The organism is Neisseria sp. P0006.S004 (assembly GCF_051963015.1).
GTDB lineage: Bacteria > Pseudomonadota > Gammaproteobacteria > Burkholderiales > Neisseriaceae > Neisseria.
Map to the genome: position 1 here is coordinate 348901 of NZ_JBQCUS010000001.1, position 110750 is coordinate 459650.

112 protein-coding genes, 2 tRNA genes and 1 other RNA gene (1 of these 115 running past the window's edge) are annotated in these 110750 nt (G+C 49.7%); 54 read left to right on the top strand and 61 right to left on the bottom strand.

Features of this window, described 5'->3' with window-relative positions:
- Positions 1-188 (top strand): hypothetical protein (locus tag ACTHR2_RS01630; protein ID WP_440375272.1); only part of this gene is annotated, 188 nt, incomplete at its 5' end.
- A 326-nt stretch (positions 189-514) separates the two neighbouring features.
- Here ACTHR2_RS01630 and clpA read toward each other — a convergent pair.
- A complete protein-coding gene (clpA, locus tag ACTHR2_RS01635; RefSeq protein WP_263341523.1) occupies positions 515-2794 on the bottom strand; it encodes an ATP-dependent Clp protease ATP-binding subunit ClpA in 2280 nt (759 codons plus the stop codon).
- 3 nt (positions 2795-2797) lie between these two features.
- Positions 2798-3109 carry an ATP-dependent Clp protease adapter ClpS gene (clpS, locus tag ACTHR2_RS01640; RefSeq protein WP_003679561.1) on the bottom strand — a complete coding sequence of 104 codons (312 nt, stop codon included), beginning with the start codon at positions 3107-3109 and terminating at the stop codon, positions 2798-2800.
- A gap of 257 nt (positions 3110-3366) precedes the next feature.
- Here clpS and ACTHR2_RS01645 point away from each other — a divergent pair, with 257 nt between their 5' ends.
- From ACTHR2_RS01645 to ACTHR2_RS01660, 4 genes are all read left to right on the top strand, one after another.
- On the top strand, positions 3367-3570 hold the full coding sequence (locus ACTHR2_RS01645) for a cold-shock protein (RefSeq protein WP_002217533.1): 204 nt from the start codon (positions 3367-3369) through the stop codon (positions 3568-3570).
- Positions 3571-3645: 75 nt separating this feature from the next.
- A complete protein-coding gene (locus tag ACTHR2_RS01650) occupies positions 3646-3861 on the top strand; it encodes a hypothetical protein (protein WP_003679564.1) in 216 nt (71 codons plus the stop codon).
- A gap of 85 nt (positions 3862-3946) precedes the next feature.
- Positions 3947-4393 carry an SsrA-binding protein SmpB gene (smpB, locus tag ACTHR2_RS01655; protein WP_003679566.1) on the top strand — a complete coding sequence of 149 codons (447 nt, stop codon included), beginning with the start codon at positions 3947-3949 and terminating at the stop codon, positions 4391-4393.
- Between the two features lie 71 nt (positions 4394-4464).
- Entirely contained in the window at positions 4465-4905 is a 441-nt protein-coding gene (locus tag ACTHR2_RS01660; protein ID WP_263341530.1) for a hypothetical protein, read from the top strand.
- 72 nt (positions 4906-4977) lie between these two features.
- Here the strand turns inward: ACTHR2_RS01660 and ACTHR2_RS01665 are convergent, their stop codons facing one another.
- From ACTHR2_RS01665 to ACTHR2_RS01690, 6 genes are all read right to left on the bottom strand, one after another.
- Positions 4978-5463 carry a DUF4189 domain-containing protein gene (locus ACTHR2_RS01665; RefSeq protein WP_063067886.1) on the bottom strand — a complete coding sequence of 162 codons (486 nt, stop codon included), beginning with the start codon at positions 5461-5463 and terminating at the stop codon, positions 4978-4980.
- A gap of 171 nt (positions 5464-5634) precedes the next feature.
- On the bottom strand, positions 5635-6585 hold the full coding sequence (trxB, locus tag ACTHR2_RS01670; RefSeq protein ID WP_440375273.1) for a thioredoxin-disulfide reductase: 951 nt from the start codon (positions 6583-6585) through the stop codon (positions 5635-5637).
- A gap of 108 nt (positions 6586-6693) precedes the next feature.
- The gene (locus ACTHR2_RS01675; protein WP_263341538.1) at positions 6694-7989 is read right to left on the bottom strand and encodes an NAD(P)/FAD-dependent oxidoreductase; all 1296 of its coding nucleotides are present in this window, start codon (positions 7987-7989) and stop codon (positions 6694-6696) included.
- 149 nt (positions 7990-8138) lie between these two features.
- On the bottom strand, positions 8139-9026 hold the full coding sequence (locus ACTHR2_RS01680; protein ID WP_003679574.1) for an ABC transporter permease subunit: 888 nt from the start codon (positions 9024-9026) through the stop codon (positions 8139-8141).
- Positions 9026-9991 (bottom strand): ABC transporter permease subunit, encoded by a 966-nt coding sequence (locus ACTHR2_RS01685; RefSeq protein ID WP_263341541.1) that lies wholly within the window; start codon positions 9989-9991, stop codon positions 9026-9028. The genes ACTHR2_RS01680 and ACTHR2_RS01685 overlap by 1 nt, the downstream gene beginning before the upstream one ends.
- Positions 9992-10006: 15 nt before the next feature.
- Complete coding sequence (locus ACTHR2_RS01690; protein WP_049335895.1) at positions 10007-11131, bottom strand: ABC transporter ATP-binding protein; 1125 nt, start codon at positions 11129-11131, stop codon at positions 10007-10009.
- A gap of 476 nt (positions 11132-11607) precedes the next feature.
- Between ACTHR2_RS01690 and radC the strand changes: the two genes are divergently transcribed.
- Positions 11608-12282: a RadC family protein gene (radC, locus tag ACTHR2_RS01695; RefSeq protein WP_440375274.1), complete on the top strand. Its 675-nt coding sequence runs from the start codon at positions 11608-11610 to the stop codon at positions 12280-12282.
- Between the two features lie 64 nt (positions 12283-12346).
- Here radC and ACTHR2_RS01700 read toward each other — a convergent pair whose 3' ends face one another.
- The 4 genes from ACTHR2_RS01700 to ACTHR2_RS01715 form a co-directional block, all read right to left on the bottom strand.
- A complete protein-coding gene (locus tag ACTHR2_RS01700; protein ID WP_263341546.1) occupies positions 12347-12580 on the bottom strand; it encodes an NF038104 family lipoprotein in 234 nt (77 codons plus the stop codon).
- Entirely contained in the window at positions 12568-12900 is a 333-nt protein-coding gene (locus tag ACTHR2_RS01705) for a hypothetical protein (RefSeq protein WP_004520787.1), read from the bottom strand. The genes ACTHR2_RS01700 and ACTHR2_RS01705 overlap by 13 nt, the downstream gene beginning before the upstream one ends.
- Positions 12901-13047: 147 nt before the next feature.
- Entirely contained in the window at positions 13048-13743 is a 696-nt protein-coding gene (aqpZ, locus tag ACTHR2_RS01710) for an aquaporin Z (protein ID WP_070826812.1), read from the bottom strand.
- 338 nt (positions 13744-14081) lie between these two features.
- Positions 14082-17144 carry a DNA translocase FtsK gene (locus tag ACTHR2_RS01715; protein ID WP_440375275.1) on the bottom strand — a complete coding sequence of 1021 codons (3063 nt, stop codon included), beginning with the start codon at positions 17142-17144 and terminating at the stop codon, positions 14082-14084.
- Between the two features lie 164 nt (positions 17145-17308).
- Here ACTHR2_RS01715 and ACTHR2_RS01720 point away from each other — a divergent pair, with 164 nt between their 5' ends.
- Together ACTHR2_RS01720 and ACTHR2_RS01725 are read left to right on the top strand one after the other, a co-directional pair.
- Positions 17309-17986, top strand: a complete 678-nt coding sequence (locus ACTHR2_RS01720) for an energy-coupling factor ABC transporter permease (protein WP_440375339.1) — start codon at positions 17309-17311, stop codon at positions 17984-17986.
- An 82-nt stretch (positions 17987-18068) separates the two neighbouring features.
- Positions 18069-18428, top strand: coding sequence for a CrcB family protein (locus ACTHR2_RS01725; RefSeq protein WP_440375276.1), 360 nt, complete (start codon positions 18069-18071; stop codon positions 18426-18428).
- Positions 18429-18503: 75 nt separating this feature from the next.
- Here ACTHR2_RS01725 and ACTHR2_RS01730 read toward each other — a convergent pair whose 3' ends face one another.
- From ACTHR2_RS01730 to ppx, 6 genes are all read right to left on the bottom strand, one after another.
- Complete coding sequence (locus tag ACTHR2_RS01730; RefSeq protein WP_049332696.1) at positions 18504-19193, bottom strand: suppressor of fused domain protein; 690 nt, start codon at positions 19191-19193, stop codon at positions 18504-18506.
- A 112-nt stretch (positions 19194-19305) separates the two neighbouring features.
- Positions 19306-19932, bottom strand: coding sequence for an NAD(P)H-hydrate epimerase (locus tag ACTHR2_RS01735; protein WP_440375277.1), 627 nt, complete (start codon positions 19930-19932; stop codon positions 19306-19308).
- A 22-nt stretch (positions 19933-19954) separates the two neighbouring features.
- The gene (gene truB / locus ACTHR2_RS01740) at positions 19955-20869 is read right to left on the bottom strand and encodes a tRNA pseudouridine(55) synthase TruB (protein ID WP_263341558.1); all 915 of its coding nucleotides are present in this window, start codon (positions 20867-20869) and stop codon (positions 19955-19957) included.
- A 65-nt stretch (positions 20870-20934) separates the two neighbouring features.
- Positions 20935-21801 (bottom strand): hypothetical protein, encoded by an 867-nt coding sequence (locus tag ACTHR2_RS01745; protein ID WP_440375278.1) that lies wholly within the window; start codon positions 21799-21801, stop codon positions 20935-20937.
- Between the two features lie 7 nt (positions 21802-21808).
- Positions 21809-22180, bottom strand: coding sequence for a 30S ribosome-binding factor RbfA (rbfA, locus tag ACTHR2_RS01750; RefSeq protein ID WP_003685554.1), 372 nt, complete (start codon positions 22178-22180; stop codon positions 21809-21811).
- A gap of 87 nt (positions 22181-22267) precedes the next feature.
- Positions 22268-23776, bottom strand: coding sequence for an exopolyphosphatase (ppx, locus tag ACTHR2_RS01755; protein WP_263341563.1), 1509 nt, complete (start codon positions 23774-23776; stop codon positions 22268-22270).
- Between the two features lie 173 nt (positions 23777-23949).
- Here ppx and ACTHR2_RS01760 point away from each other — a divergent pair, with 173 nt between their 5' ends.
- The 3 genes from ACTHR2_RS01760 to ACTHR2_RS01770 all read left to right on the top strand — a co-directional run bounded on the left by ACTHR2_RS01760 (position 23950) and on the right by ACTHR2_RS01770 (position 26687).
- Positions 23950-24573 (top strand): lytic transglycosylase domain-containing protein, encoded by a 624-nt coding sequence (locus ACTHR2_RS01760; protein ID WP_263341566.1) that lies wholly within the window; start codon positions 23950-23952, stop codon positions 24571-24573.
- 202 nt (positions 24574-24775) lie between these two features.
- Positions 24776-26158, top strand: a complete 1383-nt coding sequence (locus ACTHR2_RS01765; protein ID WP_263341568.1) for an MFS transporter — start codon at positions 24776-24778, stop codon at positions 26156-26158.
- Position 26159: 1 nt separating this feature from the next.
- A complete protein-coding gene (locus ACTHR2_RS01770) occupies positions 26160-26687 on the top strand; it encodes a single-stranded DNA-binding protein (protein WP_049332709.1) in 528 nt (175 codons plus the stop codon).
- Positions 26688-26760: 73 nt separating this feature from the next.
- Here the strand turns inward: ACTHR2_RS01770 and plsY are convergent, their stop codons facing one another.
- Positions 26761-27372 carry a glycerol-3-phosphate 1-O-acyltransferase PlsY gene (gene plsY, locus ACTHR2_RS01775; RefSeq protein WP_263341624.1) on the bottom strand — a complete coding sequence of 204 codons (612 nt, stop codon included), beginning with the start codon at positions 27370-27372 and terminating at the stop codon, positions 26761-26763.
- 57 nt (positions 27373-27429) lie between these two features.
- On the opposite strand from plsY, the gene folB reads away from it, so the two are divergent.
- From folB to ACTHR2_RS01790, 3 genes are all read left to right on the top strand, one after another.
- The gene (gene folB / locus ACTHR2_RS01780) at positions 27430-27780 is read left to right on the top strand and encodes a dihydroneopterin aldolase (protein WP_263341626.1); all 351 of its coding nucleotides are present in this window, start codon (positions 27430-27432) and stop codon (positions 27778-27780) included.
- 46 nt (positions 27781-27826) lie between these two features.
- Positions 27827-28474 (top strand): nuclease-related domain-containing protein, encoded by a 648-nt coding sequence (locus ACTHR2_RS01785; protein ID WP_263341628.1) that lies wholly within the window; start codon positions 27827-27829, stop codon positions 28472-28474.
- Positions 28475-28559: 85 nt separating this feature from the next.
- Positions 28560-29096 (top strand): NUDIX hydrolase, encoded by a 537-nt coding sequence (locus ACTHR2_RS01790; protein WP_263341630.1) that lies wholly within the window; start codon positions 28560-28562, stop codon positions 29094-29096.
- A 129-nt stretch (positions 29097-29225) separates the two neighbouring features.
- Here ACTHR2_RS01790 and ACTHR2_RS01795 read toward each other — a convergent pair whose 3' ends face one another.
- Positions 29226-29864, bottom strand: coding sequence for an alpha/beta hydrolase (locus tag ACTHR2_RS01795; protein ID WP_263341631.1), 639 nt, complete (start codon positions 29862-29864; stop codon positions 29226-29228).
- A 39-nt stretch (positions 29865-29903) separates the two neighbouring features.
- Complete coding sequence (locus ACTHR2_RS01800; protein ID WP_003685283.1) at positions 29904-30698, bottom strand: polyamine aminopropyltransferase; 795 nt, start codon at positions 30696-30698, stop codon at positions 29904-29906.
- Between the two features lie 216 nt (positions 30699-30914).
- Between ACTHR2_RS01800 and ACTHR2_RS01805 the strand changes: the two genes are divergently transcribed.
- From ACTHR2_RS01805 to ACTHR2_RS01830, 6 genes are all read left to right on the top strand, one after another.
- Positions 30915-30990: transfer RNA gene (locus ACTHR2_RS01805), tRNA-Thr, on the top strand.
- 36 nt (positions 30991-31026) lie between these two features.
- A tRNA-Thr gene (locus tag ACTHR2_RS01810) sits at positions 31027-31102 on the top strand.
- A 127-nt stretch (positions 31103-31229) separates the two neighbouring features.
- Positions 31230-32021 (top strand): 3-methyl-2-oxobutanoate hydroxymethyltransferase, encoded by a 792-nt coding sequence (gene panB / locus ACTHR2_RS01815; RefSeq protein ID WP_004521070.1) that lies wholly within the window; start codon positions 31230-31232, stop codon positions 32019-32021.
- Positions 32022-32140: 119 nt separating this feature from the next.
- Entirely contained in the window at positions 32141-32977 is an 837-nt protein-coding gene (gene panC, locus ACTHR2_RS01820) for a pantoate--beta-alanine ligase (protein ID WP_004521071.1), read from the top strand.
- Positions 32978-33065: 88 nt separating this feature from the next.
- Positions 33066-35660, top strand: coding sequence for a DNA mismatch repair protein MutS (gene mutS, locus ACTHR2_RS01825; protein ID WP_263341632.1), 2595 nt, complete (start codon positions 33066-33068; stop codon positions 35658-35660).
- A 37-nt stretch (positions 35661-35697) separates the two neighbouring features.
- On the top strand, positions 35698-36549 hold the full coding sequence (locus tag ACTHR2_RS01830; RefSeq protein ID WP_263341637.1) for a DUF5672 family protein: 852 nt from the start codon (positions 35698-35700) through the stop codon (positions 36547-36549).
- Between the two features lie 43 nt (positions 36550-36592).
- Here the strand turns inward: ACTHR2_RS01830 and ACTHR2_RS01835 are convergent, their stop codons facing one another.
- The gene (locus tag ACTHR2_RS01835; RefSeq protein ID WP_263341639.1) at positions 36593-37429 is read right to left on the bottom strand and encodes a DUF4198 domain-containing protein; all 837 of its coding nucleotides are present in this window, start codon (positions 37427-37429) and stop codon (positions 36593-36595) included.
- Positions 37430-37816: 387 nt separating this feature from the next.
- Between ACTHR2_RS01835 and ACTHR2_RS01840 the strand changes: the two genes are divergently transcribed.
- The 3 genes from ACTHR2_RS01840 (at position 37817) to ACTHR2_RS01850 (ending at position 40849) form a co-directional block, all read left to right on the top strand.
- Positions 37817-38866: a sulfate ABC transporter substrate-binding protein gene (locus ACTHR2_RS01840; RefSeq protein ID WP_263341941.1), complete on the top strand. Its 1050-nt coding sequence runs from the start codon at positions 37817-37819 to the stop codon at positions 38864-38866.
- 77 nt (positions 38867-38943) lie between these two features.
- On the top strand, positions 38944-40002 hold the full coding sequence (gene dinB, locus ACTHR2_RS01845; protein ID WP_263341641.1) for a DNA polymerase IV: 1059 nt from the start codon (positions 38944-38946) through the stop codon (positions 40000-40002).
- A 115-nt stretch (positions 40003-40117) separates the two neighbouring features.
- Complete coding sequence (locus ACTHR2_RS01850) at positions 40118-40849, top strand: phosphoadenylyl-sulfate reductase (protein ID WP_263341643.1); 732 nt, start codon at positions 40118-40120, stop codon at positions 40847-40849.
- Positions 40850-40908: 59 nt separating this feature from the next.
- Here ACTHR2_RS01850 and recB read toward each other — a convergent pair whose 3' ends face one another.
- From recB to ACTHR2_RS01870, 4 genes are all read right to left on the bottom strand, one after another.
- Positions 40909-44565, bottom strand: a complete 3657-nt coding sequence (gene recB, locus ACTHR2_RS01855) for an exodeoxyribonuclease V subunit beta (protein ID WP_440375279.1) — start codon at positions 44563-44565, stop codon at positions 40909-40911.
- Positions 44566-44709: 144 nt separating this feature from the next.
- Positions 44710-48468, bottom strand: a complete 3759-nt coding sequence (locus ACTHR2_RS01860; protein WP_440375280.1) for a hemagglutinin repeat-containing protein — start codon at positions 48466-48468, stop codon at positions 44710-44712.
- 255 nt (positions 48469-48723) lie between these two features.
- The gene (locus tag ACTHR2_RS01865; RefSeq protein WP_440375281.1) at positions 48724-50391 is read right to left on the bottom strand and encodes a ShlB/FhaC/HecB family hemolysin secretion/activation protein; all 1668 of its coding nucleotides are present in this window, start codon (positions 50389-50391) and stop codon (positions 48724-48726) included.
- A gap of 211 nt (positions 50392-50602) precedes the next feature.
- Positions 50603-51511, bottom strand: a complete 909-nt coding sequence (locus tag ACTHR2_RS01870; protein WP_263341651.1) for a Dyp-type peroxidase — start codon at positions 51509-51511, stop codon at positions 50603-50605.
- 103 nt (positions 51512-51614) lie between these two features.
- Here ACTHR2_RS01870 and ACTHR2_RS01875 point away from each other — a divergent pair, with 103 nt between their 5' ends.
- Complete coding sequence (locus ACTHR2_RS01875; protein WP_263341653.1) at positions 51615-52703, top strand: metallophosphoesterase; 1089 nt, start codon at positions 51615-51617, stop codon at positions 52701-52703.
- Positions 52704-52845: 142 nt separating this feature from the next.
- A complete protein-coding gene (locus tag ACTHR2_RS01880) occupies positions 52846-53436 on the top strand; it encodes a LemA family protein (RefSeq protein ID WP_263341655.1) in 591 nt (196 codons plus the stop codon).
- Positions 53437-53544: 108 nt separating this feature from the next.
- On the opposite strand, the gene ACTHR2_RS01885 is transcribed toward ACTHR2_RS01880, so the two are convergent.
- The 4 genes from ACTHR2_RS01885 to ACTHR2_RS01900 are packed head-to-tail and all read right to left on the bottom strand — an operon-like array spanning position 53545 to position 57814.
- Positions 53545-54657, bottom strand: a complete 1113-nt coding sequence (locus ACTHR2_RS01885) for an SGNH/GDSL hydrolase family protein (protein WP_063068782.1) — start codon at positions 54655-54657, stop codon at positions 53545-53547.
- Positions 54654-55682, bottom strand: coding sequence for a peptidoglycan O-acetyltransferase PatB (gene patB, locus ACTHR2_RS01890; RefSeq protein WP_263341658.1), 1029 nt, complete (start codon positions 55680-55682; stop codon positions 54654-54656). Before patB ends, ACTHR2_RS01885 begins: the two co-directional genes overlap by 4 nt.
- A 10-nt stretch (positions 55683-55692) precedes the next feature.
- Positions 55693-57129 (bottom strand): MBOAT family O-acyltransferase, encoded by a 1437-nt coding sequence (locus tag ACTHR2_RS01895; RefSeq protein WP_263341660.1) that lies wholly within the window; start codon positions 57127-57129, stop codon positions 55693-55695.
- 46 nt (positions 57130-57175) lie between these two features.
- Positions 57176-57814, bottom strand: coding sequence for a DedA family protein (locus ACTHR2_RS01900; RefSeq protein WP_070813899.1), 639 nt, complete (start codon positions 57812-57814; stop codon positions 57176-57178).
- A 229-nt stretch (positions 57815-58043) separates the two neighbouring features.
- On the opposite strand from ACTHR2_RS01900, the gene hda reads away from it, so the two are divergent.
- The 4 genes from hda to ACTHR2_RS01920 all read left to right on the top strand — a co-directional run bounded on the left by hda (position 58044) and on the right by ACTHR2_RS01920 (position 60694).
- The gene (gene hda, locus ACTHR2_RS01905; protein ID WP_003682428.1) at positions 58044-58712 is read left to right on the top strand and encodes a DnaA regulatory inactivator Hda; all 669 of its coding nucleotides are present in this window, start codon (positions 58044-58046) and stop codon (positions 58710-58712) included.
- Entirely contained in the window at positions 58709-59377 is a 669-nt protein-coding gene (locus tag ACTHR2_RS01910) for an HAD family hydrolase (protein WP_254323785.1), read from the top strand. The genes hda and ACTHR2_RS01910 overlap by 4 nt, the downstream gene beginning before the upstream one ends.
- Before the next feature lie 59 nt (positions 59378-59436).
- Positions 59437-59751 carry a TonB family protein gene (locus ACTHR2_RS01915; RefSeq protein WP_254323784.1) on the top strand — a complete coding sequence of 105 codons (315 nt, stop codon included), beginning with the start codon at positions 59437-59439 and terminating at the stop codon, positions 59749-59751.
- A gap of 157 nt (positions 59752-59908) precedes the next feature.
- On the top strand, positions 59909-60694 hold the full coding sequence (locus ACTHR2_RS01920) for an endonuclease/exonuclease/phosphatase family protein (RefSeq protein WP_254323783.1): 786 nt from the start codon (positions 59909-59911) through the stop codon (positions 60692-60694).
- Between the two features lie 166 nt (positions 60695-60860).
- On the opposite strand, the gene ssrA is transcribed toward ACTHR2_RS01920, so the two are convergent.
- The 3 genes from ssrA to ACTHR2_RS01935 all read right to left on the bottom strand — a co-directional run bounded on the left by ssrA (position 60861) and on the right by ACTHR2_RS01935 (position 62851).
- Positions 60861-61223, bottom strand: a transfer-messenger RNA (tmRNA) gene (gene ssrA, locus ACTHR2_RS01925).
- A 113-nt stretch (positions 61224-61336) separates the two neighbouring features.
- On the bottom strand, positions 61337-62551 hold the full coding sequence (locus tag ACTHR2_RS01930) for a pyridoxal phosphate-dependent aminotransferase (protein WP_263341667.1): 1215 nt from the start codon (positions 62549-62551) through the stop codon (positions 61337-61339).
- An 84-nt stretch (positions 62552-62635) separates the two neighbouring features.
- Positions 62636-62851: a tautomerase family protein gene (locus ACTHR2_RS01935; protein ID WP_263341669.1), complete on the bottom strand. Its 216-nt coding sequence runs from the start codon at positions 62849-62851 to the stop codon at positions 62636-62638.
- A 165-nt stretch (positions 62852-63016) separates the two neighbouring features.
- On the opposite strand from ACTHR2_RS01935, the gene ACTHR2_RS01940 reads away from it, so the two are divergent.
- On the top strand, positions 63017-63616 hold the full coding sequence (locus ACTHR2_RS01940; protein ID WP_263341672.1) for an MlaC/ttg2D family ABC transporter substrate-binding protein: 600 nt from the start codon (positions 63017-63019) through the stop codon (positions 63614-63616).
- Between the two features lie 58 nt (positions 63617-63674).
- Here the strand turns inward: ACTHR2_RS01940 and efp are convergent, their stop codons facing one another.
- Genes efp through ACTHR2_RS01955 form a run of 3 tightly spaced genes read right to left on the bottom strand, consistent with a single transcriptional unit; the run spans position 63675 to position 65745 of the window.
- A complete protein-coding gene (efp, locus tag ACTHR2_RS01945) occupies positions 63675-64235 on the bottom strand; it encodes an elongation factor P (RefSeq protein ID WP_070608205.1) in 561 nt (186 codons plus the stop codon).
- A 42-nt stretch (positions 64236-64277) separates the two neighbouring features.
- On the bottom strand, positions 64278-65435 hold the full coding sequence (gene earP / locus ACTHR2_RS01950; protein ID WP_263341675.1) for an elongation factor P maturation arginine rhamnosyltransferase EarP: 1158 nt from the start codon (positions 65433-65435) through the stop codon (positions 64278-64280).
- 31 nt (positions 65436-65466) lie between these two features.
- The gene (locus ACTHR2_RS01955; protein WP_003747149.1) at positions 65467-65745 is read right to left on the bottom strand and encodes a hypothetical protein; all 279 of its coding nucleotides are present in this window, start codon (positions 65743-65745) and stop codon (positions 65467-65469) included.
- 102 nt (positions 65746-65847) lie between these two features.
- Here ACTHR2_RS01955 and nadE point away from each other — a divergent pair, with 102 nt between their 5' ends.
- The gene (gene nadE, locus ACTHR2_RS01960) at positions 65848-66636 is read left to right on the top strand and encodes an NAD(+) synthase (RefSeq protein WP_263341679.1); all 789 of its coding nucleotides are present in this window, start codon (positions 65848-65850) and stop codon (positions 66634-66636) included.
- Positions 66637-66704: 68 nt separating this feature from the next.
- On the opposite strand, the gene ACTHR2_RS01965 is transcribed toward nadE, so the two are convergent.
- On the bottom strand, positions 66705-66905 hold the full coding sequence (locus tag ACTHR2_RS01965; protein WP_003747144.1) for a protein MIGRI: 201 nt from the start codon (positions 66903-66905) through the stop codon (positions 66705-66707).
- Between the two features lie 116 nt (positions 66906-67021).
- On the opposite strand from ACTHR2_RS01965, the gene metX reads away from it, so the two are divergent.
- Positions 67022-68161, top strand: a complete 1140-nt coding sequence (gene metX / locus ACTHR2_RS01970) for a homoserine O-succinyltransferase MetX (protein ID WP_263341681.1) — start codon at positions 67022-67024, stop codon at positions 68159-68161.
- Entirely contained in the window at positions 68158-68739 is a 582-nt protein-coding gene (metW, locus tag ACTHR2_RS01975; RefSeq protein WP_004519858.1) for a methionine biosynthesis protein MetW, read from the top strand. Before metX ends, metW begins: the two co-directional genes overlap by 4 nt.
- Positions 68740-68832: 93 nt before the next feature.
- Here the strand turns inward: metW and ACTHR2_RS01980 are convergent, their stop codons facing one another.
- Entirely contained in the window at positions 68833-69297 is a 465-nt protein-coding gene (locus tag ACTHR2_RS01980) for a low molecular weight protein-tyrosine-phosphatase (RefSeq protein ID WP_263341684.1), read from the bottom strand.
- Positions 69298-69383: 86 nt separating this feature from the next.
- Complete coding sequence (locus ACTHR2_RS01985; RefSeq protein ID WP_003685151.1) at positions 69384-70484, bottom strand: hypothetical protein; 1101 nt, start codon at positions 70482-70484, stop codon at positions 69384-69386.
- 204 nt (positions 70485-70688) lie between these two features.
- Between ACTHR2_RS01985 and gloA the strand changes: the two genes are divergently transcribed.
- Positions 70689-71102, top strand: a complete 414-nt coding sequence (gloA, locus tag ACTHR2_RS01990; RefSeq protein WP_003685011.1) for a lactoylglutathione lyase — start codon at positions 70689-70691, stop codon at positions 71100-71102.
- Positions 71103-71155: 53 nt separating this feature from the next.
- Here the strand turns inward: gloA and ACTHR2_RS01995 are convergent, their stop codons facing one another.
- Both ACTHR2_RS01995 and ACTHR2_RS02000 read right to left on the bottom strand, forming a co-directional pair.
- Positions 71156-71905, bottom strand: a complete 750-nt coding sequence (locus ACTHR2_RS01995; RefSeq protein WP_263341688.1) for a lysophospholipid acyltransferase family protein — start codon at positions 71903-71905, stop codon at positions 71156-71158.
- A 58-nt stretch (positions 71906-71963) separates the two neighbouring features.
- Positions 71964-72719 carry a GNAT family N-acetyltransferase gene (locus ACTHR2_RS02000; RefSeq protein ID WP_263341691.1) on the bottom strand — a complete coding sequence of 252 codons (756 nt, stop codon included), beginning with the start codon at positions 72717-72719 and terminating at the stop codon, positions 71964-71966.
- Between the two features lie 180 nt (positions 72720-72899).
- Between ACTHR2_RS02000 and ACTHR2_RS02005 the strand changes: the two genes are divergently transcribed.
- The 3 genes from ACTHR2_RS02005 (at position 72900) to ACTHR2_RS02015 (ending at position 75371) form a co-directional block, all read left to right on the top strand.
- Entirely contained in the window at positions 72900-73832 is a 933-nt protein-coding gene (locus tag ACTHR2_RS02005) for an AEC family transporter (RefSeq protein WP_263341693.1), read from the top strand.
- Between the two features lie 182 nt (positions 73833-74014).
- Positions 74015-74488 carry an iron-sulfur cluster repair protein DnrN gene (gene dnrN / locus ACTHR2_RS02010; RefSeq protein ID WP_070460041.1) on the top strand — a complete coding sequence of 158 codons (474 nt, stop codon included), beginning with the start codon at positions 74015-74017 and terminating at the stop codon, positions 74486-74488.
- Positions 74489-74645: 157 nt separating this feature from the next.
- Positions 74646-75371 carry a hypothetical protein gene (locus tag ACTHR2_RS02015; protein WP_263341696.1) on the top strand — a complete coding sequence of 242 codons (726 nt, stop codon included), beginning with the start codon at positions 74646-74648 and terminating at the stop codon, positions 75369-75371.
- Between the two features lie 41 nt (positions 75372-75412).
- Here the strand turns inward: ACTHR2_RS02015 and ACTHR2_RS02020 are convergent, their stop codons facing one another.
- Complete coding sequence (locus ACTHR2_RS02020) at positions 75413-76378, bottom strand: tRNA dihydrouridine synthase (protein WP_440375282.1); 966 nt, start codon at positions 76376-76378, stop codon at positions 75413-75415.
- 165 nt (positions 76379-76543) lie between these two features.
- On the opposite strand from ACTHR2_RS02020, the gene ACTHR2_RS02025 reads away from it, so the two are divergent.
- Positions 76544-77302 (top strand): glycosyltransferase family 2 protein, encoded by a 759-nt coding sequence (locus ACTHR2_RS02025; RefSeq protein ID WP_263335655.1) that lies wholly within the window; start codon positions 76544-76546, stop codon positions 77300-77302.
- 148 nt (positions 77303-77450) lie between these two features.
- The gene (locus ACTHR2_RS02030) at positions 77451-78779 is read left to right on the top strand and encodes an anaerobic C4-dicarboxylate transporter family protein (protein ID WP_440375340.1); all 1329 of its coding nucleotides are present in this window, start codon (positions 77451-77453) and stop codon (positions 78777-78779) included.
- A 69-nt stretch (positions 78780-78848) separates the two neighbouring features.
- Here the strand turns inward: ACTHR2_RS02030 and ACTHR2_RS02035 are convergent, their stop codons facing one another.
- On the bottom strand, positions 78849-79274 hold the full coding sequence (locus ACTHR2_RS02035) for a DUF4124 domain-containing protein (protein ID WP_070625407.1): 426 nt from the start codon (positions 79272-79274) through the stop codon (positions 78849-78851).
- A 189-nt stretch (positions 79275-79463) separates the two neighbouring features.
- Between ACTHR2_RS02035 and guaB the strand changes: the two genes are divergently transcribed.
- Both guaB and waaF read left to right on the top strand, forming a co-directional pair.
- Entirely contained in the window at positions 79464-80927 is a 1464-nt protein-coding gene (guaB, locus tag ACTHR2_RS02040) for an IMP dehydrogenase (protein ID WP_049322304.1), read from the top strand.
- A gap of 284 nt (positions 80928-81211) precedes the next feature.
- The gene (gene waaF, locus ACTHR2_RS02045; RefSeq protein WP_263335667.1) at positions 81212-82231 is read left to right on the top strand and encodes a lipopolysaccharide heptosyltransferase II; all 1020 of its coding nucleotides are present in this window, start codon (positions 81212-81214) and stop codon (positions 82229-82231) included.
- Positions 82232-82374: 143 nt separating this feature from the next.
- On the opposite strand, the gene ACTHR2_RS02050 is transcribed toward waaF, so the two are convergent.
- From ACTHR2_RS02050 to ACTHR2_RS02060, 3 genes are all read right to left on the bottom strand, one after another.
- The gene (locus tag ACTHR2_RS02050; protein WP_440375283.1) at positions 82375-83349 is read right to left on the bottom strand and encodes a class 1 fructose-bisphosphatase; all 975 of its coding nucleotides are present in this window, start codon (positions 83347-83349) and stop codon (positions 82375-82377) included.
- A 67-nt stretch (positions 83350-83416) separates the two neighbouring features.
- Positions 83417-83770 (bottom strand): hypothetical protein, encoded by a 354-nt coding sequence (locus ACTHR2_RS02055; RefSeq protein ID WP_440375284.1) that lies wholly within the window; start codon positions 83768-83770, stop codon positions 83417-83419.
- A 130-nt stretch (positions 83771-83900) separates the two neighbouring features.
- On the bottom strand, positions 83901-84746 hold the full coding sequence (locus ACTHR2_RS02060; RefSeq protein WP_440375285.1) for a 23S rRNA (adenine(2030)-N(6))-methyltransferase RlmJ: 846 nt from the start codon (positions 84744-84746) through the stop codon (positions 83901-83903).
- A 125-nt stretch (positions 84747-84871) separates the two neighbouring features.
- On the opposite strand from ACTHR2_RS02060, the gene ACTHR2_RS02065 reads away from it, so the two are divergent.
- Positions 84872-85486 carry a riboflavin synthase subunit alpha gene (locus ACTHR2_RS02065; RefSeq protein ID WP_440375286.1) on the top strand — a complete coding sequence of 205 codons (615 nt, stop codon included), beginning with the start codon at positions 84872-84874 and terminating at the stop codon, positions 85484-85486.
- A 15-nt stretch (positions 85487-85501) separates the two neighbouring features.
- On the top strand, positions 85502-86368 hold the full coding sequence (locus ACTHR2_RS02070) for an ATP-binding protein (RefSeq protein WP_440375287.1): 867 nt from the start codon (positions 85502-85504) through the stop codon (positions 86366-86368).
- Positions 86369-86433: 65 nt separating this feature from the next.
- Here ACTHR2_RS02070 and ACTHR2_RS02075 read toward each other — a convergent pair whose 3' ends face one another.
- Positions 86434-86862 (bottom strand): Spy/CpxP family protein refolding chaperone, encoded by a 429-nt coding sequence (locus ACTHR2_RS02075; RefSeq protein ID WP_107769456.1) that lies wholly within the window; start codon positions 86860-86862, stop codon positions 86434-86436.
- 277 nt (positions 86863-87139) lie between these two features.
- Between ACTHR2_RS02075 and rpe the strand changes: the two genes are divergently transcribed.
- On the top strand, positions 87140-87820 hold the full coding sequence (gene rpe, locus ACTHR2_RS02080) for a ribulose-phosphate 3-epimerase (RefSeq protein ID WP_003678905.1): 681 nt from the start codon (positions 87140-87142) through the stop codon (positions 87818-87820).
- A 105-nt stretch (positions 87821-87925) separates the two neighbouring features.
- Here rpe and ACTHR2_RS02085 read toward each other — a convergent pair whose 3' ends face one another.
- Together ACTHR2_RS02085 and ypfJ are read right to left on the bottom strand one after the other, a co-directional pair.
- Complete coding sequence (locus tag ACTHR2_RS02085) at positions 87926-89308, bottom strand: phosphomannomutase/phosphoglucomutase (protein WP_263335697.1); 1383 nt, start codon at positions 89306-89308, stop codon at positions 87926-87928.
- Between the two features lie 121 nt (positions 89309-89429).
- Positions 89430-90272: a KPN_02809 family neutral zinc metallopeptidase gene (ypfJ, locus tag ACTHR2_RS02090; RefSeq protein ID WP_440375288.1), complete on the bottom strand. Its 843-nt coding sequence runs from the start codon at positions 90270-90272 to the stop codon at positions 89430-89432.
- Positions 90273-90458: 186 nt separating this feature from the next.
- On the opposite strand from ypfJ, the gene ACTHR2_RS02095 reads away from it, so the two are divergent.
- Positions 90459-90956: a YbhB/YbcL family Raf kinase inhibitor-like protein gene (locus ACTHR2_RS02095; RefSeq protein WP_440375289.1), complete on the top strand. Its 498-nt coding sequence runs from the start codon at positions 90459-90461 to the stop codon at positions 90954-90956.
- Positions 90957-91031: 75 nt separating this feature from the next.
- Here the strand turns inward: ACTHR2_RS02095 and ACTHR2_RS02100 are convergent, their stop codons facing one another.
- The 3 genes from ACTHR2_RS02100 to ACTHR2_RS02110 all read right to left on the bottom strand — a co-directional run bounded on the left by ACTHR2_RS02100 (position 91032) and on the right by ACTHR2_RS02110 (position 94513).
- Entirely contained in the window at positions 91032-91541 is a 510-nt protein-coding gene (locus ACTHR2_RS02100; protein ID WP_004519830.1) for a peptidylprolyl isomerase, read from the bottom strand.
- A 118-nt stretch (positions 91542-91659) separates the two neighbouring features.
- Complete coding sequence (locus tag ACTHR2_RS02105; protein ID WP_440375290.1) at positions 91660-93075, bottom strand: SLC13 family permease; 1416 nt, start codon at positions 93073-93075, stop codon at positions 91660-91662.
- A 265-nt stretch (positions 93076-93340) separates the two neighbouring features.
- Entirely contained in the window at positions 93341-94513 is a 1173-nt protein-coding gene (locus ACTHR2_RS02110; RefSeq protein WP_440375291.1) for a sugar transporter, read from the bottom strand.
- A gap of 144 nt (positions 94514-94657) precedes the next feature.
- Here ACTHR2_RS02110 and ACTHR2_RS02115 point away from each other — a divergent pair, with 144 nt between their 5' ends.
- Complete coding sequence (locus ACTHR2_RS02115; protein ID WP_004519826.1) at positions 94658-94867, top strand: heavy-metal-associated domain-containing protein; 210 nt, start codon at positions 94658-94660, stop codon at positions 94865-94867.
- Between the two features lie 248 nt (positions 94868-95115).
- Here ACTHR2_RS02115 and cueR read toward each other — a convergent pair whose 3' ends face one another.
- Positions 95116-95508, bottom strand: coding sequence for a Cu(I)-responsive transcriptional regulator (gene cueR, locus ACTHR2_RS02120; protein WP_107867578.1), 393 nt, complete (start codon positions 95506-95508; stop codon positions 95116-95118).
- A 147-nt stretch (positions 95509-95655) separates the two neighbouring features.
- On the opposite strand from cueR, the gene ACTHR2_RS02125 reads away from it, so the two are divergent.
- The 5 genes from ACTHR2_RS02125 (at position 95656) to ACTHR2_RS02145 (ending at position 99562) form a co-directional block, all read left to right on the top strand.
- Positions 95656-95865 (top strand): heavy-metal-associated domain-containing protein, encoded by a 210-nt coding sequence (locus ACTHR2_RS02125; RefSeq protein ID WP_003674677.1) that lies wholly within the window; start codon positions 95656-95658, stop codon positions 95863-95865.
- Positions 95866-95964: 99 nt separating this feature from the next.
- Positions 95965-98127 (top strand): heavy metal translocating P-type ATPase, encoded by a 2163-nt coding sequence (locus tag ACTHR2_RS02130; RefSeq protein WP_440375292.1) that lies wholly within the window; start codon positions 95965-95967, stop codon positions 98125-98127.
- Positions 98128-98214: 87 nt separating this feature from the next.
- Positions 98215-98472, top strand: coding sequence for a hypothetical protein (locus ACTHR2_RS02135; RefSeq protein WP_440375293.1), 258 nt, complete (start codon positions 98215-98217; stop codon positions 98470-98472).
- A 122-nt stretch (positions 98473-98594) separates the two neighbouring features.
- Positions 98595-99161, top strand: coding sequence for an SGNH/GDSL hydrolase family protein (locus ACTHR2_RS02140; protein ID WP_070460885.1), 567 nt, complete (start codon positions 98595-98597; stop codon positions 99159-99161).
- Between the two features lie 119 nt (positions 99162-99280).
- Positions 99281-99562 (top strand): CsbD family protein, encoded by a 282-nt coding sequence (locus tag ACTHR2_RS02145; RefSeq protein ID WP_070504816.1) that lies wholly within the window; start codon positions 99281-99283, stop codon positions 99560-99562.
- A 64-nt stretch (positions 99563-99626) separates the two neighbouring features.
- Here ACTHR2_RS02145 and trpD read toward each other — a convergent pair whose 3' ends face one another.
- Together trpD and ACTHR2_RS02155 are read right to left on the bottom strand one after the other, a co-directional pair.
- Entirely contained in the window at positions 99627-100655 is a 1029-nt protein-coding gene (trpD, locus tag ACTHR2_RS02150) for an anthranilate phosphoribosyltransferase (RefSeq protein WP_440375294.1), read from the bottom strand.
- An 88-nt stretch (positions 100656-100743) separates the two neighbouring features.
- Positions 100744-101334 carry an aminodeoxychorismate/anthranilate synthase component II gene (locus tag ACTHR2_RS02155; protein ID WP_440375295.1) on the bottom strand — a complete coding sequence of 197 codons (591 nt, stop codon included), beginning with the start codon at positions 101332-101334 and terminating at the stop codon, positions 100744-100746.
- 175 nt (positions 101335-101509) lie between these two features.
- On the opposite strand from ACTHR2_RS02155, the gene ACTHR2_RS02160 reads away from it, so the two are divergent.
- The 3 genes from ACTHR2_RS02160 to kdsA all read left to right on the top strand — a co-directional run bounded on the left by ACTHR2_RS02160 (position 101510) and on the right by kdsA (position 104430).
- Complete coding sequence (locus ACTHR2_RS02160) at positions 101510-103051, top strand: YdgA family protein (RefSeq protein WP_440375296.1); 1542 nt, start codon at positions 101510-101512, stop codon at positions 103049-103051.
- 78 nt (positions 103052-103129) lie between these two features.
- Positions 103130-103513 carry an aspartate 1-decarboxylase gene (gene panD, locus ACTHR2_RS02165; protein WP_003678944.1) on the top strand — a complete coding sequence of 128 codons (384 nt, stop codon included), beginning with the start codon at positions 103130-103132 and terminating at the stop codon, positions 103511-103513.
- A 74-nt stretch (positions 103514-103587) separates the two neighbouring features.
- Positions 103588-104430, top strand: a complete 843-nt coding sequence (gene kdsA / locus ACTHR2_RS02170) for a 3-deoxy-8-phosphooctulonate synthase (RefSeq protein WP_219088647.1) — start codon at positions 103588-103590, stop codon at positions 104428-104430.
- 57 nt (positions 104431-104487) lie between these two features.
- Here kdsA and mutL read toward each other — a convergent pair whose 3' ends face one another.
- The 6 genes from mutL to ACTHR2_RS02200 form a co-directional block, all read right to left on the bottom strand.
- Positions 104488-106464, bottom strand: a complete 1977-nt coding sequence (mutL, locus tag ACTHR2_RS02175) for a DNA mismatch repair endonuclease MutL (protein WP_440375297.1) — start codon at positions 106462-106464, stop codon at positions 104488-104490.
- Between the two features lie 36 nt (positions 106465-106500).
- Positions 106501-106983 (bottom strand): GNAT family N-acetyltransferase, encoded by a 483-nt coding sequence (locus tag ACTHR2_RS02180; protein ID WP_003678948.1) that lies wholly within the window; start codon positions 106981-106983, stop codon positions 106501-106503.
- A gap of 71 nt (positions 106984-107054) precedes the next feature.
- Positions 107055-108191 (bottom strand): 5-(carboxyamino)imidazole ribonucleotide synthase, encoded by a 1137-nt coding sequence (locus ACTHR2_RS02185; protein WP_440375298.1) that lies wholly within the window; start codon positions 108189-108191, stop codon positions 107055-107057.
- Positions 108192-108274: 83 nt separating this feature from the next.
- Positions 108275-108844 carry an RNA 2'-phosphotransferase gene (locus ACTHR2_RS02190; RefSeq protein ID WP_440375299.1) on the bottom strand — a complete coding sequence of 190 codons (570 nt, stop codon included), beginning with the start codon at positions 108842-108844 and terminating at the stop codon, positions 108275-108277.
- 43 nt (positions 108845-108887) lie between these two features.
- Positions 108888-110363: an anthranilate synthase component I gene (gene trpE, locus ACTHR2_RS02195; protein ID WP_440375300.1), complete on the bottom strand. Its 1476-nt coding sequence runs from the start codon at positions 110361-110363 to the stop codon at positions 108888-108890.
- 135 nt (positions 110364-110498) lie between these two features.
- On the bottom strand, positions 110499-110750 hold the 3' portion of the coding sequence (locus tag ACTHR2_RS02200) for a hypothetical protein (protein ID WP_107769431.1). 126 nt of this gene lie beyond the right edge of the window; the window shows 252 of its 378 coding nt (coding positions 127-378); the start codon falls outside the window, past its right edge; it ends in the stop codon at positions 110499-110501.

A 110750-nucleotide genomic window follows, 5' to 3' on the forward strand; every position in this document is an offset into this window, starting at 1 on the left:
TTGCCGGAAGTATTGCTATTGTTGCCGGAAGTATTGCTATTGTTGCCGGAAGTATTGCTATTGTTGCCGGAAGTATTGCTATTGTTGCCGGAAGTATTACTATTGTTGCCGGAAGTATTGCTATTGTTGTTGGAAGTATTACTGTTATTGCCAGTAGAATCGCCGTTATTCTTCTGGATGCCATTTGATGAACTAGTGATGGATGGAATGTCATTAGGCTGGTTGTTGCTGCATGCTGCCAGGCTCAGGACGATAATAGTTGCTGTGCTTACTTTTTTGAAAGACATAGATATTTCCTTTGCAATGAGTTGATTGATAATTAAAATGTAGATGTATTATCAAATAGTCATTTAAAAATATCAAGTAAATAATTTACAAAAATAATTGATTTGTTAAATTACGAGGCATTTTGTTATTTTTGGCCATTATATAGATGGAGAATCAGGTGTTAATGACAAAAAAGGTCGTCTGAAAACAGAAATCTCGTTTTCAGATGACCTTTTACCTTTATCCGTCAAACCGCCGCTGTTTCAGGTTTGACCTTGCTTTTCTTAAACTTCAACACGGCTTCTTCTTTTGCTGCATCCCAGTCTATCCGCACAAAACCACCTTCGGCGAGTTTGCCGAACAGGAGTTCGTCGGCGAGCGGTTTGCGGATTTTTTCCTGAATCAGTCGGTTCATTGGACGTGCACCCATTTGCGGGTCGAAACCTTTTTCCGCTAGATATTTGCGCAAGGCCGGTGTGAATTCGGCTTCGACTTTTTTGTCGAGGAGCTGGTGTTCGAGCTGGAGCAGGAATTTGTCCACGACTTTGACGATAATGGGTTCGGACAAGGGCGCAAACGGGATAATCGCATCCAAGCGGTTGCGGAACTCGGGCGTGAAGAGTTTGTTGATTGCCTGCATTTCGTCGCCGCGTTCGCGTTTGGCGGTAAAGCCGAGGCTGGGGCGGCTGAGGCTTTCTGCGCCTGCGTTGGTGGTCATAATCAGGATGACGTTGCGGAAGTCGGCACTCTTGCCGTTGTTGTCGGTCAGCTTGCCTGCGTCCATGACTTGTAGGAGGACGTTGAAAATGTCAGGGTGGGCTTTTTCGATTTCGTCCAAGAGCAACACGCAATGCGGCTGTTTGTTGATGGCTTCGGTTAAAAGGCCGCCTTGTTCAAAGCCGACATAGCCCGGAGGCGCGCCGATGAGGCGCGATACGGCGTGGCGTTCCATGTATTCGGACATATCAAAGCGTTGCAGTGGTACGCCCATCGAGTAGGCAAGCTGTTTGGCAACTTCGGTTTTGCCGACGCCGGTAGGACCGGAGAAGAGGAAGCTGCCTATCGGTTTGTCGGGCAGGGCAAGGCCGGAGCGCGACATTTTGACGGCGGCAACCAGCGCGTCGATGGCGTTTTCCTGACCGTAAACCATGTTTTTCAAATCGCGGCCAAGGAATTGCAGCACTTGTTTGTCGTCGTGCGACACGGTTTTTTCAGGAATCCGCGCAACTTTGGCGATGACGGTTTCGATTTGCGCTTTACCGATGACTTTTTTCTGTTTGGATTTGGGCTGAATCCGTTGTGCCGCGCCTGCTTCGTCCATCACGTCGATGGCTTTGTCGGGCAGGAAACGCTCGTTGATGTAACGTGCGGAAAGTTCGGCTGCGGCTTCAAGTGCGCCTTGCGTATAGCGGACTTGGTGAAAATCTTCAAACATCGGTTTCAAGCCGCGCAGGATTTGCACGGTTTCGGAAACAGTAGGTTCGATCACATCGATTTTTTGGAAACGGCGGCTTAAGGCGTGGTCTTTGTCGAAAATGGTGCGGTATTCGTCGTAAGTGGTCGCGCCGATACAGCGCAATGAACCTTTTGCTAATGCGGGTTTGAGCAGGTTGGATGCGTCCATCGTGCCGCCGCTGGTGCTACCTGCGCCGATGATGGTGTGGATTTCGTCGATGAATAAAATGGCGTGCGGGATTTTTTCGAGCTGTTTCAAGACGGATTTGACCCGCGCTTCAAAGTCGCCGCGGTATTTCGTGCCCGCCAAAAGCGAACCCATATCCAGTGCGTACACTTCGGCTTCTTTAAGCGCGTCGGGAATGTCGCCGTTGACGATTTGGTGTGCCAAACCTTCCGCCAGTGCAGTTTTGCCCACGCCAGCCTCGCCGACCAAAAGCGGATTATTTTTGCGGCGGCGGCACAGGATTTGCACCAGCCGTTCCATTTCGTGTTTGCGACCAATCAAAGGGTCGATACGGCCGGCTTTGACTTCGGCGTTGAGGTTGACGGTGTAGTCGGAAAGGGAGCCGGTTTTTTGTTCCGCTTCTTCGCCCTCGCGTCCCAGGCCGTCTGAATCATTGCCGTCTTCGTCATCGGGCGAGCCATGGGCAATGCAACGCAAGACTTCAAAGCGTGTAATGGATTGCAATTTGAGGAAATAAACGGCATGGCTTTCGGATTCGCTCATCATGGCAACCAAAATATCCAAAGGCTCTACTGCGGCTTTTCCGGCAGACTGAGTATGCACCATTGCCCGTTGGATGACGCGTTGGAAGCCCAATGTCGGCTGGGTTTCGACCGCATCCAGAAGATGATCGGGAATTTGCGGCGTGTTTTCTGCAACGCTTGCCGCAAGCTGTTCGGACAGGACTTTTAAATCCGCACCACACAGTTTCAAGACGTTCGGCACAGCCGCATCTTCTTCTATCAGCACCAAAAGCAGGTGTTCCAAGCTGATAAACTCATAACGCGCGTTGCGTGCTTCACGGTAGAGCAGTTGCAGGATGTGTTCCAATTCGGGTGAAAGCATGGTTTAAACCTCTTCGACTATACATTTGAGCGGATGCCCTTCAGCTTTGGCGCGTTCCATGACCTGATGTTGCTTGGTCTGGGCAATATCGCGCGTGTAGGTGCCGCACAGGCCTTTGCCTTCGTGGTGCACCAGCAGCATAACGGCCACTGCCTGTTCCTGTGCAAGCATAAAGACTTCGGTCAGGATTTCGACGACAAACTCCATGGTGGTGTAATCGTCGTTCAATAAAAATACGCCGTAACGTTTCGGCGGCTGTGTGTTGATATCGCTGAGCAGGGTATCGGATTGGTGGTCGGTATTCGGATGGTTCATAATCTTAGGTTTCAGTTTTCAGACGGCCTGTTTTAGAGTGCAAACCGTTTTCTGTTGTATTTCGGCAATTTTTTTCTATTTTCCCACTTTTTTGAAAACATAGCTTGACGTTTTGTCTTAACAAATGTAAAAAGACGGTTAAGCAGAAGTTGGCACTCGACCGCGTATGCAATACGTGGGAGAAACGCTGAACGTTTTAGTTTGCTGTATGCCTTGTTTTGCTGATTTTGTTAATTTTTAAGTATAGGAAGTTTCTAATGGCAACCGGTATCGTAAAATGGTTTAACGACGCTAAAGGTTTTGGTTTCATCACTCCTGATGAAGGTGGCGAAGATTTGTTCGCTCACTTCTCAGCGATCAACATGGAAGGTTTCAAAACCCTGAAAGAAGGCCAACGCGTGTCTTTCGACGTAACCACCGGCCCTAAAGGCAAACAAGCTGCTAACATTCAAGCTGCTTAATCAAATGCGCGGCGTAAGCCGTAAAATCATGGCGGGGTTTCCCGCCATTTTTTATGGGCGTTCGAGTCAAAAATTATGAATCAAAATTCATCTTATCAAAATGCATTAAACCAGTTGGACGAGCTTATCCGTCATTTTCGCAGCGAAGGCGAAGTCAGCTGCGCCGTTGCCGAGCGTGAAGACCAAATCTTGATCCGCCTTGCCGATTTGAAACTGGATTTGCGCCCTGAAGATGAAAAAGCCATTGCCGATATAGACCGCTTTTACCGTCGCCATGTTTTAAGCGAATAAACGTTTCAAAACCGTTTGCCGTTTTATTTTTTTAAGCATGCCTGATAAAATAGGCCGTCTGAAAAGTTTGTAAAGAATCAGCACAATGAGTATTGCCAATAATAAAAAAGCCTTTCACGATTTCTTTATCGAGGACCAAATCGAAGCCGGTATAGTATTGGAGGGATGGGAAGTTAAAGCCATCCGCGCTGCACGCGTGCAATTAAAAGAAAGCTATATCTACTGGAAAAAAGACGCATTCTATTTGGTGGGCTGCCACATTACCGCATTGCCCACTGCCTCGACACACGTCAAACCCGACCCTGTCCGTCCGCGTAAGTTGTTGTTGAAACAATCGGAAATCAATAAGTTAATCGGCAAAACCGAACGTGCAGGTTATACGATTGTGCCCTTAAACCTGCATTACACCCGCGGTAGAATCAAAGTGGAAATCGGTTTGGCCAAGGGTAAGAAACAGCATGACAAACGCCAAAGCCTGAAAGAAGCGGATTGGAAGCGTGAGAAACAGCGTTTGATGAAAAACGTACGTTGATTTTTTCAGACGGCCTTTGCAGAAAGGCCGTCTGAATATTTATTGTTTGAAAATTTTAAAAAGGAAAACAGATGAAAACCATAATTTTAGCGGCGGCTTCAGCCGTATTGTTGCTGGGCGCGTGTTCCACTACTGAACAAAGAGTATTGAAACCTGAAGAGCTGACCAGCATCAAACATGTCTGCATCATTCAAAATGCAAAAGTAAGGCCGCATGATTTGGATCGTGCTTTGTCTAAAGCTTTGGCAAAACGCGGCATTGGCAGCACGATTGTGACAGCGGATAACCGCGGCAAACTGTATGATTCTTCTTGCCCGTATAATCTGCGTTACAAAACCAAAGGCAATGACGAAATCTTGCGTAAAGGCGTATTTGTGTTGAGAAGCACCAAGTACGCGGTTTCTACTGTCAGCTACTCTTTAAATGATGAAAACCACTTCCGAACCAACCCTGATTTGGTGAAACAGGCTGAAGGCGTTGTGGCCAAATTGTTGGAAAAAAACAGCAAATAAAAGCCAGAATAAAAAACCGGCTTGCCGTGATATGGAGAATATCGGGCAAGCCGGTTTTATTTTCAGACGGCCTTAAATGGATTTGATTTTTTCCCAAAGGGTTTTGACTGTACCTTGATAGTAGGTTTCGGAAGTGCAATAGACTGTTTCTAAAGCGCATTGTCCTTGTGAGCCGTATTTTTTGATACACTGGTTCAAGGCAATTTGATGCACGGTTTTGAAACGTGGGGAGGTAATGGCTACCACGTTTTGAGCAGTCAATTTGCCCATGGCTTTAGGATAGGCAACAGCGATACAGGTGTTGTGCAGAGGGACAACCGTTTTGCAGCCTGTTGCTTGGCCTGCGCTGATACCGGCTAAGGCATCTTGGCCTTTACAGAATGTTTCGAGTTCGGCTGTTGCATCCAGTTGGGTGGCATTTTCTTTGGTGGTTTTGATTTGCAGCGCTTCATTGCTGTCGGCAGGATTTTGCCACATGGCCAGGTAGCCGTAAGTATCGGCAGCCAGGGCGGCAGGAGTCAGTGCGCAAAGGATAAGTGTCATTAGTGTTTTTTTCATAATTTGTTCCCTGTTTGTTGGGTATTTGTTGTCATTATAAAGCAAAAGTACTTATTTGATATAAATTTGCTTTTAAAATGAATATTTAGTGTGGCAGATAGATTATAGGCCGTCTGAAATTTCAGACGGCCTTTTGATTATGTTTTAAAGAATATGGCGTAGCTTAGAGGCTTATACACCGTGGCGGTTGAGCCAACGTTCGGCATCAAGCGCGGCTTGGCAGCCGGAAGCTGCGCTGGTGATGGCTTGACGGTAGGTATGGTCTTTGACGTCGCCTGCCGCCCATACGCCTTCGATATTGGTTGCGCCGACATTGTCACCGGTACCGCCTTTGGTTTTCAGATAGCCGGTTTCATCCATATCAAGTTGACCTTTGAAGATATCGGTGTTGGGTTTGTGGCCGATGGCGATGAAAACACCTTTGACGGTGATTTCTTCAGTGTTGCCGTCATTATGTTTCAGGCGTGCACCGGTAACGCCGCTTTCGTCGCCCAAGATTTCATCAACCGAGCTGTTGAGTTTGAGGATGATTTTGCCTTCTTCGACGCGTTGCATCAGTTTGTCCACCATGATTTTTTCGGCACGGAAGCTATCGCGGCGGTGAATCAGGGTAACGGTGTTGGCGATATTGGCAAGGTAGAGTGCTTCTCCCACAGCGGTATTGCCACCGCCGACTACGGCAACATCTTGTTTTTTGTAGAAGAAACCATCGCAAGTTGCACAGGCGGAAACGCCTTTGCCGGCAAAGGTTTCTTCGCTTGGCAAACCTAAATATTTGGCGGATGCGCCGGTGGCAACGATGAGCGCATCGCAGGTGTATTCGCCCATATCGCCTTTGAGGGTAAATGGACGGTTTTGCAAATCAACGGTGTGGATTTGGTCGAAAATCATTTCAGTACCGAAGCGTTCGGCATGAGCTTGGAAACGAGCCATCAGTTCCGGACCTTGTACACCTTCGGCATCGGCAGGCCAGTTGTCCACTTCGGTGGTGGTCATCAGTTGTCCGCCTTGCTCAACGCCGGTAATGATCACAGGGTTGAGATTGGCGCGGGCGGCATAGACGGCGGCAGTATAGCCGGCAGGGCCGGAGCCGAGGATGATGAGTTTATGATGGTTACTCATGATGGTTTCCTTGCTGATAAATGATTGAATTTTGTTGTATCTAAGCTTTCAGATGGCCTGAATTTTACTTGAATTTGCCGCCGTCTGAAATATGTTTGTCGCTTGGGTTTAGTGGCTGTCTTTCCATTGATAGTATTTTGAACCGAGGAAAGAGCCGAGTTTACGCAGGAAAGGCTGGGTAATGATGTTGCTGTGGCGCAGTTGCTCAAAAGGTTTCAGACGGCCGTCATCGCCCATAATGGTTTCAGCAATTGCCAAACCGGCAATGCCGGTAATCGCCATGCCGTGTCCGGAATAGCCTTGGGCGTAGAAAACGGTAGGGGCGAGGCGGCCAAAATGTGGGGCGAGGTTGCGTGTGATGTCGCATTCGCCGCCCCAAGAATGCTCGATTCTGACGTCGGCAAGTTGCGGGAAAACTTTCAACATGTCTTGGCGGACGAGTTCGGTCATGCGGTCAGGGTCGTCGATAAATTCGTTGTCTTTGCCGCCGAAAAGCAGGCGGCCGTCAGCGCTGAGGCGGTAGTAGTCAAGGACGTGGCGGTTGTCGCAGATGGCCATATTGTTGCGGATCAGATCTTTGGCACGCTCGCCCAGAGGCTCGGTGGCGATGATAAAGGTGCTGACTGCAATGGCTTTTTGTTCCAATACTTTGAATTTCGGGTGTAAACCGGCATAAGTATTGACGGCATAAACGAGGTTTTTGCACTCAACGCTGCCATTGGGCGTATGAACCAGCCAGCCGTTATCGCATGGTTCGATACGCGTCATCGGGGATTGCTCAAAAAGTTGTGCGCCTGCATCGGCTGCCGCTTTGGCAATGCCTAGGGTGTAATTGAGCGGGTGTAAGTGGCCGGATAAAGGATCAAATTGCGCGCCTTGATACATATCGCTGGCAAGTTGCTGCTTCAGCGTGGCTTTATCCCAAAGCTGGTAATGGCTTGCGCCATAATGTTTTTGGGCGTATTCGTGCCATTGTTGCAATTCTTCCCAATGCTGAGGACGGACGGCGACGGTAGCGTAGCCGCGTTGCCAATCGCATTGGATGTTGTGTTTTTGAATGCGCGAGTCAACCAGTTCAACGGCTTGCAGAGATTGCTGCCAGAACCATTGGGCCTGTTCCAAACCGACTTGTTTTTCGATTTCTTCCATGCCGCAGGCAAAGTCGCTGATGACTTGTCCGCCGCTTCGGCCTGATGCGCCGAAACCGATACGGGCGGCTTCAAGTACGATGACGTCATGGCCGTTTTCAGCAAGCGGTAGGGTGGTGCATAAGCTGGACAGACCGCCGCCGATAACGCAGGTTTCAGTTTTCAGACGGCCTTCAAGCGTCGGATAAGACGGATGGGGATTGGCCGTGCTGACATAGTAGGAAGGAAGGTATTCTTTGAAGCTGGGATTGATCATGATTTGAGCTTTAGGTTGGTTTTCACTTCATTGAAAATAGGTTTTCAGACGGCCTGGAATGTGGGTTTGGGTTCAGGCCGTCTGAAAGGATAAGATGCAGTTAATAAAACAGGCTGTTCCGACACTTTATCGGACAGCCTGTCTGCATATTAGGCGGCTTTCTCGGCTGCCAATTTTTCTTGGCGGTAGGCTTCGGCAGCCTCGCGTTCCCGTTTGGTTGCCTGACGCATCATCCAGTAGTTAACGACAATAACCAGTGTACCGATGATACCGATCAGGATGGTTGCCAAAACGTTCATCTGAGGGTCAAGGCCGAGTTTGATTTTGGAGAAAATCACTTGTGGCAATGTCGATGAACCCGGGCCTGACAGGAAGGAGGTAATCACCAAGTCGTCCAAAGACAGGGTAATGCCCAAGAGGAAGCCGGAAGCAATCGCAGGGGCAATCAGTGGTAGGGTAATCACGAAGAAAATCTTCAGCGGACGGGCACCCAAGTCCATAGCAGCTTCTTCCAAGGATTGATCCAATTCCACCAAGCGCGAGCGGATAACGACGGTAATGTACGCCATACAAAGTGTGGTGTGGCCGAGGAAGATGGTGAAGAAGCCGCGATCGAAGTAGAGCGATTGCAACAATTCACTGCCTTGCAGGAACATCTGCACCTGAATAATCAACAGCAGCATGGACAAACCGGTAATCACATCAGGCATCACCATAGGCGCGGAAATCATACCGGCAAACAGGGTGCTGCCGCGGAAGCGTTTAATACGCGCCATGGCGTAGCCTGCCAATGTGCCGAGTGCCACGGCGGCAAGCGAGGAAACGATGGCGATACGCAATGACAGCCAGGCCGCTTCCAAGATGGTGTCGTTTTCCATTAATGCGCCGTACCATTTGGTTGAGAAACCGCCCCAAACGGTAACCAGTTTGGATTCATTGAAAGAATAGATGACCAAAACCACCAGCGGAATATAGAGGAATGCCAGCGAGAGCAGGAGCATCAGTTTCAAGAACCAGGATAATTTGGTTTTCTGCATTATTTGCCTCCTTCTTCCAATTCGCGGTTTTCATAGTGCTGGAACAGGGCAATCGGTACAACCAGCAGGGCAACCATGACGACGGCGACGGCAGAAGCCAGCGGCCAGTTGTTTTGGTCGAAGAATGCCTGCCACAATACTTTACCGATCATCAGGTTTTCAGAACCGCCCACCAATTCAGGAATCACAAATTCACCGACGGCTGGAACGAAGACCAGCATAGAGCCTGCGATGATGCCTGTTTTGGATAAAGGCAAGGTAATGGTAAAGAACGATTTGATCGGACCTGCGCCCAAGTCGGAAGCAGCTTCGAGCAGACGGTTGTCCAGTTTTACCAGTTGTGTGTACAGCGGCAAAATCATAAACGGCAGATAGGCGTAAACCATCACCAAATTCAGCGAGAAAGCATTGTAGAACAGGTCTAAAGGCTCGTTGATGATTCCGTATTTGATTAAGAAATTGTTGATGATGCCGTTGTGACCCAATAAGCCCATCCATGCGTAAACACGCAACAGGAAAGAGGTCCAGAAAGGCAGCATGATTGCCAACAGCAGGCCGTTGCGCGCAGCCGGATTGGCGCGTGAAATGGCATAAGCGGTCGGATAACCAATCAACAGGCAGATGATGGTCGTTGTCAGCGCAGTCTTAATTGAAGACCAGTAGGTCATCAGATAGATATTGCTGTTTTCACTGTCGCCAAACGGATTGAGCGTATTCCAAAAGTTTTGGAAGATGTCGGCGTAGTTCTGATAGCTGATGGCAATGTTCAGACGGCCTAAGTCTTCATCAATCGTCGTCAAAGGCGTAAATGGCGGAATGGCGATTTCTTGTTCGGCAAAGCTGATTTTCAAGACGATGGCGAACGGAATCAGAAACAACACAAAGAGCCAGATATACGGCACGGCAATCACTGCACGCTGTCCAGGACGGCGAAACAGTTTCTTTTTCAGTTTTTTAAGGTCCATTGCATTTCCCTCAAATTAACTGTACAGAGGTGTCGGTTGGTTTTCAGGCCAGCTGATGTAGACGGTTTCGTCCCAAGTCGGCGGCGTAATGTTGCGCACATACCAATAAGGTGCGGGAACTTGGCTTTTGACGACACGGCCGTTGGCGAGTTTGATGTGGTAAATCGCGAAGCTGCCCAGATAGGCAATTTCTTTAACCGTGCCTTGGGCCCAGTTGTGCGCGCCCAAGTGTTCTGGTTTTTCTTTATGCAAATCAATGTCTTCAGGGCGGATGCTGATCCAGATTTCATGCTCGTTCGGAACGCCCAGACCGTGGTCGATGCGGACGTGGTTTTCCAAGCCGTCACATTTGACGATAGAGAAATCGGCGCGGTCGTCAATAACGACGCCGTCAAAAATATTGGTTTCGCCGATAAATTCAGCGGTAAAGCGACTGTTAGGGTAGTCGTACACATCGCTAGGTGTGCCGACTTGGCGCAATTGGCCGTCGGACATAATGGCGATGCGGGTAGCCATCGTCATCGCTTCTTCTTGGTCGTGGGTAACCATGATGCAGGTTACGCCGACTTGTTCCAGCGTGTTGACCAATTCCAGTTGGGTTTGTTGGCGCAGTTTTTTATCGAGTGCGCCCAAAGGTTCGTCAAGCAGCAGGATTTTCGGACGTTTTGCCAGGCTGCGCGCCAAAGCGATACGCTGTTGTTGGCCGCCGGAAAGTTGGTGCGGCTTGCGTTTGGCGTATTTGGTCATTTGCACCAGGCGCAACATTTCTTCGACGCGGGCGTCGATTTCGCCTTTAGGCATTTTGTCTTGTTTCAGGCCGAAAGCAATGTTTTGTTCAACACTCATGTGCGGGAATAGAGCATAGCTTTGGAACATCATGTTGATTGGGCGCTCGTACGGAGCAAGCTTGGTAATGTCTTGGCCGTCGAGAATGATTTTGCCCTGATTTGGGCTTTCCATGCCTGCCAACATGCGCAGCAGTGTGGATTTGCCACTGCCTGAGCTGCCCAAAAGGGCAAAGATTTCATGTTGGTAAATGTCCAAGTCGATGTTATCGACAGCGTAATTGTCACCAAACTTTTTCACCAAGCCTTGGATTTGCAAATAAGGTTTGGCTGAAGACGCAGTGGTTGCGGTCATAATGGCAATACTCCAAAAAGAAAGACGAGTACCGGCAAAACGGATTTTCGAATGGGTGATAAAAAGCTGTTTGATTGCTGGCGGGAGTCGGACGGAGGCCGTCTGAAACTCTTGTAAAGCGCACGGGCAGCGTGGATAGAAAGCAGTTTAAGCCTCAGCTTTTGCTCTCGGCAAACTCAATATTATATTAGCCTAAGCCTCATAGGGGCAATATGAAAATGCTTGTAGCGGCTGATTTGAAACAAATAGGAAAGGAAAGGCAGACAGGGGAACAGGATAGCGAAAATGGGTAACGTTGTTTTTCTGCACAAAAGGATTTAATTTATATTTAAATGTCTTAAAAAATAATTCAAGATAGAATAAAATACGCAAATTGCATTAATTTTAATAAAATCGTGCGGATTGCGTTTTATGCGGGCGAGATGGTTTTGTTCTAAATAAAAACTAAATCCGCTATATGAATAAAAAGGGAAAACATGAGCATTAAAGAATGGCCTGAAGGGGAGCGGCCGCGTGAGAAGCTGTTGGAGCGTGGCGCGGCGGCGTTGAGTGATGCGGAGTTGCTGGCGATTTTATTGCGTGTCGGAACACGCGGCATGAGCGCGGTTGATTTGGCGCGTTATTTGTTGAGCGAGTTCGGCAGCTTGGGAAAGCTGATGAGTGCGGATGCCAAAACACTTTCTGCTTGCAAGGGCATGGGTTTGGCGAGCTATACTCAGTTTGCCGTGGTCAAAGAAATCGGACGGCGGATTTTGGGTGAGGATTTGCAGGAGCAGATGGTTTTGTCAAACCCGAAATCGGTTGCGGATTATCTGCGCCTGCATCTGGGGCATGAAAAAATCGAGGTCAGCGTTGCCTTGCTGCTCAACCGTCAAAATCAATTGATTGCGGTACGGGAATTGTCGCGCGGTACGGTGGCGGAAAATACGGTTTATATTCGTGAAATCGTCAAATTGGCATTGGATGAATATGCCGACAGTTTGATTTTGGCGCACAATCATCCGGGCGGTTCGGCAAGGCCGTCTGAATCTGATGTGCAGTTTACAGAGCGTTTGAAACAGGCTTTAAGTTTGGTGGATATTACGCTCTTAGACCATTTTATCGTAACGGCAAAAGAAACCTGTTCTTTGCTCGAACAGGGCTATATGTAAGGATGAATGTTCAGACGGCCTCAGTAAGATAGGTTACCTTACCTTACCAAGGCCGTCTGAAGAATTATTGCGTTACTTCATCGGATGATTCTTCTTTGCTCTTTTCTTTGTCCTTGTCTTTTTTGCCGTCAGGAATGGCAGCATCAATCACTGCCCCCGTTCCTTTAACAACCAATTTTCCGGCAGTCAGGACGGTTGTGGCAGCCAAATCGACAGCAGCGCCTACGACGCAGCCGTTAAGTGTCAGGCAAAGGGCAAGTGCCGGAAGCAAGCGTTTTGTGCATCTCAATGGCTGCATCCGCAGTGTCCTTCGTGATGATGGCCGCATCCGAGTGCTTCTTGCCAAGCATCATCGTCGCCGTCAAATTCTTCGACTTCGTCAAATTCGCCGTTTTCTACCATGCTTACCAGCTCTTCCAAGCTTTCTGCGCCTTCTACCCAAAAGCAGGGAATATCGGGTGGTGTGTCGGGGGCAAGCAGGGCGGCTTGTTGGTCGTGCCAAGCAATCCAATAGCCGTTCTGCGTTTGTACGAATACGGCATCGGGATGAATGGTTTCGTTTTCGGTATTGACCAGCATTCTGGCGGCGATATCGGTTTGAAAAGGTAAGGTTTGCATGATGGTTTGAGAATGTAAGAAAAGAAAGTATTGTAACATGGCAAAAACAAACGCACCGTCTGAGTCAGGCGGTGCGTTTGTGTCTCGGCAACTTGGGGGCGGTCAGTTTAGAGTGTCAGCCGCACCGGGAATGTCATTCCGTCAAGATTATTTGTTGTCGTTAGCCAAAACGAAGCGGTAAATAGCCGCGCCCACTGCTGCGCCGGCAATAGGAGCCAACCAGAACAACCACAGTTGTTCAACAGCCCAGCCGCCTTGGAACAAGGCAACGCCGGTAGAACGTGCAGGGTTAACGGAAGTATTGGTTACAGGAATGCTGATCAAGTGAATCAGGGTCAGGCCCAGGCCAATGGCGATAGGGGCAAAGCCAGCCGGAGCCAGTTTGTCGGTAGAACCCATGATGATGATCAGGAAGAATGCGGTCAGTACGAATTCGATCAGCAAAGCGGCCATCATGTCGTAACCGTTAGGAGAGTGCTCACCGAAACCGTTGCTGGCAAAGCCGGAAGCAACAGCATCAAAACCGGTTTTACCGGAAGCAATCAGATACAGAACGCCTGCAGCGGCAATCGCACCGATAACTTGGGATACGATGTAAGGCAACAGGTCTTTACCGTTGAAACGGCCGCCGATGAAAAGGCCGACGGAAACGGCAGGGTTGAAGTGGCCGCCGGAAATGTGGCCGACGGCGTAAGCCATGGTCAGTACGGTCAAACCGAATGCTAAAGCGACACCGGCAAAGCCAATGCCAAGCTCAGGGTAGGCTGCTGCCAAAACTGCGCTGCCGCAACCGCCGAATACCAGCCAGAAAGTGCCGAAAAATTCTGCAAAATATTTTTTCATTTGTTTTTCCTCGTAAAGGTTGGGGTGTTGCCGAAGGCATGAATCATAATAATATTGCTTCTAATCGAAAAACGGATTTACCTGTTTTTTCCGGTCTTGACAAAAGGCCGTCTGAAAATGGCGACAAATGAATAGGGGTATATCTGGCAGGTCGAGTTTTGTTTATTGAGGCTGGGTTTATTTAATAGCGAAGCAAATGCCGTTAATGCAAAAGCATTTGGTTTTGTTGGTAATATTATTTACAGATTATTTATTTAATCGGAATCTTTGAACTGATTATCTGATAAAAAAGGCCGTCTGAAAGTTTTCAGACGACCTTGATTTTATACAAGGATAAATTAATCCAGATGGTCGCTGCTTTGCGCCAAGATGGTGCGGTTGCCGTTGTTTTCCGCGGGGGAAACAATACCGTCGGCTTCCATTTGGTCAATCAGGCGGGCTGCGCGGTTGTAGCCGATGCGCAGTTGGCGTTGGATATTGGAAATGCTGGCTTTACGCGATTTTAAGACAACGGAAACGGCTTCGTCATACATGGGATCGAGGTCGCTGTCGTTGCTGCGGCTGGTAGCGGTAAAGTCCTCGGTCGAACCGCTGCTTAAAATATCGTCGATATAGTCAGGTGCGCCGAATTGTTTCAGGTATTCCACTACGCGGTGTACTTCATTATCGGATGCGAACGCGCCGTGTACGCGTTGCGGATAGCCGGTGCCGGGCGGCAGGAACAGCATATCGCCTTGACCGAGCAGGTTTTCCGCGCCCATTTGGTCAAGAATCGTTCGGCTGTCGATTTTGCTGGATACTTGGAAGGCAATGCGTGTCGGAATATTGGCTTTAATCAGGCCGGTAATGACATCCACGCTTGGGCGTTGGGTAGCAAGAATCAAATGGATGCCAGCTGCGCGTGCTTTTTGGGCGAGGCGGGCAATCAGTTCTTCAATTTTTTTGCCTGCAGTCATCATTAGGTCGGCAAACTCATCTACCACGACCACGATAAACGGCAGTTTCTCCAATGGTTCAGGATTTTCAGGCGTGAGGCTGAACGGGCTGCCGATTTTTTCGCCACGCGCGGCGGCTTCGGCAATTTTTTGGTTGAAACCGGCAAGGTTGCGCACACCCATAAAGCTCATCAGGCGATAGCGTTTTTCCATTTCGTTGACGCACCAGTTCAGGGCGTTTGCGGCCAGCTTCATATCGGTCACGACGGGGGCGAGCAGGTGCGGAATGCCTTCGTAAATGCTCAGCTCCAGCATTTTCGGGTCAATCATAATCATGCGCACGTCTTCAGGTGTTGCTTTGAAGAGCATGGACAGAATCATGGCGTTCACGCCTACGGACTTACCCGAACCGGTCGTACCGGCAACCAGAAGATGCGGCGCTTTGGCCAAGTCTGTCACAACAGGCTGGCCGGTAATGTCTTGGCCGAGGGCAAGTGTCAGTTTGGATTTGGATTCGGTAAACGCAGGCGAATTGAAGATTTCGCTCAGGCGGATCATTTGGCGTTTTGGATTAGGCAATTCCAAGCCCATGCAGGTTTTGCCGGGGATGGTTTCCACCACGCGGATGGAAGCTACACCAAGCGAGCGCGCCAAGTCTTTTTCAAGGTTCAAAACGGCACTGCCGCGTACGCCGACATCAGGCTCAATCTCATAACGCGTAATGACCGGGCCGGAATAGGAGTCCATCACTTTGACTTTAACTTTGAACTCGGCCAGTTTTTCTTCGATGGTAATGCTGTTTTCCAGCAGCTGTTCTTCAGTTTGCGAGGCGCTTGGGTCAAACTGCGGCGGCAGGAGCAGGGCAGTGGTCGGTAGAAGCGCATCGGTCAGTGTTGCCGAAGTTGGAATAGCTATGCTTGGCGTACTCTCTTGAACGCTTGGTTCTACGGTTTGCACAGGCGTTTCAATGACTGTCTGTGTATATTCAGACGGCCTTACGATTGTTTCAACAGGTTCAACAGGTTCAACAGGTTCAATCGTTTCAACCGCTTGAATCGCTTCTGTTTCCGCTTGTACAGGCGCTTCCGGCTCACCATCGAATTCTGTTTCTTCTTCCGCAGATTCGCTGATTAAATAATCGCGGATACTGCGTTCAGGCTGATTGCTAACATGCGCATTGACTTGCGAATCAAAAATCGGCACTTGGATTTTATGTTCGAAAGCAGGCGGCTCGGGAATATCAATCGGCGCAATCGAGGTTTGGAAAACGGGCGGCTCGGGAATATCGGTTTTCGCCATCGGGACAACCGGTACGGCAGGCGGCTCGACTACGGTTGCGTTTGGCGCGGCAGGTCGGGAGATATAAGGGGATTTTTTAACAGGCGCAGCCGGTTTCGGACGGGACGGCGTTGCCGGTGCGGCAGGTTGTGGTGCAACAGCTTCCGTGGCAGCTCGTTTACGCGCCCATCTTTCAGCGGCCGCTTCGGTATGGCGAACTTGACGGCGCAGGCTGGCAGGACGGCTGATTTGTCCCAAGTTGGCCAGAATTTCGTCATTTTCGATGGTGCGCGGAGAGTAGTCGCGCAAAGGGGCGACGGCCGCGGCCAGTTTGTGGCGTGCGGCGGTACGGCGGGCAAGGTTGTCGTGAATATCTTCCGCTTGGATTTCAGAAGGGAATGCCTGCATGGAAGTATAGGGGAGGATGGCTTCTTTTTCGGCAGTTCTTAAGGCCGTCTGAACGGTTTCGATATGCGGCGCATTGGCTTCTGCCACGCGGACATTGTTGGCACGCGCCAAGGCACGCTCGCGTGTGCGGCGCAAGATAGGGTCGTTATAGTCGATGATTTCCATGCCGGTCATCGGCAGGGATGAAGCGCGCAGCAATGGGGTTTCGACTTCGTCTTTGTAAATCGGCGCATTTTTTTCGGCCAAATGCTCGTTCCATTCTTCAACTGCTGCTTCGTGTAGGGAACGTGTGGCCTCTTCTAATGTGATTTCTTCAAAATTGCTGTTTTGCACCAAAGACGGGCTGTATTCGGGAGCTTCCATCTGTGCAAACGGCGTGATTTTAGGAATACGTTCCGGCTTGGCAGATTTACGGGTTTTAGGCGAAACTTTGATTTCTTCCTCAGTAGCTGCAATGTGTTCCGGCTCTTCGGCAAAAGGCTCTGCTGTGTGCTCTTCGTTTGTTTCGGTGCGTTGCATTTTGTTGTGTTCGAGCGCGGAAAGCAGGCGGATGCGGGCGATTTTATGGTTGTCGGCAGTGCGCTTGTTTATGCTGAATAAACGTTTCAGGCTGTCCAGTTGGCCGGAAAAACCGACCGGGCTGTCTTCTTCGTTTATTTCTTGTTCGTCGCCACTGAGTCGGGCTAATTCTTGGCGCCACTTTTGCTCTTGTCTCTGGCGCCACCAGAACAAGCCGGCTATGACAGCCAGCAGAATTAAAGCCAATATTGTCCAAAGCATGCGTCCATCCCCTTAATTAAACGGCAAAGTCCGTTATTCTAACGCTTTTTTCGGGTAAACAAAACCAGCCGAAACAAGCTTTAACGGCAAAGGCAGACAGGATTGTCAAAGCTATGGCTTGAGACGCGTATAATAGGCCGTCTGAACATTTTGCGGATGAGATGATGATTTTTCAAAACGGATGGTTTCCCGTCGGTGTCGTGATGGCGGCATGGCCTGTGTTGCTGGTGATTTTTGCTTTGTGTGCAAAGCAGGCATGGGTGTCGGTATCGCAGCATCGTTCCGCATTCTTGGTGGCTGCCGTGATGTTGCCGCTGGCTTGGAGTTTGAATGCCTCCCCGGAAAGCGGGCAACTGGCCGGCATGAGCTATCATCTGCTTGCTTTAAACCTGACGGCTTTAATGCTGGGCACCTCTGCCGCTTTCTGCCTTGGCGTTTTGCTGTTTTCTCCGTATTTGTGGCTTTGGGGCGATTGGCATATGTTTCCCATCAATGCCTTGTCCGTATTGCTTCCGCCTTTGTTGGTGAACTTGGGTTTCCGCCATTGGGTGTCGCGTTTGCCTGCCAATATCTTTATCTTTATTTTTCTGAATGGTTTTTGGGCTGCGGCGGTCGGTATGGTGTTTACCGGCGTAATTTTAGTCGGCTTGTTGGACTGGGCGGATGTGTTTGATACGGCGGTATTGTGGAAAACTGCTTTTCCTGTTTTCTTCTTAATCGCTTGGGCAGAGGCATTTTTGAGCGGTATTTCAACAGCCATTTTTATCGCGCTCAAGCCGCAATGGATTTGTACTTTTGATGACGACAGGTATTTGAAATCCGCGCCTAAGATTTGGCAATAAGATATGAAGGCATCCTTGCTTGGTTTTCAGACGGCCTAAATGACCGGATAGCCTGTTTTTTGAATTGAATTTTTAACTTGTTATGTTTGCTTATATTTTTCCCATTGTTTGCGGTGCCGCTGTCGGAGCTGTATTGCGTTGGCTGTTTGGCTTGGTGCTGGTGTCTTCTGCGCCTTTTTCTATCGGTACATTGGCGGCAAACTGGCTGGGCGCGCTGCTGATCGGCGTATTGGCAGAACTCTTAACCGATCCGCAATGGCGTTTGCTTTGGATTACCGGCTTTCTCGGCAGTTTGACCACATTTTCAGGTTTTTCAGTGGAGATGGTGGGTTTGATGCAGGCGCAACGTTGGGGCATGGCTGTGATGGCAACCTGTCTGCATGTTTTCGGTTCGTTTGGTTTGACGGCGCTGGGGATTAAATTGGCGCAGATTTGGAAGTAAGTTGTTATTTTTATTTGAAATATAAACTAAAGGCCGTCTGAAAATCTGTTTTCAGACGGCCTTCGGTTTAATCAATTAGGGTTGTACATAGCTTTTTGTGCGCGCTAAATCGGTAATCAACAGTGGATTGTCTTTGCGCATCATATCGATCAGCTCTTGGCAACGTTTGGTTGTTGGATCTTGCCAGAGCCAGTCAAGCTCGGGCTGAGTAAGGCCGACTATCTGCAGAAATTGAACTTCACCGTTTGGTGTTTTGATAGCCGGCAGCTTTGGGTCTGGTGCGAAGGCTACGCCGACGATGGCGGTTTCTGTATCCATTCGTATAGGGCCGTTAGTTGAAGTAAAGTGGTAGGCTTCAAACCAGTTGCCGCTTTCAAAAACGTAACGGCCAAGGTTATTCATCATATTGACTGCCCAATAAGGCTCGTGTTTGGTGTTGTAGTCGGAATCTGGATCCTGATCGTAAGGGGGAGTGCGGAAGGTAAATTCAAATCCCCATTTACTGTAATCTGCACCGGCAAGTTCTGGATTAAAGTAAAGTTCGCTCATGCCGTAGGAAACAATATGGCGATGGAAGGTTTGCTCTTCGCAATCAAAAATGTCGCTATTGTCCAGTGGATCGGTGCCTCCCAACCAATATTTGATTATAGGGCCATAGGAGCGTGGTTTGACATCACCATAAAGTGCTTTAAGCGCAGCATCGATGGCTTCCCAGCCGACAGCCTGATCTTCTTTAAAAGTTTGGCGGTATTCTTGTTCGTTCATTATCTGTTTCCGTGTCGTTGATAATTTGGTCGTAAATTAATTGGTGTGTTTCTTTTAGAATGTGTTGTTTCTAAAAATAAAGCGATTTAAATATGACATCTTATTTACTTTTTTAATCAATGCTAATAGGCAAACAGACGGTTTCTTGACAATAGGTTTTGCCGGATTCGCTTAAGTGTGCCGGTTTGTAGGCGGCAAAGGTGTAGGTCAGGTCTGCGCGGAATGTATCGGGATCGGCTTCGGCGGTGTCGCAGTTGAGGCCGGTGGGAATGTCGAGGGCGATTTTTAGGCCGTCTGCATGATTGAGTTGGCGGCAGAGGGCGGCGATTTCTGCAGGAAGCGCGCCGCTGAAGCCTGTACCGAATATGCCTTCGATAATGATGTCGTAACCGTTTTTCAGACGGCCTTCCAGTTCTTGTACGGATATCAATTCAATATGAGGTAAACCGTTGAGGCGTTCGCGATTGGTTTGAGCCAAGGGGGAGAGGTTTTCTTCGAGTGAAAACAGAATATCGATGTGCCAACCTTGCGCCTGCATATATCTTGCCATGACTAAGCTGTCGCCGCCGTTGTTGCCTTTGCCGCAAACGATCAGGGCGCGTCCGGCTTGAGGGTGACGCTGCATGAGGTCTCGGGCGGCTGAGCTGCCGGCATTTTCCATCAGTTGGTCGAAGCTTGTGCCTTTATTGACGGCTGCTTGTTCGCGTTCGCGCATCTGGGCGGCGGTATAGACTTTCATGATCGGCTCTCTTTGCAGGAAGTTATTTATCGGCGGTATTCATCAGGCGCAAGGCTTTCAGACGGCCTATTTCTTTTTGATATTCCACCAGTCCGATAAATGTGCCGTCTCGGCTGTACACACGGATGGGCTGTTCGGCGGAAATGTCTTCGGTAAACTGGGGGCGTTGGCCGTATTTGAGCATGGTAACGGCGTAGTCGTTTAACTCCAGTTTGGGGAAATGTTGTACCAAGACATCGCAAGGCAGCAGCAGGGCATCGCGTTCGGCTTCGTCCAATTCTGCCAAGGCTTCGAGCGTGTGGCTTTGGGCAATGGTAAAGCCTGCGGTTTCGGTACGGCGCAGGGCGGTCAGGTGGGCAAATGTGCCGATATGTTTGGCGATGTCTTCGCTGAGGGTGCGGATGTAGGTACCCTTGCTGCAACGTACGTCTATCACGGCTTTGGGTGCATCAAATTCAGTGATATCAATGGAGTAAATGGTGATGTCGCGCGCTTTGCGTTCGATAACGATGCCTTTGCGTGCGTATTCGTACAGCGGTTTGCCTTCGTGCTTGAGGGCGGAAAACATAGGTGGCACTTGGCGGATATCGCCCGTTAATGCTTGGCAGGCCGTCTGAAATTCGGACAATGAAATATCGGCGCGTGCGGTGGCGATGATTTCGCCTTCTGCATCGCCCGTACTGCTGGCTTCGCCCAGTTTCAGCGTGGCGGTATAGGCTTTGTCGGCATCAATCAGATATTGGGCAAACTTGGTCGCTTCGCCGAAGCAAACAGGCAGAAGCCCTGTGGCCAAAGGGTCAAGTACGCCGGTATGCCCGGCTTTTTCGGCACGGAACAACCGCCGCGCTTTTTGCAGGGCGGTGTTGCTGGAAAGGCCTTCAGGTTTGTCGAGGAGAAGAACGCCGTTGACCGGGCGTTTGGTGGGTTTGGCTGTCATAGCGTTTTTTTAAGGAACATGCCGTCTGAAAAAAGAGTTTTATATTTTCAGACGGCATTTTATTATCAGTTGAACCATTTAAAGCGATAAGTTGTCCGCTTGATTTTTATAAATGGAAATGAAGAAACTTCAGAAACCTCTACAGATTTTGGTTGCATGGTTTGCTTTGCCAATGTTGCGGTTACCGTTACACTTTTGAAAAGTTGGTCTGCATCTATCAGTTCTTTCGTAGTTACCTTATCTGTTTTCAAGAAGCTTTCGTTGCCGATATCAGCAGTCTGATCTATATTAACTTGAGATTGGTATCGTAATGTTATCTCTTGATCAGTCTGATTTATCAATTGATAAGAACTTGTTTGAATATACGGCATGCCTAAGATAGAAAAATTTTTCTGAGATGGTGCAGGTAGTTTGTCAGGGTTAATATCCGCCCAAAGCCATATCCAGTAACTCCATGGATTGTCCATCTTTTTTTGTTTTATGGCATTTTGTATTTCTAGATTGTTTAATTCCTCCAAGTCATCTTTACTAATACTTTTCTTCTCAAGGCTTATTTTCTTTGATTGAGTGTAAAAATCTTTCCAGTTGATAATATCAACAGCTTGTCCTGATTGATTAATTAGTAAAACAAGGGGTGGCAGAGTTTGTGAAGAGAGTACATCTTCTTCGCTAGGTTTGTAATCATTGATAGAAATAATATTACGGTTGCCGTAAGACAGTACAAAGTTGCTTATTCCCCGTTTGGTTAATTGAATGAAATACCTATACTCTATCACGTTGGATGAAACATCATTTGTTTCTGTCACGCCAGATGGAATATCAGTTATCTCTGTTACTTCGGCTTTATTTTGCTTCCAATTAAAAGATAAAGGCGTGGAAAAGGCATAGGACGCTGTTGCAAATAAAATAGATACAAGCCATTTTTTCATCATAGATTTCTTAATCTTCAACCGGTTTTTCCGCCGCCACTTGGTCGATCAGGCTGGAAATGCTCATGCCGCGTTCGAGTGATTCGTCGTATTTGAAGTGCAGCTCGGGCGTTTTGAAGAGTTTGATGCGTTTGGCCAATTCGCTGCGCAAATGGCCTTTGGCGTGTTCCAAAGCTTCTTCGGTGATGTCGCGTGTGCTGTCGTCGAGGACGGTGTAGAACACGGTCGCGTGGCTGTAATCGCGGGTAACTTCGACTTCGTTGATGGTGATGAAGCCTGCGCGCGGATCTTTCAGACCGGTGCGGACGAGTTCGGCCAGTTCGCGCATGATTTGTTCTTTGACACGGTCTTGGCGGGCGTAGCCGCGTTGGGGTTTTCTCATGGTTTTCCTTGATGTATGACAGGCTGTCGTTTTCAGACGGCCTGCGGTTTGGATTTTGAACAGCTGCCTATTATAACGGAGCGCGGTTTATTGTGCTTGAACCGAGAAAGGCATATCGATTTTTTGCCATTGCGCGCTTTCGTAGTCCAGCGCATCGGCGATGAGGGGGTGTTGCTCCAGCCATTGGGCGTTGATGCGCAAGATAAAGCTGTGGTTGTTTTCATCGATGCGAAGCTGGGTTTGCGGCGGTAAATCGAGCGGCAGGCGCGAGCGGCAGAAGAGGGCGGCCAGGCGCAGGGACAATACGGCACACCACATGATTTCGTTGCTACCAATAATGTCCGCCATTTTCTTAAGGTCGCCGCGATGGCCGATAACCAGTTGCGCCAAAATGGTTTGCTCTTTGCGTGAGAAGCCCGGCATATCGGCGTTTTCGAGAATGTAGGCGGAGTGTTTGTGATAACCGGTATGGGCAATATCCAAGCCGATTTCATGCAGACGGCCTGCGCGGCTGAGGTATTGGTTCCACAGGGCAAGCTCTTGAACGGTTACGTTTTTGGCGTGGCACAGGCTGTTCATGAAGGCTTGCGCGGTATCGGCAACGCGTTTGGCTTGGTTGAGGCTGACGTGGTAGCGTTTTTGGAACTCTGCCGTTGTCTGCTCGCGCATGTCGACATTGAGGCTGCGGCCGATTAAGTCGTAGAACACGCCGTCGCGGAGGGCGGCTTCGGTAACGGTCATTTTGGTCAGCGAGAGTTCTTCAAAAGCGGCCATCATCACGGCCAATCCGCCTGCAAAAACTTCGATGCGTTCAGGTTTGAGGTTTTCAAATTTGGCTTTTTTAACCGAACCGGCTTCGATAATCCTATCGGCAAGATAACGCATGCCTTGGGCAGTAATGTCGGCTTCTTGCGGCAATTCGGCCGCCAAAACGTCGCGTATGGATTTTGCCGAACCGGACGTGCCGATGGCGAAATCCCAACCAGTACGCTTCATCAGTTTGCTGATGCGTTGGATTTCGATACGCGCGGCGGAAACGGCGGCTTGGAAATCTTTGGCGGTTACTTTGTTTTGGAAGAAGCGCATGCTGTACGTTACGCAGCCCAAAGGCAGGCTTTCTGTGGTCAGCGGTTGCAAATCCGAGCCGATGACAAATTCGGTCGAACCGCCGCCAATGTCGATAACCAGCATTTTGTCGCCTTTGGGCGGCAGGGTATGCACTACGCCGGTGTAAATCAGACGCGCTTCTTCGCGGCCGGCAATCACTTCAATGGGAAAACCCAGTGCCGCTTCGGCACGGGGTAGGAATTGGGCGATGTTTTTGGCAACGCGGAAAGTATTGGTGGCCACCACACGCACGTTTTCAGGCTGGAATCCGCGCAGGCGTTCGCCAAATTTTGCCAAGCATTCCAAGGCTTGTTCTTGAGAGGCTTCGCTCAGGTTTTTTTGTTCGTCCAAGCCGGCGGCAAAGCGAACCATTTGTTTGAACGAGTCGATGACTTTCAGCTGGCCGTTGTTGTTTTCACAAATTTGCAGGCGGAAACTGTTGGAACCCAAGTCGACGGAGGCTAAAACGTTGGCGGGAGTGGTGGTCATAAAAAATACCGGTTGATTAGAAAAACCTAAATGTTACTTGAGGCTGTATCACTTGACAATAAAAGGTATACAGCTCTTTGATTCTGCTCATAGATGTATTTTATAATGCCGATTTTAAGCCAATATATCAAAGGCTGTCTGAACTTTTCAGACGGCCTAAAAAGAGAAAACACATGAAATCGGAAAACCAAGATTCCTTATTTTTATCGCGCCGCCGCCTGTTGCAAGTCGGCGGAGCCATGCTTTTGACGCCTGCGACCGCATGGTCTGGGGCGCAACGTGAAGAAACGCTGGCCGATGATGTGGCTTCCGTGATGCGCAGCTCAATCAATAGCGCCAGCCCTGCGCGGCTGGTGTTTGCCGATTCGAGGGAAGGGGAACGTTGGTTGGCGGCGATGTCTTCCCGATTGGCACGCTTTATTCCCGATGAGGGCGAGCGCCGCCGTCTGTTGGTCAATATTCAATACGAAAGCAGCCGGGCCGGACTCAATACTCAAGTGATTTTGGGCTTGATTGAAGTGGAAAGTGCGTTTCGCCAATATGCGATTAGCGGCGTGGGCGCGCGCGGTTTGATGCAGGTGATGCCGTTTTGGAAAAACTATATCGGCAATCCGTCGCACAACCTTTTCGATATCCGCACCAATCTGCGCTATGGCTGCACCATTCTGCGCCATTACAACAATATCGAAAAAGGCAATATTGTCCGCGCTTTGGCAAGGTTTAACGGCAGCTTGGGCAGTAACAAATATCCGAATGCCGTGTTAGGCGCGTGGCGAAATAGATGGCAGTGGGGTTGATTCGGGATAAATGGGATAGGGCAGATGTTGCGTGATGCTGGTTTTCAGTTGAAACCGTTTTATACCGATGAAGCAGGTTTGCGATAAACGGCTTGCGATTTGACCCCATGCAATTCCTTTGAATCCTGTATAATCGAAAAATCTGTTAATTCACACTTTCAGACGGCCTTTCTCAAACTTGAGGCCGTCTGAAACACTATTTATGGCAAGAGATAACCGCATTCAAATGTTTCCGCACGAGTGGCGTGCCAGTACCACACTTTCCGGCGTTTACGCACTGCGTATGTTGGGGATGTTTTTGGTGTTGCCTGTTTTGGCGATGTATGCCGCTTCGTTGCCCGGCGCAGAAAACAATAAAGCGCTGGTCGGTATGGCGATGGGTATTTACGGGTTGACACAGGCTTTGCTGCAACTGCCTTTGGGCATAGCTTCCGATAAGTTCGGCCGTAAAAAAGTGATTTATGCCGGCCTGATTGTGTTTGCGGCGGGTAGTTTTTTGGCCGCAGTTGCCGACAGCCTGCAGATGTTGGTTGCCGCGCGTGCCATTCAAGGCGCGGGTGCCGTCAGTGCGGCGGTAACGGCTTTGCTGGCGGATTTGACCCGTAATGAAGTGCGGACGCGTGCGATGGCGATGATCGGCCTGAGTATCGGCTTGACCTTCTCCGTCAGCCTAGTGCTTGCGCCGATGATTGCCAGCTTTATCGGCGTATCCGGCCTGTTTGCGCTGACCGGTATTCTGACTGTAATCAGTATCGGAGTGGTTGCTTGGATGACCCCTGATCCCGAAGTGTCAAAAATGCACGAAGATACGCAGGCGCAGCCTTCGCGTATGGGCGAGGTATTGAAAAACCGCCAACTGCTCAATCTCGACTTCGGTATTTTTGCCTTGCATGCGGCGCAAATGGCTTTATTTACTGCATTGCCGTTTGCCATGACGCAGTTGGGTTTGGAAAAAATCCATCACTGGCAAGTTTATCTGCCGTCAACCATTACCGGCCTGATTATTATGGTGCCGCTGATTATCGTCGGCGAAACGCGCAACAAGCTCAAACAAGTGTTTATCCTTGGTATCGTCTGCATTGCCGCGGCGCAAATCGGTTTGCTGTTTGGCATGCACTCGGTCTGGTTGATTACCGCTTATCTGATTGTTTACTTTATTGGTTTCAATGTATTGGAAGCCAGCCTGCCGTCTATGGTATCGAAAATCGCTCCGTCCGATTTGAAAGGCACTGCGATGGGCGTGTATAACACCATGCAGTCGGTCGGCTTATTTGTCGGCGGCGCAACCGGTGGTTTATTGTTCCAAAAATACGGTTTTGTAGGCGTATTTGCCTTTTGTAGCGTATTGATGTTGTTGTGGCTGGTATTGGCAGTCATTTCGCCGGCACCGAAACCTGTCAAAAACCTCAGCTATCCGCTTAACGCCGAATGGCAACAAAATTCGGATCTGCTCTACCAAAAATTGACCGAAATTGAAGGCGTTGAAAGCATCAGCTTTAGCGCAGATAAACAAACCATTTATATCAAGGCCTTGCAAAAAGGATTCGACCAAGAGGCCGCCGAAAAAATTATCACAGGAGTGTAAAATGTCATTGAATAAAGTTATCCTCATCGGCCGTCTCGGCCGCGACCCGGAAGTCCGCTATATGCCCAACGGCGAGGCCGTCTGTAACTTCAGCGTTGCCACCAGCGAAACGTGGAACGACCGTAACGGCCAACGCGTAGAACGTACCGAATGGCACAACATCACCATGTACCGCAAACTCGCCGAAATCGCCGGTCAATACCTGCGTAAAGGCAGCCAAGTGTACCTGGAAGGCCGTATCCAAAGCCGTAAATACCAAGGCAAAGACGGCATTGAGCGCACTGCTTACGACATCATCGCCAACGAAATGAAAATGCTTGGCGGCCGCAACGACAACAGCGGCGGCGCACCATACGATGACGGCTACAACCAAGGCGGTCATTCAAGCCAAAGCAGTTACCAACAAGCGCCACAACAGCAATACCAATCTGCCCCGGCGCAAGAACCCCCAGCCGCCCCAGCCCGTCGTCCTGCCCCGGCACAACCGACCGCTCCGGTTGATGATATCGACGACGATATTCCGTTTTAATCATTGAACAATACAAAAGGCCGTCTGAAAGTATATTTTTCAGACGGCCTTTTATTTGAATGTATCTACGCTTTTAAGATTTTCCGGCTTTATCTCCGATTTTGCTTTCTTTGCCTTGAATCAGGTTTTGAATATTGCTTTTATGGCGGTACAACACCAATGCGGCAATGAATACGATTGCCCATGCCCAGGAGGCGTGTGGCATCATGAAGAAGGCGAAGATAGGGGCGCAGACGGTGGCGACCAGTGCGGCGAGGGAGGACACTTTGAAACCGAACGCCATGACCAGCCAAACCAATGTGCAGAGCAGGGCGGTTGCAGGGGAGAGGGCGAGCAAGACGCCTAATGCGGTGGCTACGCCTTTGCCGCCTTTAAAACTGAAAAATATTGGCCACATATGGCCGACCAATGCGGCGATGGCGACCAGGGCTATCGTTGCATCAGACAAATTTAAAGCATCTTGCAGACAGCGTGCCAAGATGACGGCAACCAAGCCTTTTACTGCATCGCCGAGCAGGGTCAGTGCGGCCGCTTTTTTCTTACCGCTGCGCAAGACGTTGGTGGCACCGGGGTTGCCGGAGCCGTAAGTGCGCGGATCGTCCATGCCGTAATATTTTGATACGATGACGGCAAAAGACAGGGAGCCGATAAGATAGGCGGCAATAATAGCAAGTACATTGAACATTTTGGGTGCTTTACTTAAAATGGGAACGGTAATTCTATCAAAAAAACGGACAGGCAAATGGATAAAATCTTTTTGTACGGCATGAAGGCCGATACTTTAATCGGCGTATATGATTGGGAACGCGAGCGTAAACAGACTTTGATTTTGGATTTGGAAATCAGTGTTCCCGAGCGTACCGGCACGAGCGACGATATCGGCGACACCATCCATTATGGCGAAGTATGCGAAGTCGTACGCCTCAGCCTTGCCGAACAGGATTTTTTACTGCTGGAAACTTTGGCGGAACATATCGCCCAATTGATTTTAAATGATTTTGGTGCGGCCAAAGTGCGTGTCCGTATTGTGAAACCGGGTATCTTGCCAGATGTGGCCCAGGTCGGTATTGAGATTGAACGCGCTCGGGAATAAACCATAAATATATAAATTTTTAGTTTTAAATAAAAAAGAAAACGTCATGATTGAACAAATATTGGGAAGTATGTCAGGTATATTTTGGATTTTTCTGATCATTATTCCTTTGCTTTTATTAAAAGCACTGTTGAGAAATCCTAAAATAAAGGGAAGCATGGGGGAAATAGCAGTTCGTTCTGTAATTGGAAAAAATTTAGATGAGAAAACTTATTTTGAGTTTCACGATTTAATTATTCCATCTCGAGATGGTACGACACAAATTGATCATATTTATGTCTCAATCTTTGGGATATTTGTGATAGAAACTAAAAATTACACAGGTTGGATTTTTGGTAGTGAAAAGCAATCTAAATGGACGCAAATCATCTATAAACAGAAACATTATTTTCAAAACCCGTTGCATCAGAATTATGCTCATATCAAAGCATTGTCAGAACTATTGCAATTTCCTGAGGAGAAGTTTCATTCAATGGTAGTTTTCTTAGGTGATTGTGAGTTGAAATCGAAAATGCCACCAAATGTTTGCCGTATTAGGCAGGCGGCGGCTTATATTAAGAATTTTCAGACGGCCTTATTGCTTCCTCATGAGGTAGAGGCAATAGTTGCTGTATTGTCTTCAAGTTACTACCAAGCAAATAGTGAAAAGCTGCGAACACATACGGAGCGTTTGCAACAACGACATCAGCGGTAACTATTAGAAAAGTCATCCTCTGAGTTTATTTCTGTAAAATTTCAGACGGCCTTTAATATTTAATAATTTGGAAATGAGGTAAAAAATGGATTTGAAAGAAACTAAATTAAGCAGTGAGCCAATCTACGAAGGTTCTTTTGTTACCATCAGCCGCGATCGGGTTCGCCTGCCCAACGGCAACGAAAGCCAACGAGTTGTGATCCGTCATCCGGGTGCTGCATGTGTGTTGGCTGAAACGGAAGACGGTAAAGTTGTTTTGGTACGCCAATGGCGTTATGCCGCCGATCAGGCGACGTTGGAATTGCCGGCGGGTAAATTGGATGTGGCGGACGAAGATCCTGCCGAATGCGCTTTGCGTGAGTTGGCGGAAGAAACGCCATATGTCGCCGATAGCGTTAAACTGTTGTACTCCTTTTATACTGCAGTCGGTTTTTGCGATGAAAAAATGTATCTCTACCAAGCGCAAGGCGTGCGTTTGGGTAGCGAATTGAGCAATGATGAAGATGAAATTACAGAAACCGTCCTGATGAGCAAGGAAGAGGTGCGCAATGCATTGGCAAATAATGAAATCAAAGATGGTAAGACTTTGATTGGTTTGCAGTATTGGTTGACTCAGAATTGATATGTTAAGCAGAAAATCCTTGATGGATTTCTGAATACTTGAGCCTGATATTTAGATAATAAGGTTTCATACAAACAAGGCCGTCTGAAAAAGCTTTCAGACGGCCTTGTTTTATTTTGTAGCCGGATTTTAACCTAATAAAGCCGGTGCAAACCGTGTAATCGTATCGCGCAAAACGATGAGTTTACCATGGAAGAAGTGGGACGAACCGGCAATGGTTATAACAGGCAGGCCTTGTGGTTCTGCCCAGGTCAGGGCTTTGTTGATTTCGACGACTTCGTCTTCCGCACCATGAATCATCAATGTTTTGGCGACATCGGGAACGTCTGATGGTTCCGGGCGATCGGTGTAGTGATGGACGGCTGCGCCCATCAGTAACAACAAATCAGGCGTGCGTTCTTGGGCGGCAAAGGTGGAAACGTAGCCGCCGAATGAGAAACCGGCCAGTACGAATTGCGGCGCATCAGGATGTTGAGCGCGGGCGTAGTCGATAACGGCAATACAGTCTTGCGTTTCGCCGCGGCCGTAATCGTGTTCGCCTTCGCTATTGCCTACGCCGCGCAAATTGGGCAGGTAGCAATGAAAACCGAGTTGGCTGAGGGCTTTGGCGGCGGTTTGGATGACTTTGTTGGTGTTGGTGCCGCCTTGCAGGGGATTGGGGTGGTTGATGACGGCAACGCCGCGGGCGGATTCTTGTGTGCTTGGCAGGTAGATGGTTTCCAGCAAACCGGCCGGGCCGGGGATTTGAATGATGTCGGGTTTGAGCATGAGAGTATCCTTGTTTATTTTCAGACGGCCTGAAACGGCTTACAGATAAAAATTCTTGCCGTTGTTTTGATTGTTGGCTTTCAAATCAGCAAGCATCCGTTTGAAGTCCAAGCCGTATTTTTCGCTTAATTTTTCGGCGCGTTTTTTCAGGTTGTCAAGATTTTGCTCTTTGGGGCTGCTTTGGAACGCCATGACCGCTACGTTACCGTGGCTTTCGGCAGGCAGCTCGAGCACGCGGCCGTCAAAGACGTTGAGCAGGCGTTCGACAAAGCGTTGATAACGCTGATCGCCGCTCCACCAGTTGGTAACAAATACGCCGTCTGGAGAGAGGGCATTGCGGCAGTCTTGGAAGAAGGGTTCTTCCACCAAAGCATCGATAATCTGTTCGCCGTCAAAACCATCTACCAAAATCACATCGGTATTGTGGCGGAACACTTTAATATATTCCGCACCATCCGCCTCGATAATTTCAAAATTTTCGCCTTCGTGCGGCAATTCAAACAGGCTGCGCGCTACGGCGATGACTTGCGGATTGATGTCAATGGCGGTTTGCTTGGTGTGGGGCAGATAGCTATCTATCCAACGGGCAAACGAGCCGCCGCCCAAGCCGATTTGGGTGATGTGTTTGGGCGGGGTTTCTGCAAACAGCAGCCAACCCATCATGGCGCGGCTGTACGACAACACCAGCTCGGACGGGTGATCGACATTCATGGAGCTTTGAATGGTGTCGCTGCCCAAGTGCAGGGAACGGATATTACCTTCTTCGGAAATGCCGACTTCGGGCAGATGGGATTTGGCTGGGCGTAGGCGGCGGTAAGGATGGCGGGGCGGCATGGGCAAAGACGGAAAGATGTAGAAGGCGTTATTTTAACAGAAACAATAATGTTTTGCGCTGGAGCGGTTTTCAGACGGCCTTTGAGCGTGTTGGATGGAAAGATAAGGCGTGTATTTAATTTTCTTTAAAATCATTGGTTTTTATAATTTCGTGAGTAACTTTGTTTTAAAATGCTTGCCAAGATGGGAACTTATCGGCATAATGCCGACTTCCTTGCCGGTATAGCTCAGTTGGTAGAGCACCTGACTTGTAATCAGGGGGTCCCGAGTTCGACTCTTGGTGCCGGCACCAGTTAAAGACTGATGGTGCCGCAAAGCATTTCAGTAAGCCGGTATAGCTCAGTTGGTAGAGCACCTGACTTGTAATCAGGGGGTCCCGAGTTCGACTCTTGGTGCCGGCACCAATTAAAAGCCCGATTGTGAAAGCAGTCGGGCTTTTTGCTTATGCTTTGATATTTTAAAAGCAGACCTTATAATACCGCGTTTCCATTTATAACAAAGGGCTGCCCGTCGGGCAGAACACACAACACCATGATTACCGTAAACACTTTGCAAAAAATGAAAGCAGAGGGCGAGAAAATCGCCATGCTGACCGCTTATGAATCCAGCTTTGCCGCGCTAATGGACAATGCCGGCGTAGATGTACTGCTGGTCGGCGATTCTTTGGGCATGGCGGTGCAAGGTCGTCAGTCCACTTTGCCGGTGAGCTTGCAGGATATGTGCTACCACACTGAATGCGTGGCTCGCGGCACTCAAAATGCAATGATTGTTAGCGACTTGCCGTTTGGCGCGTATCAGCAGAGCAAAGAGCAGGCATTTGCGGCGGCGGCCGAATTGATGGCGGCCGGCGCGCATATGGTCAAACTCGAAGGCGGCGTCTGGATGGCGGAGACCACTGAATTTCTGCAAATGCGCGGCATTCCTGTTTGCGCGCACATCGGCCTGACCCCGCAATCCGTGTTTGCATTCGGCGGCTATAAAGTTCAAGGCCGCGGCGATAAGGCGGAAGCGTTGCTCAACGATGCCAAAGCGCATGATGCTGCAGGTGCGGCAATCGTATTGATGGAGTGCGTTCCTGCGGAATTGGCGAAAAAAGTAACCGAGACCGTTTCTTGCCCGACCATCGGTATTGGCGCAGGCGTGGATTGCGACGGTCAGGTTTTGGTGATGCACGATATGCTCGGCATTTTCCCCGGCAAAACAGCCAAATTCGTGAAGAACTTTATGCAGGGTAAAGACAGCGTTCAAGCTGCGGTCAAAGCCTATGTGGACGAAGTCAAAGCAAAAACGTTCCCATCTGTCGAACATACGTTTGCCGGATAAAATAAACTCCAGGCCGTCTGAAACTTATTTCAGACGGCCTTTTTAATGAATAAAAGCGTATAATCGGCGCGTGATTTCCGTTGATGAAACGGCGGAAAAGATAAAGGATTTTTCAAACCATGCAAATCATTCATACGATTAAAGAATTGCGCGAGTGGCGCAAAACTGCCGGAAAAGTGGCATTTGTGCCGACCATGGGTAATCTGCACGAAGGCCATCTTGCGCTGGTGCGCGAAGCGAAAAAACGTGCCGATAACGTTGTGGTCAGTATTTTTGTCAACCGCCTGCAATTCGGACAAGGCGAAGATTTTGACAAATATCCGCGCACTTTGCAGCAAGATGCCGACAAATTGGCAGGCGAGGGCGTTGCCGTCGTGTTTGCGCCTGATGAAAAAGAACTGTATCCGAATGTGGAACAGCGTTTCAATGTCGAGCCTCCGCACCTGCAAAACGAATTGTGCGGCAAATTCCGCCCGGGCCATTTCCGCGGCGTTGCGACCGTTGTGACCAAGTTGTTCAACATCGTTCAACCCGATACCGCCTGTTTCGGCAAAAAAGACTATCAGCAGCTGGCGATTATCAAAGGCTTTGTCGAAGACTTGAATTTTAATATCGAAATCGTACCAGTCGATACCGGCCGCGCTTCAGACGGCCTGGCACTTTCCAGCCGCAACCAATATTTGAGCGAAGCAGAGCGCGCAGAAGCGCCCCGCCTCTATCAAGAATTGCAAAACATTGCCGCCGCCTTGAAAAACGGCAATCTGGATTACGCCCAGCTTGAGGCTGAATGTATCCGCCGTTTGAGCGATGCCGGCTGGGTGGTTGATTACGTTGAAATCCGCCATGCACACAGCTTGGCAGTGGCGCATGTCGGTGATAAAGAATTGGTGGTGCTTGCCGCCGCCCGTTTGGGTACCACGCGCCTGATTGATAATTTGGAAGTGGCTTTGGCTTAAAACCAAGCTGCTGTTAAAGGCCGTCTGAAACCTGTTTTTCAGACGGCCTTTTGTTACAATAACGCTTTTGCGTTTCTAAGGCTTTTCCATGTCCAAACCCACTGTTTCCCCGATGATGCAGCAGTATCTCGACATCAAATCGCAACACGCCGACAAGCTGGTGTTTTACCGCATGGGCGATTTTTACGAGTTGTTTTTGGATGACGCGGTGGAAGCGGCGAAGCTGTTGGATATCACCCTGACCACGCGCGGGCAGATGGACGGCGTGCCGATTAAGATGGCGGGCGTGCCGTTTCACGCGGCGGAGCAGTATCTGGCGCGGCTGGTGAAGATGGGCAAAAGCGTGGCGGTGTGCGAGCAGGTGGGCGAAGTCGGCGCGGGCAAAGGGCCGGTGGAGCGCAAAGTCGTGCGCATTGTGACGCCCGGCACGCTGACCGACGCGGCGTTTTTGGAAGACAAGGAAACCAACCGCATCGCGGCGGTGAACGCGGATAAAAAACACGTCGCCATCGCGTGGGCATCTTTGCAAAGCGGCGAATTCAAAACCAAGCTGACGACGGCGGACAAACTCGCCGACGAGCTGGCGCGTTTGCAGGTGGCGGAAATCCTGTTGCCCGAAGGCAAAAGCCTGCCTGACGGTTTTCATGCAACCTCTGCCAACATCACGCGCCTGAACTCGTGGCAGTTTGCCGCCGACGCGGGTGCGAAATTGTTGACCGAATACTTCGGCTGCCAAGACCTGCACGGCTTCGGTTTGGACGGCAAGGAACACGAAGCCGCCGTCGGCGCGGCGGGCGCGCTGTTGAACTACATCCGCCTGACGCAGAACCTGATGCCGCAACACCTCGACGGCATTTCGCTCGAAACCGACAGCCAATATATCGGCATGGACGCCGCCACGCGCCGCAATCTCGAAATCACGCAAACCCTCTCCGGCAAAAAATCGCCGACCCTGTTTTCCATACTCGACGGCTGCGCCACCCACATGGGCAGCCGCCTCTTGGCACTCTGGCTGCACCACCCCTTACGCAGCCGCGCCCACATCCGCGCCCGCCAAGAAGCCGTTGCCGCGCTGGGTTCGCAATACGAAACCTTGCAAGGCCGTCTGAAAAACATCGCGGACATCGAACGCATCGCCGCCCGCATCGCCGTCGGCAACGCCCGCCCGCGCGACCTCGCCGCCCTGCGCGACAGCCTGTTTGCCCTGTCCGAAATCGAACTGTCCGCCGAGGGCAGCAGTCTCTTAGAAACCCTCAAAGCCGTTTTCCCCGAAACCCTGCCCGTCGCCGAAACCCTCAAAGCCGCCGTGATGCCCGAGCCCGCCGTCTGGCTCAAAGACAGCGGCGTCATCAACCAAGGCTATTGCGCAGAACTCGACGAGTTGCGCCACATCCAAAACCACGGCGACGAATTCCTGCTCGACCTCGAAGCGCGCGAACGCGAACGCACCGGCCTCTCCACCCTCAAAGTCGAGTTCAACCGCGTCCACGGCTTCTACATTGAGCTATCCAAAGTCCAAGCCGAACAAGCTCCTGCCGACTACCAACGCCGCCAGACCCTCAAAAACGCCGAACGCTTCATCACCCCCGAACTCAAAACCTTCGAAGACAAAGTCCTGACCGCGCAAGAGCAGGCATTGGCATTGGAAAAACGCCTGTTTGAAGCCCTCCTCAAAGACATTCAGACGACCCTGCCTCAGCTTCAAAAAGCCGCCAAAGCCGCCGCTGCGCTGGACGTACTCTCCACCTTCGCTGCCACCGCCGCCGAACGCAGCTTCGTCTGCCCCGAGTTTGCCGACTACCCCGTCATCCATATCGAAAACGGCCGCCATCCCGTTGTCGAGCAACAAGTGCGCCACTTTACCGCCAACCACACCCGCCTCGACCACAAACACCGCCTCATGCTCCTGACCGGCCCCAACATGGGCGGCAAATCCACCTATATGCGCCAAGTCGCCCACATCGTCCTCATGGCGCACACCGGCAGCTTCGTGCCTGCCGATTCAGCTCAAATCGGCCCCATCGACCAAATCTTCACCCGTATCGGTGCATCGGACGACCTAGCTTCCAACCGCTCTACCTTCATGGTCGAAATGAGCGAAACCGCCTACATCCTCCACCACGCCACCGACCAATCCCTCGTCCTCATGGACGAAGTCGGACGCGGCACCTCCACCTTCGACGGCCTCGCCCTCGCGCACGCCATAGCCGAACACCTGCTGCAAAAAAACAAATCCTTCAGCCTCTTCGCCACCCACTATTTCGAGCTGACCAAACTGCCCGAAGCCCACGCAACGGCGGTCAACATGCACCTCTCCGCACTCGAACAAGGACAAGACATCGTCTTCCTCCACCACATCGAACCCGGTCCCGCCAGCAAAAGCTACGGTATCGCCGTCGCCAAACTCGCCGGCCTGCCCAACCGTGCCCTCAAAGCCGCCCAAAAACATCTGGACGAACTCGAAGCCCAAGCCGCCGCCAACCGTCCGCAGCTGGATATTTTCAGCGCCATGCCGTCTGAAAATAGGGCGGATGAGGAAGAGCCGGACATTGAACCGGTTTGCCATGCCCAGACCGATGAGTTGGCCGAAGCGTTGGCGCAAATCCAACCCGACAACCTCACGCCGCGCGAAGCCTTGGATGCCTTGTACCGTTTGAAAGAAATCTGCAACAAGGTGTCGTAAATAAGGCAAAGGCCGTCTGAAACAGGGGAAACATATAATGAGTTTTGTTGACATTACTGTGGTGGGTATTACCGGCGCAGATTCTTATACCGAGGGCACGATGTACGCCGTTGCCCGCAGTTGCGCCGAATTGCCCGGAAGCCGCGGATTGCTGATCAGCCCGAGCCGTCCGCAAGGTTTGCCGGAAAATATCCTGCATCAGCCTTGCCGGCCATTCGGTTATCTGGAATACAATCTGTTTGTTTTGTACCAACTGATGTATTACATCGAAACCGATTATTGTTTGATTGTTCAGAATGACGGCTGGGTGTTGAACGGTCAAAACTGGCAGGATGCCTATCGGGAATATGACTACATCGGCGCACCTTTGCCGATTTTGTTGGAAACCGAAGCCGACGGGCAGTTTTTCCTGAAGGGGACCGACCAATATTTGGCCAAACAGCATCTGATTCAGACTTCCCCGAATTTGGACGAGCCGCAGAACGGCGGTTTCAGCCTGCGCAGCAAGCAGCTTTTAACCATGCCGCGGCAACTGAGCTTAAATGTAGAAATCCAGCCGCCTTTGCCGCCGAAAGATGGAAAAATTGCCGGTATGGAATGGCTGGTGCGGCTGCACCACGAGGATATGTTTTTGACGGCGCAACACCGTTATAGATTGCAGGACTTGGGTTTGAAATTCGCGCCTCCGAATATTGCTACACAATTTTCTTCAGAAGTACCGTTTATCAATCGAATGAGGAATGTCCCTTTAGAGCGCGTCTTTGGGGCGCACTGGATGGGCAATGTGGTCTTGACCGGCTGCAACCGTGTCCGGTTTGCCCAATTGAATGAGGATAAATTGGAAACATACTCCCGTTTTTTTAGAAATTTGGGTTATGAATGGGAATAAATTAAGGCCGTCTGAAAGTTCAGACGGCCTTTTTTAATGGCTGTTAATGTTGATGATGGTGGGCATGGCGTGCAGCCGCGCGTTTGGTACCGACAGGCACAATCAGCGTTGCGTAAGTATTGTCTTTCTGACATACGCTTTTATCGCCGTAATCGGTCTCGTTCACCACTTTGATTTTCCACAAACCGTCAATCAGCGTAATCACATTGACCACGCCGTTTTTATCGGTTTTGCCGGAGAAGCCTTGAGGCTCGCGGTGGTCATGGGTCGATTCCAAGTCCATTTCCGCCAAAGTGTCCGAGCTGGCGGTAACGGTGGCTTTAACCAAAGGCTCGCCTTTGTACAGGACTTTGACCGGCAAAATACCGCCGGCTTTGACTTCGTTCGGATTTTTCAGCGGAACCAGTTCCAGCTCTTGGCCGATAGGGCGGGTCAATACAGCTTCATCAACTGCGCCGTTGCCCACTTGGACAAAGCTCTTGCCGAACATTTGCGATTGTTCGCAATAGGTGGCACCGGCCAGTTGTTTTAAGGTTTGCTGTTTCCAGCCATCTTTGTTTTTCGACCAGAAAGTAGGTTTGTAGGTTGCGCTGACCCAGTAGGAACCTTCAGGCAAAGTGGCTTTGGAAACGTATTGATAGTTTTCGCCCTTATTCACCAAATCAACGGTTTTCTTTGAGCTGCCGGTCAATTGCAGCGGTTTGAAAATATGTACGCGGTCGTCGGCGATTTTTTCGACATTGGGGAAGTCATGGCTGTAACCCAAATCCGCATGCAGGATTTGGCCGGCAGGCTGATGTGTCGGTGCGGCCACCCAAACATCGTGCGCCTGCGCCACTGCGCCCAATCCCAGCAATCCTAAAAGCATCCATTGTTTCATAGTTTCTACACTCCATTTTGTTGTTGAATGAGAGGCCTTGTATTTTGGCGAGTAGAAACATTACTCTTATTTGCATTTTTTGTAAATAATAAGAACTATATTTTTTAATTATAAATAATTATTTATATTGGATTTTCAGACGACCTGACGTATTGGGTAATGCTGTTTGCAACGTATGTTTATCCTGTGTAAATAGTTTCTTTAATCTTTATCTAATTAATTCATATACAATTTATTGTGATGTTTATCTGAGTGGGCATTTTTTCCCGACTTCAGCCCGGATTGTATATAACCAAAACTGATAAACGCGAAAGCAAACATTATTTCCCGTTTGCATCCAATCTCGATAAAGTGCTCCCATATTTTCAACAGGAGCCGACCATGAATATCCGTACGCTTTCTTTTGCCGCATTAACCGCCGCGCTGGCTTTGAGCGCGTGCTCGCCAAAAGCCGAACAATCCGCCGACAATGCTTCTCAAGCTGTCGGAGGTAAGGGGGGCGAAATCAAATTGCTGAATGTCTCCTACGATGTCGCCCGCGATTTTTATAAAGAATACAATCCTTTATTTGTCAAAGAGTTTGCCGCAAAAAACGGCGGACAATTGGTTGAAGTCCAACAGTCGCACGGCGGCTCCAGCAAGCAGGCTTTGGCTGTCGCCAACGGTTTGGCTGCCGATGTGGTGACCATGAACCAGACTTCCGATATTGAGCTTTTGGTGAAAAAAGGTTTGGTCAAAGCCGATTGGAACACGCGCCTGCCGGACAATGCCGTGCCTTATACCAGCAACGTCGTTTTCTTGGTGCGCAAAGGTAATCCGAAACACATCCAAGACTGGGGCGATTTGGCCAAAGACGGCGTGCAAATTGTTTTGGCGAACCCGAAAACCACCGGCAACGGCCGCTACGCCTTTTTGGGTGCGTACGGTTATGGTTTGAAAGTGAATAACGGCGATGAAGGCAAAACCAAAGATTTTGTGGCCGCATTACTGAAAAACACGCCTGTGTTTGAAAACGGCGGCCGCGCGGCAACAACGACCTTCAGCCAACGCAATATCGGCGATGTCTTGGTTACCTTTGAAAATGAGGCCAACTATGTCAGCAAAAAGTTGACCCAAGACCAATTTGAAATCGTCTACCCAAGCTACACCATTCTTTCCGAAGCACCGGTTGCCGTCGTGGACAGCGTGGTCGACAAAAAAGGCACACGCGCCGCTGCCGAAGCCTATCTGCAAAACCTCTGGAGCGAACCGGCCCAAGAGTTGGCCGCCAATCTTTACCTGCGTCCGCGCAATGCGGAAGTATTGGCGAAACACAAAGCCGATTTCCCTGAGATTGAGACGTTTAATCCGAATGAGAAATTCGGCCCGTGGGAAGAAATCATGAAAAAATTCTTTGCCGACGGCGGATTATTTGACCAGCTTTCCAGTAAAAAATAAGGCTTGAATATAGAGGCCGTCTGAAACTTCAGACGGCCTTTTGTTACAATAAGCCTTTTCCTTATCCATCTTTTCCCATGTCTCAACGCAAAATCATCCATATCGATATGGACGCATTCTACGCTTCGGTAGAACTGCGCGAGCAGCCGCACCTGAAAGGGCTGCCCCTCGTTGTGGCGTGGGACGGTACGCGGTCGGTTATTTGTGCCGCTTCTTATGAGGCGCGCAAATTCGGTTTGCACTCGGCCATGTCGGTGGCGACGGCGAAAAGGCTGTGTCCGCAGGCGGTGTTTGTGCCGCCGCATTTCGATTTGTACCGCCAAGTGTCGGCGCAGATTCATGCCGTGTTTCGGCGTTATACCGATTTGATCGAGCCTTTGTCTTTGGACGAGGCTTATTTGGATGTTACCCGAAATTTTGAAAATATCCCGTATGCCAGTGAGGTGGCCAAACGTATTCGTGCCGAAATTTTTGAAGAAACCGGTTTGACGGCCTCCGCAGGCATCGCACCCAATAAGTTTTTGGCCAAAATCGCTTCCGACTGGCGCAAACCGAACGGGCAGTTTGTGCTGCCGCCGCAAAAAATCATGGCGTTTTTGGAGAGCCTGCCGTTGGGTAAGATTCCCGGTGTCGGCAAAGTCACGCTGAAAAAGATGAATGCCCTCGGTATGCAAACTGCCGGCGATTTGCGCCGTTTTGAGCGCGGCGAACTTTTAAACCATTTCGGCCGCTACGGCTACCGCCTTTATGATTTGGCACGCGGTATTGACGAGCGGCCTGTCAAAGCCGAACGTGAACGCCTGCAAATCTCAACCGAAATTACCTTGCCCGAAGATTTGTCTTTGGCGCAGGCTTCAAGTCATTTGCCGCACCTTGCCGAAGACCTCTGGCGGCAAATCGAACGCAAAAACGTCGAAGCCAAAGGCGTTACCCTCAAACTCAAAACCCATGATTTCCGCATTATTACGCGTTCGCTGACGTATTCTTCCGTCCTTCCCGACAGCGCCTCGCTGCTTCAGGCGGCGCATACTTTGTTGCAACGCATACCGCCGCAACGCGAAGACGCCTTCCGCCTGATCGGTATCGGCGTGAGCCATTTGCTGCCGAAAAACCAGCAGCAGACGCTTTGGTTATAAAGAAATAGAAAAGCATTCTTTCCGTTTGAAGATAGGGCGCAGGACAATATTGTTCCATAACCATATCGACAGCCGTTTAAACAGGCCGTCTGAAAATTATTAGGAACAACCAGCCATGTCTTTATTCCGCCCACAATTCTGGAAAATCCCCGAAATTAGCGATGACGAACGCCGCCGCCTGCCTGAATTGGCTACTGCTTTGGAGCGCCGTTTGCAAGACATTGCCGCGCGCTATCCGCAAGCCGTGTTCGCATCCAGCCTTGCGGTTGAAGATATGGTCATTACCGATGCCGTGTGCCGTCTGAAACTGCCCATCCGCATCATTACGCTCAATACGGGCAAACTCAATCCCGAGACCGCCGCGCTGATTGCCGAAACCAATGCGCGTTATCAAACCGAATTGGAAGTGTTTTATCCCAACCAGCAAACCGCCGATGAATTTGAAGCGGAATTCGGCACGACCGCCATGTACGACAGCGTCGAGTTGCGCCGCCGTTGCTGCCATATCCGCAAAATCGAACCGCTCAACCGCGCTTTGCGCAACGCCCCCGCATGGCTGACCGGACAACGCCGCAGCCAGTCCGAAACGCGCAGCGAATTGAATTTTGAAGAGCTGGATACGGGCCGCAACATCACCAAATTCAATCCTATTTTCGATTGGGAAGAGCAGGATGTTTGGGCATATGCGCACGAGCACCAAGTTCCGCTTAATGCGCTGTATCATCAAGGCTATCCCAGCATTGGGTGCGAACCCTGCACGCGCCCGGTCAAGCTGGGCGAAAATATCCGCGCCGGACGATGGTGGTGGGAAAGCAAAGATAGTAAGGAATGCGGTTTGCACAAATAATCAAAGGCCGTCTGAAAACGTTTCAGACGGCCTTTTTGACGGCTTAATAAAATGATTTATCAAGAATTTGTTTTTCGTTCAACAAAAGTGGAAAGCAGGGCGGTATCGATGTCCCATTTCCAAATGCCTCTATCCGAGCCGTCCATGCCGCGTAGGAAGAGGTAGCGGATGGCGATTTTGGGCAACGGCTTGCCGCGCAGGGCATAGTAGCGCGCGATGGCAACGGCGTAGATTAGGGCTTGCAGGTAGTAGTGATGATGCGCCACGGCTTCGTTCATCGCCTGTTGCGTGTACGCGCTTGCATCATTGCCCAAATGGTTGGATTTGTAGTCGATTAAAACGACATTGCCGTCAGAATCTTGACAAACCATATCGATGAAGCCGTTCAAATAGCCTTGTAAATCATGGAAATCAAGCAGTTGCGCGGCTTGGACGCATTCGGGTGGCAGGTTTGCTTCGCTTGAAGCAAACCAACGGCGCAAGTCGTCCAGTTTGAAATCATCCATGTACAGGGTGAATCCCATTTCGGGCAGGCGTCGGGTCGGCGGAATCTGCGACAGGCTCTCGCCGATTAAAGGCGTCAGGCGGCAGGTATCGAGCATGGCGCTTACCGTCGGCAGCCATTTGTCTTCAAAGCTGTGGCGTTGCAAAACTTCGGCAATCATTTCGGATTGGCTCTCGGCAGAGGCGGCGAAGTCGAGTTTTTCCAACATTTCATGCAAACATACGCCGGCATTGGTGCCTCGGGGGAAATGGTGGATATCGAGGCCGTCTGAAAGTGGGGAAGGCAGGTTTTCAGACGGCATGGCACGGTCTGCGCTTTCTGCCGGGTCGATGGCAGGTTGCAAAGGCTCGTGTTGTTCGTCGGTTGACTTGGTATGTCTGCTCAAACCGGTAAAGCTGGTGTGGCGGATAAAGTCAAAATCGCGGTGTTTGATGCTATGAGCGCTCAAAGCTTGGTCTTGTTGACGGCTGTATTGGTAGACGGTTTCTAGCGGGGCTTCTTCCGTGAAGGCAAACTCCGTATTTTCAGGCGCGTTTTTGATAAAGCGTTGCCAGTTGGTTTTAAGCATTTCCACAACGTCTGTCGCGCTTTTATAGCTTTGGCTGACGCTTTCGCGGCCGGCATCCGGTAAACCTTCGAGCAGATAGGCAAAAGGATTGTTTGGCGTACAGTTTTTGTTGGCGGCGGCGTAGATGTTGAGCTGTTCTTCGGCGCGGGTAAGGGCAACATAGAGCAGACGCAAATCTTCTGCCGTCTTTTCGTCGGCAAGATGGCTTAGTTCTGCTTCCGAGGTTTGAGATTTGGCCAGCAGCTCGGTTTCGTGGTTTTCAGTATGCAGGATTTTCCAGTTTTCTTTGGAATTGTCTTTGGTATCCCACGCGAAGGGGCAGTACACCAAAGGATATTGCAAACCTTTCGACGCGTGCATGGTAACGATTTTGACCAGTTTTTCGTCGCTTTCGAGACGGATGGTTTGCGCGTCTGACGGGAAATGGCCGCTGCGCGCACGGCTGATTTGTTCGTTTAACCATTTATGCAGGGTGGCAGGGTTGCGGCTTTGGCTGTCTTCTTCGGCCAAAAGCTCCAGAATTTGATAGTAGTTGGTCAGGCTGCGTTCGTTGCCGCCTTTGAGCAGGCGTGTTTCGATGTCATGTCGGGCGGCAAACTGCTGCACGGCGGCAAAAATGCCGCCTTTCCGCCATTTTTCCATGGCCTCGGCAGACGACTCCAGCCATTTGAGCAGCTGGTGTTCGTTGTGGTTGAGTTCGTAAATCTCTTTGGCGGTATAGCCGAACAAAACGCCGGTCAAGACAAAGCGCAGCCAGTCGGTTTGCCTTGGGTTGAGCCAAAAGCCGATCAGCGCGGACAGCGAGTCTGCCTCGGCGGAATCGAAAACGGACTGGCGCGACAGCAACACGCTTTGGATACGGCGCTGTTTCAGTTTCCCTGCAATCATCGCCGCTTCGTTGTTGGTACGCACCAAGACGGCAATGTCGCCGGATTCCAGCGCGCGGCCTTTGAAATTCAGACGGCCTTCGGCTGCTTCATTGAGCGCAAAGGCAATTTCATCGGCGCAATATTCGGCGGCTCGGCTGCGCAAAATCTCTTTGCCGGTTTGATCGTCTGTATTGAGCCAGCGCACTTGGATGGCGGGGCGGTGTGGCGACAGCCGGCTTTCGGCGCGGCTGGCGGAGACATCGCTGTAATCGATGTTTTCCAATACAAAGGGGTGTTTTTTTTGTTTGAACAAGGCGCTGATGCCGTTAATCAGCTTGGCATGGCTGCGGTAGTTGACGGCGAGGGTGTAATGCCTGTCCGCATCTTGCGCAGCTTGCAGATAGGCGTAAATGTCCGCACCGCGAAAGCTGTAAATCGCCTGCTTGGGGTCGCCAACGAGAAACAGCGGGCAGCCTTGTTCGATAAAAATTTGGCGGAAAATTTCGTATTGCAGCGGGTCGGTATCTTGGAATTCGTCAATCAGCGCGATTTCCCAGTTTGCCGCCGCCGCTTTTGTCAACGCGTTGCCGTGTTCATTGGTGGTCAATGCCTGATGGACGTCCAGCAGCAAATCGTCAAACACGCGCTCGCGGCGTGATTTTTTTTGTTCGGCAATGGACTGATTGATGTGGGAAAGGAGGTCGAGTTGCAGGCAGATGAAGACTGCTTCTTCCACGCTTTCCATTGTCTGCAAATCACGACCGAGATTGGCCAAGGCTTGCAGCTGAATAATTTCCGGCACATCGGCATAGGCTTTATATTCTTTTTTTAGATTGCTGTTGAGTGTATCGACACTGAAATGGTTTAATTTTTCTAGCGTTTGTTTGCCCAGGCTGGGCAGACGGTTGAATTCGGCGTTTGTTTTTAAATCGGTAAAAACATTTTCAAAGGTATTTTTTCTGTAGATATTGCCGTTAAGTTTGGGAAAGATTGCCCAAAACGCTTTTTTCAAGTCTTCCAACTGGCCGCAAACTTTTTGCCATGTTTCTTGAAGATTGGTTTGAGCTTCTTTCAAATTGCCTTCAGGCCGTCTGAATTTCAGATAGGGGCGGCCGGTATAGCTTTTGATTTCGGCAAGCATTTTTTCAGGCGTGCATTTCCGGTCAAAAACCAATTGTGCCAATGTGGCATCGGTTGCCACTTTCTGCCGCCAAAAGTCTTGCGCAGGAATCAGCAGCCTCTCGCGCGAGTCGTCCGAAAGCTCGACATCCAAAGGCGCGCCGCACAAAAACGCATAATCGCGCAAGACGCGCTGACAGAAGCCGTGGATGGTGTAAATCGAGGCGTTGTCAAACTGGCTCAGGGCGGCTTTTAGGCGGAGAATCAGGTGATGGCAGCTTTCCTGTCCGTCTTGCTCACCTAAAGCCAAAGGAATCAAGCGATTGAGAAAGTCATCGGGGGATTTTTTCTCTTTTTCATAATATTTGTTCAGGCCGTCTGAAATATGTTCCGGCTTGCCGCCCAAAGCTTGGATTTCGTTTAAAACCTGCAACACTTCGTCCAAACGCGCACGCAAACGGGTTTTCAGTTCTGCTGTCGCCGCTTTGGTAAAGGTAACGACCAGAATTTTCTCGATGTCTTTTTTTTCTAAGACAATCAGTCGGGTAAAGAGCGCGGCAATGCCGTAGGTTTTACCCGTACCGGCAGAAGCTTCGATAAGGTTGGTGCCGTCGATGGAAAGTGTGAGCGCGTCAAAAGGAAGGGCGGAAGACATGGTAGGAACGGAATAATATTAGCGAGGCATTATCATAACAGAGATAGTGTGTTGTTTTGCACTGATGATAAAAATGCCGTCTGAAAACTTTCTGTTTTCAGACGGCATGTCTTAATGGCTATTAAATGGCTTCAATAGCGCATCTTAGTAGCGCAAACGGCGTTTGGCGTAGCTTGGTTGGCGAGGACGATAGGTATAACGGTTCGCCGCAGGAGCTTTACTGTCGTCATAGTAGTACGCAACATTATTACCGTTGATGGTCGTATTGTTGACGCTCAAACCGGTTGGAGAGCCGGTAGTAATAACGACATTGTCGCTTTGGATGGTGTTTGCCGTATTGGTTACGGTGGCTTCGTTTTTACCTTTGGCGTTGATGTTGCCGTTTGGTTTGCCTGAAGCATAGCTGCCGTTGACATTGACGGTCAGATTTTTCTCATTAACGCTGCTGATTGCGCCGGAAGTATTGACTTTGTTGCCTTCTACTTCAACGGAGTTATTGGATACCAGGTTGGTACCGTGCAGGTTGACGTCGCCGTTGTTGGCATTGATTTTAATGTCATTGCCGGCCGCTACATTTGCGCCTGCGGCGGTAGAAGAAGCGTTATCGGTTTTGTTGACGCCGACAGAGCCGTTGACGTGAGGAACGGCAACACCGGTTTCAACATTGATTGTCGCACCAGCGCCGATACCGACATTAACGGCTGTACCTTGGTTGGAGGCAGTATTGGCTGACTCGGTGAAGGTTACGCCGTTGCCTGCGGTAATGTTGACGTTGTTGTTGGCAGTAATGTTGGATGCGATTTCAGCAGAGTCTTTGGCGTTGATGACAACATTGGTCGCATTCATATTGCCTTTGACGGCGGTAGATTCTTTTTTGTTTTCATCAGCGTAGTTGACGTTCAGGTTGGCATTCACATCAACGTTTGAACCGTCTTTGGTGTATGCGCCGATAGTCAAAGAAGCGCCGCCTTGTTTGCTGCTGCTGTTACTGGTGTTGTGGGCGGCAGTGTTGTGGTATGAACCTGCATCAATGTTGATCGCACCGGTAACATCGTATTTTGTACCTTCATCAGACACTTTGTCATTTGCCAAAACGATGGCATTGCCTGCGTTGATGGTGGTTACGGTTGCAGTGGATTCATTGTGGGTCGAAGAATTGCCTTGACCTTGTGCAGTGATTTCACCGCCGATGCCTTTGTTGGTGCTGATGCCGGCAGAAACGACCAAACCGCCGCCGTTTTGTTTCACATCGGATTTCGCACCGCTGTGTGCCGCTGTATGGGTAACGTTTTTGGCAGCTTCAACCACATTGCCGGTCGCATTAATCACTGTACCTTCTTGATTAATATTGCCGTTTGCAGTGATGGTGGCGTTGCCGCCGGTGTTGATGTTGGATACATGGGATGTATTCGTTACGGTAGTTGCATCTGTTTTGGTGCTGGTAATGCCGACAGATACGCCGACGCCTGCAACGTTATTTTTTTCGTATGCAGTAGCAGATACGCCCAAATCGGTTACGCGGCCGGATTCGGTCACAGTGTTGCTGCCTTTGGAGGCAACAACATTGACGTCATTGGCTGTGGAAATGTTGACAGATTCTTCGCCGTTGACTTGGCTGCCGCTGACGGTAATGTTTGAGTTGGAAGACAACTGGGTGTTTTTACCGGTCAAAATGCTGCCGTTTAGGCCGACAGAATGGGTGTCGGTATGGGTATCGGTGAATTTGATACCGGCTTTGGCAGTCACGCTGCCGTTTTCTTTATTGGTTTCGGTGCCAGAGTAGCCTTTGATGGAATACTCGTTGACCTGTTTGTTTTCTACCGCTTTGGCTGCATCAATGGTCAAATCGCCTGCGGAAGAAAGTTGCAGTTTTTGTGCCGCAAACAATGCAGAACCGATCACATTGATGTCTTTGTTGGAAACAACGGTCAGGTCGGCATTGGAAACCAGGGTAGAACCGGTTACTTTTTCAATGCTGCTGTTGCTGCTGGCTTTAGAGGTCGTGATATTGAAAATTGTACCTTTACGCGCGCTTTGTGCGGAAGTGTCGGTGCTGGTGGCGTTTTTAATATCAACATTGCCTGCTTTGGAGCTGACGAATGTACCGGCTTGGCCTTCAACGGTACTGCCATAAACGTTGACGCCGTTTTTTGCACCCAAAACTACGTTTGAGTTGGCAGTAATGCTGCTGCCGTGCAGGTTTTCGGTACGGTTGTTTTGAACTTGGCTTTCACCGCCGAACAGGCCGCCCCAGTATTTTTTCTGGTCGTCGAGGCTGTTGGTGTTGATGGTGGTTTGAGTACCCAAGTTGATGTTGTTGACATCGGTAACGACATTGCCGTTTGCCGCAATGTTTGCGCCGTAAGTGCTCAAATCGCCTTCGGAAATCAAACCGATATCACCGGCTGCGGAAATTTTGGTTTGATGGGCGGTAGAGTTTTTGGAAGATTTTGTAGCGATACCGGTTTTCAGGGCGGCAGTTTCATTTTTGAAGCTGACATAAGTCGAGCTGCTGTTGGTTTCGCTGTTGCTGCTTAATACGATGCCTTGTTGGGCGGCAATGCGAGCATCAGCAGCTGAGTTCAGTTCGGTCGCGTCCAATTGGACTTTGCCTGTGGTGGCAATATTGACAGAACCGGCATTGATTTTGGTTTGATGCAGGCTTTCGTCAGTAGAGGAGCTCAGGTTGTTGTTGTACCAAAGGCCTTTGCTTTGAGTGTGGTCGGATTCTGTACGGTTGGTTGTTTTTACCGCGTTAGAATTGATATTGCCTGTGGCAGAAGCAGTCAGCGCTCCGGCATTGATGTTGGCTGCGCTCAGGTTGAGGCTGCCGCTATTGTTCAAAGTCAATGACTCGGATGCATTGATATTGCTGGCGGTAAAGTTTTCAGTTTTGTTGCGGTCTGAACGGAAGTGCTGAACATTTTGCGCTTCTTTGCCGCTGGAAGATTTATTGGCGGAATGGCTGGTAACCGTGCCTTTGATGTCGGTATCACGGGCAAACAGTTCCATTTGTGCGCCGGTCAGATTGGCGGACTGGATGCTCAGGTTGCCTTTGCTGTCGATATTCAGGTAGCGGGTACCGGTAATGGCGGCATTTTGAATGTTTTGTTTGGCACGTTTATCGGTCGCGTGGATGCGGATGGTACCGGCGCGCATACTGCCGAAGATATGGCCGTCAAGCACCGGCGCATTTGAAGCTGCGTCCAATGCTTCGATTTGTGCGGTTTTGTAGTCGAAGTTGCTTTTGCCTGAAGAAACGTTGATGGCATCGGCGGCATTAACATTGGCTGATTTGCCGACAACAACTTGCGGCGCGAGCAGGTCAACTACGCGGTTGCCGCTCAAATTGCCGTTTACTTGCAGTTGTTTGCCATTGTCGCTGATATTGAAAGATTTCAACGCGCCGTCTGAAACGGTTGGCGTACCGACAACCAAGGATGCGCGGTTGGCATTCAGGATGCTGCCGCCGTTGTGGGTAATGCCGTTAGGGTTTGCCAAAACATAGTCTGCGGCAATACCGAAGATCTCTTGCTGACCCAAGATTAGAGAAGGGTTTTTGCTGACCACTTCGTTCAAGATCACAGATGCGGCCTGACCTTGGAAATTTTTGTTGGCAGACAGGTTTCCGGCCAGTTGGGATTTACCGGCAGACAGGGCGTTATTCAAAACGGCACCGTGTTGGGAAACGTTGTACTTGTTATATTGGTTGTGAGAAAGACCTTGGGCCGTCGGTGCGGCAATGTTGACGATGTCAACATTGTGTTGCTGCTGTACCGAAGTTTGGCCGATGGCTTCGATATTGGCGGCTACCGCTGCATTTCCCAGGAATGCAAAGCACACGGCGACAGTTACTTTGCCGGAAGCTGAGAGCTTAGGCTGATATAAAGTGTCGATTTTCATGGATTTTAATCCTTATTTATCGTGATGGAGATTGAATCAGAAATCCCATATTGGGTATGGGATTTCTGTTGAGGAAATTTTTGAATGTATTAACATTGTTATGAAATTTTTTACAATCATACCACCAGTACGGCCTTGTGTGCACTATTTCAAATGCAAATAAAAACCGCTCATCTTATTGATATTAATGGAAAATTAATAATGTTAAGATGAGCGGTTTATATATTGGATAAAAGGATATATATTTACATAATTTTAAAATGGAATGCGTAAAGAAACGGTCACATGATCCTGTGTTTCGCTGTTTGATTGGTTGGGCATGCGCACAAAACCTTTGCCGTAGTCGGCAGAAAGCTGCCATTTGTCCGCCTTGCCCAAATTCAAACCTGCCACTAAGCCCATGGCGCGTTGCGAACCTTCGTGATGATTTTTGGCAACACCGATGTCTGCGCCCAGATAAGGTTCGATATAGATGCCGTGAGGCGTATTGCGGCGGAAATAAACGGTATTGCTCAACAGGACTGCGCTGCTTGCGCTCAAAGAAGTCGAACGGAAACCGCGTACATTTTGATAACCGACGATGTCCATTTCTTTGGCGGTAAACAAATCATGCGGGCTATATTGGGCATCGATTTGGTGATGGTTGCGCACGATCCATTTGCCCAATGGGCGGTTTTGAATCAAATTGCTTTGCAAGGATACAGAGGTATAGCGTTTGTCGAACGGTGTGTGTTCGGTATTTTTTGCAAACCCTTGTTCCACGCCGATATTGTTGAGCCAAATGCCGTTTGGCAGGATGGCCGTGTGCGACAGGCCGACTTGTGCCGAATAAATTTCCGGGCTTTGCAATTCCAGTTTGCTGTCGGCAAATTTTGCAGTCTGTTTCACATAGTCGATGCCGGCATAGGCGGAGGCAATGTGTTTTTGACTGCGTGAGAATACGCGGTCTGCTTTGATTCCTGCTGCTTTGGATTGGGAGCGGTAGGCGTAGCGCGTTACGCTGGGCGTTAGGATGCTTTGCGATTGCGACGCGGCGGCGTAAGTGCTGAATGTCCATGCGCCATAAGGAACTTGGTAGAACAGGCTGCCGCCGCGACTGTAATGGCTGTCGTGGTTGTTTAGATTGGTGTAGCCGTTTAGATAAAGGGAATCGCTCAATCCCAACGGGCTGCCGATATTCAGGCTGCCGCGCAGTGTCGTGGTATTGGGTTTGCTGCCTTTATTGTCGATGGTAATGCTGCCGCCCCAATGTTTTTCGGCATCGTTGTTGAGTTGGATGGAGGCGGTGCCGTCATCATGCGGATAAACATCGATGCTGACGTTGTTGCCGACAACATGGTTTGCCTGTTCGATACCTTGGTCGAGGTATTGGATGTTCAGCGGTTTACCTTGATGATTGGGGAAGAGGGTGTCGACGTTAACTGTACGGGAGCCGCCGGTAATCTCACGGATTTTGCCTTCGATGACGGCCAATTTCAGGATGCGTTCAGGCGTGGTTTCAAATTTGATTTGCGTGTGCGGATAGCCTTGAGCGATATATTCGGCAACGATATCCCGGTTCAGTTGGTTGATGTTGTTTTGATTGATGCATTTGGGGAGCTTGGCTTCAATCTTTTTGGAATCGATGAGCGTAATGCCGGAAAGTTCGATACCGGTGTAATCCAAACATTCGGTATTGTTTTCAGACGGCACCTCTTGTGCAACCGTGTCGTTATCTTGTTTTTTCTGTAAATCCCATGCCGACTGCTCGCGTTTTTGGATTTCGACCGAATGAATCTGATCGAGATTGTCGCGGAAGTCTTTGTCGAATTGGTTGGGTACGTTTTTATCGATTTGATCAAGCGGATTGGGTGTATTGGCCGTATAGGCGTTCAGTGCGGAGAGAATCAATACGGGCAGGGGAAGAAGGCGGGATTTATACATGGTGTCGTAATTTTATAGGGATAATAATTGGGTTTATTTTATCGAAAATAGCTGCTTGGGGCGTATCGGTTTTTATCCTTGTCTGTAATCAGGGTTTATTAAGCAACAATGGGATAAATTTCTATGATAATACCATAAAAATATTAAGGGAATTTAAATAACAAAAACCTGCCTTGGAAAAGGCAGGTTTTTTCAGACAGCCTGAGAGCCGTTAAAGATTTTGCAAACGCTCGACAGAAGGCGCGTAGTAGTAAGCACCTGATACGGCTTTAGACAAATATTTCAGCAGTAAGTCGGTTTTGCCGTCTGCATCGCCGAACATATTGAGCAGTTGAACTTCGATATTGTGCAGCGTGTTGCAATAGGAAGTAAACATCAAACCATGTTCGCCGCTGATTTTGCCGAAGGGCAGGCTGCGGCGGACAATTTTCAAGCCAACGCCGTTTTCTTTGACGTTGACGCGGCCGAGATGGGAGTCGGGCAGGCGTACATCTTTGCTGAATTCGTCATTGGCTTCTTTGCTGCGGCCAACGCTGGCTTCTTGTTCGGCAGTAGGAACGGCATCCCATTTTTTCAAATCGTGCAGGTATTTTTGCAGCAAAACATAGCTGCCGCCGGCATCAGGCTTGCCTTCGGGGATGATGGCAACATTGCGCACATTGTCATCGCCCTGCGGATTTTCCGTGCCATCGACAAAGCCGTCCAAGCCGCGGTCTTCATACAGGCGCAGGCCGTGTTCTTCAGTGGATACGCGGATGCTGTCGCCGAATGCGCTGAAAACAGATTGAGCCAAGGCATAAGCGGCTTTTTGCTCGGTGGCTTGAATGTGGATATAGAGGTCGTGTTGGGTGGAAGGGGCGAGGCCATTGCCCAATTCAGGGAAAGGTTTGATTTCTCTGCCTTCGTCAGTATGGCCGAACGATTGCCATGCGCGGCTGCCGAAGGCAATGGTCAAACCCAAAATATCATTCGGAAAACGGGTTTTTAATTTGGCCAGAGCCTCCAAAGAAAGACGGCAGGCAGATTTGATGTCTTCATTGCGGCCGTCTGAAATGTCTGCTTCGATAAAAATACCGGCTTGTGCGTGATCAGGAATAATAGCTGATTGAGGTTGGCTCATGATGATTCCTTTCAAAATATTATGGGTTTTTACGTGGGGGATTATACACTGAAAGTTTCAGACGGCCTAAAATCTGCCTTTTGATTTTTTAGGGCGGAAAGGCATGTTTGGCAAGATGTTTTTTGTGAGCGTCATTCTGTTGCAAGTGTTTACATTCGGGCTTGGGCGTTCGCTGCAATGGCTGTTTGCGCCTTGGATAGGCAAAGTCGGCAGACGTTGGCTGATGGGTATTTCCTATTTCATTACAAACGGCTTGTTGGTCGGCTTGCTGCTGGAGTTGGGGCATATGATGTTCCGCGTGGTGGCGTTTTGGATGGTGATCTTGCTGTTTGTAATGTATGCCGCGTTGGCGACATTTATCCTGTATCTTTTGCTGCGCCGTTTTGTGGCACGCCAACCGCTTTCTCGAAGCCTGCGGCTGTTTGCGCCTTTGTTTGTGGCCGGTTTGCTCGGTTTTGGGATGTATAACGCCTATACGCCTGTTGTTCACCATCAGACTGTATTCATCAATAAGAAAATGGATAAGCCGCTGCGTATCGGCGTCGCCAGTGATTTGCACTTGGGGATTTTGTTTGGCGCGCGTCAATTAGACAAGCTGACGGACATTATGAAGCAGGAACAAGTCGATATGGTGTTGCTGCCGGGCGATTTGATGGACGATACCGTCGATGCATACCTGAAAGAAAACATGAAACCGCATTTACAGAAGCTGACTGCGCCGATGGGCGTTTACGCCACTTTGGGCAATCATGATTGGTTTCGCGATCAGAAGCGCATCAAACATGAATTGGAAGCGGCAGGTTTGACGGTTTTGGCCAATCAGGTTTTGGAAGTGAATGGTGTGTTGCTGGTAGGGCGGAGTGATGATTTGGATCGCAAGCGCCCCAGTGCGGAGCAGCTTTTAGAAGGTCAAAATACCCAATTACCGGTTTTATTGATGGACCACCGTCCTACTTCAATCGAAACCCATGCCCGGCTGCCGATTGATGTGCAGGTTTCCGGCCATGTCCACAACGGCCAAGTTGCACCTGCCAACCTTATCGTCCGTACGCTTTATCGTCTTGCTTACGGTTATGAGGAGATCGGCAACGGCCATTTCTTCACCACTTCTGGCTACGGCTTCTGGGGCATTCCCCTTCGTTTGGGTTCGCAATCAGAAGTGTGGGTTATCGACATCAAGTCAAGGCATTGAAATAAAAATATAAACTTCAGGCCGTCTGAATTTCAGACGGCCTTTTTTATGAAAATTGGGAAAAAATATTGAAATTGGATTATAATCGATGTTAATAAAATCAGCCACCGATATGAGTGGCATCATAACTAGGGAACTCACTATGGGCATTATCAGTCTTGTACTTATCTTCGTATCAATCGCCGCCGTCTTATTGTATTTCAAACAACAGTTGAAAGACCGCAAAAAAGACTGTCGCGAATCCTTTGTCTCTTTGCGCATTGCGCTCGACTGCCGACATCAGGCCGTCCGTCATGTATTGGATGCATACAGCAAACATCTGTACGAGCAGGGCATTGCATCGGATCAACACGTTCAGCAGATGTGTACCGAAGTCGAAACTGCATTGGCGCAAACTGCCAAAACATTTTCCGAATACAAAATCAAACATCTGTGTGAAGCCGAAACAGCATTGAATTATGCGCTGAAAAAATTGCAAACTGCTGTCAACGGCCTTTTGAAACAGTATCCTGATGAGCAATTGGCCGGTTTGATGGAAATGCTGGATGCTGCAGAAGCGGAAGTCGCATCGGCACGTCGCACTTACAACCGCAGAGCCGGAAGCTACAACCATCATTTGAACAAGCTGCCCAACCGCCTTGTCGCCAAGCCATTAGGCTTTGACAAGCAGGCAGGATTGGTTCGTTTTACGGAAAACCAAACGCAACGCATGAGCAGCAATATGTTGGCTTAAAAATTAAGCAGTTCGCTGAATAAGTGATAAACAAAAGGCCGTCTGAAATATTAATTTCAGACGGCCTTTTGTGTGCTCTTAATGAAAAATACTTAGGCTTTGGCCAATTTATTGGGCAAAGCGGATCAGGCTGTCGGCAAGCTTATCGGCTGCAGTTTCATAACCTTGTGCAGAGAAGTGAACGCCGTCTTTGGCTGCCAAGCCTTGAGCCATCCAGCTTTTCATGCTGCATGCCCCGCCCATCGCATCCTGCCAAGACCAGAACATGATTTTTTCGTCACGGGCAACGCGTTGCTGCATTTGTTGTACTTCGCTGAGTAAGACCGGACGGTTGCCACAGCTGCCGTAGGCAGTTTTCAAAGATTCCGGAGCGCCGAGGATCAGGATACCTGCGTTGGGCAGGGTATTTTTGATTTGACGGATGTAATTGCGCCATGTCCGCTCGGTAGAGGAAATATCGAGGTTGCCGGAAAAGGCTTCGTTGGTACCGTAGGCAAGGATGATTAAATCGGCTTTGGTTTGTGCCAAATCTTCCCACATACCCGGCCGCCATTTTGACCATTGGGATAACTGTGCGCCGTTGATGCCCATGGCGGAAACGGTTACGCCGCGTCCTGGGCGTTCGATATTAATGAAACCGATTTGCCAAGGCATGCTGCTGCTGAGCGTCATTGGCAGGGAGGCGTTGGTATGCAACAGTTGCCAGCCGTTTTGTTTGGCCGGGATTTCGCGGCCGTTGACGGTCAGGGTTTGCTCGGACCAAACCGGTTTGCCGAAAATGGAGATTTGTTGCATATCCATGCTGCCATCGGCTGCGCTTAAGGTAACGCTGCCGCCATCGGCGCGTGCTTCAATACCGCCGAAAGAAAAATCGCTGTGTGATTTGCGGCTGCTGATGGTGTTCCAACCGCTGCCGCTGTAACGGACGGTAGCCATACGCTGGCCCTTGACGGTGTTGGGATAAACCCAACCGATGCCGCCATTGCCCCATTGTTGTTGCAAACGGCGACGCAGGCGGTCGGTGAAATAGTCGCCGGCGGTGTGTGAGTCGCCGACTTGGATAATGCGGAACTTGCCGTCTGACGTATGGTTGAGCTGTTGCAGTTTGTTCAGCCAGGCAGGGCGGTTGGAGCCATAGTTGCTTAACAGGCCGTCATTGGTTGCGCAGGCGGTAATAGGGAGTGCGAGAAGCGTGAGGAGTAAGGTTTTATTAAATTTCATGGTTGTGTATCGTGTGTAAAATTAATTTTTTCCATAATTTTTCCGGCCAGTAGTTTTTGGCCTTCTGCGGAAAAGTGAATGCCGTCCTTGCTGCGGTAACGGATGATTTTTCCATCTACTTTGACAGAGTCGGCATATTCTTCTGCGCCATTGCTCAACAGTTTGTCGGTCGGCAGCCAGATGGCTTGAGGCGATACTGTACCCGACAGGATTTTGTCGAGGTAGCGCATCTGTTCGTTGAGCTTGGCTTTTTTCATGTAAGGAATGCCCAGCCAAATGACTTGGACATCATGTGCGGAGGCTGCATCAAGAATACGGCGGACGCGGTTGAGGTATTCTGCCTCCCATTCGGGGGAAGCGAACTTCAGATATTTTTTACCCATCGGGAAATCCCAAGGGTCGTTAGGGCCTAAGAATACAACCAAAACGCGGATGTCGGGTTCTTTTTGCAAAGTTTGTTCGATGGTTTTTGGCCAGTCGAAGAAATTGGGGTAGGACAAACCGGTACTTTGTTTGCTGAGGTTGACTGATTGTACGCCATATTCTTGCTTGAGGTGTTTTTGTACGAAAGGTGCAACGCCCTGCATCAGCGAGTCGCCGGCAAAGAAAACTTTATTGCCTTTTTTCAATACAACCTGCGTTGCCGACTGATCAGCCTGATTGCTTGGCTCGCTGGCGACGGTATCCGTATTGTTAGCCGCATCAGAAGCGGCAGTCTCTTTTTGATTGTCTGATGTTTCAATGTTTTCCGTATTTTCAGACGGCCTTGTTGTTTCAATGCCAGAGTTTTCCGAAACCAAAGCGTCTTCTGCTTCCAGCGAAGCTTTCAGGCCGTCTGAAAATTCGTAGGCTTTTTGTTGCCAATCCGCACCGATACGCCACCAAGCGTATTCGGATAAAGGCTCAAGCGGGCTGTTCTCATGATAGGTCTGCTGCCAATAGGCATTGATGGAGTTTTGGGCAAACCACGTCAGCGCAACCGCACTGAGCAGAATCGAAACAAACAGGGAGATAAAGCGTTTCATGTTCTGCTCCTTAGAAGTTGGCGTAAATAAAGCCTGGAATGCCGGACGGGGCGAAGACGATAATCAGGGCGAGGATAAGCGTGATGGGGATAAACCACAGCCATGCAGGCAGTTTGTCCAAGCCTTTTACCGATGCTTCAAATAAGCGAAGCAAATACGGGTACAGCAAAAGCATCAGTGCAAATGCACCCAGCAACATGAGGTCGGTCGGCAGAGGCGCGTTCCAACCTTTGTCATTGGCAAATAATGCGCTGAACAGCATTTCCGTATCGGCAAGCGTTGCGCTGTTGAACACGACAAAAGCGAAACAAACGAAATGGAAGGTAAACAGCCAGGCAAGCGGTTTGCCGATTTTCAGACGGCCTAAGGCATTGCGGCCGACGATTTTGTCGCCGCAGTTAAGGAATACCAAAGCCGCACCGTGCAGTGCGCCCCAAATCAAAAAGCTCCAGCCGTAGCCATGCCAAATGCCGGAAAGCAACATGGCAATCATCAGGTTGAGCTGGGTGCGTCCGAAGCCTTTTTTGCTGCCGCCCAAAGGGATATAGATATAGTCGCGAATCCAGGTGGACAGGCTGATATGCCATCTGTCCCAGAAGTCGCGGATGTTGATGGCGCGAAGCGGCGCGGCAAAGTTTTTCGGCAGCTGGAAGCCGAGCAGCATGGCCAAACCGATGACCAAATCCGAGTAGCCGGAAAAGTCGAAAAAGAGTTGGAAGGTATAGCCATAAATCGCAGACAACACACCCCAGCCATCGAACTGGGCCGGATTTTCAAAAACAGGCGATACCCAGCCTTCCGCCAATACGCCGGCAAGCCACCACTTTTTGGCAATGCCCAACACAATCAGGCCGACCGCCAAAGCCGGATAAATCAGCTGGCGTGCCTGTTTGGTGCGGATTTGCACCAATGCCCCCGCTTGTTCGCCGTCTATGCTTTTAAAAGCTGTCGCACGGATAATCGGGCCGGATGTGATGGTGGGGAAGAAGCTCAGATGCAGTAGGAGCTCGTGCCATTCAAAACGGTCTCCTTTAGGCTCGCGGTAGCAATACACCAAGTAAGCCAGCGATTGGAAAGTGTAATAAGACAAGCCCAAGGGCAAAAGGATATCGATGACGGCGCTTTGCCCCGTATATTGCTGAATAATCGGGCGGAAAAAGTCGAAATATTTGAAGAAACACAAAACAGTCAATGCCGCCGAAATACCGCAACCCAGCCAAAATTTGCGGATATTCTCGTTTTCAGAAAACATCAGCACGCTGATCAGGTAAACCACAGACGAGTAAACCAAAATCAGCGCGGCAAAAATGGGGTCGATACGGTAAAGCCAGCCCAGTCCGGCAACCAAAAGTAAAACGTTTTGAACTTGCGGCAAACGTGCAAATGCCCAGTACAGCGGCAAAAATACGATAAAGAATACCGCAAACTCAATAGACAGCAACGGCATGACAATTCCTTGATGTGTTTAAACTTTCAAACTTTTCGATTGATTGTTATTTTTTGGCGTTAAGTTTTGCACGGATGACTTCGACTACCGCGGGTAAAATCGAAATCACGATGATTGCCGCCATGACTAAGCCCAGATTGTTTTTGACGACGGGGATATTGGCGAAGAAGTAGCCTGCATAGGAAAACGACAATACCCACAACACCGCGCCGATAATGTTGTAACGGATAAACGTCGCGTAGTGCATATCGCCCATGCCTGCGACAAATGGCGCAAACGTCCGCACAATCGGCACAAAGCGGGCAATGATGATGGTTTTGCCGCCGTGTTTTTCATAGAACGCATGGGTTTTTTCCAAATACGAACGGCGGAAAATTTTGGAATCCGGATTGGCAAACAGTTTTTGTCCAAAATACTTGCCGATCATAAAATTGGCCGCATCGCCTAAAATGGCAGCCGCTAAGAGCAGCAATACCATGACGTGGATATTCATGCCGCCGATGGCAGCAATACCGCCGGCAGCAAACAGTAGCGAGTCGCCGGGTAAAAATGGCGTTACGACCAAACCGGTTTCGCAGAAAATCACAACAAACAAAATCGCGTAAATCCACGGGCCGTATTGGGCGGAAAGGTGGACAAGGTGTTGGTCGATATGGAGGATGAAATCGATAATGGTAGAAATCACTAGGGTTCCCAAATAAAAAGGCCGTCTGAAAAAGAACAGACAAATGTTTCGGCGAGAAGTTCGACATTGTAAAACCAAAGCGGAATAAAACCAATGCCGTAAGCGCATCAAGATATGTTTAGAAGTGCAGATATGTTGCAGGTATAGGCTTCAGACGGCCTTTATCCTTGATGGTGGACGGCAAAACAACGTAAAATAAAGCCGATTTCAACCTAACCGGTGCGCCTTTGTGAACCAGCTCATCTTCGATTTTGCCAGCCATGATTATCCAGGCTTCGACAAATTTCTGGGAACAGAAAATGCCGAGCTGGTGTATGTGTTGCAGCACAAACATGGGCAATTTATCTATGTTTGGGGCGAAGAGGGCGCAGGCAAAAGCCATCTCTTGCAGGCATGGGTCGCACAGGCGCTCGATGCCGGACGAAATGCCCTCTATATTGATGCCGCCGCCACGCCGCTGACAGAAGCCGCATTGGATGCGGAATATCTTGCCATTGACCAAATCGAAAAGCTTAATAATGAAGAACAGGCTTTACTGTTTGCCATATTCAACCGCTTCCGCAACAGCGGCAAAGGCTTTTTGCTTTTGAGTTCCGAATATACGCCGCAGCAACTCGTTATCCGCGAAGACCTGCGCACACGCATGGCGTATTGCTTGGTTTACGAAGTCAAACCGTTGACCGACCGGGAAAAAATCGATGCGCTCGTCAGCATGGCGGCTGCCCGTCAGGTAACCATCGATCCGGAAATTTTCGAATACCTGCTGAACCATTGGCGGCGCGATATGGACAGCCTGATGCAAATGCTCGATACCCTCGACAACTACGCCGTTATGATGGGCAAGCGCATTACTTTGCCGCTTTTGCGCCAGCTTTTAAAACAACAGGAAACCCAATGAAAAACCTTGCCATTTTCGACCTCGACAATACCTTAATCAATACCGATTCGGATCACTCTTGGCCGCAATACCTGATTAAAAAAGGCATAGTCGATGCGGCTGAAACCGAGGCGCAAAATGAAAAGTTCTACCAAGACTATCAAAACGGTTGTCTTGATATCGATGCCTTCCTCAAATTCCATCTCGCACCTTTAGCCCGTTTCAGCAAGGAAGAATTGGCTGAGTTTCATCGCGAGTTTATGGCCGAATATATTGTTCCGCACATTTCTCCGATGCAGCGTATGTTGGTGCAAAGCCATCAAATGGCGGGCGATGAAATGTTGGTTATTTCTTCGACCAACGAGTTCATCATTACCCCGATCTGTCATCTTTTCGGTATTCACAACATTATCGGTACACAGCTTGAAACCGGCGAAGACGGCCGATATACCGGCAACTATGTCGGTACGCCCAGCCTGAAAGAAGGCAAAATTACCCGATTGAACCAATGGCTTGCCGAGCGAGGCGAGACCTTTGAAAGCTACGGTAAGGTTTATTTTTACAGCGACTCCAAAAACGATTTGCCGTTGCTGCGTATCGTGAACGAACCTGTCGCCGTCAATCCGGATGCAGAGCTGGAAAAAGAAGCCAAAGCAAAAGGTTGGCCGATTTTGAATTTCAAATAACGACGAATCAGGCCGTCTGAAATATTTAATCTAACCACAACCCTAATAAGGACTAAAACATGAAAACGACTAAACTCCTCGCCTCAGCCCTGTTGTTTGCCGCTGTATTCGGTACCGCAGAAGCAGCCGATACCGAAACCTTGGAAGCCATGAAAGCGCAAAATGGCAGCGTTAAAACCGTTTTGATGGATGTCTTCACAACTCCTGCCGGCAATGTTGACCGCGTGAATATCATTCAATCCAGCGGCAATCCTGAAATGGACGAACGCGCAGTGAAAAGCGTTTCCAAATATCCTTATCCGAAACGTAAAACTGCATCTAAATATCAGCACGCCGTTACTTTTGAAACCAATGTTGAAGTAATCAACAACTGATTCGGACGCAAGGCCGTCTGAAAAACAGAAGGCGTTTTGATTGGGAAATTCCCTGTCAAAACGCCGTTTTATTCTTTAAACAAGTATAACCAAAATTTCCGTAAAACCACACGCTCCGGTGCTATACTGAAACAAATAAACCGCTTCATTACACATCATGTCTCCCCGTCCAGTTACCATTACTTCCTACAATATGCACAAAGGCATGTCTGCGCTCAACCGCAAAGTGCAGGTCAACCGTATGGCTGACGCGCTGGGTACATTGGGTTCGGACGTTTTGTTTTTACAAGAAGTCCAAGGACAACATCTCAACAGAAGCCGCCGTACCGACTTCCCCGATGCGCCGCATTACGACATCATCGGCGACAGCCTCGATTATCATCGCAGCTATGGTAAAAATGCCGTGTATCCCAAACGACACCACGGCAACGCCATTCTCAGCCGCTTGCCGCTGAAAACGGAAAACAACCTCAACATCAGCGTCAATAAACTCGAACAACGCGGCCTGTTGCATTGCGAGGTCGTGCCCGAAGGTTGGGAAGATCCGCTGGTGTGTCTGTGCGTCCACCTCAATCTGCGCGAGCCAGACCGCCTCAAACAATACCGAGCCATCAGCGACTACGTTGGCCGGTACATTCGTCCGGAAAGCCCTTTGATTATTGCCGGCGATTTTAATGACTGGCGGCAGAAATCAGCGCGTGAGCTGGGCAGTGCATTAGATTTGAACGAAGTATTTGTCGATAATACAGGCAAACGCCCCAAAACCTTCCCTTCGCGCCTGCCCATCCTAAGCCTCGACCGCATTTACACGCGCAATCTTGATGTCATCGATTCTGAAATTCACAACAGTAAAGACTGGCAACATTTGTCAGATCATCTGCCATTGAGTGTAACGGTTAGGCCGCATCGTAAAATGAATATGAAATCAGATAGAAAAATGTAAGGCTGAAATTTTTTAAAGCAAAGTACTATTGGCAATGTATCGAAAGAAAAAGTTTTTCACTCAGATATTTGAGACAAAAACAGGCCGTCTTAAAAGTTTCAGACGGCCTGTTTAAGTTTATAAAAAAGCGCAAACCTTTTTAAATCAAAAGTTTGCGCTTTAAATCTGGTGGAGGCGGGGGGAATCGAACCCCCGTCCGAAAGTCCTCTACAGAGCGTTCTACATACTTAGTTGTGTCTATTTAGAATCTCGTTCCCATCATGCCGACCAACAGGCCTTCAGGGAACCAGTTACCTTAAATCTCGTTTTCTACCAAGTAACCCGACAGAAAACCAGTCAATGTAGAATGACGTTGCGGTAGCTTGCACTACACAGCCCATTGACCAACTGCTGCAACGACAGGCCTTAAGCGGCCAGTGCGTAAGTTTCGTCGTTTGCGACTATTTAAATTCAGTGTTTAACGGGAAATCTGAGACCCCGGTATGCCCGCATCTGCTTTGCAACCCCCGTCGAAACCAAGATCGCCCCCAGATAGGAAAAGTCGATTATACGCATGTCAGCGTGCTTTGCCAAGCTGCCGATTGATTGAAAAGGCCGTCTGAACAGCAGTTTGCTTTTTCAGACGGCCTGTTTGGTTTAGGTTTATTGATGGTAGTTTTGCAAGAAGCGTTTGAGTTTGTCCATGGCTTCTTCGATTTGATGAACGGGCGGCAGGGTAACGATACGGAAGTGGTCCGGGCGTATCCAGTTGAAGCCTGTACCTTGGACGAACAAGACTTTTTCACGCACGAGCAAGTCGTAGACGAATTTCATGTCGTCATGAATGCCGTACATTTCGGTATCGATTTTTGGGAACATATACATCGCGCCCATCGGTTTGACGCAGGAAACACCGGGGATTTGGTTGATCAGTTCCCATGCCTTATTGCGTTGTTCCAACAGGCGGCCGCCAGGCAGGATAAATTCGTTGATGCTTTGATAGCCGCCCAAGGCCGTCTGAATGGCGTGTTGCATCGGCGTATTGGCACACAGACGCATGGAGGAGAGCATATCGAGGCCTTCGATATAGCCTTTGGCATGATGTTTCGGACCGTTGAGAACCATCCAGCCTTGGCGGAAACCGGCTACGCGGTAGGCTTTGGAGAGGCCGTTAAACGTAATGGTCAGCAAGTCGGGGGCGAGGGCGGCAATGTGATGGTGTACGGCACCGTCGTAAAGAATTTTGTCGTAAATTTCGTCGGCGAAAATAATCAGGCCGTGTTTACGCGCCAGTTCGGCGATTTCGAGCAGGATTTCTTTGCTGTACACCGCGCCTGTCGGGTTATTGGGGTTGATGACGACGATGGCTTTGGTTTTAGGCGTAATTTTGGCTTCCATGTCGGCAAGGTTGGGAAACCAGTTGTTTTCTTCGTCGCATAGATAATGGCGGACGGTACCGCCTGCCAGTGTTGCGGCGGCGGTCCACAAAGGATAGTCCGGTGCGGGAATCAGGATTTCGTCGCCGTCGTTGAGCAGCGCCTGCATGGACATGGTAATCAATTCGGAGACGCCGTTGCCGATGTAAACATCGTTGACGGTAACGTCGAGCAGTCCTTTGGTTTGGTAGTAGTGGACGATGGCTTTGCGTGCGGAGTAAAGGCCTTTGGAGTCGCAATAGCCTTGCGAAGTCGGCAGGTTGCGGATGACGTCAACCAAAATTTCGTCAGGCGCTTCAAAGCCGAACGGAGCCGGATTGCCGATATTGAGCTTGAGGATTTTGTTGCCTTCTTCTTCCAGTTGCAGGGCTTTTTTGTGAACCGGGCCGCGGATGTCGTAACAAACGTGATCCAGTTTGGATGATTTAGGGAATTTCTCCATGATGTGTGTTCCGTAAAATTGTTAACAATGGGATAAATGTACTCTTTTTGTGGGTAAATTAAAAGGGTTTCAGACGGCCGAGGCTTACTTATTGCGCGCTTCAGCACGGCGAACCGTCACGCTTTTACCGCCTATGCCCCAGTTGTCCATATTGATTTCGTCGATGACGACGACGGTCGTCTCGGGATTTTTGTTGAGAACGCGTGAGAGTAATTCGGTGACGCCGCGAATTAATTCGGCTTTTTGTTCCGCACTCGGGGCTTCGCTGCCGCCGGTTACTTTGATGTTGACGTAGGGCATGGCTTCCTCCTTTGAAAATAGCGTTTATATGTTATCTTATTTTTATCAGGCCGTCTGAAATTTGATTGCAGGATTTTTCATTGCTCATGTCAGCTTTTACAAAGAATTAAGTTTTTTGGAATAGATTGTTTTTAAAATGCGGTTTTATTTTGGATGGATATCGTCATGAACCGTTTTCTTCAGACTTTGATTGTGACCGCACCGATGGTAATTGCCGCGCCTTATGTGGCGGCGGAAACGCATCCTGCGCAAAAACAGATGCAGCAGAACATTGATGCTGTGTTGAAAATTGCACGTAACACGTCTTTGACAGAGGCGCAACGTGTGAAACAGGTTGAGCAGTATGCCAACCGTTATCTGGATTATGAACGTATTTCGGCTTTGGCTGTCGGCGCGCCATGGCGTGAATTTTCTGCCAAACAGAAAACTGATTTTATCCGTGCTTTCAAAGACATGGTGATTGCGATGTACTCGCACTCTGCACTGATTGGTGCGGCGGATGCGAATGTGCGCCTGTTGCCGAAGATGACGGCAAACGGCAATAAGTTTGACGTTTTCTCGGAAATTCAAACCAAAAAAGGCACCAAGTATGAAGTAGCCTACCAGCTTTACCAAAGCGGCGGTGCGTATAAGATTTACAACATCCGCGTGGACGGTACCAGCTTGGTAACGGTATACCGCAACCAATTTGGCGAGCTGATTAAGAGCAAAGGCATTGACGGTACGATTGCGACTGTCGAAGCCAAGGGCTTGAAGAAACAATAAAGCAGATTGATAAAAGGCCGTCTGGATATTCAGACGGCCTTTTTGTGTTACGGGCTGATTAAGCACGTTTACGGAATTCGCCGGTACGGGTATCGATTTCGACTTTGTCGCCGTTTTCGATGTAAGACATCACTTGGATTTCAGTGCCGCCGACCAGACGTGCGGTTTTCATCACTTTACCGGAGGTATCGCCTTTAACGGCAGGCTCGGTGTATTCAACTTCGCGAACGATGATGGTAGGCAATTCTACGGAGATTGGGTTGCCTTCGTAGAAAGTGACTTCGCATACGTCTTCCATGCCGTCAACGATGAATTTCAACGCGTCGCCGATGTTGTCAGCTTCGATTTCGTATTGGTTGAATTCTTCGTCCATGAAGACGTACATTGGGTCGGCAAAGTAGCTGTAAGTACAGTTTTTGCGGGCCAAGATTACGACGTCGAATTTGTCGTCGGCTTTGTAGATGCTTTCAGAAGCGGCACCAGTCAGCAGGTTTTTCAGTTTCATGCTGACTTTGGCGGAAGAGCGACCGCCTTTGATGTATTCGGTTTTTTGAACAACCATAGGGTCGTTGCCAACCATGAATACGTTGCCGGCGCGCAGTTCTTGTGCTGTTTTCATTGTAGTTTTCCAATCAAATCGGTTGTAATAAAACGCGCTATTTTAGCGTATTTTTTTGTGCTTTGAAATAAAGGCGGCAAGTTTTTCAACGGCACTTTTTTGAGCAAAAAGTCCATTCCGCCATTTTGCCGCGCTTTGCCGCCATTCGTTTTGGCGTGCCGTCAGGGTTTGCCATGCTTGCAGGCGCTGGCTGTCGCTGAGTGCTTCGCCGTTGTTGAGTTCGTCGGAAAGGAGGTGGTGTGCCGTGGCGACAACATCCGGATAAACCTGATGCGCTTTGTCCCAAAACGCGTGTAGTTTGTCGAGATGGATATTTTCTTCTTGCGGATAGATGTGCCAAAAGAAAGGTTTTCCGGCGAGCTGGGCGCGAACAAAGCTGTCTTCGCCGCGTATGATGGCGCCGTCGGCAAGGTTGAGCAGTTTATCGAAATTCTGTTGTGCAACGAAAGGGATTTTGATCAGGGTAACGTGTTCGCTTTGATACATATCGCCGTCTTCAAGCAGGGCGTTTTGCGGCACTAGGCCGCTGTTTTTCAGGCTGGCGATGATTTGTGTACCTGCAAGCAGCAGGGTGATGGGTTGGCCGGCCTGTTGCCACATGGTCAGCCATTTTGCCCAAATATCGCTTTGATAGCCGAAAAGCAGCCACTCGGGCGCATTTTTTGCGGGAAGTTTGAGTTGTCGGCGTAAGGCTTCCGTATCAAGTCCGGCAGATTCTGTGTAATCGCGTTCGCGCAGCAGGCCGCCGCTTTTTTCGCTGAAACCCATAAACCAAAAGTATTTCTGTATGCCGCCGGCTTGGGGCGAGGGCATTAAGTGCAGCCTCTCGTTGCTGTCTTCCGCGCTGAGGTATTCCCAGTTGAGCCAAAGCGGTTGGTGTCGACGGATGATGGTTTGAACATTGTCGGGCAGTTCGCAAGCGAAGGTTTCGATGACGATGTCGGGGGTAGGGGCTGTATCGGTATCTTCGGCATGGTCGGTTTGCCAAGCGTGAATGCCGATGCCTTGATGGATATTGGGAATCGAGGCCAAGTCAGGGCAGAGTGCCTGAAGGGATGGGAAATCGTCTGTCCATAAATGCACTTGCCAGCCGAGTTCCCGTTGCAAAACACGCGCCAGCCGCCATGAAACGCCGATGTCGCCGAAGTTGTCGATGACGTTGCAGAAAATCCAGCAGGTATAAGGTAGGGGAGTGTTCATGGAAAAATATGCCCAAGGCCGTCTGAAAACATCAGAATGCGCCGAAATAGTGGAACAAATAAACAATCAACAAAACAATTGGGATAAACATCCATATGCTTTGCCGTTTCAATTCGGGCTCTTGTTTGAGGTGGTGTTTGATGACGTCAAAGAGGACGAATTTAAATAGGAACGTGGCTTCGCAGGCAAGGATGATGCCGTTGATGAGGTGTTGCGTTTTGTCTTCGGGCGGGTTGAGGGCAAACCATAAAAGGGTGGCAAGCGGAATCAGGCAGACGGCGAGCCAGCGCAAAAGAATAGGTTTGGACATGGCATGTGTGCAAGAAATAAAAGAAACATTATACCCTGTCGTCTTTCAGACAAGTACAAATCAGGCTATCATTCGGTTTATTTGAAGCGAACATTTATCCCTATGCAAACCCAAGCCATCATCCGCCATATCGTTCAATGGCTCAAAGATTACGCCGAGCAGGCGCGTGCCAAAGGTTTTGTCGTCGGCGTATCCGGCGGCATCGATTCTGCCGTGGTTTCCACACTTGCCGCGCAAACCGGTTTGTCGGTTTTGTTGTTGGAAATGCCGATTCGTCAGAAAGCCGACCAAGTCAACCGTGCGCAAGAACACATGGGCCGTCTGAAACAGCGTTATCCTAACGTAAAAGCGCAAAGCGTTGATTTGACCCCGGCGTTCGATACGTTTGCCTATACCGTTGACGTCAGCGAAACCGAATTTCCCAACAAACAGCTGGCACTTGCCAATGCACGCAGCCGCCTGCGCATGACGACGCTTTATTATTACGGCCAGCTGCATGGTTTGCTGGTGGCGGGGACAGGCAATAAAATTGAAGATTTCGGCGTCGGTTTCTTCACCAAATACGGCGACGGCGGCGTGGACATCAGCCCGATTGCCGATTTGACCAAAACTCAGGTGTACGCTTTGGCAGCCGAGCTGGACGTGTCGGAAGACATTCAAAAAGCCGTACCGACGGACGGTCTTTGGGATACCGAACGTACCGATGAAGAGCAAATGGGCGCATCTTATCCCGAACTCGAATGGGCGATGAGCGTGTACAACAGCCACAAGCCTGAAGATTTTGAAGGCAGACAGCGCGAAGTTTTGGCAATCTATACCCGATTGCACAAAGCCATGCAGCACAAAGTCAATCCGATTCCGGTTTGCAAGATTCCGGAAGAATTGTTTTAAGTTTGAACATCAAAAGGCCGTCTGAAAACGCTGGATTAAGGTTTTCAGACGGCCTTTTATATTTTATTTCAATAAGAATTGGGAATATGCTTGAAAAACAGCATCATCAGATACCAAAACAGCGTAGCGGCCGCCGCGCCCAGCAATACCCACGCGCTGATTTTGGCGATTTCCCGAATGGTGCGCTTTTGTTGGCGGCTGAACAAACGGTTCACAATCAATGCCGCTATGGCGCAAAAGAAAAAAAATCGCAAAAGCCTGCCAATCATTCCACATTCTCCCAAAAATATTGCCTTTAATCAGGGCAGGCCGTCTGAAGCCTCATGCACAAAACAAAAACGAAACGTTATAATACCCCTTTTGCCGCTTCACTTGGAAATTACAAATGACAACAAATGCCTCAGTGGGCATTGTAACGCCCCAGAAAATCCCGTTTGACACACCGCTTGCTCTGGAAAACGGCAAAACCTTACCCCGTTTCGACCTGATGATTGAAACCTATGGCACACTCAATGCCGACAAAAGCAACGCCGTTCTTATCTGCCACGCCCTGTCAGGCAATCATCACGTTGCCGGCAAGCACAGTGCGGAGGATAAATACGCCGGCTGGTGGGACAATATGGTCGGCCCCGGCAAACCCCTCGATACCGAACGCTTTTTTGTGGTCGGTTTGAACAACTTGGGCGGCTGCGACGGCAGTACCGGCCCTTTATCCGAGAATCCTGAAACCGGCCGCGAATATGGTGCGGATTTTCCGGTTGTAACCGTCAAAGACTGGGTGAAGTCCCAATCCATGCTTGCCGATTATCTCGGCATTCAAAAATGGGCGGCCATTGTCGGCGGAAGTTTAGGCGGTATGCAGGCATTGCAATGGACGATTTCTTTGCCAGAACGCGTTGCCCACGCGCTCGTTATCGCTTCCGCGCCTAAACTTTCCACCCAAAACATCGCGTTTAACGATGTTGCCCGTCAGGCTATTTTGACTGATCCCGATTTCCATCAAGGCCATTACCGCAGCCATCATACCGTTCCTTCACGCGGTTTGCGTATTGCGCGCATGATGGGACACATTACCTATCTTGCCGAAGACGGCTTGGGTAAAAAATTCGGCCGCGATTTAAAATCAGACGGCTATCAATACGGCTACGGCGTTGAATTTGAAGTGGAATCTTATCTGCGCTATCAAGGCGATAAGTTTGTTGGCCGCTTTGATGCCAATACTTATCTGCTGATGACCAAGGCACTCGACTACTTTGACCCGGCAGCCGATTACGGCCACAACCTCACGCGCGCCGTGGAGAATGTGCAGGCCAAATTCTTTGTTGCCAGCTTCAGTACCGACTGGCGCTTCTCGCCGCAACGTTCGCATGAATTGGTCAAGGCATTAATCGCCGCACAAAAATCCGTGCAATACATTGAAGTCAAATCTAATCACGGCCACGATGCCTTCTTGATGGAAGACGAAGCCTATATCCGCGCGGTTGCCGCTTATATGAACAACGTTTACAAGGACTGCCAAAAATGAATCTGCGCGACGATTTGCAACTCATTTACGATTGGATACCCGAAGGCAGCCGCGTACTCGATTTAGGCTGCGGCGACGGCGAGCTGTTGGCCGCGTTGGTGGAACATAAAAATTGCACCGGCTACGGCGTTGAAATCGATACCGACAGCGTGATTGCCGCCATATCCCGCGGTGTGAACGTCATTCAAGCCGATTTGGAAGAAGGCTTGGTGGCTTTTGGTGATCAAAGTTTTGATGTGATTGTCTTGAGCCAAACCATTCAAGCCATGCAGAACACGGAAAAAATCCTGCGTTGCCTGATGCGCGTGGCCAAACAGGCCATCGTCAGCTTCCCTAACTTCGGCTACTGGCGCAACCGCTTTCAAATCGCCGTCGGCGGCCATATGCCGGTTTCCGAGCGGATGCCGTATCATTGGTACGATACGCCCAATATCCATTGGTGTACCCTCAAAGATTTTGATTTGCTGTGTGCCAAAAATAAAATCCGCGTGCTTGAGCGAGCGGTCATGACGGGCAACCGACAGGTCAAACATCTGCCGAATTTATTGGGCAGCCTGGCGTTTTATCGCGTAGGTTGATGCGGTTATCAATAAAGGCCGTCTGAACAGGTCATAACGAAAGCATAGCTTTTGAGATACCTGTTCAGACGGCCTTTTATTGTTCAAGCAGATTTAAGCCTGTTTCAGTTTTTCCAACAAGGCCAAACTGCCGGCATCGACCAGACAGTAGGTTTCGTCAAAGTCGCCTGTGTACCACGGATCAGGAACGTGGTTGTAACCTGAATCGGGGATAAGGTCGGTCAGTTTGAAGATTTTGCCGGGGTGGAAACCGAGCTGTTTTTCGGTTTCTCTGAGGTTGTTGTCGTCCATCACGATGATGTAGTCGAAATGTTCGGCATCGCTGGGTTTGATTTTGCTGCTGGTAAAGCCTGACGGGTCGATGCCGTGTTGTTTGAGTACACGGCGCGTGCCTTCGTGCATGTCTTCTCCGTCGTGCCAACCTGATGTGCCTGCGCTGGCTGTAATGACGGCATTGTCCATGCCTGCTTCGCGGGCGCGGTGGCGCAGGACGTATTCGGCCATGGGGGAACGACAGATGTTGCCGAGGCAGACGAAAAGGATTTTGTGGGTTTTCATATGCGTGAAAATGAGCGGTAAGGTTTGAAAATCAATGCAACACGCTAAACCGTTTTCAGACGGCCTTGGCGTGTTGCATTTTCAATTTAGTTTACATTGCTGAAGAAAGGATTATGACCTTCCAGTTTCAACGCTTGGGCATAAGTAGGGATGTTCTCGTTTTCGCCCAATGGGTTGTGCAGCAGGTAGAGGTGCTCGATTCGGCATTCGGCCATCAGGTCGAGGAAGTTTTGCTGAACGATGGCGATATTGTCGGTTGAAGCCAGCTCCCAAGTGAAGGTCTGTGGAACGATTTCAAACGCGCTGTCTGTCGCGTTGAAGCTGAACTGGAGCTTACCGTCCGCTTTCGCTGCGGCAACAACGCCGACGCGCGGGCTTTGCATACGGATGGCGCGGATGGCGTTGGTGGCAAAAACGTCCATGGCCATGCGTTGGCGGGTATGGCTGCCGTCGGTAAGCGCGTCAAGCGGCGTATTGGGCGAGAGCGGGTTGGTAAAGAGGGTAACGCCGTCGAGGGCGAGATGCTCTTGCCAAACCTGCATCAATGGCAGGCCTGCCTGTTGCAGGTTGAGGCCCAAGGCCGTCTGAATGTCTTTATTGCCGTAGCCCAGCGCGTAAACAACATGGACGGATTGGCCTTCGGGCAGCGTCAATGGTTTGTATTCGAATTTTTGCAGGAATGCGCCTGCCGCTTCATCGTTTTGCTTGGCTTGGAACCACTCGCCCGGGGTAACGCTGCTCAAGTCGGTAGATTGGACGAGGTAGGGCAGCCATTGTGTGTTTTGCGTGAGGGTGCGCAGGTTGGGGTAGTTTTGCAGGCAGGCGAAGAGGGCTTCGGTAGGCAGCGTGAGCGGCAGGGTTTGTTCTTTTTTGCAACCGGCGACCAAAACGACAGGCAGGGCAAACCATTGGGCTTCGTTATCGTTTTCCGCTTTCAGGACTTCGCCCACGCTTTGAATCAGGCTGGTGTAAGTGCCGACATCGGGCGCCATGGTCATTGCCAATGAAAGGTTGATGTAATGGTTTTGGCTGAGCATGGTGCGGATTTCGGTTTGCAGTTGGCCGGCCGAAAGTTTGCGAGATGCGGAGGAGGAGTTGTGCGCCAGCTGATAGGCATTGAGCAGAAGGTAGTTTTTGATAGGGCTCTGCGGATAAGGGCGGGTATCTGGAAGAACAAAGGTTTTCATGACGGTTTGAAGTGTTGTGTTGTAAGTGTGGCGATTATAGCAATTTAGTCAGTCGGTGTGCTTGTTAATACATGAAATTCAAATGACGGCAGGGTGTGTGCTTCATTTTTATGCAGTTTCAGTGTCGGTATTTTGAGGCTGAAGAGGATGGTGCCCGATGTGTTATAATCCATGACCAAACATAATTCAGAAAGGAACAAAATCATGCGCTTGCTTCATACTATGCTGCGTGTCGGCAATCTCGAACGCTCTTTGGATTTCTATCAAAACGTATTGAACATGCAACTGCTGCGCCGCCGCGATTATCCTGAAGGCCGTTTTACTTTGGCTTTTGTCGGTTATGGCGATGAGGCGGACCATACTGTTTTGGAACTGACCCACAACTGGGATACCGAGTCTTACGACTTGGGCGATGCTTACGGCCACATCGCGATTGAAGTCGATGATGCTTACGCCGCGTGTGAACGTGTCAAAGAAATGGGTGGTAAAGTGGTACGCGAAGCCGGTCCGATGAAACACGGCACGACTGTGATTGCGTTTGTCGAAGATCCGGACGGCTACAAAATTGAATTTATTCAAAAGAAAAGCGGTAGCGATTCGGTACAATATTCATCTTAAGGCATAAGATAATGGAAAAGGCCGTCTGAACATTCAGACGGCCTTTTGTTTAATCAGCCCAACTGTTTTTGCTTTTCGCTCAACAGGGCGTGTACTTGAAGCGCGGTAGCGTAGCGGTCTTCTCCCGCTTCAATCGGATCAAGGAAATGCAGCTCGACCGTGCTGGAAGGCTGGCTGATGACCATGCAGATAGATTGCCAGAGGCTGATGTCGCCGTAGTAGGCAGTGTGCGGATTGGGGCTGCTGCCGTCAGGATTCGGATAGCGGCAGAGTGCCGGAATAATCGGTACGTCTGCATCGTAGGCCGTCTGAAAAAAGCTGGGTTTGAACGGCAGGATTTCACGGCCTTCGGTACTGGTACCTTCGGGAAAAATGGTAACGGTATCGCCGTTTTTCAGTGCTTCGGTCACGCCGGCGATTTTGGCGGAGTTGCCTTTGATGCCGCGGTTGCGCGAGACGTAAACCGTTTGCGCCTGTGTGGCGAGATAACCGACCACCGGCCATTTGGCTACATCGTCTTTAGCCACAAAACGGCCGGGGAATGCGCCGTTGACCGCCATGATGTCCAACCATGAAATATGGTTGCTGATAAGCATTTGACCGCGGCCTTCTTGCGGCGGCGTGCCGAAAGTTTGCAGTTTCATGCCGCAGGAAGCGAGCACGCGCAGCGACCATAATTGAATCGCGCGCAGTTTGCGTTTGCTGCTGTAAAAGGGAAACAGAAAAAACATTTCGGCCATGCCGTACAAAAGGCAGCCGGCAATGCAGAGAAGACGGAAGATAAAACGGATTTTGGCGGTCATTGTGTGTGTTTTTTTATAAAGATTAGGCAGGCCGTCTGAAGTTTCAGACGGCCTTTTATTATGAATCGGTTTTAGGGGCGAAACGCTGCAAGTAGCGGTCGGCAAGGTGGTTGATGTCCATCATGATCAGCACATCCGCGCAGTTGAATGCTTCATCGACGCAAGGCTCGCCGCAGAACCACGCGCCTGCTTTGAGATAACCTTTGATCAGTGCGGGTACAGGCGGATTTTCAGACGGCGTGATACTGTCCCATTTGAGCGGGTTGAGCGGTTTGACACACCATTGTGCCGGAGCGAGGTATTTGTCTTTCAAAGCATGATACAGGCCGGCCGCATCGTTGCCGCCGTCACGCATTTCGATACTGCCGCAACCAATCATAAAGCGCAGGTTTTCGTCTTTCATGAATTTGACCAAACCGGTCCACAACAGCATAACCAAGCCGCCGTTGCGGTAGTCCGGGTGGGTACAGGCGCGGCCGAGTTCGACGGTTTGCGGCAGGATGTCTTTCAAAGGCTCAAGGTCGAATTCATGCTCGCTGTACCAGCCGCCGACTTTTTTTGCGGTTTCTTCGGTAATCAGGCGGTAGCAGCCGATTACCTCGCCGGTTGCATCGTCAAAGGCAAGCAGGTGGTGGCAATGTTCATCATAAGGATCGACATCGCGGCCGTCATCGCTTTCGATTTCCGCACCCAATTCTTGGGCAAAAACCTGATAGCGCAATCTTTGGGCGGCTTCGATTTCAGCTTGGGTTTCTGCAAGGCGTACGCTCAGGCCGATTTTGGGGCCCGTTTGATTGAAACGGCTAGGGGACATGATGTTTCCTGTTTGAAGAAAATGGCTGATTATAGCGGATATACGGACAGATTTATATTGATTTGCTTTGCGGTAGGGCAAATTATGTCGGGTTGTTGGAAAAAGGCTTCAGGCCGTCTGAATTTGGCATGCCAAGCGGTACAAGCGTAGAATCAACGTTTTTGCCGCTTTTTTTTTGTTATGGAAACCTCTTTTCTGCTTGCCGGAAAAATTACCGAGCTGACGTTGATTGTTTTGATGGGCGTGGCCTTGGTGAAGGCCGGGCTGTTGAAATCGGAAAACAGCTACACGCTCTCCGTCATCGCGCTTTACCTGATCAGCCCGTCTGTCATGATTCATGCCTTTCAGATGGACAATACGCCGCAGATTATCGAAGGGCTTAAGCTTTCCGTTATGCTGGCGGTGTTTTTCCATGTGGTTTTGATTGTTTTGGGCAGGTTGTTTAAGCACTTGTTTAAACTCGATGCACTCGAACACGCGGCAACGGTGTACAGCAATTCTGGCAACCTGATTATTCCTTTGGTGATGTCGGTATTTGGTGCGGAATGGGTGATTTACACCAGCGGTTTTATCATGGTGCAGACGTTTTTATTTTGGACGCATCTGCGCCTGTTGATTTGCGGCCGAGGCAATGTGGCTTGGAAAACCATTTTCACCAATATCAACATCTTATCCATGCTGGTCGGGCTGCTAATGTTTACCTTTCAAATCAAGCTGCCGCACATTGTCGATAATACTTTGGCGACGGTGGGCGGTATGATTGGCCCGGTTGCCATGTTGGTGGCGGGTATGCTTTTAGCTTCCTTGCCGCTACGCTCGATTATGTGGACGCCGAGGCTTTATCTCGTTGCTTTTTTAAGGCTGATTTTGATTCCGGTATTATTGCTTTTCGCCGTCAAAGTTTGCGGTTTTGCCCATCATGATGCGCATGCGGATACGGTTGTGTTAATCAGCTTTTTGGCAACGACTTCGCCTGCCGCTTCGACAGTTACCCAAATGGCGGTTGTTTACGGCAAAAATGCCCAAAAAGCCAGCGCGATTTATGGGCTGACGACCTTGCTTTGTGTGGTAACCATGCCGGTAATGATTGCGTTATATCGTTGGATTATTTAAGAAAAAGGCAGGCCGTCTGAAACTTTGACTTTATGTTTCAGACGGCCTGTTTGGTATTTTAATTTTGAAAATAACTTTTATTATCAATTAATTAAACAATTAAAAAACTATACAAAGCTGATTGCTGCGTGTATCCTTACGTCTAACATTCATCCAATATCAATCTTTAAAGGAACACAGCCATGACCGACTTTACCCTTTGGGAAACTGCACCTTTCAATTCTACGATTGACCATATCCTGCAACGTTACCACAATGTCCACCGCGCCCAGTTTGAAGAGTTGGTTCCGCTGGCGCAAAAAGTGGCGCAGGTTCATGCCGATACTTTCCCTGCCGAAGTTCCTGATTTGTTGGCCTATATGCAAAACGAGCTGTTGATGCACATGATGAAAGAGGAGCGCATGTTGTTCCCGATGATTAATCAGGGTGTGGGCCGTGGTGCAGCAATGCCCATCAGCGTGATGATGCACGAGCATGAAGAACACGACCAAGCCATCGCGCGTTTGGAAGAATTGACCAATAATTTTGAGCTTCCCGAAGGCGCTTGCGGCAGCTGGACCCGTTTGTACACTTTGGCCAAAGAGATGGTGGATGATTTGAAAGACCATATCCATTTGGAAAATGAGATTTTGTTCCACCGCGTTTTGGCTTCTTAAAATTTGAGCTTAATCAAGGCCGTCTGAATGTTCAGACGGCCTGTTCTTTAATCCCTTGCTAAGTTAGTACAATAGTTCTAAAATTTTAATAAAGAAACAAAATCAGGCAGTAAAGGCACACATCCGTTCTTTTGTTTACTTGAGAAGGAGTTTATGAATGAAACATTCTAAAGTTTTACTATCGGGTATTCTGTTTGTTGCTTTGACTGCGTGCGCCCAAACGACGGACGGCAGTTGGAGCGCCTTGCAGGATACGAAAACAGGCGTGCAGTCGCGACCTTATTATGAATTTGGCAATGTGGTTCAGAAGATTTCTTTTAAGAAAACCGGTAATCCGGAAAATGGTCTGAAAAAGCCTGTCTTGACTGTGTATCGTCAGGGCAAGCTGTTGGGCGAAGCATATAATTTGGAAGCCTCTCATGGCAGCCCCTTGTTGCCAACCCTGTTTCTGGTAAACGGCAAGTCATTAAATGTAAATGACGGCAACGATAAAAAACAATTGGCTTCTGCGAAGAGAATCGATTTTTACGATTTCGGCCACGGCCGTATCGGCCATGCAGTCTTTACCGCGCCTAACGGCATCTGTCAGGATATGAAACACGGCAAAGGCGTTTCCTATAAGCTGGTTACCAACTATGTTAATTTTCCGGATTATCCTTCGCCTGAAAATATCTTGATTATCACTGCGCAAGGTAAATATGAGCAAGACGGGTTTATATTGGATTCCACTGAGTCAAGAGTGACCAGTGCCAATAAAGAGTTTGCCAGAAAATATGGCGAAGCCCTGAAATCCAAGAATGGCCCTGAGACCAGACAGGTAAATATGGCCAATGCAGCTAGTGCGGAAAAAGGCAGGCTGTTGGCTGATTATGTATGTAGGTGATGAAATCAAAGGCCGTCTGAAATTCAGACGGCCTTTTTGAATCATGAATGCATTTCTTGTTCAAACGACAGCAGAATCTGTTTTACTTCATCCGCTTCTTTGACGGCGCGGATGCGGTCAAACAATACCTGCGCCTGTTCAAACTCTTTTTTCATTATGCCCAGCCACTGTTTCAAACGGGCAACCGGATATTTGTTGTTGGCTTCTTTAGCAAGGCATAAGTCGAAGAATTGGACTATCCATGAGGAGACTTCGGCAAAGTCGGTGTCTTTCACTGTTTCGCCGTTTTCATATTGTTTGATTTGCCGCGCCAAGTCGGGACGGATCACCGCGCCGCGCCCGAGCATCACGCTGTCGCAGCCGCTGACGGTTTTAATATCGAGATAGTCTTGAAGGCTGAACACATCGCCGTTGGCGGTAACGGGAATACTGACTGCATCACGGATTTTGCGCACCCATTCCCAATGTGCCGGCGGTTCGTAGCCTTCGACTTTGGTGCGCGCATGGACGGTTAACGCGCATGCGCCGCCATTTTCAATCGCGGAGGCGCATTCCAATGCCAGACTTTTGTCTTCATAACCGAGCCGCATCTTGGCAGTCAGCGGAATGTGTTGCGGCAGGCGCTGGCGCAGGGTGTGGACGATTTGGTAAATCAAGTCGGGCTCTTTGAGCAAGACCGCGCCGCCTTTGTGTTTATTGACCGTCGGCGCGGGGCAGCCGAAGTTGAGGTCGATTTTGTCCGCACCGAAACGCACGGCTTCCAAAGCATTGACGGCCATGTTTTCCGCATCGCTGCCTAAAAGTTGGACAGTGCAGGGCGTGCCGGCCGGTGTGCGGTTGGCATGGGCGATTTCGGGAACATATTTAAGCCAAGTGGTGCGTGAGTGGACCGTGTGCGTAATGCGGACAAATTCGCTGACGCATTCGTCAAATCCGCCGATGCGCGTCAACAGGTCGCGCATCACATCGTCCACCAGCCCCTGCATGGGGGCAAGAATAAGCTGCATGAGTCAGGCCGTCTGAAAAAAGGAGAACATATTGTAGCGGTATATCGGTTAAAATACACTCTTAAATCATGTTTTGCCTAACTTAGAATGAATCCCATAAATTTTATTTACACAAAATTTTGCTAGTTTGTAGGTAAATTGGGAGTCATACCATTAAGGATAATTATGAATTCAACTATTAGCTTGCTTATCCTCGCCAAAAATGAGGAAAAAAATATTGGGGAGTGCATTAAAAGCTGTACTTTTGCCAATGAAGTTATTGTTATTGATGATCATAGTAATGATGAAACTCCTATAATTGCTGAAAGTTTAGGAGCTAAGGTAATTACTAGAGATATGAATGGAGATTGGGGAAAACAACAAACGTTTGCGATAGAGCAGGCAAAATCAGATTGGATTTTTTTTATTGATGCTGATGAACGTTGTACGCCAGAGTTGTGTAAAGAAATTGAAGAGGTTGTTGCGCAAGGACAGCCTTTTGGTTATTGGGTAAAACGTCTTAATCATTTTCAACGGAAATTAGTACGTCATGGTTCTTTAAGTCCTGATTGGGTTTGCAGGTTGATGCCAAGAATAGGTAGTTATGTAGAAGGGGTTGTACATCCTAAAATAGTCCATCAGCATGGTAATAAGAAGCTTCGAGCTCCTATGCTTCACTACACTTATGAAACATGGGAACAATATTTGAGAAAGATGAATCAATACTCTACGCTTGCAGCTGAAAAGTATAAGCAAGAGGGTAAGGCTAGCCGTCCATTTTTTGATTTGATTTTGCGACCATTATTCGCTTTTATTAAAATGTATTTTTTAAAGAGAGGATTTTTGGATGGGATGCTGGGCTATACTCTGTGTAAAAACTATGCAAACTATACAATGAATAAATATGTGAAATTAAAGTACCTTCTTTCGAAAAATAGGTGTTAAGTATTAGATAAGACTGAGAGTTCATTTAAGAATGAAGATATATTTATTTGGGTAAAAAATGGTTACATTGTTTAGGGTGTTTTGTAATTCCAACTATTTGTAATTTTATTTCGGCGAAGGCCGGATTTTGGGAGTTGTTATGTCAACTATGTTTTTTATCCAGTTTGCCGTTGTGCTGCTGTGTATCCTGATTGGTGCGCAGGTTGGTGGTATTGGTTTGGGCGTGCTCGGCGGTATCGGCTTGGCCGTATTGTCTTTTGGTTTCCATCTTCAGCCGACCAGCCCGCCGATTGATGTGATGCTGATGATTATGGCGGTAGTGTCTGCCGCGGCGGCCATGCAGGCCAGCGGCGGTTTGGACTATATGATTAAGATTGCCACGCGCGTGTTGCACCGCAATCCGAAATACATCACCTTTATTGCGCCGGCGGTAACTTACACCTTTACCGTCTTGGCAGGTACGGGCCATGTGGCTTACTCGGTCTTGCCCGTGATTGCCGAAGTCAGCCGTCGCAATGGCATCCGTCCTTCCCGTCCGTTGACAATGGCGGTTATCGCTTCCCAATTTGCGATCGTTGCCAGCCCGATTGCCGCCGCCGTTGTTGCTTGCGTCTCCATGCTTGAGCCGCAGCACATCACGATGGCGGATGTGTTGAAAGTTACCGTTCCGTCCACGATTTTGGGTATCGGTTTGGCTTGCGTGTTCGTAAACAAACTGGGCAAAGAATTGAAAGACGATCCGCATTATCAGGCTTTGCTGAAAGACCCGAACTATGTGAAAGAATACATCGATGTGGAGGAACAACAAACCGATGTTGCCATTTCGCCGAAAGCCAAATTGTCGGTCGGTATTTTCTTGACTGCGGCATTGCTGGTGGTCGTGATGGGTGCGCTGCCTGAGCTGCGTCCGGCTTTTGAACACGATGGCGCGATCAAGCCTATGGGCATGGCGCATACGATTGAAATCGTGATGTTGTCTGCTTCTGCGCTGATTATCTTGGCGTGTAAACCCAATGGCGATGCGATTACCCGAGGTTCGGTATTCCATGCCGGTATGCGTGCCGTAATTGCAGTGTTTGGCGTGGCTTGGTTGGGCGATACCTTGATGAACGGCCACTTAACAGAAGTGGAATCAACCGTCAGCCATTTGGTTGAATCTGCACCATGGACCTTTGCCTTTGCCCTGTTTGTCTTGTCGGTATTGGTCAACAGCCAAGGCGCGACAGTGGCAACGCTGTTTCCAATCGCCATCAAACTGGGTATTCCTGCGCCCATCATTATCGGCACATTTGTTGCGGTAAACGGCTATTTCTTCATTCCGAACTACGGTCCGATTATTGCCGCTATCGACTTTGATACAACCGGCTCGACCAAAATCGGCAAATTTATCTTCAACCACAGCTTCATGATTCCGGGCTTGTTGAGCATGGCATTTAGTCTGGCTTTTGGTTTGTTGTTGGTTCAACTGTATTATTGATAGGCTGAAAAATGAAGGCCGTCTGAAATTAAATTTCAGACGGCCTTTTTGATATTGTTATTTGAGAGCTTAATTGCAGTATTTATTGACGTCGTTTTGGTATTGCTTAATCAGGCTGTCGCGATTGGCCAAGCGTGCGCTTTCGGCGACTTGACGGTTGATTTTGGCGATTTTGCAGTTTTCCAGCTTGTTTTGGCGGTTTTGCTCTTCGATTTTTTTATTGCGCTCTTCGATTTGTTTGTTTTGTTCCGCAACCTGCTCATTAGGCTGCTCGGCAACCGGCTCAGATGCCGCAACAGCAGGCGCAACGGCAGGTTTGACGTTGTGCGTGCGGATGTTGACCACGCCGGAACGTTTCGGTTGCAGGCGGTTTGGCGTATCGGAATAGCTGTTGCCCGATGTGCCTTTCCAAGTGTAAACCTCGGCTGCGCCGGTCAGGGCGGCGGAAGAGAGAAGGGCTGCTATCAGACAGGTTTTGAGTACGGAAGATTTCATGGGTTTCCCTTATGTAAATGATGTTCTCATGCGGCTTATTTTACTTGAAACTGCAATGCGTTGGCATATTTTTGTACGCTAAATCAAATCATGTAAAAAAATAACGTTAAAACGTGTATTGCCAATGTTAGCATCAAGCCGGTGTGATATAATGCCGTGCATCTTGCACAAACTGAAAGACCGAGCATCATGCGTATTGTAGAAAAAGCCTATACTTTCGACGACGTTTTGTTGGTTCCAGCGCACTCAAACGTGCTGCCTCGAGATGTCAAACTTCAAACCAAACTCACCCGCGATATCACGCTCAACCTCCCTCTACTTTCTGCTGCAATGGATACCGTTACCGAAGCGCGTCTGGCCATTTCTATGGCTCAAGAAGGCGGCATCGGCATTATCCATAAAAACATGACGCCGGAGTTGCAAGCGCGTGCCGTTTCCAAAGTGAAGCGCCATGAGAGCGGCGTGGTGAAAGATCCCGTTACCGTTGCGCCGACCGCATTGATCCGCGACGTATTGGAAATGCGCGCACAACGCAAACGCAAAATGTCCGGTCTGCCTGTTGTAGAAAACGGCAAAGTGGTCGGTATTGTAACCAACCGCGACCTGCGTTTTGAAAACCGTGTCGATCTGCCGGTTTCTGCTATCATGACCCCCCGCGACCGTTTGGTTACCGTACCTGAAGGCACCAGCATTGATGAAGCCCGCGAAATCATGCATGCGCACAAAGTTGAGCGCGTTTTGGTGTTAAATGACCAAGACGAACTCAAAGGTCTGATTACAGTTAAAGATATTCTGAAAACAACTGAGTTCCCTAATGCCAACAAAGATGCCGAAGGCCGTCTGCGCGTCGGTGCCGCGGTGGGTACCGGCGGCGATACCGAAGAGCGCGTCAAAGCATTGGTAGAAGCAGGTGTGGATGTGATTGTGGTCGATACTGCCCATGGTCATAGCCAAGGCGTTATCGATCGCGTGCGCTGGGTAAAAGAAACCTATCCGCACATCCAAGTCATCGGCGGCAACATCGCTACTGCCAAAGCTGCTTTGGATTTGGTGGCCGCAGGTGCGGATGCCGTTAAAGTCGGTATCGGCCCGGGCTCGATTTGTACAACCCGTATCGTAGCCGGCGTGGGCGTGCCTCAACTGACGGCGATTCACAATGTTTCCGAAGCCCTGAAAGGCACCGGTGTTCCCCTGATTGCCGACGGCGGTATCCGCTTCTCCGGCGATATTGCCAAAGCTCTGGCAGCAGGTGCATATAGCGTCATGCTCGGCGGTATGTTTGCCGGTACGGAAGAAGCACCGGGCGAAATCGAACTCTACCAAGGCCGCTCTTACAAGTCTTACCGCGGCATGGGTTCGTTGGGTGCGATGAGCCAAGGCTCTGCCGACCGCTACTTCCAAGACAAAACCGACAGCACAGACAAATATGTTCCTGAAGGCATCGAAGGCCGTGTTCCTTACAAAGGCCCGATTGTGAACATCATCCACCAGCTGACCGGCGGTCTGCGCTCCAGCATGGGTTATTTGGGTTGCGCCAATATTGCTGAAATGCACGAGAAAGCAGAATTTGTGGAAATCACTTCTGCTGGTATGAGCGAATCCCACGTTCACGACGTACAAATCACTAAAGAAGCGCCTAACTACCATCGTTAAACCAGTATAAAAAGGTCGTCTGAAAATATTTCAGACGGCCTTTCTGTTTTTATAAGGTTTTAAAAATGAAGCAGATATTGTTTGCTGCCGTTATGCTTAGTATTTGGGGCGTGGTATTTGCAGAATAATTGGGGAGACAAACACTTCACGCGCTCAAACCAGAGTGCATCTGTTGAAATGACATGTATCAACTAGTACGTTCTGATTAAGGCGATTAAACCGAGTTTCAGACGGCCTTTTAAAAATCGTATTACAATAAGCCAAAATTAAAAACACATTCCATTATGTCCAAAAAAATCCTGATTATTACCCCAAGCTGGATTGGCGACTGTGTCATGACCCAACCGCTTTATCGCCGTTTGCATGAGCTGCATCCCGGCTGCACCATTGATGCTTTTGCACCCAAATGGTCGATGGCCGTATTTGAGCGTATGCCTGAAATCAACCGTGTGATGGAAAATCCGTTTGGACATGGTGCGTTGGAATTGAAAAAACGCTGGCGTATCGGGCGTGAATTGGGAAAAGAAGGCTATGATCAAGTAATTGTTTTGCCCGGTTCGCTCAAATCCGCCATCATTGCCTTGGCTACGGGCATTAAGCAGCGTACGGGCTACGTCGGCGAATCACGCTATTTTTTGCTGAACGATATCCGCAGGTTGGATAAGGCCGCGTTTCCCCTGATGGTCGACCGCTATACTGCGCTGGCGCATCCGACCCAAGCGGATTTTAACGGGCATTCCGATAATCCCTGTTTCACGATTGATCCTGAAAGCCGTCAAGCCGCTTTGGCAAAACATGGTTTGACGACGGATAAACCGATTTTGGCATTTTGTCCCGGTGCGGAATATGGTCCGGCCAAGCGTTGGCCTGCGCGTCATTTTGCCGAACTTGGCCGCCGATATTTAGCCGAGGGTTGGCAGGTTTGGCTGTTTGGTTCGCAAAAAGATTTTGATATTGCAGATGAAATCAACCGACTTTCAGACGGCCTTTGCACCAATCTTTGCGGCAAAACCAATCTTTCTGAAGCCATTGATTTGTTGTCTTGTGCCGATACGGTTGTGTGCAACGACAGCGGTCTGATGCACCTTGCGGCCGCGCTTGATCGGAAATTGGTTGCGGTTTACGGCTCATCCAGCCCTGACCATACGCCGCCTCTCAGCCAAAAGGCAAAAATCGTCAGTTTGAATTTGGATTGCTCACCTTGTTTTAAACGCGAATGTCCGCTGGGGCATACGGATTGTTTGAATAAGCTGACGCCGGATATGGTGCAAAAAGCGGCGGAAGAGCTGGCTCGTTCGGCGTAATCCAAGATATATACTGGAAAGCAGTAAAGGGCGGATTTGAATCTGCCCTTTTGATTTTTCGTTTCTTTTATTTTTTAATAAAAGGCCGTCTGAAAATCATATTTCAGACGGCCATTTTGTCGGTTTGAAATCAATACATCTGATTATTTTTGATGCAGATGATAAACGTATTCCACTTCTTCGCGGCTGCCCATGAATACGGCAACACGTTGGTGCAGGCCGGTAGGTTGGATGTCGAGCATGGCTTCGATGGCGTTGTTTGATGTGCCGCCGGCTTGTTCCATAATCAGGCTCATCGGGTTGGCTTCGTACATCAGGCGCAGTTTGCCCGGTTTGGATGGGTCGCGCTTGTCTTGCGGATACATGAATACGCCGCCGCGCATCAGGATGCGGTGGATTTCGGCAACCATGCTGGCAACCCAGCGCATATTGTAGTTTTTGCCGCGTACGCCGGTTTCGCCTGCCAGCAATTCGTCAATGTATTGTTGAACAGGGGCGAACCAATGTCTTTGGTTGGACATATTGATGGCGAATTCTTTAGTGGATTCGGGAACGCACGGATTTTCTTTGGTCAGCAGGAATTGGTTGGCATCGTCCAGAGTGAAGACAAATACGCCGTGACCGACAGTCAGTACCAGTTGGGTTTGCGGACCGTATAAAACATAGCCTGCAGCCACTTGGTCGCGGCCTTTTTGCAGGAAGGATTCGGTAGTCAATGCGCCTTCAGGTTTCGCCAAGACGGAGAAGATGGTGCCGACGGAGATGTTGACGTCGATATTGGAAGAGCCATCCAACGGGTCAAACAACACCAAATAGCCGCCGTTTTCGTGTGTGGCGACATAGGTGTCTTCTTCTTCGCTGGCAAGGCCCGCGATGTTGGCATTGGCTTTTAAAACATCAATCATGATGTTGTTAGCGATGACGTCAAGTTTCTTTTGGTCTTCGCCTTGGATGTTGCCGGTACCGGCCATACCCAAAACGCCGGAAAGCGCGCCGAGGCGGACTTTGGCGTTGATGTCCAAACAGGCGGCGGCTACGGATTCCAGTACGCTGGCCAGCTCTTGCGGCAGTTTGTGTTCGGGCAGGTGTTGGGCTAAGAATTGGTTCAGTGTCTTCATGGTTTCACTCTTTTCCTAAGTTTGAATCGGGTATTTTTCAATTTCAGGCCGTCTGAAAACGGCGTGTTCATTTGGTTTTGCTCTCGGCCATGCTTAAAACTTCTTTAGTGCAGGCGATGCTGGTGTCTTTGATGCGTTTTTTCAGCTCGTCGCTCATGGAGTCGCTGCCGCCCAAAAGTGAGGTCGCTTCTTCAGGATTGATTTGGTCGACTGTTTTTTCGCCGATACAGCGGCAGATTTTTTCAGTGGTCGCGGAATCAAACGGGCTTTTTCCGGAGGCTTTTTCCACGCAGGCTTCGGTTGCCGAGCGGACAAATTCGGTGCGGAAACTTTGGGTAAATTCTTCTTTAAATTCGTTTTTTACTGATTCGCTGCACGCGCAAAGCAGGAGCGTGCAGGCTAGGGGTGTGCGTATATTCATGAGTGGACGGCCGTTAATTGTTATGTTGTGAATTGTAGTGGAAAAAGGCTTAAGTATAAAGGGTTAAGGCCGTCTGAACAGGCGTGGCGGAAAAATTGAAGCGCTTGGGTATAGGCTCAGACGGCAGCGTTTATTTCGTTTTGCTTTCTAATACATAATGCGCGCCGGCATCTTGCGCCAAAATTTTGGAAAGTTCGGGCAGATTGTTTTGCAACTGTTCGGCAAGCATGTAGGGCGGATTGATGACGAACATGCCGCTGCCGTGCATACCGAAGCCGTCGCTGCGCGGCGTATGGACATGAAGCTCGGCGTGCAGATAATTGTCGGGAGCGATTTTTTTGAGTTCGTCCGGCAGTTTGCGGCTTTCTTCGCGGCTCAAGCAAGGATACCAAACCATGTAGCAGCCGGTTTCAAAGCGTTTCAAGGCATCTTTCAAGACTTGGACGACACGGCGGTAGTCTTGTTTTTCTTCGTAGGGAGGATCAATCAAGACGGCGGCGCGGCGGGGCGGAGGAGGCAAGAGTGAAGTCAGGCCTTGATAACCGTCCACTTGGTTGACTTGTACTTTACGCGCAGGACGGACTTCGCGCATATTGTTTTGTAAATGGACAAAATCGGCAGGGTGCAGCTCAAAGAGGCGCATTTTGTCGCTGTCGCGCGTGAGTGCCTGTGCCAGCCAAGGCGAGCCACAGTAAAGGTTGTCTTGTAGCAGTATTTGTTTCAGACGGCCTACAAATTCGGCCAATTCGGCAGGCAGCTTGTCAGCTTGTTCCAAGAGTGCAATGCCTTGTTTGTATTCGCCGACTTTTTGTGCTTCATCGCCGCTCAAATCATACAAACCGGCACCACTGTGCGTATCGATATACCAATAAGGCTTGTCTTTGCGGTTGAAATATTCGAGGACGAGGAAAAGGGTAAAGTGCTTGAGCATATCGGCATGGTTGCCGGCATGGAAGGCGTGGCGGTAGCTGAGCATGATCGGGCTGCGGAAATAAAAATCCGATTATACCCCAAACCATCGCCATCACCGCTTTCAGACGGCCTTTGTGCCAGGAAAATGCTACAATATCCGCCTTATCGTACCATCGGAAAGAAGACATCATGTTTACAGGCATCGTACAAGGCATGGGCAAAATTACAGACATCGCCCAACCTTCGCCCGACTTTCGTACCCACACTGTCAAGCTGCCCCCCGAAATCGCCGACAATCTGCAAACTGGCGCATCTGTCGCCAACAACGGCTGCTGCCTGACCATTACCCGAATCGACGGCAACAAAGTCAGCTTTGATTTGGTGGACGAGACCTTACGCAAAACCAATCTCGGCAGCTTGAAAGTCGGCGACAGTGTTAATTTGGAACGCGCGGCGCGGTTTGGTGACGAAATCGGTGGTCATGTGATGAGCGGCCATGTGATGGCGGTTACCCGAATTTCCCGAATTGAATCCAGCGAGTTTAACCGTACAGTTTGGTTTGAGCTGCCGGAAAACCTCAAGCCCTACATCCTGACCAAAGGCTTTGTCGGTTTGGACGGCTGCAGCCTGACCATAGGCGAAGTCAACGAAAGCGAATTTTGCGTACACCTGATTCCGGAGACTTTGGAGCGTACCCTGTTTGGCAGCCGCAAAGAAGGCGACCTCATCAATATTGAAATCGATCCGCAAACCCAAGCCGTTGTCGATACCGTGATGCGCGTATTGGCACAAAAGGCCGTCTGAAAAAAGAAAGCCGAAATGAAATTATCCAATTTTTTGAAAAAAGCGAATTCCGTTTTAAACCGTCTGGATTTAATCCTGCCTGACGAAGCCGGTAAAACCGACTGGCACGCTTTAGCCTACCGTTGGCACAGCGTGGGTAAAAAAGGCATTTTGGAAAGCCTGCCGCGTCCGCATACATTTCCTTTGAGCAGATTGGCGGCAGTCGGTTCGCAAACCGACAGGCTGAAACGCAATACCGAGCAATTTTTGGCAGGCCGTCCGGCAAATAATGTCTTGATGACCGGCGCGCGCGGTACGGGTAAATCTTCCTTGGTTAAAGCGTTGTTGCACGAATACGCCGAGCGCGGTTTGCGTTTGATTGAAGTGGATAAGAGCGATTTAATCAGCTTGCCGGCTTTATTGACGCTGTTGTCCGATCGTCCTGAGAAATTTATCGTTTTCTGCGATGATTTGTCGTTTGAAACCGGCGATGAAACCTATAAAGCCTTGAAAACTGCTTTAGACGGCGGACTGTCGCAACGTTGCACCAATGTTTTGGTTTATGCCACTTCCAACCGTCGTCATTTAATTCCTGAATACATGGATGAAAACGGCGGTACTACGGGCACTCGCGGTGAAATTCATCAGAAAGAGGCCGTCGAGGAGAAAATCTCCCTTTCCGACCGCTTTGGCTTATGGCTGAGTTTTTATCCTTTCGACCAAAACGATTATTTGACCGCCGTAGCCAACTGGTTGGAAGATTTCAATGTGCCTTTTGACGATACGGCGCGCCAAGCCGCGTTGCAATGGGCGCAAATGCGCGGCAGCCGTTCGGGCCGCTCGGCATGGCAGTTTGCCTGCGACTGGGCGGGTCGGTTGCCGGAAGAAAGAGTGCTGGATTAAGGCTGAAAAAGCAAAGGCCGTCTGAATATGGTTTCAGACGGCCTTTTTGTATTTTTATTTATCTATCAGCGCAAGCATGAAGACAACCATTGCTGGCGTTGGCGCGGATTGAGCAGATGGTAGAGGCGGTATTGGATTTCCATTTCATCCACCGCATAGTCCATGCTGGAGAGGTAGCGGTTTTCAACATAATCGCGGGCGGCGTTTGAGTCAAATGAGTCGCCGGAGAGGATTTTGATGATGGTTTGACGGCGATTGCGGTCGGAGCGTACGGTTTTACGGTAGGCTTTATCGTTGATTTGTTTGAAGTCGGTACGCAGGCGGCGCAGGGCGGCGTGTTGGTCGGCGGATAAATTGAGCTGTCGGATGTCGCAATTCGGGTGGAAGTCGTCCAAAGTAGCCAGAAACGGACCGGCATGTGCAGGCAGACTGGAATAGAGTAGGGCGAGTGCTAAGAAAATAAAAGTCGGATAGCGGGAAAGTGCAACAGACACGGTGTTTTCCTAATGTTTCATCAGGTTTGGAAATATAACCGATAAGCGTGTGAAAGGCAGTATCAATGCAGTTAACTTTTGTTAATGATGTTAGATTTTTTTGAATGTGTATGTAATCTAATAATTTATTTTCAAAGCCTTACTATGTGATTATAAGTTTCATTAATGTATATGAAATGTAAATTCACAAAAATGACAGCAGAGGTGTTGTCGGCGGCATACAACATAGGGTTAAAAATGCGATAATGATAAAGGAACACACTTTAGGAGAATAAACATGACCGACTACCGTATTGCCCCCAGTATTTTGTCCGCTGATTTTGCCCGTTTGGGCGAAGAGGTTGCCGAAGTGATCCGCGCCGGTGCGGATTTGATTCATTTTGACGTGATGGACAATCATTATGTGCCGAATCTGACTTTCGGCCCTATGGTTTGTGCGGCTTTGAAACCGTATGCAACCGTGCCGGTCGATGTACATTTGATGGTTGAGCCGGTGGATGATTTGATTCATGCGTTTGCCAAAGCCGGTGCCAATATCATTACCTTTCATCCGGAAGCCAGTCGCCATGTCGATCGCAGCTTGGGTTTGATTAAAGAATACGGCTGTCAGGCAGGTTTGGTATTGAATCCTGCTACGCCGGTCAATATTCTGGAAAACGTTTTGGACAAACTGGATATGGTTTTGCTGATGTCGGTCAACCCGGGCTTTGGCGGACAAAGCTTTATCCCGAATACGCTGGTGAAAATCCGCAAAGTGCGCGAGATGTTGGACGAGTATGAACGGCAAAGTGGCCGCCATATCGCATTGGAAGTCGATGGCGGCGTGAAGACAGACAATATTGCTGAAATTGCGGCGGCGGGTGCGGATACGTTTGTAGCTGGTTCGGCAATTTTTGGCAAACCGGATTACAAAGCCGTTATTGATGAGATGCGCCAACAGTTGGCGCAAGTTGGATAACTAAGCCGGGATATTCTTGGTTTTTCAAACTTTGGAATAACAATATTGAATATTAAAGGCCGTCTGAAATGATTTTCAGACGGCCTTTTGTTTTAGCCTAAACCCTTACAGCGGCCATTTCAATGCCGGATTGCTTTCAATGACTGCTTTGAATTGGTTTTGGATACGTTCAATCGCTTCTTGCGTATCCGCTTCAAAACGCAATACCAAAATCGGCGTGGTATTGGAAGCACGCATCAGGCCGAAGCCGTCAGGGAATTCAACGCGCAAGCCGTCGATGGTGATGATTTCGGTCGCATCTTCAAACTTGGCATTGGCAGCCAGCTCTTCAATCACTTTGTGGCCGTTGCTTCCTTCCGGCAGGTCGATGTTGAGTTCCGGAGTGGAAATGCTTTGCGGCAGCTTGTTCAACACTTCGGACGGATTATCGAAGGCAGACAGGATTTCTAAGAGGCGTGCGCCGGCATACATACCGTCATCGAAGCCGAACCAGCGTTCTTTAAAGAAAACGTGACCGCTCATTTCGCCGGCAACCAGTGCGCCGGTTTTTTTCATGGTGGATTTGATGAAGCTGTGGCCGGTTTTTTCCATCACAGGATCGCCGCCGTGTTCTTTAATCCAAGGTGCGAGCAGGCGGGTGGATTTGACGTCGAAAATCACTTTGGCTTTAGGATTGCGGCTCAACACGTCTTGCGCGAAAAGCATCAGTTGGCGGTCTGGATAGATGATGTTGCCGTCTTTGGTGACCACGCCCAAGCGGTCGGCATCGCCGTCAAATGCCAAGCCGATTTCGGCATCGTCGTTTTTGAGCTCGACAATGAGGTCTTGCAGGTTTTTCGGTTTGGAAGGGTCGGGGTGGTGATTAGGGAAATTGCCGTCTACTTCGCAGAAAAGTTCGGTCACTTCATTGCCCAAGCCTTTGTAGAGTTTGCCTGCAAATGCGCCGCCGACACCGTTGCCCGCGTCAATCACGATTTTCATCGGGCGTTTGAGCTTGATGTGGCCGACGATGTTGTTGTGGTATTCGCCGGAGATGTCTTTTTCGGTTACGCTGCCTTGTTTGTCGGCGGCAACAAAACCGTCTTTTTCAATAATGGCTAAAAGTTCTTGAATGGCTTCGCCTGCGAGCGTGTCGCCGCCGAGCATCATTTTGAAACCATTGTAATCAGGCGGATTGTGGCTGCCGGTAATCATTACGCCGCTGCCGCCGCATTCGTTGATGGCTGCGAAGTAGAGCATAGGAGTGGCAACCATGCCGACATTGAGGACGTCGATGCCACTGTCTGTAAAACCGCGTTGAATTTGTGCCATCAGGCCGGGGCCGCTCAAACGGCCGTCGCGGCCGAGTGCGATGCGGGTAATGCCTTTTTCGGAGGCTTTGGTGGCAATGGCTTTGCCGATTAAGTAGGCAGCTTCATCGGTCAGGGTTTTACCGACGATGCCTCGGATGTCGTAGGCTTTGAAAATGTCGCGGGCGATATTTGCCATGTGGATTTCCTTTGAATTTAAGGGAAAATAATAGGCGTTATTTTAACACGGCTAAAAGGCCGTCTGAAGAATTCAGACGGCCTTTTGTCGTTACATCAAAGAACAGTGTTGCTTGGACGAATCAATTGTTGAAAGTGTTGCACTGGTTGATGTCGCCGCTTTCCAAACCGCGCTTGAGCCAAGTCATGCGTTCTTCGGACGAGCCATGGGTAAAGCTGTCGGGAACGACATAGCCCTGCGCCTGTTTCTGCAAGCGGTCGTCGCCGACGGATTCGGCGGCAAGCATCGCTTTTTGAATGTCTTCTGTTTTGAAGATATTGTTGTTGATGGCGTAGTGTCCCCAAATACCAGCGAAACAGTCGGCCTGCAATTCGAGTTTGACGGAAAGGGCATTGGCCTCTTTTTTGCCGACTTGCTGTTGCATTTTGTGGACTTTAGGCAGAATGCCGAGCAGGTTTTGAACGTGATGGCCGACTTCATGAGCAATAACGTAGGCAAACGCGGCATCGCTGGCGGATTCGAGCTTGGTGCGCATGTCTTCGTAGAAACTCAAATCCAAATAAACTCTTTGGTCGACCGGACAGTAAAAAGGGCCCATGGCAGATTGGCCCGTACCGCAGGCGGTGGACGTACTGCCTTCATACAACACCATGGTTGTCGGTGTGTAGTGTTGGCCGTGTTGCTGGAAATATTTACTCCATGCTTTTTCGGTATCAGCAAGGACGACACGGGACAGTTCTTTCAATTCGGCTTCTTGTTGGCTGTCGAGTCGGGAAGCTTGTTGGGTAGGAATGCCCATCGAAGATGAGCCGCCAACCAAACCGCTCAAATCTACGCCGTAATATGCGCCGACCAAAACCACGATAATGCCGAGTATACCCGGCGTTTTGCCGCCACCGCCTCCACCACGGCTTCCGCGGCGATCTTCGACGTTTTGGCTTTGTTCACGACCTTTCCAATCCATAATGTGTATCCTGTGTAGTTTTCATGCGGCGGATTATACTATGGAATGTCAAATGTGTTTGATCGAATTGTGAATATTGCTTGAGGCCGTCTGAAAATGCGACATCGGGAAAGTGAAAACGGCAGTGTCTTTCAGACGGCCTTGGTGTTTGTTAGAATGAACAAACCTACTATTGGGAGATATAAGATGAAAGTCAGCAGTAAAGCTATTGTCAACGGCGAATTTGAAGACAAATACGGCAAGCGCGGCAGCCAGTTCAGCCCGAGCGGTATGCCTTCTTATTCGATTCCTTTTGAGATTGAAGATGCGCCTGAAGGAACAAAATCGTTTGCCGTGGTGTTGGAAGACAAAGATGCCATTTCAGCATCGGGTTTCGTATGGACGCATTGGTTGATTTCGGATTTGAAACGTACTTCCGTGGCAGAAAATGAAAGTATTTCTGCAACAGATTTTACGCAGGGTGCAAACACTTGGGCGAGCGCATTGGGTAAATTTGAAATTGAAGAGGCTTCTTTTTACGGCGGTATGGCGCCACCGAACAACCGCCATCGTTATGAACTGATTGTGTACGCGCTGGATACCATTTTGGATTTGCCGCGCGGTTTCCGCTTTAATGAGCTGCATTTTGCCATGCAGGGCCATGTTTTGGATTCGGCATGCGTGGTCGGTACTTATGATGTATGACGGTATGCGTCATTATTGAAAACAGCCTGTCCGTTTTTAATTCGGACAGGCTGTTTTTATGGGAAATCAAATCAATTAAACCACTTCGGCTTTAGTGATGATGACAGGCTCGCTTGGTACATCGTCGTGGTAGCCGTGACGTTTGGTAGAAACGCCTTCGATGGCATCGACAACGTCAAAACCGTCAACGACTTTACCGAATACGGCATAGCCCCAGTCTTGGACAACAGTTTTGCCGTACAGCTCTTTAGAACGGAAGTTCAGGAAAGCGTTGTCGGCAGTGTTGATGAAGAATTGCGCGCTGGCAGAGTGAGGATCGGAAGTACGCGCCATGGCGATGGTATATTTTTCATTAGGCAAACCGTTGGACGCTTCGTTTTGAATCGGATCGCGGGTTTCTTTTTCGTTCATGTTTTCATCCATGCCGCCGCCTTGAATCATGAAGCCTTTGATGACGCGGTGGAAGATTACGCCGTCGTAGAAGCCGTCTTTAACGTATTGCTCGAAGTTTTTAGCAGTAACGGGGGCTTTGTCGAAATCGAGTTCGATTTTGATGTCGCCTTTGTTGGTGTGCAGGATAATCATGGGTTTCCTTTCGTTAGAATCCGGTTTTGAATCATTCGTTAAATTGTGTCTGAACGAGAAACTTCAAGGCCGTCTGAAAAATATTCTTTCAGACGGCCTTGTTGTTTAGGTTGATGGTTTACATCAGTACAGCATAAGCCCACAGAGCAACCAATACCACGCAGAGGATGTTCAGCAATAAGCCGACATTCATCATTTCACGTTGCTTGATTAAGCCTGTACCGAACACAATCGCGTTAGGTGGTGTGGCAACCGGCAGCATGAAGGCACAAGATGCGCCGACACCGATGACGAATACCAAGACTTGTTCTGGCAGACCCATTTGCGCGGCGATGCTGGCGAAAATAGGCACAAGCAGGGCGGCGGAAGCCGTGTTACTGGTGAACTCGGTCAGGAAGATGATGAAGGTGGCAACCACGAAAATCACCAGCAATGCAGGAGAATGGGAGAAAGTGGAAGCAACTTGCTGGCCCAGTGCTTCAGATGCGCCGGAAGATTGCAGCAACGCGCTCAAGCTGATACCGCCACCGAAGAGCATCAATACACCCCAGTCGGTATTACGGGCAACTTCTTTCCATTGCGCCACGCCGAATACGACGACGGCAACGGCGGCAATCAGGGCAATAACGGTATCAGGGTTGGAAATACCGAATGCGGCTTTGATTTTGGAGCTGAATACCCAAGCGATGGCGGCGGCCAAGAAAATCAACAGCGCGATAACGCGGTGCAAAGTCCAAGGGATAGATTCGGCTTTAACTTCCACGCGCTCGTTCAAATTAGGTTTGAGGATGACGTACATGGAGAACAGCATCATCGGCAGAATCAACAGCATCATCGGCAGGCCGAGTTTCATCCAGCCGACGAAGTCCAAGTTCAGCGCTTTGGCGGCAATCATGTTCGGCGGAGAACCGACCACGGTGCCCAAGCCGCCGATACTGGCGCAGTAGGCGATACCGAGCAGGACGAAAACGTAGGTTTTGCGTTCTTTTTCTTGGTCGAGGTGGCTCATCATGCCCATTGCCAAAGGCAGCATCATTGCGGCGGTTGCGGTGTTGCTGATCCACATAGACAGGAAGGCGGTAACGGCAAACAGCATCAGCACGGCAACTTTCATATTGCCGCGCGACAGGCGCAATAGGCTGACGGCGATTTTACGGTCGAGACGCTGCATGTGCAGTGCGGTGGCAAGCGCGAAGCCGCCGAAGAAGATATAAATCGTCGGGTCGGAGAAACCTGCCATCGCTTTTTTGATGTCCATATCCGGGAAGCCGAGTACAACGGCAAGGATTGGGATCATCAGCGCGGTAACGGTAATGTGTACGGCTTCGGTAAACCAAAGTGCCGCAACAAAAATCAACAGCGCGATACCTTTGTTGGCATCGGGGCTGTAGGGAAGGATGTAATAAATGCCGAAGCAGACAACAGCAGAGATAATGGTCGTCAGCAGTCCTTTAAAGTCGGTAATCGGCTTCTGTGCACTGAGAAGCTCGACGTTCTCAGGATGCTGAGTCTTATCCTTGGCGTTTAAGTCCATGATGTATTCCTCTGAAACATGATTGGTTTTTCTTTTCAGCCGTACGTTTCAGACGGCCTAATAGGCGACAGTATATTTGTAATTTGATGTAGTGTAAACAAATTGTAAATTGTTTTTTAAAAATGAAATGAAAACCGGATAAGCAGCAAGAAAACTGCTTATCCGGCAGAATGAAGACCCATCGTGGGTTAATAAGCATCAGGACAAATCGGTAAATTGCCAAAATTACGGCCGAGTCAGTGATACCATCCTGATTTATATGGATTTAAACGTTTTGCGTCAGATTGTCTTGTTCCTTAAACAACAAGCCGCAAACGGCCATACCCGCCGCCGCCAGCAAGGCTCCGGCAATACCGATATTGGAAAGGCCGAACCAAGTGGTCACATAATGTCCCAAAAGTGCACCGCCGCCGATACCGACGTTGTACAAACCTGAATAAATCGAGTTGGCCACATCTGTCGCATCGGAAGCAAACGACAATACTTTTGAGACCATGCCCAAGCTGACGATGACGATGGCCACGCCCCAAATAAACACCAGCGCGTACACTGCATAAGGGAAAGAGGCAAACGGCAGAAGCAGCAGGGCAGAGAGCAGGATGACCGCCACCGCGCCAAGCATAAACAAACGTTGCGCTTTGGCAAACCATTTGCCGAATAGATAAGAAGCGGCGAAGCCTGCCAAACCGTACAGGCTCAAAACGATGGTAACTTGTTCTGCCTTAAATCCGCCAATTTGTAACACAAAAGGCTCGATATAGCTGTATGCCGTGAAATGTGCCGTAATAATCAACACCGTCATGGTATAAAGCAGCATCAGGTTGCGGCGTTTGAATAAACTCGGCAGGCTGCTTAAAGAGCCGGTATTTTGGCTGGGTAAAGCAGGCAGGTTTTTGGCCAACACCAGCATTACGCCGGCAGCGCAGACCCCGATCAGCAGGAAGCTGAGCTGCCAGCCGAAGTATTGCCCGACCACGCGCCCCAGCGGAATGCCCAACACCATCGCCAAAACCGTACCCGTACTGAGCAGGCCCAAAGCCTGATTGGTTTTACCAGTGGGCGCAAGCCGTACCGCCAAAGAAGCCGTAATCGACCAAAAGACCGCGTGTGTCAGCGCAATCCCGATACGGCTGACCAAGAGGATGTTGAAGTTCCAAGAAAAGAACGACAGCGCGTGAAACAGCGCAAACAGTGCAAACAGCATCAGCAATAATTTGCGCCGTTCGATGTTTTTCGTCATCAGCATCAGCGGCAGCGATAGGAGCGCAACAATCCACGCATACACCGTAATCATCATGCCCACTTCCGTTGCCGGTTTGCCAAAGCTCTGACCGATGTCGCTCAAAAGCGCAATCGGAATGTATTCGGTGGTATTGAAAATAAACGCACCCACCGCCAGCGCGCATACGCTAACCCATTGTTTGAATGTTGAAGTCATTATTATGTCCGTTTGATGAAGCAAAGAGCGTTATTGTACGCCTATCTGCATTTTTCAGACGGCCTTAATGAAGAATTTGCAAGCTGTTTGTGTAAGGAGTAAAGTATTTAGCAACCATATTTGTGTGAATGAAAGGAAATACAAATGCAAACTGTTACCCTCAACATCGACGGCATGACCTGCGGCGGCTGCGTGAAAAGCGTAACCCGTCTTTTGGAAGGCGTAGAAGGCGTGGAAAAAGCAGAAGTCAGCTTGGAAAACAAAAATGCAGTGATTACTTTTGATGAAAGCAAGACAGATACCGACGCGCTGATTGATGCCGTAGAAGACGGCGGCTACGACGTGGCTTTGTAACCAATAAGCGTATTTTGAATAAAGGCCGTCTGAAACGCTTCAGACGGCCTTTGTCTCTTGATAACTTACTTTTTGCCATTATTTGGATTACACCGCCACACGGGTAAACAAAAGTTTTCGCGCATATCTGAAGCAAAGCGGCGGCAAGTGGCTGCCGTATTACGACGAGGCCTGTACCAAACCGTTAGCGGCCGACTAAGGCTACCTGAAACTTTTCAGGTAGCCTGTTTCTATTCTGCCCAAGCCGCCTAACGCTCCTCCAGCCCGGCCAAAATTGCACAATCTGGGCAGTCGTCTCCCGCGCAGGCATCGTGCCAACGTTGCAGCTCGGCCACCATGCCCTGCAAGCGTTCGATTTTGGCTTCCAGCTCGGCGATGTGCCGCGCGGTGAGCGTTTTCACTTCGCGGCTGGTACGCTGCGGGTTGTGTTGCAGGCTCAAAAGCTGCCCGATCTGCGGCAGCGAAAAGCCCACTTCCCGCGCATGGCGGATAAAGCGCAGCCGGACAAGGTCGGCCTGTCCGTAGCGGCGGTAGCCCGCTTCGCTGCGCGCGGCCGGGGCGATTAGGCCGTGCTTTTCGTAGTCGCGGATTTGTTTGGTGGAAAGGCCGCTCTCGGCCGCGGCCTGGCTGATGTTCATCATGATGCTTGACCTTTACTTCGGGTAAAGCTTTATAGTGGCGGCACTTAGCGGGAAAGCAAGAGCAGACCCATCATTTCAGGTTACCTGAAAGCTTTGGCTGCAACGGGCTTTAAAACCTCAGCCTCATTCCAACAGAAAGGAAACCCTATGCAAACCATCACATTAAACATCGAAGGCATGACCTGCGGCGGCTGCGTGAAAAGCGTTACCAGCATCCTCGAAGGCGTAAACGGCGTGGACAAGGCCGAAGTGAGCCTGGAAAACAAGAATGCCGTCGTGGAATTCGACCCCGCCCAAACCAACCCCGCCGCGCTGATAGAAGCGGTGGAAGACGGCGGCTTTGATGCGGCTTTGTAAATCGAATCGCAACAAATCGACTGCAACACCCCAAAGGCTACCTGAAAACCCTGCTCCGCTTTTTTCAGGTAGCCCAACCACATTCAGAAGGAAGAAACCATGCAACAAAAAGTCCGTTTCCAAATCGAAGGCATGACCTGTCAGGCTTGTGCTTCGCGTATTGAAAAAGTGTTGAACAAAAAAGATTTTGTCGAATCGGCAGGGGTAAACTTTGCCAGCGAGGAAGCTCAGGTTACGTTTGACGACAGCAAAACGTCGGCTGCCGATATTGCCAAAATCATTGAGAAAACCGGTTACGGCGCGAAGGAAAAAACGGAAGATGCGCTGCCGCAGCCCGAAGAAACCGCGCATGTAAGCTGGCGGCTGTGGCTTTTGCTGGCCATTAATATTCCGTTTTTAATCGGCATGGCAGGCATGATGATTGGGCGGCACGATTGGATGATTCCGCCTGTATGGCAATTTGTGCTGGCAAGCATAGTGCAACTTTGGCTGGCCATCCCGTTTTACAAAAGCGCGTGGGCAAGCATTAAGGGCGGGTTGGCGAACATGGACGTGCTGGTTACCATCGGCACGGTATCGATTTACCTGTATTCCGTTTATATGCTGTTTTTCAGCCCGCACTCGGCGCACGGCATGGCACACGTGTATTTTGAAGTAGGCGTGATGGTGATCGGTTTTGTGTCGCTGGGCAAATTTTTGGAACACCGCACCAAAAAATCCAGCCTGAACAGCTTGGGCTTGCTGCTCAAGCTCACGCCGACCCAAGTCAACGTGCAACGCGATGGCGAATGGAAACAACTGCCCATCGACCAAGTGCAAATCGGCGACCTTATCCGCGCCAACCACGGCGAACGCATTGCCGCTGACGGCATCATCGAGAGCGGCAGCGGTTGGGCGGACGAGAGCCATCTTACCGGCGAATCCAACCCCGAAGAGAAAAAGGTGGGCGGCAAAGTGTTGGCGGGTGCGTTGATGACCGAAGGCAGCGTGGTGTACCGCGCCACACAACTCGGCAGCCAAACCCTGCTCGGCGACATGATGAATGCGCTCTCTGAAGCACAAGGCAGTAAAGCACCGATTGCGCGCGTAGCCGATAAAGCGGCGGCGGTGTTTGTGCCAACTGTTGTGGGCATCGCGCTTTTGACTTTTATCGTTACTTGGCTGATTAAAAGCGATTGGACTGTTGCGTTGATACACGCCGTTGCTGTTTTGGTAATTGCTTGTCCGTGCGCGCTCGGTCTGGCGACGCCCGCCGCGATTATGGTCGGTATGGGCAAGGCGGTGAAACACGGCATTTGGTTCAAAGACGCGGCGGCGATGGAAGAAGCTGCTCACGTTGATGCCGTCGTGTTGGACAAAACCGGCACGCTGACCGAAGGCAGGCCGCAGGTTGCCGCCGTTTATTGCGTTCCCGACAGCGGCTTTGACGAAGACGCTTTGTACCGCATCGCCGCCGCCGTTGAACAAAACGCCGCCCACCCGCTTGCTCGCGCCATCGTTTCTGCCGCCCAAGCGCGCGGTTTGGACATTCCCACCGCACAAAACGCGCAAACCGTTGTCGGCGCAGGCATTACCGCCGAAGTGGAAGGCGTGGGCTTGGTGAAAGCAGGCAAAGCCGAATTTGCTGAATTGACCTTGCCGAAGTTTTCAGACGGCGTTTGGGACATTGCAAGCATTGTTGCAGTCTCGGTCGATAACAAACCTATCGGCGCATTCGCACTTGCTGACGCGTTGAAAGCCGATACCGCCGAAGCCATAGGCCGTCTGAAAAAACACAATATCGATGTCTATATTATGAGCGGCGATAACCAAGGCACGGTCGAATATGTCGCCAAACAACTGGGCATCGCACACGCCTTCGGCAATATGAGTCCGCGTGACAAAGCCTCCGAAGTGCAGAAACTCAAAGCCGCCGGCAAAACCGTGGCGATGGTCGGCGACGGCATCAACGACGCACCCGCACTCGCCGCCGCCAACGTCAGCTTCGCCATGAAAGGCGGTGCGGACGTTGCCGAACACACCGCCTCCGCCACGCTGATGCAACATTCGGTCAACCAACTCGCCGATGCCCTGTTGGTGTCGCAGGCAACTTTGAAAAACATCAAGCAAAACCTGTTTTTCGCCTTCTTCTACAATATTTTGGGCATTCCGCTCGCCGCGCTCGGCTTTTTAAACCCCGTCATCGCAGGCGCGGCAATGGCGGCAAGCTCGGTTTCGGTATTGGGTAATGCCTTACGCCTGAAACGGGTGAATATTGAGTGATAATATAAAGGCCGTCTGAAGACTGTTTTTTCAGACGGCCTTTAATCCATATTTTCTGATTTTGAGACCCACGCGGGAGTATGTCGTATGGACATGATGTTGTTTACCAATATTATATTGATTATTTTATGTATTTTTGCCATGTTGCTGGTATGGTCGCGCAACTGGAAACGCAAGCAGGCGTATTTTGAGAAAATCAAAAGCAATCCGGAAAACCTCAAATGGGTTGGGCAAAATCTGACCGGTCAGGAATGGAAGGATTTGAAAGTCGTAAGCGACCGTTTTGGTCTGCCCATGTTGCAGGCCAAGCAATTAATTGATTTTTATAAAAACAGTCAGCTCTAATTGATGATTTAACGATAGAACTTGACTGAAGTTAAGGCCGTCTGAAATAGCACTCTTATAATAATATAAGTGATATTTCAGACGGCCTTGCTGTTGATTCAAATAAAGGGAGGAGAACAAAAATGACCGTTTACTTAATCGGCGACTCCGTTCGGCTTGCTTCGGAGCCTTACACGCGCGCCGCTTTGCCTGAGGTGGATATTGTTTCTCCATCGGAAAACTGCCGTTCGTCGCATGATGTGTTAGAGCATATCAGGCAATGGACAGAGGGCGCGACTGTGGGAGACATTATCCACATCAACTGCGGTTTGCACGACATCCGCCATAATCAAGGCTGTAATGAGCCGGTGGCCGATATAAAAACCTATCGCAGCAACCTGATTCAAATTTTCGATTATCTGAAACAGACAGGGGCAAAAATTATTTGGGCGAGCAGTACGCCGTTTTTGGAAAGCGTACACAATATCGTCAAACCCTCGCGCCGCTATCTGGCCGACTTGAAGGCCTATAACCGTGTGGCGGAGGATTTGGCAAGGCAATATGGTTTTACCGTCAATGATTTATACAGTCTGATGTTTGAGCAGGATTTGACCGATGTGATGCTGTGCGATGGACTTCATTTCAATGAGTTCGGCAGCAAGATGATAGGCGAGGCAGTAGCCGAAGCGATATTGAAACAGTTGTGCTAACTTGACGTAATCCATTTTTATTATGTTTTTAATATTGAGACAGACTTTAAGTTGCAACCCAATATCTATTGGGGTATAGTGATTACTCTTATCAACATGAAACTAAGAAGGAATAAATGATGACTGGCAAATTAGATCAAATCAGCGGTGAAGTAAAAGAGAAAGCCGGCGAAGTTCTTGACGATTCCAAACTCAAAGCTGAAGGCGTAGTTCAACAAGGCGTCGGTAAGACAAAAGAAGTTGCTGCGGATGCTAAAGAAAAAGCAGAAAACTTTGCAGGTGAAGCTAAAGAAAAAGCAGCTCATTTAGCCGGTGAAGCCAAAGAGAAAGTAGCACACTTGGCTGAAGAAGCCAAAGAAAAAGCCGAAGGCTTGATTAATGATATTAAAAGCAAATTTTAATATTTAAAGAATAAAAGGCCGTCTGAAAGATTTTTCAGACGGCCTTTGTTTATGGTTTTAAAGCTTAGGCAAACTGTTTGCCAAATTCGATAAATTCGTCTTTTTTGGCTTTGGCTTTGCCGGAGTCGATGGCTTCTTGAGCAGCTTTGACGCCATCTGCCAGCGAAGCAACCACATTTCCTGCATAGAGCGCGGCGGCGGCATTGAGGACGACGATATCACGTGTGGCACCGGCTTTGCCGTCCAATACTTCGTTCATTTTTTGCAGGGATTCTTGCGCGTTTTCGACTTTGATTTCGTCCAAATTGCGGCGGGTTTCCATGCCGAAATCGGCTGGGCTGATGTCGTATTCGGTGATTTTGCCGTCTTTCAGTTCGGCAACGCGGGTTTTGCCGGTCAGCGTGATTTCATCCAAACCGCCTTCGCCGCACACAACCAAAACATGTTTGGAACCAAGCTGTTGCAAGACGCGGGAAAGAATGCCGCACAAGTCGATGTGGAACACGCCCAAGAGTTGGTTTGCCGCGCCGGCCGGATTGGTCAGCGGGCCCAAGATATTGAAGATGCTACGGAAGCCGAGCGAACGACGGACAGGGGCGACATAGCGCATGGCGCTGTGATGGTTGGGCGCGAACATAAAGCCGATGCCGGTTTGCTGAATGCTTTGGGCAACCTGTTCGGGGGTGAGGTTGAGGTTGGCGCCCATTTGTTCCATGACATCGGCAGCGCCGCTGGATGAGGAAACGGAGCGGCCGCCGTGTTTGGCGACTTGTGCGCCTGCTGCAGCCGCGACAAACATAGAAGTCGTGGAAATATTGAAAGTTTTGGCACCATCGCCGCCCGTGCCGACAATATCGACCAAGTCGTCAGCGTTTTCCAGCGGCACTTTGGTGGCAAATTCACGCATCACGCTGGCTGCGGCGGTAATCTCGGAAACGGTTTCAACTTTAATCCGCAGGCCGGTCAGAATAGCGGCGATTTGCTCGGGCGGAACTTGGCCGCTCATGATTTGGCGCATGAGGTCGGTCATTTCATCGTAGAAAAGTTCGTTGTTGCTGATGAGGCGTTCAATCGCTTGTTGAGGGGTAATCATGATTTTTCCTTTGTTCGTGTCCGATGTGATTCAGGCCGTCTGAAAATGCGGTTTGAACACTGTCAAACACCTTTCAGACGGCCTTTCATTAAGATTTTTGCGGATGATAGTCTTTGAATTCTTCCAAGAAGTTTTTCAGCATATCGTGGCCGTGTTCGGTCAGCAGGGCTTCGGGGTGGAACTGTACGCCTTCGACGGCATATTCTTTGTGGCGTACGCCCATGATTTCGCCGTCTTCCGTCCATGCGGTAATTTCGAGGCAGTCGGGCAGGGTGGCGCGGTCGATGGCGAGACTGTGGTAGCGCGTGCAGTTGACCGGATTGGGCAGGCCTTTAAACATGCCTGTGCCGTGATGGAAAACGGGGGAGACTTTGCCGTGCATCATCGTTTGCGCACGCACGACATTGCCGCCGAACGCTTCGCCCATGGTTTGATGGCCGAGGCACACGCCCATGACGGGCAGTCTGCCGGCAAAGTGCTGCATGGCCGCAACAGAAATGCCTGCTTCTTTCGGGGAGCAAGGGCCGGGGCCGATGACCAGATATTGCGGTTTCAGGGCTTCGATTTCTTCGATGGTGATTTCATCGTTGCAGCGAACCAAAACTTCCTGCCCCAATTCGGCAAAGTATTGGACGATGTTGTAGGTGAAGCTGTCGTAATTGTCGATAAATAAAAGCATTTGCAAACCTTTAATGACATTTTGGCAGACAGGGTAAGGTCTGCCAAAAGTGTAAAAATCGTTTATGTTTGCATAATATCACAATCTTTACCTAAAGGCCGTCTGAAACGGCGGATAAGACAAAACAGCTAAAAAATGCTATGCTTTACGCTTTGAACCTAATCTGTTTGAAGTGATGAAAAAGTATCTTATCCCGACTGCCGCCGTCGTTGTCGCCGCTGCGCTCGGCACGCCTTATTATCTTGGTGTCAAAGCGGAAGAAAGCCTGACCGAGCAACAAAAGCTGTTGCAGGAATCCGGTTTCCTGACCGTTGAGTCCCACCAATACGATCGCGGCTGGTTCAGTTCAACCGAGACGACCGTCATCCGCCTCAAGCCGACCCTGCTTCAAAATACGCAAAAATACCTGCCGGACAATTTGAAAACTGTCCTGCAAGAGCCGATTACGGTCATCAACCACGTGACACACGGCCCGTTTGCCGGAGGTTTCGGCACGCGCGCCCATGTGGAAACCGAGTTCCAATATCATCCGGAAACCAAAAAAGTTTTAGACCGCTTCTTCGGCCAGCAAACGCCGTTGACCATGACCAATACGGTTTACCTTTCCGGCGACGGCAAACTCAGCCTCAATATTCCCGCCTTCGATTATGAAGAGCTTTCCGGTATCAAGCTCAACTGGAAAGGCTTTGGCGGCAATACCGATTACAGCCAAGGCTTCAAAAGCTATCGCCACGATTATCTTGCGCCGTCTTTACAAGTCAAATTGGCCGACAAAGGCGATGTGTCTTTGGAAAACCTGCGCTTCCAATCCGAAACGGAAGACGGCCTGACCAAACTTGCTTTGGGCAAGAGCAGCATTACGCTGGATAAATTCCTGCTGCAATGGAAAGAAAACATCGATTACAACGTTAAGTTGAATGAATTGGTCAACCTTGTGACCAACCTGCAAATCGGTGCGTTTATCAATCCGACCGGCACGATTGCTCCGTCTAAAATCGAAGTCAACAAACTGCGTTTCGATACCCAGACCGGCGAAGTCGATAAATTCATCAACAGCGAAGGCCGCTTCCAATTTGAAAGCCTGACCTATGGCGAAGATAAATACGGCCCTCTGGACATCAATGTCGCTGCCGAGCATTTGGACGCCGCATCACTTTTGGCATTGAAAAACAAAATTGCCGAAGTGTCTGTGAAGAAAATGAGCGAAGAAGAAATTCAGGCTTCCTTGATTCAGACGGCCAAAAACGAGGCTTCAGGCCTGTTTACCAACAATCCGGTTTTAAACGTCAAAACTTTCAAATTTACCATGCCTCATGGCGATGTCGATGTCAGCGGAAAACTCGCGTTTAAAGGTTTGGCAGCCAAAGACCTCAACAATTTGGGCGATATGCTGAAGAAAACCGAAGCCGACTTCAACATGAGCGTACCGCAAAAATTGTTGGAACAACTCGCCGTCAACCAAGCAAGCAACCTGTTTAGCGTCAATGCCGAAGATGAAGCCGCAGGCCGTGCCAGCATCGACGATATCAACGAGACCTTGCGCCTGATGGTAGACAGCACCATCAAAAGTATGGCAAGAGAAAAATATTTGACCTTAGAAGACGATAATGTCAAAACCCATCTGACTCTGCAAAACAGCGAGTTGAAATTAAACGGAAAAGTCCTTCAAAGCGACCCGGAACCTGAGTTCGACGAATCAGACTTTCCCAATAACTAATCCTCAATCACACAAACAGCGGTTTTAGCTTCACTGAAGTTAAAACCGCAGATCAACCCACAATCAAAAAGGAAACCCATGTTCCGTACCATGCTCGGCGGCAAAATCCACCGTGCCACCGTTACCGAAGCCGACCTCAACTACGTCGGTAGCATTACTGTTGACCAAGACCTGCTGGATGCGGCAGGTATTTGCGTGAACGAAAAAGTCGCCATCGTCAACAATAACAACGGCGAACGTCTTGAAACCTACACCATCCCCGGCGAACGCGGCAGCGGCGTTGTTTGCCTCAATGGCGCGGCCGCGCGTTTGGTTCAAAAAGGCGACATCGTGATTATCATGTCTTACGTTATGTTGTCCGAACCCGAAATTGCAGCGCATGAGCCGAAAGTCGTCCTCGTCGATGAGAACAATAAAATCCGCGACGTGATTTCTTATGAGCCGCCGCACACCGTGTTGTAATATTCAAACAAAGGCCGTCTGAAACGTTTCAGACGGCCTGTTTCCCAAATTCAACTTATCTGAAAGGCTTTGCCGTGAATATCCAAATCAACAACATCACCGTCAGCAACGATGCGCCCTTTACCCTTTTCGGCGGCATCAATGTCCTTGAAGACCTCGACTCTACGCTGAAAGCCTGTGAGCAATACGTTAAAGTAACCGATAAACTCGGCATCCCTTACGTTTTCAAAGCCTCTTTCGACAAGGCAAACCGCTCTTCCATCCACTCTTTCCGCGGTGTAGGTTTGGACGAAGGCATGAAGATTTTTCAAGCGGTGAAACGCGAGTTTAACGTTCCCGTGATTACCGACGTTCACGAGCCTTACCAATGCCAACCGGTTGCCGAAGTCTGCGATGTCATCCAGCTGCCTGCCTTCTTGGCACGTCAAACCGATTTGGTGGTGGCAATGGCGAAAACCGGCAATGTCATCAACATCAAAAAGCCGCAATTCCTCAGCCCGTCTCAAATGAAAAATATTGTGGAGAAATTCCAAGAAGCAGGCAACGAGCAAATCATTTTGTGCGAACGCGGCGCAAACTTCGGCTACGACAACTTGGTGGTGGATATGCTCGGCTTTGGCGTGATGAAAAAAACGTGTAACAACCTGCCCGTTATTTTTGACGTAACCCATTCCCTGCAAACGCGCGAATCTGGCGCTGCTGCGTCAGGCGGTCGTCGCACCCAAGTATTAGACTTGGCGCTTGCCGGTATGGCAACCCGATTGGCTGGTTTGTTCCTTGAATCTCATGCCAATCCCGACCAAGCCAAATGCGATGGTCCAAGCGCATTGCCGCTTGCCCAATTGGAAGATTTCCTGACCCGTGTTAAAGCAATCGATGAAACCGTAAAATCGTTTGCACCTATGGATATTCGCTAAGGGCAAATAAGTTAAAAGGCCGTCTGAAAGCATTTTCAGACGGCCTTTTTATTAGCGTTACTGTCCGCGTAAAAACAACGCATCCAATTCTTTTAAAGTCAGTTTGACCCAAGTCGGACGACCGTGGTTGCATTGGTTGCTGCGCGGCGTGTTTTCCATATCGCGCAGGAGCGCATTCATTTCGGGCAAAGTCAGCTGTCGGCCGGCGCGGACTGAGCCGTGGCAGGACATGGTGGCAAGGATGTGGTTTTCGTGTTCCTCGATGGTTTGGCTGCTGCCGACTTGGGCAAGTTCGCCCAATACATCTTTGGCCAGCGAAACGACGTCCGCTTTGCCGAGCATAGCGGGGACGGCGCGGACGGCAAGGGTATTGCTGCCCATGTCGGACAATTCCAGCCCGAAGTCTGTCAGCGTTTCGGCATGATCTGCAAGGGCGGCGCATTCTTCGTGGGACGCGGCAAAGGTTACGGGAATAAGCAGACGCTGGCTTTGCAGGTTGCCGTTTTCCTGACGTTGGCGTTTCATTTTCTCGTAGTTGATGCGTTCGGCGGCAGCGTGCATATCGATGAGCAACAGGCTGTCTTCGGCTTGGGCAAGGATGTAGATGCCAAGTAATTGGGCAATGGCAAAGCCGAGCGGCGGCAGTTCGGATTGGGATGGAAGGCCGTCTGAAAACGGCGTATCTGTTTTTTGGGTAGGCATTTCAGACGGCATGTTGCTGAAACGTGCCTGCTCGAATTGACTCAACTCAAGGTCGATGTCGTCGGTTTTTTTGTAAAGCTCGGCGTAAGTATTCATGGCCGCGCGGCTTTCGCGCAGAGACAGGCTGCGTTGTTGTGGCGCACGCGAGGCTTGGTAAGGCATGGGCGCGGTTTTGCCTGATGAATCAAAGGCATTGTGTGTATTGGATTTATTGCCTGCCGGGTAGTTGGATGCGCTATCAAATAGATTTTCGCTGTTGTTTTCAGACGGCATTGGTGCAGGCGTAACGCCGGTAATGTCATGCAACACTTCGCCTGCGTTGCTGACGCTTTCGGTCAAGTCGGCGCGCGTGTTGGCAAGGGCTTTGTTGAGCGTGTGGAACACAAGTTGGTGCACCTGTTGGCTGTCTCGGAAGCGGATTTCGGTTTTGGTCGGGTGGACGTTGACATCCACGGCTTCGGGCGGCAGGTCGAGGAAGAGGACGAAGGCGGGTGTCAGTGCGTTGTGCAATACGTCGCGGTATGCCTGCTTGACGGCATGGAGCATGACTTTGTCGCGGACAAAACGATGGTTGACGAAGCAGTATTGTTTGTCGGTTTTGCCTTTGGCGAAAGTCGGTTTGGCAATCGCGCCATAGAGCCGCAGCGCACCATTGCCGCTGTCAATTTCCAATGAGGCCGTCTGAAAATCATCGCCGACAATGGTGGCAATCCGTTCATGCAGGCTTTGTGCAGGAAGTTTGAACACTTGTTTGCCGTCGCGTTTGAGCGAGAAGGCAATGTGCGGATGCGCCAGCGCGAGGCGTTCGAGCATGGTGGCGCAATGGGCGTATTCGGTGTTTTCGGATTTGAGGAACTTGCGCCGCGCGGGGGTATTGAAGAAGAGTTCGGCAGCTTCGATGGTGGTGCCGACGGGGTGGGCGGCAGCGGTGGGGCTGCTGAGTTTGCCGTCTTCGGCTTTGACTTGGGTCGCATGCGTGCTGTCTTCTTGACGGCTGGTCAGGGTCAGGCGGCTGACAGAGGCAATACTGGCCAAGCCTTCGCCGCGAAAGCCCATGCTGGCAACGTGTTCCAAATCGTTTAAGGTTTTGATTTTGCTGGTGGCATGGCGGTGTAGCGCAAGCTCGATGTCATCTGGGTGGATGCCGCTACCGTTGTCGCTGACGCGAATTAGGCGGATACCGCCGCCGGCCAGCTCGACATCAATCGCCGTTGCGCCTGCATCGATGCTGTTTTCAACGATTTCTTTCAAGGCGTTGGCAGGGCGTTCGACCACTTCGCCGGCGGCGATTTGGTTGACAAGATGGTCGGGCAGGGCGGCAATTCGGGGCATCGGTTTCTTTCAAAAAAGTAACGGCGGAAGAGAAAATTACAGGTATTTGCGCATCAATTCGCATTCGACGCGGACAGTTTTGTTCAGCTGCAACACGGCAGTACCGAGCGATTCGTAACGGTTGAGGCGATAGAAGGGCACGGAATTGAGCGAGGCATACAGTTTGAGAAAGCTGAGGCCTGCATTTCGTGCCATTTCTTCGGCGCGGCTGAGCAGGGCTGTGCCCAAGCCGAGATTGTGGAAGAGCGGATGGACGTATAAAGCGTCCAGTTGCGCTTCTTTGAAATCGACTTGGAAGAAGCCTTGAATCAGCCCTTTGTATTCGACCACCCACAAGGCTTTGTTTTTATCGGAGATGGTTTCCAAATAGCTGTTGATGTCGAGCAGACTTTCCCATGTGTGCATAATGGTTTCATCGTAACTGCGGATGCAGGCGTATTGAACGGCATGCAGATGGGCGTTGTGTATGGCTTGGCAGTCTTTTTCGGTTGCCGGACGGAGGATGGTCAGAAGGCTCATGGCGGATGGTCGGAAAAATTGATTTCAGACGGCCTTTAGCGATCAAAGGCCGTCTGAAAAAGTGGGTAAGGTTACAGGCTTTGATGCAAGGTTTGTGCGGTTTGGAACGCGTTGTCCGCATCATTGGCCAAAACGGTGAAGTGGCCCATTTTTCGACCTTTGCGCGCGGCTTTTTTACCGTAAAGATGCAGATGTGCATTCGGGTTGCTTTGCAGCGGCAACCATTTGGGTTCGCCGCCATCTTCCTTCCAAACGTCGCCCAAAATATTCGCCATACAGCAAGAGCTCAGTAATTTGGTATCAGCCGGAGGCAGGTTGCACATCAGGCGGACCTGTTGCTGGAATTGGTCTGCCGCGCAGGCGTCGATGGTATGGTGGCCGGAATTGTGCGGACGCGGCGCGATTTCGTTGACGACCAATTCATGCGTGTCGCCGACAACAAACATTTCTACTGCCAATACGCCGACGTAGTTCAATTCATCGGCCAAACGCTGCGCCATTTGTCGCGCCTGTTGCTGCACGTCGGCACTCAGTCGCGCAGGGACGATGGAGTAGGCGAGGATGCCGTTTTCGTGAATATTTTCGGCAGGGTCGAAAGTTTGCACGTTGTCATTGTTCAGACGGCATACGATAACGGAAATTTCGCCGCGCAAATCCACCATTTTTTCCAAAACGCAATCCACGCCGCCGTGTTCGGCAAACGCGGCTTTGAGTTCATCCAATGTTTTTACACGGATTTGGCCTTTGCCGTCGTAGCCTAAAGTGGCAGTTTTTAAGATGCCGGGCAGAAATTGTACGCTTTCTTCAGTGATGTCTTCGGCTTTGCAAACTGCTTGATATGGCGCGGTTTGCAGGCCTGCTTTGCGTATCCATGCCTTTTCCTGAATGCGGTTTTGCGCGATGGCAACACAGTCGCCGCTGGGGGAAACATTGGTGTATTTGGCGAGAAAACGCATCGCGCCGGCATTGACGTTTTCAAACTCGGTCGTAACCGCCGCGCATTTTGCCAATTCTTCCAAAGCTGCTTCATCATCAAATGGCGCGCATAAATGGCAGTCGGCAAATTCCGCCGCCGGCGCATTCGGGTCGGGATCGAGTACGGTTACTTTGTAGCCCATGGTTTTGGCAGCAACAGTAAACATTCTGCCTAATTGTCCGCCGCCAAGAATGCCGAGCATAGCAGGAGGGAGGATGGGGGATGTGTTCATGGATAATCGCTTTATGAAGAAATTGGGTAGGGTGTTTGCAGGCCGTCTGAAAATGGTTTTACGGCTTCAGACGGCCTGATGTTTTAAAGTTTGCCGATAAATTGCGGCGGAACGTTTTCAGTTAACCATACGCCGTTGTCCGCCAAATAAAATTGGTGTCCTGCTGCAAGCATGGTGACAGTGTCGATGGTCAATACAACCGGCTTGCCGTGGCGGGAGCCGACGTTGACGGCTGTTGCAGCATCGGCAGACAGATGGACAAAATGGCGCGAGGCAGAATGCAGGCCTTGCTTCAAAATAGACGGAACAGAGCGTTCAGCCGTACCGTGATACAAAATCTGAGGAGGCGTCGCCACTTTGTGTTCGACTTGAACTTGTGCCGTCGAATGACCTTGCGCAGCGCGGATACGTTTGCCGTCTTCTGATACGGTAAACCGTTTTTTATCGTTGTTTTCGACCACTTCCAACAATACTTCATAGGTCAGCAGATTGCCCGTAAAGCCGCGCTCGGGATGATTTACCTGTGTCAGCAGGGTATCAATATCCACCCAGCCGTCTTTATCCAAAGTAATGCCGATTTGCTCGGGATGATGGCGTAAGATAAAGCTTAGGAATTTGCTGATGGATTTTAGTTGTTTTTCGTTGAGTATCATAATCTTGTTGTTTAGTCATTTCAGAGCGCAGGCCGTCTGAAAATTATTTATCCAACCCTTCTTGCACCATTTGTGCTGCGCGTATTACTGCGCGGGCTTTATTTTGGGTTTCCTGACATTCGGAGGTTGGGTCGGAGTCGGCAACTACGCCTGCGCCGCTTTGGACGAAGAGGGTATTGTTTTTAATCACGGCGGTGCGGATAGCAATGGCCAAATCCATGTCGTTGTTGAAACTCCATACGCCGACTGCGCCACCGTAGATGCCGCGTTTACTTGGTTCGACTTCTTCGATGATCTCCATGGCGCGGACTTTGGGGGCGCCGGAAAGTGTGCCTGCGGGGAAGGTGGCGGCGAGGATGTCCATGTTGGTCATACCGTCTTTCAGACGGCCTTCGACGTTGGAGACGATGTGCATCACATGGGAATATTTTTCAATCACCATTTTGTCGGTGACTTTGACTTCGCCGGTTTTACTGATGCGGCCGACGTCGTTGCGTCCTAAGTCAATCAACATGACGTGTTCGGCAATCTCTTTGGCATCGCTCAGCAGGTCTTGTTCGTTGGCAAGGTCTTCGGCTGGTGTTTTGCCGCGCAGGCGAGTACCGGCAATAGGGCGGACGATGACGTCGTCGCGTTCGCGGCGGACGAGGATTTCGGGCGAAGAGCCGACAATATGGAAATCGCCGAAATCGTAGTAGAACATATACGGCGATGGGTTCAGCGTACGCAGGGCGCGGTAGAGGGCAAGCGGATTGTCGGTAAATTCCATGCTCATGCGTTGGCTGGGGACAACCTGCATGCAGTCGCCTGCAAAGATGTAGTCTTTGATTTTGTTGACGCAGGCTTTGAAAGGTTCTTCTCCAAATTCGCTGACTGCTTGGGCTTGCTTGCTGCCGAGGGAAAGCGGGATGGCACAACTTTGGCGTAACTGGGTACGGATGTCTTCAAGTCGTTCGCGCGCGCGTTCATAGCTGTTGGCTTGAGACGGATCGGCATAAACAATCAGGTAGATTTTGCCGCTTAGGTTATCCACTACTGCAAGCTCTTGCGAGAGCATCAGGAGGATGTCGGGCGTACCGAGCGGATCGGCTTTAGCCGTATGTTTCAGGCGGTGGGAAAAATGTTCGAAATTGTAGATGGTTTCATAACCAAAGTAGCCGACTAGGCCGCCGGTAAAGCGCGGAAGGCTTGGAATTTCGGGCGTTTTGAAGCGGTTGTGGAAGGCTTCGATAAAGGGCAGGGGATTGCCGTCGTGTTGTTCGACGATTTCGCCGTTTTGATACACATCGACATGTTTGCCGCTGGTTTTGAGATAGTGGCTGCAAGGCAGGCCGATAAAGGAATAGCGGCCGAAGCGTTCGCCACCGACAACGGATTCGAGCAGGTAGGTGAAAGGCTTGTTGGCAAGTTTGAGGTAGATTGAGAGCGGTGTGTCCAAGTCGGCAAGCAGCTCTTGAACGAGTGGAATGCGGTTGTAACCTTGTGCGGCTTGGGCTTGGTATTCTTGTTTGCTGATCATCTTGATAAGTCTTTCAGACGGCCTGTTTTAGGGTGTTAAATCGTGTGAAGAGTATAGCATTTTATTGGAATTGTTGACAGTCTGAGCGTTATGTCAGATATGGAAAACGCCGTCTGAAAAAGACGGCGCGAGGTATCAGGCAAGGGTATTGGAGATTTTGTTTTTTCGGCTCCGTTTCCACTTGAAGATATAAGCAGCCACAACGGGAATCAGGGCGATAATGGATTTGAATGTCCAGCCTGAATACCATGTGCCTTCGGGAACATCGCTTGCAAGCCAAGTGAAGTACGGCCACCAGCAGGCAACCAGGCTGCCGAGGAACAGCGGCCAAATATGACGGCTTAAGTTGCGTTGCCATAAAAAGAAACAGATGGCCGCCCAAACGAA

Excerpts from the sequence above, each read along its gene's own strand:
- clpA (WP_263341523.1), bottom strand. The coding sequence starts at position 2,794 with ATGCTTTCACCCGAATTGGAACACATCCTGCAACTGCTCTACCGTGAA.
- clpS (WP_003679561.1), bottom strand. The coding sequence starts at position 3,109 with ATGAACCATCCGAATACCGACCACCAATCCGATACCCTGCTCAGCGAT.
- ACTHR2_RS01645 (WP_002217533.1), top strand. The coding sequence starts at position 3,367 with ATGGCAACCGGTATCGTAAAATGGTTTAACGACGCTAAAGGTTTTGGT.
- ACTHR2_RS01650 (WP_003679564.1), top strand. The coding sequence starts at position 3,646 with ATGAATCAAAATTCATCTTATCAAAATGCATTAAACCAGTTGGACGAG.
- smpB (WP_003679566.1), top strand. The coding sequence starts at position 3,947 with ATGAGTATTGCCAATAATAAAAAAGCCTTTCACGATTTCTTTATCGAG.
- ACTHR2_RS01660 (WP_263341530.1), top strand. The coding sequence starts at position 4,465 with ATGAAAACCATAATTTTAGCGGCGGCTTCAGCCGTATTGTTGCTGGGC.
- ACTHR2_RS01665 (WP_063067886.1), bottom strand. The coding sequence starts at position 5,463 with ATGAAAAAAACACTAATGACACTTATCCTTTGCGCACTGACTCCTGCC.
- trxB (WP_440375273.1), bottom strand. The coding sequence starts at position 6,585 with ATGAGTAACCATCATAAACTCATCATCCTCGGCTCCGGCCCTGCCGGC.
- ACTHR2_RS01675 (WP_263341538.1), bottom strand. The coding sequence starts at position 7,989 with ATGATCAATCCCAGCTTCAAAGAATACCTTCCTTCCTACTATGTCAGC.
- ACTHR2_RS01680 (WP_003679574.1), bottom strand. The coding sequence starts at position 9,026 with ATGCAGAAAACCAAATTATCCTGGTTCTTGAAACTGATGCTCCTGCTC.
- ACTHR2_RS01685 (WP_263341541.1), bottom strand. The coding sequence starts at position 9,991 with ATGGACCTTAAAAAACTGAAAAAGAAACTGTTTCGCCGTCCTGGACAG.
- ACTHR2_RS01690 (WP_049335895.1), bottom strand. The coding sequence starts at position 11,131 with ATGACCGCAACCACTGCGTCTTCAGCCAAACCTTATTTGCAAATCCAA.
- radC (WP_440375274.1), top strand. The coding sequence starts at position 11,608 with ATGAGCATTAAAGAATGGCCTGAAGGGGAGCGGCCGCGTGAGAAGCTG.
- ACTHR2_RS01700 (WP_263341546.1), bottom strand. The coding sequence starts at position 12,580 with ATGCAGCCATTGAGATGCACAAAACGCTTGCTTCCGGCACTTGCCCTT.
- ACTHR2_RS01705 (WP_004520787.1), bottom strand. The coding sequence starts at position 12,900 with ATGCAAACCTTACCTTTTCAAACCGATATCGCCGCCAGAATGCTGGTC.
- aqpZ (WP_070826812.1), bottom strand. The coding sequence starts at position 13,743 with ATGAAAAAATATTTTGCAGAATTTTTCGGCACTTTCTGGCTGGTATTC.
- ACTHR2_RS01715 (WP_440375275.1), bottom strand. The coding sequence starts at position 17,144 with ATGCTTTGGACAATATTGGCTTTAATTCTGCTGGCTGTCATAGCCGGC.
- ACTHR2_RS01720 (WP_440375339.1), top strand. The coding sequence starts at position 17,309 with ATGATTTTTCAAAACGGATGGTTTCCCGTCGGTGTCGTGATGGCGGCA.
- ACTHR2_RS01725 (WP_440375276.1), top strand. The coding sequence starts at position 18,069 with ATGTTTGCTTATATTTTTCCCATTGTTTGCGGTGCCGCTGTCGGAGCT.
- ACTHR2_RS01730 (WP_049332696.1), bottom strand. The coding sequence starts at position 19,193 with ATGAACGAACAAGAATACCGCCAAACTTTTAAAGAAGATCAGGCTGTC.
- ACTHR2_RS01735 (WP_440375277.1), bottom strand. The coding sequence starts at position 19,932 with ATGAAAGTCTATACCGCCGCCCAGATGCGCGAACGCGAACAAGCAGCC.
- truB (WP_263341558.1), bottom strand. The coding sequence starts at position 20,869 with ATGACAGCCAAACCCACCAAACGCCCGGTCAACGGCGTTCTTCTCCTC.
- ACTHR2_RS01745 (WP_440375278.1), bottom strand. The coding sequence starts at position 21,801 with ATGATGAAAAAATGGCTTGTATCTATTTTATTTGCAACAGCGTCCTAT.
- rbfA (WP_003685554.1), bottom strand. The coding sequence starts at position 22,180 with ATGAGAAAACCCCAACGCGGCTACGCCCGCCAAGACCGTGTCAAAGAA.
- ppx (WP_263341563.1), bottom strand. The coding sequence starts at position 23,776 with ATGACCACCACTCCCGCCAACGTTTTAGCCTCCGTCGACTTGGGTTCC.
- ACTHR2_RS01760 (WP_263341566.1), top strand. The coding sequence starts at position 23,950 with ATGAAATCGGAAAACCAAGATTCCTTATTTTTATCGCGCCGCCGCCTG.
- ACTHR2_RS01765 (WP_263341568.1), top strand. The coding sequence starts at position 24,776 with ATGGCAAGAGATAACCGCATTCAAATGTTTCCGCACGAGTGGCGTGCC.
- ACTHR2_RS01770 (WP_049332709.1), top strand. The coding sequence starts at position 26,160 with ATGTCATTGAATAAAGTTATCCTCATCGGCCGTCTCGGCCGCGACCCG.
- plsY (WP_263341624.1), bottom strand. The coding sequence starts at position 27,372 with ATGTTCAATGTACTTGCTATTATTGCCGCCTATCTTATCGGCTCCCTG.
- folB (WP_263341626.1), top strand. The coding sequence starts at position 27,430 with ATGGATAAAATCTTTTTGTACGGCATGAAGGCCGATACTTTAATCGGC.
- ACTHR2_RS01785 (WP_263341628.1), top strand. The coding sequence starts at position 27,827 with ATGATTGAACAAATATTGGGAAGTATGTCAGGTATATTTTGGATTTTT.
- ACTHR2_RS01790 (WP_263341630.1), top strand. The coding sequence starts at position 28,560 with ATGGATTTGAAAGAAACTAAATTAAGCAGTGAGCCAATCTACGAAGGT.
- ACTHR2_RS01795 (WP_263341631.1), bottom strand. The coding sequence starts at position 29,864 with ATGCTCAAACCCGACATCATTCAAATCCCCGGCCCGGCCGGTTTGCTG.
- ACTHR2_RS01800 (WP_003685283.1), bottom strand. The coding sequence starts at position 30,698 with ATGCCGCCCCGCCATCCTTACCGCCGCCTACGCCCAGCCAAATCCCAT.
- panB (WP_004521070.1), top strand. The coding sequence starts at position 31,230 with ATGATTACCGTAAACACTTTGCAAAAAATGAAAGCAGAGGGCGAGAAA.
- panC (WP_004521071.1), top strand. The coding sequence starts at position 32,141 with ATGCAAATCATTCATACGATTAAAGAATTGCGCGAGTGGCGCAAAACT.
- mutS (WP_263341632.1), top strand. The coding sequence starts at position 33,066 with ATGTCCAAACCCACTGTTTCCCCGATGATGCAGCAGTATCTCGACATC.
- ACTHR2_RS01830 (WP_263341637.1), top strand. The coding sequence starts at position 35,698 with ATGAGTTTTGTTGACATTACTGTGGTGGGTATTACCGGCGCAGATTCT.
- ACTHR2_RS01835 (WP_263341639.1), bottom strand. The coding sequence starts at position 37,429 with ATGAAACAATGGATGCTTTTAGGATTGCTGGGATTGGGCGCAGTGGCG.
- dinB (WP_263341641.1), top strand. The coding sequence starts at position 38,944 with ATGTCTCAACGCAAAATCATCCATATCGATATGGACGCATTCTACGCT.
- ACTHR2_RS01850 (WP_263341643.1), top strand. The coding sequence starts at position 40,118 with ATGTCTTTATTCCGCCCACAATTCTGGAAAATCCCCGAAATTAGCGAT.
- recB (WP_440375279.1), bottom strand. The coding sequence starts at position 44,565 with ATGTCTTCCGCCCTTCCTTTTGACGCGCTCACACTTTCCATCGACGGC.
- ACTHR2_RS01860 (WP_440375280.1), bottom strand. The coding sequence starts at position 48,468 with ATGAAAATCGACACTTTATATCAGCCTAAGCTCTCAGCTTCCGGCAAA.
- ACTHR2_RS01865 (WP_440375281.1), bottom strand. The coding sequence starts at position 50,391 with ATGTATAAATCCCGCCTTCTTCCCCTGCCCGTATTGATTCTCTCCGCA.
- ACTHR2_RS01870 (WP_263341651.1), bottom strand. The coding sequence starts at position 51,511 with ATGAGCCAACCTCAATCAGCTATTATTCCTGATCACGCACAAGCCGGT.
- ACTHR2_RS01875 (WP_263341653.1), top strand. The coding sequence starts at position 51,615 with ATGTTTGGCAAGATGTTTTTTGTGAGCGTCATTCTGTTGCAAGTGTTT.
- ACTHR2_RS01880 (WP_263341655.1), top strand. The coding sequence starts at position 52,846 with ATGGGCATTATCAGTCTTGTACTTATCTTCGTATCAATCGCCGCCGTC.
- ACTHR2_RS01885 (WP_063068782.1), bottom strand. The coding sequence starts at position 54,657 with ATGAAATTTAATAAAACCTTACTCCTCACGCTTCTCGCACTCCCTATT.
- patB (WP_263341658.1), bottom strand. The coding sequence starts at position 55,682 with ATGAAACGCTTTATCTCCCTGTTTGTTTCGATTCTGCTCAGTGCGGTT.
- ACTHR2_RS01895 (WP_263341660.1), bottom strand. The coding sequence starts at position 57,129 with ATGCCGTTGCTGTCTATTGAGTTTGCGGTATTCTTTATCGTATTTTTG.
- ACTHR2_RS01910 (WP_254323785.1), top strand. The coding sequence starts at position 58,709 with ATGAAAAACCTTGCCATTTTCGACCTCGACAATACCTTAATCAATACC.
- ACTHR2_RS01915 (WP_254323784.1), top strand. The coding sequence starts at position 59,437 with ATGAAAACGACTAAACTCCTCGCCTCAGCCCTGTTGTTTGCCGCTGTA.
- ACTHR2_RS01920 (WP_254323783.1), top strand. The coding sequence starts at position 59,909 with ATGTCTCCCCGTCCAGTTACCATTACTTCCTACAATATGCACAAAGGC.
- ACTHR2_RS01930 (WP_263341667.1), bottom strand. The coding sequence starts at position 62,551 with ATGGAGAAATTCCCTAAATCATCCAAACTGGATCACGTTTGTTACGAC.
- ACTHR2_RS01935 (WP_263341669.1), bottom strand. The coding sequence starts at position 62,851 with ATGCCCTACGTCAACATCAAAGTAACCGGCGGCAGCGAAGCCCCGAGT.
- ACTHR2_RS01940 (WP_263341672.1), top strand. The coding sequence starts at position 63,017 with ATGAACCGTTTTCTTCAGACTTTGATTGTGACCGCACCGATGGTAATT.
- efp (WP_070608205.1), bottom strand. The coding sequence starts at position 64,235 with ATGAAAACAGCACAAGAACTGCGCGCCGGCAACGTATTCATGGTTGGC.
- earP (WP_263341675.1), bottom strand. The coding sequence starts at position 65,435 with ATGAACACTCCCCTACCTTATACCTGCTGGATTTTCTGCAACGTCATC.
- ACTHR2_RS01955 (WP_003747149.1), bottom strand. The coding sequence starts at position 65,745 with ATGTCCAAACCTATTCTTTTGCGCTGGCTCGCCGTCTGCCTGATTCCG.
- nadE (WP_263341679.1), top strand. The coding sequence starts at position 65,848 with ATGCAAACCCAAGCCATCATCCGCCATATCGTTCAATGGCTCAAAGAT.
- ACTHR2_RS01965 (WP_003747144.1), bottom strand. The coding sequence starts at position 66,905 with ATGATTGGCAGGCTTTTGCGATTTTTTTTCTTTTGCGCCATAGCGGCA.
- metX (WP_263341681.1), top strand. The coding sequence starts at position 67,022 with ATGACAACAAATGCCTCAGTGGGCATTGTAACGCCCCAGAAAATCCCG.
- metW (WP_004519858.1), top strand. The coding sequence starts at position 68,158 with ATGAATCTGCGCGACGATTTGCAACTCATTTACGATTGGATACCCGAA.
- ACTHR2_RS01980 (WP_263341684.1), bottom strand. The coding sequence starts at position 69,297 with ATGAAAACCCACAAAATCCTTTTCGTCTGCCTCGGCAACATCTGTCGT.
- ACTHR2_RS01985 (WP_003685151.1), bottom strand. The coding sequence starts at position 70,484 with ATGAAAACCTTTGTTCTTCCAGATACCCGCCCTTATCCGCAGAGCCCT.
- gloA (WP_003685011.1), top strand. The coding sequence starts at position 70,689 with ATGCGCTTGCTTCATACTATGCTGCGTGTCGGCAATCTCGAACGCTCT.
- ACTHR2_RS01995 (WP_263341688.1), bottom strand. The coding sequence starts at position 71,905 with ATGACCGCCAAAATCCGTTTTATCTTCCGTCTTCTCTGCATTGCCGGC.
- ACTHR2_RS02000 (WP_263341691.1), bottom strand. The coding sequence starts at position 72,719 with ATGTCCCCTAGCCGTTTCAATCAAACGGGCCCCAAAATCGGCCTGAGC.
- ACTHR2_RS02005 (WP_263341693.1), top strand. The coding sequence starts at position 72,900 with ATGGAAACCTCTTTTCTGCTTGCCGGAAAAATTACCGAGCTGACGTTG.
- dnrN (WP_070460041.1), top strand. The coding sequence starts at position 74,015 with ATGACCGACTTTACCCTTTGGGAAACTGCACCTTTCAATTCTACGATT.
- ACTHR2_RS02015 (WP_263341696.1), top strand. The coding sequence starts at position 74,646 with ATGAAACATTCTAAAGTTTTACTATCGGGTATTCTGTTTGTTGCTTTG.
- ACTHR2_RS02020 (WP_440375282.1), bottom strand. The coding sequence starts at position 76,378 with ATGCAGCTTATTCTTGCCCCCATGCAGGGGCTGGTGGACGATGTGATG.
- ACTHR2_RS02025 (WP_263335655.1), top strand. The coding sequence starts at position 76,544 with ATGAATTCAACTATTAGCTTGCTTATCCTCGCCAAAAATGAGGAAAAA.
- ACTHR2_RS02030 (WP_440375340.1), top strand. The coding sequence starts at position 77,451 with ATGTTTTTTATCCAGTTTGCCGTTGTGCTGCTGTGTATCCTGATTGGT.
- ACTHR2_RS02035 (WP_070625407.1), bottom strand. The coding sequence starts at position 79,274 with ATGAAATCTTCCGTACTCAAAACCTGTCTGATAGCAGCCCTTCTCTCT.
- guaB (WP_049322304.1), top strand. The coding sequence starts at position 79,464 with ATGCGTATTGTAGAAAAAGCCTATACTTTCGACGACGTTTTGTTGGTT.
- waaF (WP_263335667.1), top strand. The coding sequence starts at position 81,212 with ATGTCCAAAAAAATCCTGATTATTACCCCAAGCTGGATTGGCGACTGT.
- ACTHR2_RS02050 (WP_440375283.1), bottom strand. The coding sequence starts at position 83,349 with ATGAAGACACTGAACCAATTCTTAGCCCAACACCTGCCCGAACACAAA.
- ACTHR2_RS02055 (WP_440375284.1), bottom strand. The coding sequence starts at position 83,770 with ATGAATATACGCACACCCCTAGCCTGCACGCTCCTGCTTTGCGCGTGC.
- ACTHR2_RS02060 (WP_440375285.1), bottom strand. The coding sequence starts at position 84,746 with ATGCTCAGCTACCGCCACGCCTTCCATGCCGGCAACCATGCCGATATG.
- ACTHR2_RS02065 (WP_440375286.1), top strand. The coding sequence starts at position 84,872 with ATGTTTACAGGCATCGTACAAGGCATGGGCAAAATTACAGACATCGCC.
- ACTHR2_RS02070 (WP_440375287.1), top strand. The coding sequence starts at position 85,502 with ATGAAATTATCCAATTTTTTGAAAAAAGCGAATTCCGTTTTAAACCGT.
- rpe (WP_003678905.1), top strand. The coding sequence starts at position 87,140 with ATGACCGACTACCGTATTGCCCCCAGTATTTTGTCCGCTGATTTTGCC.
- ACTHR2_RS02085 (WP_263335697.1), bottom strand. The coding sequence starts at position 89,308 with ATGGCAAATATCGCCCGCGACATTTTCAAAGCCTACGACATCCGAGGC.
- ypfJ (WP_440375288.1), bottom strand. The coding sequence starts at position 90,272 with ATGGATTGGAAAGGTCGTGAACAAAGCCAAAACGTCGAAGATCGCCGC.
- ACTHR2_RS02095 (WP_440375289.1), top strand. The coding sequence starts at position 90,459 with ATGAAAGTCAGCAGTAAAGCTATTGTCAACGGCGAATTTGAAGACAAA.
- ACTHR2_RS02100 (WP_004519830.1), bottom strand. The coding sequence starts at position 91,541 with ATGATTATCCTGCACACCAACAAAGGCGACATCAAAATCGAACTCGAT.
- ACTHR2_RS02105 (WP_440375290.1), bottom strand. The coding sequence starts at position 93,075 with ATGGACTTAAACGCCAAGGATAAGACTCAGCATCCTGAGAACGTCGAG.
- ACTHR2_RS02110 (WP_440375291.1), bottom strand. The coding sequence starts at position 94,513 with ATGACTTCAACATTCAAACAATGGGTTAGCGTATGCGCGCTGGCGGTG.
- ACTHR2_RS02115 (WP_004519826.1), top strand. The coding sequence starts at position 94,658 with ATGCAAACTGTTACCCTCAACATCGACGGCATGACCTGCGGCGGCTGC.
- cueR (WP_107867578.1), bottom strand. The coding sequence starts at position 95,508 with ATGATGAACATCAGCCAGGCCGCGGCCGAGAGCGGCCTTTCCACCAAA.
- ACTHR2_RS02125 (WP_003674677.1), top strand. The coding sequence starts at position 95,656 with ATGCAAACCATCACATTAAACATCGAAGGCATGACCTGCGGCGGCTGC.
- ACTHR2_RS02130 (WP_440375292.1), top strand. The coding sequence starts at position 95,965 with ATGCAACAAAAAGTCCGTTTCCAAATCGAAGGCATGACCTGTCAGGCT.
- ACTHR2_RS02135 (WP_440375293.1), top strand. The coding sequence starts at position 98,215 with ATGGACATGATGTTGTTTACCAATATTATATTGATTATTTTATGTATT.
- ACTHR2_RS02140 (WP_070460885.1), top strand. The coding sequence starts at position 98,595 with ATGACCGTTTACTTAATCGGCGACTCCGTTCGGCTTGCTTCGGAGCCT.
- ACTHR2_RS02145 (WP_070504816.1), top strand. The coding sequence starts at position 99,281 with ATGACTGGCAAATTAGATCAAATCAGCGGTGAAGTAAAAGAGAAAGCC.
- trpD (WP_440375294.1), bottom strand. The coding sequence starts at position 100,655 with ATGATTACCCCTCAACAAGCGATTGAACGCCTCATCAGCAACAACGAA.
- ACTHR2_RS02155 (WP_440375295.1), bottom strand. The coding sequence starts at position 101,334 with ATGCTTTTATTTATCGACAATTACGACAGCTTCACCTACAACATCGTC.
- ACTHR2_RS02160 (WP_440375296.1), top strand. The coding sequence starts at position 101,510 with ATGAAAAAGTATCTTATCCCGACTGCCGCCGTCGTTGTCGCCGCTGCG.
- panD (WP_003678944.1), top strand. The coding sequence starts at position 103,130 with ATGTTCCGTACCATGCTCGGCGGCAAAATCCACCGTGCCACCGTTACC.
- mutL (WP_440375297.1), bottom strand. The coding sequence starts at position 106,464 with ATGCCCCGAATTGCCGCCCTGCCCGACCATCTTGTCAACCAAATCGCC.
- ACTHR2_RS02180 (WP_003678948.1), bottom strand. The coding sequence starts at position 106,983 with ATGAGCCTTCTGACCATCCTCCGTCCGGCAACCGAAAAAGACTGCCAA.
- ACTHR2_RS02185 (WP_440375298.1), bottom strand. The coding sequence starts at position 108,191 with ATGAACACATCCCCCATCCTCCCTCCTGCTATGCTCGGCATTCTTGGC.
- ACTHR2_RS02190 (WP_440375299.1), bottom strand. The coding sequence starts at position 108,844 with ATGATACTCAACGAAAAACAACTAAAATCCATCAGCAAATTCCTAAGC.
- trpE (WP_440375300.1), bottom strand. The coding sequence starts at position 110,363 with ATGATCAGCAAACAAGAATACCAAGCCCAAGCCGCACAAGGTTACAAC.